Genomic DNA, 101,021 nt, shown 5'->3' on the forward strand with positions numbered 1-101,021 from the left:
AATGCCAGCGTGGCACCCGTGTTCACGGTCACGTTGCCGGCCAGGCTGCCGCTGGTGCCCCCATTGCCGATCTGCAGCGTGCCCTGGTCGACCGTCCATGGCGTCGTGACCGTACCGGTGCCGATCAACGCCCAAGTGCTGGTGCCGGTCTTAACGAAGTTGTCGAAGAAGCGGTATTGGGCGGTGTCGCCGATGGCCGAAACGTCGAAGACCGCGTTGGTCGCACCGCCCAGGCGGAAGGTGTCGTTGCTGCCTGTTCCGGCGACGACGTTGCCGACGATGTTCGAACCGGCCTGCAACTCGAGTGTGGAGCGGCCGGCCCCCGAGGCGAACTCGATCGCATTGGCATAGCCGGTCCCGGCGCGGATGATGCCAGCGTTGATCACGGTAAGGTTACCAGTGGCCTGAGTGACCCCGATGGCGGCGTTACCGACGCCGGCTTCGAGCAGCCCTGAATTCTCGATCGTCAACGAACCACCACCTGTGGCAGTGACGGCGCGACCACCGCGCGCACTCCCATCCAGGGCGGAGCCGCCGCGAATTGTGCCCTGGTTGACCAGGCTACCGTTGATGGTGTTGGTGACCGTAACACCCGCGCCGCCTGTACCACCGAAGCTGTCCCCGCCCGCGATGAGGCCGGTGGCCGAGTTGACAAGGGTGGCACCGGTCGACAACGACACGCCAGCGGCGCCGTTCGCGACGGTGGTGCCGGTCGCACTACCACCCTTCACGGAGCCGTTGTTGACGAGGTCCGTGTTGATCAGCACCGAAATGCCAGTTGCTCCAGCTCCGCCAGCCGTGGTCGTATTGCCACCGGTCACAGTGCCATTGTTGATCGCCAGCCCACCGCCGGTGAGCAGCATGGCATTTGTCGGAGTCGCACCCGAGGTGCCGGCAAACGTCCCAACGAACGTGAACGGTTGCGTTGCCGACGTGTTGAAGTTCCCAAGCGAATCCGTTTTGGTCAGCACAAAACCGTTCGTATCGATCGTGATGGGCTTCGTGGGTGTCGCCGTTCCCCATATGCCAGCGGGGAGTGTGACGTCCGCACTCAGGCGGATGATGGCACTGCTATCCGGATCCGCATTGGCGGCCGTGATGGCATTTTGTAGTTCGGTCAGACTGGAGACGAAATACTCGCCGGCCGACGCGCCCAGCGGAAACAGCAGTGCGACGGCGACGGTGATGGAGGACGCTTTCGGCGCGCGCGGGAGCGCCTGCCGAATTCCACGACAAAAATGGGTTTTCATTGAACTGCCCCGTTCAGACTAAATGTATTTTTTTAGGTACAAAGTGCTGCGGGCCAGATGGTAGATCAGACAAGAATGTTAGGTAAGCGCTACAGATAACGTGCTGTGGTGACGGGGCGACGTCACAAATTTCCCCGTTGCGGATAGGGGCAAGAACGTATTAGAGAGAACGCTCTAAATGTAACAATGGCGACTACGTCTTGAAAGCCGAACCAGGGCTGCCTCAGATTTCCCCGAACTGCCGCCATCGTGTCGCAGCATCGCACCGGACAATGTTGCAAACTCGTTGGTGCTGTAAGCAAGTGCTGTTGGGCTGGGATCTGTGCTGATCCCCACCGCTCGCTAAGGCTCGACCGGCATGTCGAACAGCGGCAGATCAGAATTGGTGAGGGTCGGAAAAGTGCCGGCGGTCGGTCTTAGCGAAGTCACCGACCGATGTGGATATCTCGCAATTCAGCAAGCCCCTGTTCCCGGCTGACCGCTGGGTTGTACGCCAGCTCGCGGCAAGCCTTGGCGATATCCACGGTCACGGTGACGGCCGAGGGCGCCAGCGCCTGCAGCGTGACAGGCGGGCACCAACGCCCGCCTGTCACGCCCGCGATGCGCTCGCCGATGGCGGCAATCGCGTAGACCAGCCATCGTGGGACCTTCTTGTCCGGCACCCGTCTGCCCTGGCTCTCAAGCATCGCGCTGAGGAAGGTCCGAAACTCGATGGCATCGGCATCCGCGATGAAGTAGATCTCTCCGGGAGCACCTGCAATCAATGCGCGTTCGATGCCGTGGACCAAGTTGGCGATATGCGTCGAGGATGTCATGTAGTGACCGCCGTCAATCCAGGCGAACTTGCCGGTATCAACGGCCGCCAGCAGTTGAGGCAACGCCGTCGTGTCGTCACGCCCCCAGACAAAACGAGGACGAATCACGCACACTCCGACTCCCTTGTCGACCGCAGCCAACGCAATGCGTTCCGCTTCCGCCTTGGTCGCTGAATACCCGCCTGCTGGCCGGTCCGGATAGCGGGTGCGCTCGTTCGCATTGGATAACGGGCGTCCGTCCAGCAGGACCGACTCGGTGCTTAGATGGATCGCACGGTGGATGCCAGCGTGCGCGGCCGCGGCAAACACACAGCGTGTGCCATCGACATTCGTACGGCGCTGCGCCTCGGATGCCGGCCCATGATTAGTATCCGCCGCGCCATGGATCAGGGCCTGGCAACCTGCCATACCGGCCGCCAGCTGTTGTTGCGAGAACAGGTCACCCTCGAATGGCACGGCTCCGTTAGACGCCACGACGCGACGGGCCGCGTCGGTGCGAACGAGTGCGACGACCTCCACCCCGAGTGCCGTGAAGTGCCGGATCAGGTTGCGACCCACATAGCCACTGCCACCCGTGAGAAACAGGCGAACAGGGAGCGGGGAAGGCGACGCGGAAGCAAAATTCTGCATTTGAAGATAGTGGAAAGTCGCCGCCGCCGCGGGGACATCACCAGATGCGACTCGCGACTGCAGTTGACTGAGGGCGCTTCAGCCAAGACGCTTTGCTTCAGCCGTGACGGATGGAGTGGCTGTCGCAACCGGCTGATCGACGAGTCCCGCGATGTCGCGGAGCAGACGGTCGCGTTCCTTTTTCGGGAAGGTGTAAAAGTCCAGACTCTCGAGCAACTTCAGTCCCTCGAGGGCCAAGTAGGCCAGCAGGGCGCTGCGCGGTTGCACGGCATCGCGCTGCAGAGCAGCGATCACCTCCGCCTGGTTGGACTGCATTGACTGACGCAGGACTGCATCCTGAGCCAGGGCAGCGCACAGGCTCAACGCCACCGCCCGCTGCTGAGGCGGGAGGGGCTGGGCCGCCGCCGCGATGCGGCCCCGGATCACGCTCGCATCGACATCCCCCAACGCCTCCGCCGCCGAACGGTTGAACGCGTTATCGCGCGCTACCGCCCGGTGTACCAAAGCGTCGATCAAGGCCTGCTTCGTCTTGTGATCATAGACCACGCTGGCCTTGCTCACGCCGGCTTCCGCAGCCACGGAATCCAGGGTCAGCTTCGCAGCGCCGTCGCGCGCGACGACTGCTTCCGCCGCATCTAGCAGCAGATCCTGATCAATGACACGTGTGCGGCCCATTCCATTAATTTATTTCCGAACAGTCGGATATTAATTAAGCGAGGGCGGATCCGTCAAGTGATATGCGCTTCCGGTCTATTCGACGATCAGCGGGGAGGTATGGTCCGGCGGCACTTCGTCGGCCCGGTCGGGGTCATTGCGGACGAGCGAAAAGTCCAGCCCATCCGCAATGCCGCGATATCCGGTGCCTTGAGACATCCCGCTCATCGCCAGCGTCTGTTGCGGTTCGCCCCGAGCATCAGGCTAGCGTCGAACATGCTGCTCGTGGCTGGCGAGCGCCGCACCGGGTGGCTGCGCAAATCGACCTGCAAGCAGCGAAGCCACGCGCATCCGGTTTGCCGGATCACCCGTCACAACGACCAGTCCACGATCCACTGCCTGCTGCCAGGAGATCCGTCCTTCCAGCAGGCCTCGGAGCACCTGCTCCCCCGTGACCACTACCACGTCCCCCTCGGCAGGGCCCGCATCGTGGTCGGCATGAACGTCAGCCTTGCGTTGCCCGACCGGGAGATATCGCGTCCAAAGCCGTGTTTCGACAAGCAGCATGGAGGTGGGCGGCAGCTTTGATTTGACCGACGTCAGACGCTGCTCCAGCATGTGGGCCGCATCGTCCGCTCGCAATCGGGCTTCCATGCCTGTCAAATTTTCCGAAGGCGGCAGCGCGCCTCCCGAGAGCGCGTCGTTCATCGCAAAGGCGACGCCGATCGACGCGGGATGGGCGGCCCCAACTTCGTCGCCGAGGACAAAGTCGGACCCACATGCCGCTCCGAGGCTCGGGGCCAGGGCCAGCGCGCCCGCTACGAGCACGCCGGCTAGCGCAGTCGATTTGGTTTTCATGGCGTCACGATGTTGAACCAGAACGGGAAGGAATCCAGCAGACCGAGAAACTCGCCAAGTGCTTCACGGCGGCCCTCCACCTTCATGTCGCCCTTTGCGATGGCGTTCTCGATCGTGGTTTCCTTGAGCTGGATGGAATCGAGAGTCGCCTTGGACAAGGTGATTTTGGCGTCTGCCTGCGGCAACGGCTTACCGTAGTTCAGGACGGCATTCTCGACCGCCAGGCCATATTGTTTCTTGAGATCGGTGAAATCGAGGTTCAGGGCGATCTTCTTGCCCGCAGCCTTCGGGCCATTCAGACGCACCGAGAGGTAGTCGAACAGCATTTCAGGCGGCATGGCCTTGATCGTATCCGGACTCGCCACATCGGTGCCACCTGCCTTTGGCACGCCATTGCGCAACTCGTAAGCGCCCATCAGGTACACGGAGCGCCACGGACCGCTTTCCGCCTGATAGCCGAGCTGCTCGAGGGAATCGGCGAGCAAGTCCTTGCCCGCCTTGCTATTCGGATTAGCGAACACCACCTGCTTGAGCGCCTCCGCGGTCCAGCGATAGTCGCCCTTGTCGAAATCCGCCTTGGCACGCTTCAGGATGGCCGCTTCGCCGCCCATGTACTCCACGTACTTCTTCGCGGCCATTTCGGGTGGCAGGTTGTTCAGGTCCGATGGATTGCCGTCATACCAACCCATGTACCGCTGATACACCGCTCGCGAATTGTGGCGCAGCGTGCCGTAGTAACCCCGGTTCGGCCAAAACTTGTCGAGCTCGGGCGGCAGCTTGATCATTTCCGAGATCTCTTCGCCCGTGTAGCCCTTGTTCATCAAGTTAACCGATTGGTCGTGGGTGTACTTGTAAAGATCGCGCTGCTTCTTCCAATAGTCGATGATCTTGGCATTGCCCCACATCGGCCAATGGTGAGCCTGAAACTTGAAATCGACGTCCTTGCCGTACGTATCGATGGTTTCGTTAAGGTAGCTGGACCACTTCAGGGCGTCGCGTACCTGCGCTCCGCGCAGTGTCAGGATGTTGTGCATCGTGTTGGTCGTGTTCTCGGCCATCCACATGCCCTTGAACTGCGGAAAGTACGTATTCATCTCGGCTGGCGCTTCGGTGCCAGGTGTCATCTGGAACACCATTTTCACGCCATCCACGGTGACCTCGGTCCCAGTCTTGCTGATGATGTCCGTGGGAACGATCAGCCCCGCCGTACCCGTGGAGACCGTTTGTCCCAGGCCGCCATTCACTCCGCCACGATCGTTCCGCGGCAGGAGCGCACCATACATGTACACGGCACGACGACCCATGGCGTTGCCGGCAATGACGTTCTCGCTAATCGCATGCTCGGTAAAACCCTCTGGCGCGAAGATCTTGACCTTGCCCGATTTCACATCGGCCTCATTCACTACGCCCCGTACGCCACCGTAATGATCGATGTGTGAATGGCTATATACGACAGCCACCACAGGTTTCGAACCAAGATGCTGCGTCACAAAGTCGTAGGCGGCCTTCGCCGTCTCTTCCGAGATAAGCGGGTCGAGAACAATCCAGCCTGTGTTGCCCTGCACAAATGTCACGTTGGACAGATCGAACCCGCGTACCTGGTAAATGCGATCCGACACTTTGAACAGGCCGTTCTGCATGACTAATTGCGCGTTTCGCCACAGGCTCGGATTTACTGTGTCGGGGGCCGGCTTGTCGATGCTAATGTATTGTTTGTATGCCTCGAGATCCCAGACAACGTCGCCTTTGGCGTTGCGTATCGTCAGCTTGTCCGGCTTCGCAACCAGACCGCGCTGCGCGTCTTCGAAATCCGCCTTGTCATTGAATGGCAGTTCGTTCAGGACAGCAGCGTTTGCCGCCCTTGTGGCCGCCGTTGCTGGCTTGCCTCCTATCGGCTGCGCTTGCGCCCAACCCAATGATGTCCACGCCATGGCAAGCGCGCCAGTCAAGACGAGTACGGCCTTCATTGCTATCCCCTAAGAAGTCCCTCCAAGTGAACGGATGGTCACCGAACATCTGACATGGCAGAAGTGAATCTTTTCTTGTCCGTCTAAAGAGTTTTTTGGAATTGCACAGTTGCCTCGAGCGCCCGCAAGCGCTGACCAGGTTGGACCGACGGCACAGACCACCCACAGAGCGACCGGCCTGACGCTACGGGCATAGGCCACTTATTCAGCCCTCATCGGCGCGGGCCTTGCTCACGTTTCTTACGTAATGTCATCACCGATCGCCGCAATGTTGCGTCTCGCTCTGAAATGCATGCCGTGTCCGAGATACGGAATCTCGATCGGCCCACAGGCTCTGCGCCGGGCCGGCATGCGCACGCCTACACGAGAGCCAAATGCCGGCGTGCTTCCTCTCGCACCAACTGCAACGCGTGGGCCTTGATACGCCCATACTCGCTTTCGATTGCAAGCGTCTCGGTCTCGCGTCGTCCAGCAAACGGGACGTGAATCGCCTCCCGGATGCGCCCCGGCCGCGCAGACATGACGAGAATGCGCGTGCCGAGCAGGATCGCCTCGTCCACATCGTGTGTGACAAACACCACTGTTGTGCGTAGGCGCTGCCATGTTTCCAGCAGCAGCTCCTGCATCAGGGACCGTGTCTGTGCGTCCAGTGCCCCGAACGGTTCGTCCATCAATAGCACTTCCGGACGCATGATCCACGCCCGAGCCAGCGCCACGCGCTGCTTCATGCCACCAGACAGTTCCCAGGGACTCGCGTCATGATGGCGCTGCAGCCCCATCTGTAGAAGCAGTTCCGTCGCGCGCGGGCGCCAATCCGCCTCCGGCAATCCCAGCATGCGCGGCCCAAACGTCACATTATCGAAGACAGACAGCCATGGGTACAACAGCGGCTGCTGGAATACCATGCCCCGCGATGGGGACGGTCCGGTCACGGGGCGCCCCTGGCTCAGAATGCGGCCATACTGGGGCATCTCGAAGCCAGCGATCAGGTTCAGGATCGTCGATTTTCCGCAGCCCGAAGGGCCCAGCAGGACAACGAATTCACCGCGCTCCACTTGCAAGCTCACATCCTGCAATACCGGGAGCTGCGCCGTTCGCGACGATTCGAAAGCGAACGTCACGCGTTCAAGAACAATGTCTGCCATATCAAGTCTTACCCGTCCACGGCACGATGGCGCGTTGCAATGCCACCAGCGCCACGTCCAGGGCGTATCCAATCAATCCAAGAATGACGATGCCGATCATCACGACATCGGTACGCAGGTAAGACCCGGCGTTGATGATCATCCAGCCCACACCGGAGGTGGATGCCACCAGCTCTGCCGCCACCAGTGCCGTCCAGCCAATGCCTACCGACAGCCGGATCGTGGTGAACAAATCGGCCGCGCAATGGGGAAACACCACACGCCAGAAGATCTGCCACGGGCCAAGGCCCAGTGTTTGCGCCACGCGTACATAGCCCTGCGGCACCCCCTGCACGGCAGCGGCGGCGCCGACCAACACATTCAGAAACGTGGCAATGAAAATCAGGAAGAACTTTGACGCCTCGTCGATGCCAAGCCAGACGATCGTCAGCGGAATCAGTGCGATCTTGGGTAGCGGGCGCAGAAACTGCACAAATGGATTCAGCGCTGCGTTTAGCCCACTATGCTGCCCCATCGCCAGCCCGAGCGGCACACCAATCCCCACAGCCACCACAAACGCCGACAATGCGCGTGCCAGACTGATGCCGATATGGAGCGCCAGTGGAATCTGTCCATATCCGTTTTGCCACAGGTCAGCCAGCGTCCCGAGCAATTCGCTCGGTGGTGGAAGGAACAGCGTATCGACCCAGCCCGATCCACCCGCAATCTGCCAGAGCCCCAGGACGGCAATCACCGCCAGGGCGCTGACCGCGCCCTGACGCGTACGTCGCGAGGCCACGACTACTTCGCCGCCTTCAGTTGTTCGGCCAGCTTCAGATAGCGGGGGTTGATTGACGTCGAGAACGACGCCGGAATATCGGTGCGACGAATCTGGTCAATACTGCCAAGGAACTCGGCCGTCTTGCGCACGGCGCCAGCCAACACAGTCTGATCAGTGTTGCCGCCATCGCCAAACCATTGGGGCTTCAGTTGCTCTTCAATCGACGGATAGTTGTTGCCGTTGATCGACTCCTTGACCGCCGCCGGCGTGGCGCCGAGCTCCTTGGCGATGGCTTCGGCGACCGCATCGGGATTGCGCCGATAGTTGGTTACCTGCTGCTCCAGCACCAGCAGCAGTTTGGCCACCAGCTCTGGGTGCTTTTCGCCGAACGCCTTGGTCACCGAAATGCCGTTGAAGATCAGATAGCCGTCCTTCTTCAGATCCTTTGTGAAGAACACCGGCTGCCCGCCATTGGCTTCCAGCGTGGAATTGAATGGCGCCCAGACGTAGCCGGCATCGATATCGCCGCGTCGCCATGCGGCCACCAGTTCATCGGGCTTAAGCGGCACGAACCGGATCTTCGAGCGATCGATCTTGTTGAGTTGGATAGCAGTGTCCAACGCATATTGCGCCGTGGAATTGGGCGGGTAGCCTACCGTGTGGCCGGCCAGGTCCTGGAGCGACTGGATGTTCTTGCCCTTGCGCGCGACCAGGCGCTCATAAGTGGCGATATCCGCAGAAATGCCCGCCAGCTCGATCGGTAGCTTGCGGACGATGGCCGAAACGGTCGGACTCGACCCGAAGTTGGCAATGTCCACGCTATTGCTTGCGAACAGGTTGAGTACATCCGCGCCGGTGCCGAACTGCACCCACTTGACCGGCACACCAAGCGCTTTTTCCAGCGATCCATCGACCTTGGCGTTGACGATAAGCTGTGCCCCGCCACTGTAGGCGATACGCACTTCCTTTGGTAGCGGCTCCGCCGCGTTGCTAATAGACATAGCCAGAGCCAGACTTGAAACCAGAAGTACTCGTAGGGATTTATGCATCGCGGTGGAAGGGTTCCATAGACAGGACGGTCATGCTAGGCGAGAACGCCTCCGATACAAACGACCGATAACAGATATGGAAAAACCACCCTGGCGTATATGCAAGACGGTGCCCGCCGACTTCCCCCTTAGAACGCTCCATGCATAAGCCTATGCGAAATCCGCAGTTCCCTCGGGGCCCGGGTGTGGCCGACAATCGTTCGCTTGCCCTCGCCACACCGCGCCGCAAGCGCGCCCGCATTCAGCATGACCCGCCAGATTCGCCTCAATGCCTTCACCATGAACTGCGTCGTCCATCTTGCCCCAGGCCAATGGACGAATCCCGAGGACCGGTCAGCAGATTACCTGCATACGCATCACTGGGTCGCCCTTGCGCAACTGCTGGAGGCAGGAAAGTTCGACGCGCTCTTCCTTGGCGACATCACCGGCATCTACGATGTGGCTGGCGGCGCGCCCGATGCGGCGCTGCGCACGGCGGCGCAGACTCCCATGAACGATCCTGCGCCGTTGATCCCGCTGATGGCGCACGCCACCCGGCATCTTGGGTTCGGCGTCACGCTGTCGGTATCGTACGAACATCCGTATCTGCTTGCCCGGCGACTGACCACGCTTGATCATCTGAGCCAGGGCCGCGTGGCGTGGAACATCGTCACGTCGTACCTCGACAGCGGCGCGAAGAGCCTTGGCCAGGACGGCCTGCGCACGCATGATGCCCGCTACGATCGTGCCGACGCGTATCTCGATATCTGCTATCGGCTTTGGGAAGGCGCGTGGGAAGACGGCGCCGTGGTACGCAATCGCGAGACCGGCGTCTATGCGGATCCGGCACGCGTGCATCGCACGACCTATCAGTATGACGACCTGCGGATCGACGGCGTGTTCCAGTGCGAACCGTCGCCGCAACGCACGCCACTGCTATTCCAAGCGGGCGGCTCGGATCGTGGTTCACGATTTGCGGCGCGCCACGCGGAGTGCATCTTCGTCGGCGCGCCCACACGCGAAGGGCTGCGCCGCACCGTTGCCAAGCTGCGCGACGCCTTACGCGCCGAAGGGCGAGCCCCCGACAGCGTCCTGATCTTCGCAATGTTTACCGCCATCGTGGACGACACGACGGAGAAAGCACGCGCGCGTCACGCCGCTTATCGGCAACGCGTGAGCTACGAAGGCGCGCTGGCCCTGCTGTCCGGCTGGACCGGCATCGACCTGAGCCGCTACGCGCCCGACGACACGCTCAACTATGTAGACACCAATGCGGGGCAATCCGCGCTAGCGTCGTTCAGCAAACTCGACCCGAACAAGACCTGGACCGTGCGCGATGCCGTGGAGTTCGTCGGTATCGGCGGCCGCGGTGGCCTGGCCGTTGGCGATGCACAGCAGGTAGCCGACGAGCTTCAGGCCTGGATGGCGGACACCGGCATCGATGGCTTCAACCTGGCCGCCGTCGAAATGCCGCGCACGTTCGAGGACATCGTGACGCATCTTGTGCCCGAACTACAGCGCCGCGGCGTCTACAAGACCGCCTACGCGGACGGCACGCTGCGCGAGAAGCTTTTCCGCGCGGGCCCGACGCTGCGCGAGCCGCATGTCGGTACCTCGTTCCGTCGCACGTCACCCGTTTCGGTCGATGCCCCCGCCCTCACAAAATAACCGTCTTACCGGAGTTACCATGCCTCGCGTCAGCGAAATCTCTCCCGATACCTTCGATCCGGCGCGCCGCGCGCTGTTCGACGCATTCACTGGAAACGGCGCCCATTTCGCCGATCAGTTCTCGGTGCTGGCCCATGTGGGCCCCGCCGTCGATCATCTTCCGCAGTTGCTACTGGAACTGAAAGCGCGCAATAGCGTGCCCTATCGCTACATCGAGATGGCCATCGTGGTCGTTTCCCTGCTCAATGACTGCGAGTACTGCGTCGCCAATCACGCACCACGCCTGGCCGTGGAAGGCATCAGCGAAGCGGGCGCGCGCAGGCTGCTCGACTACGCCGATCACCCTGAACTGTCGGACATCGACAAGCTTGTCGTCGAATACGCGATCGTTGTCACGCAGCAGCCGCAACGCATCCGCGATCACGTGTTCACGCGGCTGCGCGCACATTTCAGCGAAGCGCAGATCGTTGAGCTGACACTGCGCATCTCGCTGTGCGGCTTCTTCAATCGCTTCAATCAGGCACTGCAGATCGGCGAAGACGCCACCGCGGTACACCCGGCCTGACGTCCCTCTTTCTCCATTTCGTCCGTCTTCACTCGCATGTCTGACATCTCGTCGATTCAACGCCGCGCCTGGCTGCGCGCAGCCGGCGCCGGCGTGGCCGCCCTGGCCCTGCCCACCCTTTCCCTCGCACAGGACAATGGTCCGATCCGCATTGGCATCCTCGCGCCGCTGAGCGGAGGTGGCGGTGCCTATGGCGCCGGCATGGCCAACGCCGCGCGCAAGGCCGCCGATTACATCAACAGCCAGGCCGGTGGGCTTCTGGGCGGGCGCAAGATTGAGATCCTGGTCGAGGACGACGAAAGCAATCCAACGGCGGGCGTCGCTGCCGCGCGTAAGCTGCTGGACGTCTCGAAGGTGAGCGCGATCGTCGGCGTGTGGAGCAGTGCAGTGGCGATGGCCGTCAAGCCGCTCACGATCGAGCGCGGCGTGCCGTTATTCGTGACCGGGTCGGGCGACGAAGTTACCCAAGGTGACAACAAGGGCCTGGTGTGGCGATTCCAGGCGCGCGGCAGCGATTGGGGCGCGGTGTTCGCGCGGGCCGCTGCGAAGGACGGCGCACGCAAGGCATCGCTGCTGGTACTGCAGACGCCGTTCACGCTGAGCATGGTCGATCCGTTCGTCAACACGTTCAAGAAATCGGGTGGCCAGATCCTGGACGTCGTGTATTACAACCCGAACCAGCCTTCCTACCGCGCCGACGTGGAGAAGGTGTTCGCGCGCAAGCCCGATGCGGTGTTCATTCCCAGCTATCTGCCCGACCTGTCGGCGATTTCACGCGAGGTGTATCGCAGCGGCTTCAGTGATACGCGTCTCTACGCCAACTCGTCGGCCGCCGACGCCGAAGGCGCGTTCATCAAGAACGTGGGCAAGCAGGTGGCCGAGGGTATCCACCACATCCAGTCGATCCCGCCCGCCTCGTCCACGGCGTACAAGACCTTCACGCGGGAAGCCGGGATTCCGCCAGGCACGCTCGCCATCTTCCCGTCGAATGTGTGGGACGAAATCTCGGTGCTGGCACTGGCCATCGAACGCGCCGGCAGCGCCGACCCGAAGGTGTTCGCGAAATCGATCCTCCCCGTGGTCAATGGGCCGGGCAAGGCGGTGGAGAACCCGGTGGACGGCCTGAAGGCGATTCGTGCCAAACAGGCCATCGCCTACAGTGGTGCAGGTTCGCAGTTCCAGTTCACGCCGACCGGCGATCAATTGAATCGCGAGTACGGGCACTTCGTGATCCGCGACGGCGCCAACCAACTGGTGGACGTCCTCAAGTAATGCGCCGTCATGCCACCCTGTCAGCCGCGTCGCTGAACATTGCGTTCGGCGGCTTGCGCGCGCTGGACAATGCCACGCTCACCCTGCAGCCCGGGCGCATCACCGGCATCATCGGGCCCAACGGCGCGGGAAAGTCGACGCTGTTCAACGTGCTTGCCGGTGTGCTGCGGCCTGACTCGGGGCGCGTCACGCTCGGCGATGTCGATATCACGGCGCTGCCAGTACATCGCCGCGCCCGCCGCGGGGTGGCGCGCACCTTCCAGCTCGCGCGCGAACTCGATAGCCTGACGGTGCTCGAAAACCTGCTGCTGGCCACGCCAGCGCACCCCGGCGAGCGCTTCTGGAACGTGCTATTCGCGCGTCGGCGCGTGCGGGCGGCCGAACGGCAGGCCATCGATCGCGCACGGACGTTGCTCGAACGCGCGCGGCTCCTGCCGCTGGCCAACCAGCCAGCCGGCGGCCTATCGGGCGGCCAGAAGAAGCTGCTGGAGTTGTGCCGCGCGCTGATGACCGATCCGTCGATCGTCCTGCTGGACGAGCCAGCGGCGGGCGTCAATCCGGTGCTGGTGGAGTCGCTGGGGCGTTTCATTTCGGATCTGCGCGACGAGGGCATGACCTTTGCGCTGGTCGAGCACAACATGGACATGGTCGCCGCGCTGAGCGATCACGTCTACGTCTTCGCGCAGGGCGCCGTTCTGACCGAAGGCAGCTTCGCCGACGTGACAGCCGACACGCGCGTGCGCGCCGCATACCTCGGGGACATCGCATGACCCAGGCCCTGCAACTGGACGGGATCAGCGCAGGCTACCACGGCAAGCGCATCATTCATGACGTCTCGCTGCACATACCGGCAGGGAGCGCCGTCACCGTGATCGGCCCCAATGGTTCCGGCAAATCGACCCTGCTGAAAGCGGTCGTTGGCCTGCTGCCGCTGGCATCGGGCACGCTGACGCTGGGCGCGCGCCAGATCGGTCCGCTCGACGCGCCCGCACGCACACGCCTGGGGATCGGCTATGTGCCGCAGGAACACAATGTCTTTCCGAACCTAAGCGTACTGGACAACCTCAGGCTCGGCTGGGAAGGCGTGCAACGCGACCGGCGAGATGGAGACCGGAGCAAGGGTCCATCGCAACGCTCGCATCTTGACGCCGTGCTGGCGCTGTTTCCGGAGATCGCCACGCGGCTTCGTACGCCGGCCGGCCTGCTGAGCGGCGGTCAACGCCAGATGGCGGCCATGGCCGCCGCGCTGATGCAACAACCCTCGGTGCTCGTTCTCGATGAACCCTCCGCGGGACTTTCACCGCGCAACGCCGCGCTGCTGTTCGAACGCATCGCCGATGTACGCCGTACCGGCGTGACCTTGTTGATGATCGAGCAGAATGTGCGGCTGGGACTCACGGTCGCCGATCACGGTGTGGTGCTCGTCAACGGTCAGGTACGAAGGCAGCGTCCGGCACAGGCCCTACTGAACGACGACGATCTGCCGCGCCTGTTCTTCGGCCACGCTCCCGACGCAGACGCTGCCGTTGCCTCATCCGACACGCCCAATACGACCGTTCCCGCATGATCCAGACTTTATTCAACGGCGTGGTCACGGGACTGCTGGTCGCCCTGCCCGCGCTGGCGCTCGCCCTGACGTTCAGTGTGCTTCGCTTTGCCAACTTCGCCATCGGGGCCATGCTGACCGCCGGCGCCTACATCGTCTACGCGTTCAATGCCGGCCTTGGCTGGCCATTGCTGCCGTCGGCGCTGGCTGGCACCGTGCTCGGCGGCCTGCTTGCCGTGCTGGTCGACGCCGTCGTGTACCGCCGACTACGCGATCGCTCCGGCGTGACGCTCCTCGTCGCCAGCATGGGGGTGGCATTCGTGCTCGAGAATGCCGTGCGCTTCATCGCAGGCAACGCTGCCGTCGGTTACGAGATCGATCCCGCGCGGCCGCTGCGTGTGGCCGGGCTGCGCATCAACCATGAACAGTTGCTCATCGCGGCAGTGAGCCTGGCGGCGTTGGTGGCGATCTGGGCACTGTTGCAGCGGACATCGCTGGGTCGTGCCATGCGCGCCGTGGCGGACAACCCGTCGCTGGCCGCCGCCCGTGGCATCGTCGGCAATCGCGTGATCGGCATCACGTGGTTCATCGCGGGCGCATTGGCGACGGCCGCCGGCACGCTGATCGGGCTCGATGCCACGCTGGACCCGCAGATGGGCTGGAACTATGTGATCCAGGTCTTTGCCGCGGCCATCCTTGGGGGTATCGCGCATCCGATGGCTGCCGTGTTTGGCGCGCTGGCGCTGGGCGTGATTGCCGAACTGTCCACCCTGATTCTCCCGCCTCACTACCGCCCGCTCGTCGCGTTCGCCGTGCTCACCGCGCTGTTGCTGGTGCGGCCCTGGGGCGTTTTTGGCACGGCCCGCATCGCAAAATGACAACTTACCTGATCTCCATCCTTGTGCTTGTGTCGATCGCCGGCATCGCCGCGCTGTCGCTCAATCTGCAATGGGGCCTGACCGGCATGGTCAACTTTGGCCTGTTCGGGTTCTATATGCTGGCGGCCTACGTGTACGCGCAACTGGCCGCGACGGGCGCATCGCCGTGGCTCGCGCTGACCGGCGCGATTGCCATCAGTGGCATCGCCAGCGCGCTGACCAGCCTGATCTCGCTGCGGCTGGCCGACGACTACCTCGCGATCGTGACGCTGGCGTTTGCGGAGTGTCTTCGACTGATCGCGATCCACGAAGACTGGCTCACACGTGGCAGCCTGGGCATTGCCAACATCGCGCGCCCCGTGGCCAGTGACGGCAACTTCCTGCTGCTGGCGCTGGCGGCATTGCTGCTCTGCTTTCTGCTGCTGGAAACAATTGCCCGCTCGCCGCTGGGACGCGCCGCGCGCGCCCTGCGAGACGATCCACTCGTGGCGGCCACGCTCGGCAAGGATGTACTGTGGCTGCGCGTGCGCCTGTTCGGCATCGGCGGCGCAGTCACCGGCATAGCCGGCGCGCTACATGCTGCCTACTACCAGTACATCGACCCCACCCAGTTCGGCCCCATCATCACCGCCTATGCGTTCATGGGCGTCATCATCGGCGGCCGCGGCAGCAATCGTGGCGTACTTCTGAGCGCGTTTACCGTGATCCTGTTGCTCGAAGGCACGCGCTTCCTGAACGACCAGGTCGGCTGGATGACGCCCGCGCAACTGGCGGCGCTGCGACTGATGTTGATCGGGATTGGGCTTATCGCAGCCCTGATAGTGAGGCCCGCTGGATTGCTGCCGGAGCACCGACTGAAGGTGTAACGCACGAGACCGTGATTGGCCGTCGAGGTCGTTTGTAACCGAGTCGACAGGATCAACCATGTGCCTTGAAACCGAAGCTAAGCGCGGCCGCCCCCGAAGCCCGCGCGGATTGCGCCGACTCTTTGAAACTGGCCCCGATGAAACCGCTTTCCCAGGCAGCAGCAGATCAGTTCTCGAGAATCCAATTCGTGCTCACGGATATGGATGAGACATTGACACATAACGGCCGCCTATCTGCGGCGACCTACACTGCGCTGGAACGACTGCAGGCCAGCGGTATTCGCGTCGTGCCAGTCACGGCGGCCCCCGCCGGATGGTGCGACCAGATGGCCCGCATGTGGCCGGTAGACGGTGTCATCGCCGAGAACGGCGGCTTGTTTCTGCGGCGGAGTCCAGATGGACACGGCGTAGATCGGCATTTCTGGCATCCGGCCGAACGCATCGAACATGTGCGTCAACAACTGCAGTCGATCGCTCAGGTTGTCGAGAAGGTGGCACCTGAGGCACAACAAGCTGATGATCAAGTGTTTCGGTTGACGAGCCTCGCTTATCGCCGCACCGGCACCGATACCGATCACCGCATTGTCGATGCGTTGAAACAGGCGGGAGCAAACGCGACGATCAATAACCTTTGGGTGCTAGGCTGGTTAGGCGACTACGACAAGTTGACAATGTCATTGCGCGTACTGGCCAACGCATACGGCGTCGACCCAGAAACAGCCTACGAAGTTGTCGCCTATTCCGGTGACTCCGCCAACGACGCGCCAATGTTCGCGTTTTTTAAGCACACGGCAGGCGTAAGCACGGTCATTGATTGCCTGCCTCAATTGCCAACGCCACCCCAGTGGGTCACACACGGCCCTGGAGGGTCTGGTTTCGTGGAATTCTCGAATGCCATACTTCAGTCCGTTTCAACCCGCGCTCGCAACGCGGCCGAGCGATAGACGTTCGAGCGGCTGCTTCACGACCAAAGCCGACTTCTCTCGAGATCCCGGCCTGGACCGCTTCTGGTCGTGAGCTGCCTATTCTTCGGCGGCTACGCCGCGCTCGCCGATCCGGCTGCCTTTGCACAGTGGATCGCGCCACTACACACCCCCGAATGGGTCGCGTATGCCAAACGGCCGTTCGCTGGCCCCGATGGTCAAAACGGCGCTGCGAACATCAGCCGTACGCCTTGCTGCAAGCCACCCATGCCAAACATCACGTTGTAATCCAGGCCGAGCGTCAACGTCCGCATCCGCAGCTTGCCGCCCAAGCCGACCTGAATGCGGTCGCGGCCGAACGGCGATCCGGTCACTGTATAGGCGGGACCCGCGCCGGCCAGGTCGGCGTAGGCCAGTCCGGCCGCGCTCTGTCCATTGAAGTCGTGCTGGTACTCCACCCTCGCGAACGGCAGGAACGTTCCCCAGCGCGTGGACTGCGCATACTCGGTGCGCAGCCCAATCGTGCCAGACACCGTTGTCACAGTCTGGCCAAAATAGGTCAGTGCGCTAAAGCCTGCGCCGCTCTCAGAATAGCGATCCAGCTTGCTTTCCGAGACCGACAGACGCCCGTATGGCGAGATCAGCCACGCCGCATCGCGATACTCGTACCCGGATGACACCGACGCGAAGATCTGGTAACCGCCGCGATTGCCATAGGCGAATGCGTTCTCGTCGCCCACCCAGCGTCGTGAATCGAAATCAAGCGAGCCGTAGCCTGCCACGCCATCGACGAAGAGCGACGGACGCGGTCGATAACTTCCATACAGCGCGAAGCTATAACTGTCGGCCGTACTACGCGTGCCGGCGCTGCCTACGTCCGTCGAGTCGCGGCCGTATCCGACACCTACGCCGAGCGTCAGCTCATCGGAGAAACGGTAGTCAGCCCCTGCAGTGACGCCACCCGTGGTGAAGCGGAAGCCCGATCGCTGCGCGGCCGTATTGGCAAAGCCGAAGTCCACCGTGCCCGCGGTCCAGAATGCCAGTCGCGTATCGTCATGCTCCACGAGCGACCTGTCACCACTGTTTGGGAGGTCCGGCGCGGTGCGTGAGGCGTCGTCGCTTCCCCCTGCCCCGTCGCCAGCGCCTGCCTCGGCAGCAATACCGGCCTCGCGCGTGTCACGTGTGCCCCCGCTATTGACTGCAGTGCGTCGTCCCATCCCGGAAGCATTACCAGAGACACCCATGCCACGCAGGCAGGCGTCGCGGGCTGCAAGATTGGGCTCGGACTGACAGCGCTGTGGATCGCTCTCCGTACGCGGCATCTGCACGGTGATCATGTTCCCAGACGGCGCACGACCTTTTCCGTGCAACTGCTCCAGGCGTTGGTTGTAGTTGCTGATCTGCGCGGTCGCAAAGCGGCGCGCCGCCTGGATCTGCGCGTTGATCAGGCCGGAGACATCCGGGTCGGTCGACGGGTCCCGACGAGCCGCCACACTCACCTCGATCACGGCGGGAGACGAGGTTGCTGTGGCATTGCTAAGCGTGTAGGTCACCACGGCCACGCCTGCATAGGTGGCCGCAGGTGTGAACGTGACGGTGTATCCCGTCTCGGCAAAGGGCTGCTTGCCAGCGCTGGCCGGTGTTTTGGAAGCCGTGGCCGCCACAGTGGCGCTACCTGCGTTTGACGGTGTCACCGACACTACCGTTGCGCCCGTGAATGGCCCGCCGGTGGCGCCTTCGGTCACGTCCACGCTCGCCGGCCGATTGGCAAGGGTCGATATCTGGCGTTGCACCACCGGCACCGGTACCGCATTGACGTTGACCGTGACGAGCACGGGGGCCGACGAACCAGCGCTATTGGCCAGCGTATAGGCAAAGGTCACGGCGCCCGCAGTCGTTACCGTCGGCGTATAGACGATGTCCAGTCCGTTGATCACTGCACTCCCACTCGTGGGAGGCGTGGTGATGCTCACACCAGAGAATGGCGCGCCGGTGGCGTTTGCCGCGGCATGAATGGTGACAGGCGCGTTGGACGGCACGGTCAGTGAAACCGGTGGCGCGGTCGGAATGGTCTGTCCAATGGACAGGGTATAGGCGCGCGTCACGGTGTATGGGGCGCCTGTCCCCGTACTGCTGTCAGTCGCCCTGACGGTGAACGCGTAGGTACCCAGCGCTGTGGGCGTCCCAGCGAGCGTGCCGGTCGCCGAATTGAGCGTCATCCCGGGCGGGAGCGCACCACTAATGAGGGAAAACGCATAGGGCGCGATGCCACCGCTGGCCGAGAACGTGCTGTTGTATGCCGTGCTTATGGTAGGCGCCGGCAGCACGCTCGGCGTCAGCGTCAGGGTGGCGGCACCTACGGTCAACGAATAGGCCTGGCTGCCGACGTAGGGTCCCGCGCCGCCAGTGCTGTCCGTGGCGGTGACGGTGAAGTTGTAGGTGCCCCCGGCCGTCGGCGTGCCCGAAATCGCACCGGCAGTCGACAACGTCAGGCCTGCGGGCAGTGTCCCGGACGTGACCGTAAAGCTGTACGGGCCCGTTCCGCCGGATGCGCTGACAGTCTGGGTGTAGGCGGCCCCAACTGTGGCGGCGGGCCAGGTCGCTGGACGGATGGCGATCGTTGGTGCACCCAAGGTCATGGTATATGCACGGGCGCCGGTAAAGCCATTGTTGTCCCTGGCCGTGATCGTGAAGACGTACGTGCCGCCTGCCGTGGGCGTTCCCGAAATCGTACCGCCACTGCTCAGCGTCAGTCCCGCCGGGAGCCCCCCCGCGGTGACCGCATAGGTGTAGGGTCCAGCCCCGCCATTTGCGGCCATGGTCTGCGAGTAGGCGATCCCTACGCTTGGGTTAGTGACCGTTGCAGGTGCGACCGTGACCGTGGGCGCCATGGCTGTCAACGTATAGGACTGGGTGACCGAATACGGTCCGTTGCCTCCGCTGCTGTCGATCGCCATGACCGTAAAGCTCACCGTTCCAGCGGACGTCGCCGTGCCGCTGATCGAATTGCCATTGAGGATGAGGCCGTTAGGTATCGAACCACTGGTGAAGGTGAAGGCAAGGGTGTAGGGGCCAACGCCGCCCGTGGCAGTAAACAGTTGGTTGAATGCGGTCCCGATTGCCGCGCTGAGCGTGCCCCCCGCAGGCGACAACGATAGCGTCGGTGCGCCCACTGTCAAGGACAACGTTGAGCTCGTGGCAGAGAACGGTCCGGTGCCCGTGCTGCGGTCCGTGGCCTGGACGGTGAAATTGAACGTTCCACTGGCCGTTGGCGTGCCGGACAGCACGCCGCCCGACGACAGGGTGAGGCCGGCCGGCAGCGCACCCGACTGCATCGTATAGGTATACGGACCCGTTCCCCCACTGGCGCCGGCAAGGGAAAAGCCATATGCAACGTTCACCGTGGCGCCTGTGGGTGCCGGCGGCGCGTAGGTGACGGTTGGCGGCGCTACGGTGACCGATATGGTAGCGGGTGCCGAGGTCCCCGCTCCATTGGTGGCGAAGTAGGTGAACGAGTCAGGTCCGGCATAGCCGGATGTTGGCGTATAGGTTATCGCGGTGCCCGAAGCCACGGCCGTGCCGTGGGTTGGCGATATGGCCACGGCCACACTCGCTGGCGCCCCGCCACCGATGTTCAGCGTCAGCGCGTTGTTTGCGCTCCCGTACGCCACGGTAGCGCTGACCGGATTCGCTACAGGTGGCGACGCAACGTAGGTGAACTGGTCTGCTGCGCTCGTCGTACTCGTCCCGGACCCCGTGGTGACGGTGACGTCTACCGTACCGGCAGACCCGGCAGGCGCCGTGGCGGTAATCGACGTTGAGCCATTGAACACGTACGACGCGGACGTCGCACCAAAACGCACCCCGCTCACACCGATGAAGTTAGTGCCAGTGATCGTCACGCTCGTGCCGACAGCCCCCGATGTGGGCGAAATCGACGTAACAGTGGGGGGACCCGCGGCGATGACAAAATTGACGGTGCCGTTCGGGATCCACGTGCCGCCGTCATTGCTTGTAAAGAATGTCGCGGTATCGGTACCAACGAAACCGGCCGGCGGCGTATAGACAAACCCGTTGTCGTTGGTCCCGTTGGGCAGGTTGCCGTTGTAGATGTAGAACGTGCCGCCCTGAGCCGTCGGCGTGGAATAGGCACTCGCGCCAAAGTTGCCATTGCCAGACGCGTCGAATGCAATGCCGGCCAGCAAGGGGTCACAGGCACTGTTGTCCGCAGCGGAAAAGGTATATATCTTTTGCGTATTGGCGGTGACTGGCACCGTGACCGTGCATGGGGCGCTCATTGCCTGCTGCGACAACGCCATCAGCCATATGGCAAGGACGAGTCCCAGCGCACGCCGCATTGTGTCCATGGCCATCGCCATGACACACCCACTCCAGGCGGCACCATGGGTGCCGCCGCCCCGATTGTTCTGTTTTTGCACCCGTTTTCTCCCGCAACCTCGCTTCTACGGCAAGGCTTGTGCTTCCGGACCTGATCAGGGCGCTTACGCTAACAGAATGGGGCAAAGCAGTATGTCCCCTAAACGAGGGACAGGGATCGGACTGGACAGTTATCGCGATCCCCGGAGGTCAGTGGCGTTATTTAGCCGGTCGTGTAGTTGTACCCGCACGCATCCGCACCCCGCTTGCGAGCAGCGTACCTGAGGATTTTCTGTGCAAAATAGCAACCTGGAACAGTTAAGCGTGCACGTTTTCTAAGTATCAGAAACGCATCGTGGATTCAATTGTTCGATGCAACACTATCTTGTGTGGGAAGCGGAGGTGCTGTGAACACGAGCCAGCCATGGAGCCGCTCGCATGCATAAACAGCGTTCCACCGCCCGAAATCTCAGTCAGTGCAATGTAAGGAGAACTCCATGATCAAGGTCAACGTGATGTATCCATACACCGAAGGCGCGCGCTTCGACCACGCCTACTACTACCGTGATTGCGCTATCTGCACTGATTGTCGAATCGGTCCTGGGTGATCGCCGTATGCAGTACGACACCGAATGTGCACTCAGGATCGATTTCGATGGATTCAGGCGGCGTTCGCTAGGATAGCGGCCGTCGATCGGCCCGGTCCGCGGGAGCCCGAGACCGGCCAGAAACGGACGCTCGCCAACACCTTCCATTTCAGTCTCGGTTCTCTACGGTTATGTTTTTCTACCCAGAAGGTAGCCGGCCCTCCCGCGGCCCTGTTCATGGCACAGAGCCTAGCGTTCGACAATTGTGCGACAACTGTCTTAGCTCGGTCGAGAAGCGCCGCCATAGCAGAACACTCGTCGCTCCAAAGGAAGTGCATATTCCCAACCACACGCCTGCGCCGCCCAAGCCGAGTCCACTGCTGCAAAGTATCATGGCAGGCAGGCCTATGGCCCCATGTCCGATCAGCGTGCTGGTCAGCCCTGCAGCGGTATTCCCGAGGCCACGCAGAAGGCCCACGAAGATATTTTGAAAGCCGGACAGGAACTGGTTGACGACGCCAAACCAGAGCAGAGTGCTTGCTGCGGCGAAGACAGCCGCATCCGCGTGCGTCCCTGCGAGGAACGGCGAGAGAACGATCGAAGGAAAGAGCAAGTAGGCCAAGCCGATAATAGCCATCGGAACGGAGCAGGTTACGAGGGCCGCGCGCGCGATGCCCCTAATTTCGCCGCTTTGGCCTTGCCCAATGGCTCGACTCACCAGGATCGACGATCCATGAGAAAGGCCCACATTAAGTTGGTAGACGACTTTGGTTAATTGGTTGACGACGTTGGAGGCCGCCAGTAAGGCCGGGCCGCAATTGCCCATCAAGACAGACGCGAGTGACATCACTGCTGCTTCAAGTCCGTACGTCAGCGAAATTGGTGTTCCCATCCTAGCCAATTTGAGAACAGTGCCGCGCTGAGCCCGCCATACGGCAATGGAGAGGAAATTGTTGAAGGCTTCGTCGCGATTGACGGCGCGAAAATAGACGGTGAAGGTCCACGCCTGTACCAAGGTTGTTGACAGAGCCACGCCCGTCAATCCCAGCCTCGGCATGCCTAGCCAGCCATGGATAAAGACTGCGTTTAACAGTGCATTCACGGCGACGGAGGCTACCGTCACCCCTAACAGGGACCCCGGCCGGCGCATGCCTACAGCAAACTGCCGCAGGACGTTGAGCCAGACCATCGGCAAGAGGCCTGGTGCAAGTGCAATCATGGTCGGCCTGGCGAGTGCGATCACGGCTGCATCCTGACCAAGGAATGCCAGTCCATAGCCCGACGCAGCAAGCAGGCTGCCTGAAATTAGCGCGGCCAACGTGCCGAGAAAAAGCGCGGATCGCACGAGGTCGCGAATCTCTTCTTGAATAGGCGCATCGGGCACTCCATCCAATATGCGTGATTCCCCCCTCCCAATCGAGGCGGCGACGAGATTGCCCAGTCCCGTTACCAGCCCGACGCACATGGTGCGGCACTGGTTGTAGAGCAGCATAGCCAAGCCGCCCGCTGCCAGGGCGTCCATGCCGAGCGGTGCCATCATCATGAGATCGACGGTCGTCAACGCGATTTGCGCAAGCTGGATGCCAGTAATCGGCGCGGAAAGCGCAATCAGATTCCGATACTGAGGAGGCAGGCGAATCATGCGGGCGGTTGCTGGCAACTGACGGCCATTGTGAGAAAATCTATCGGTGTGCATATCCGAGAAACCAAGGCACCGATGCGGGAATCTTGCGATTTCCGGCAAATTATTTGACATTCTGGTCGGAATACCCGAAAACACCTGCATGCTTATTTCGACGGCACCTTGAGGAAAATTCATGCCGAGCGCGCTCCGTGTCTCTCTCAATGCGATTCGGGTATTCGCAACCGTGGCACGTAGGGGGAGCCTTACTGCCGCCGCGGACGAGCTGTGCGTGACTTCCAGCGCAGTGAGCCATCAACTCAAAAAGCTTGAAGATGAGTTGGGGATCACGCTGCTGCGCCGTGGAAGCAACACGGTCTCCCTCAACGAGGCAGGACGCCGTTTCTATGACGAAGTTGGCCCGGCAATCGCCCTTATCGAGCGCTCGACGGATGCCCTGCGCCGTGACGAATCTGAAATCAGCGTACAAGCCTCGACTTCCCTCGCAGTGCGTTGGCTGATTCCGTCGCTTGACCGCTTTAGAGCGTTATGTCCCAAAGCGCGCGTACGGGTGGAAACCGGTCCGGCAAGGGGGGCTCTCGATACCTCATTCTGTGACGTCGAGGTACGTTACTTCCGGGAGGGCGTGGCGACCGACGGCTGGAGTTTGCTTGCGCCCGATACAAGCCGCCCGGTGGTTTCGCCGCACGTGCTCTCCCCAGGCTCCCGGCGAAAGAAGCTCTCTATTTTCGATCTGCCTGCGATTCAACGCGCAACTGGAAACTGGGACTGGGCGTGCTGGGGCAGCAACTTCGGCATTTCATTGACGGATCTTCACTTCGCACATACGTTCGATACGGATGATGCGGCGCTTCAAGCTTGTGTCGCCGGGCTCGGCGTGGTGCTGGCGCCGCCGATTCTTACCCGCAAAGAATGTCGCGCAGGCATTCTGGTAGCCCTTCCCGGATTCGAGGCCATCAAGATTGGTGAATATCGCTATCAACGACGGTCGGACTCGAGAGTGGCGCGACGTTTCTGTGAATGGATGGAGGCCGAAGTTCGGGATACCGATTGAATGTCCGCTTCGAAGTAATCCCAACGGCTGAGATGGGTTGCCACTTTCGCCAACAAGACCACGCTCACAGATCGGAGACGCAGGCCGGTTGCTTCTGCCGCTGGCCCTGAGAACCAGGGTTGCGCGGGCAACTTGACAAGCCTGCGCACCTATTCTAGTTTACGAGAAATAGTATCTATTAAACTAGACGGATGGATATCAACACGATCATCGCTCGCCGCGTGAAAGAGCTTCGCGATGCGCAAGGCTGGTCGCTCGACGCGCTGGCTGAACGCAGCAAAGTCAGCCGCTCCGCCATTTCCCTGATCGAGCGCGGCCAGAGTAGCCCCACTGCTTCGGTTCTAGACAAACTCTCCGCCGCATTGAACGTCACGCTCGCCTCACTGTTCGAGCAGCAAGCCGAGGAAACCACGGATCCGTCGCCAATGTCGCGCGCCGGCGAGCAGGTCGTCTGGATCGATCCGGCGTCGGGGTACGTCCGTCGCAACCTGTCGTCCACCGCGCCGTCCCCGATCCAACTCGTCGAGGTCAGCTTTCCCGCAGGGCAGCGCGTCACGTATGAGACAGGGGCGCGGGAGACAGAGGTGCATCAGCAGGTCTGGATCATCGAAGGAAGCATGGAAATGACCATCGGCGCCAAGAGCTGGCAGCTCGAAATCGGTGATTGCCTGACCATGCGCCTGGACGCACCGATCACGTTTCGTAATCCAACCAGAAAGCCCGCGCGCTATCTCGTGGCACTCGCGAATATGTCGACCAACAACCCCAGGGGAAATGGATGAGTGGCAATGTAACCGTGCGGCGCGTCGGTGCAGACGACGCTTACGCTTGTGTGGAGGGACTCACGGATGTGCTCATTGACTGCGTAGAAGACGGCGCGTCGGTAAGCTTCATGCTGCCAATCGGACGGGAGAAAGCGGCCGCGTTCTGGCGCAATGTCGCCGCTGACGTGGTACATGGCGGGCGCGTCTTGCTCGTCGCTGAGGATGAGGCAGGACAGATTGTCGGTACGGTGCAGGTCATCACCGCACAACCGGAGAACCAACCGCATCGCGCCGATATCGCCAAGATGCTCGTACACCGCCGCGCCCGGCGAAACGGCGTCGCGCAGCGACTGATGGTCGCCGCCGAGGTTGCCGCGCGACAGGAAGGCAAAACCGTTCTCGTCCTCGATACCGTCACCGGGGGGGCTGCAGAACGGTTGTATCAGCGTGTAGGCTGGCACCGTGTGGGGGACGTTCCGAACTATGCGTTGATGCCTACCGGCGAGCTTTGCGGAACGACGTTCTATTGCAAGCAGATTTGATCGGTTGGCCCCGTTTTTCTCATCCCCGTTGACACGCAGGGGATTCAGCCCGTTCGGCCCTCTTCGGCCCAAAGCTGCCCTTGAGGTATGCTCGCCGAGTATCGCCGCGCTTCTCTTCAACTTACCGCTACACCGCCGGAGTACGCATGCGACCCGAACACGCCAGCCATTGCGTTCTACCGCCCGATATCTCAGTCAGTGCAAAGTAAGGAGAACCCATGATCAAAGTCAGCGTGATGTATCCGTATGCTGAAGGCGCACGCTTCGACCACGCCTACTACCGCGACCGGCACATGCCGATGGTGAAGGCGAGGCTGGGCAGTGCCTGCGCCTACTACACCGTCGAAAAAGGCCTCGCCGGCGGAGCGCCAGGTGCACCTCCCGCCTTCGTTGCGATGTGCGCGTTCATCTGTGATTCCGCCGAAGGCTTCCAGGCCGCCATGCAGGAACACGGCGCCGAGATCCTGGGCGACATCGCCAACTACACCGACATCACGCCGGTCGTCCAGGTCAGCGAGGTCGTCGTCGAACGGTCGGATCGTTGAACGCACAGTATCGAGTCTGACGAGACCCGGGCTTTGGACTCGATAAGCCTGTATCTGGACGGCTTCAGGACCCTGGAGTCCGCCTTTGGCCATCCCTGCCCCCCATCGCGCGCACCGCCTTCCACGAACCCGAAGCCCAGTTTTGTGAATCATGAATTCCTTTGTCCGGGGCACGGGCCTATCGTAGGTCACGCATCACAACGTTAAAACAACGACGACAAGCGCCACCGCAACCAGGCGGGCCAGCGCCGCACAAGGAGACATGAATGACCAAGACGATGGGTATACCCCGTCTGGCGGCCGCATGGATTGCGGCCACGGTTTTCTCGTTCGGCATGGCGGGAAGCGCGCAGGCGGCCTGGCCCGACCGGCCCATCCGGCTGATCGTGCCCACAGCGGCGGGTGGTACCACCGATATCGCGGCGCGGCTCGTCGGCAAGCGCATGAGCGAGATCCTGGGCCAGCCCATTGTGGTGGACAACCGCGCCGGCGGCGCGGGCATTATCGGATCACAGGCACTGCTGCAGGCGCCCGCCGACGGCTACACCATCATGATGGGCAATATCGGCCCAAACGCCATTAACTACGCCCTCTACCGGCAACTGCCATACAAGCCGCAGGATTTTGCGCCGATTACCCTGGTGGTATCGGTGCCCAATGTACTGGTCGTCAACGCCAAGGTGCCTGCGCACAACGTGGCGGAACTGGTGACCCTGGCCAAATCCCAGCCCGGCCAGTTGTCATTCGGGTCGTCCGGGACGGGCCAGTCCGTGCATCTTTCTGGCGAGCTGTTCCGAAAACGCGCCGGTATCGATGTCATCCACGTGCCCTATAAAGGCGCGGCACCCGCTGTGGCGGATCTGGTGGCGGGCCAGGTGACCATGATGGTCGATAACCTACCCAGCTCCCTGCCGCAGATCCAGGCCGGCAAGCTGCGTGCGTTGGCAGTAACCAGCGCCGCGCGCGTGGCCGAGTTGCCCGACGTGCCCACCATGAAGGAAGCGGGCTTCGACGACTTCCAGGTCACCGCATGGTTTGGGCTGGTCGCCCGTGCCGGCACACCGCCGGCCCTGATTGCCAACTTGCAAAAGGCTGCAGCGACCGCACTCGCCGATCCGCAGGTCAAGTCGCGCCTGGCCGAACTGGGCGGTCAGGCGGGCGGCGACACGCCGGAGCACTTCGGCCAGTTCATTGACCAGGAACGCCAACGCTGGGCGCGCGTGGTCAAGGACACCGGCATTCCGCAGCAATAAGCCGCCAACAGCAGCCTCAGGAGATTTCATGATCGACAAGATCGTCCCGTCGCTGGAAGCGGCAGTGGCAGCCATTGGCGATGGCGCCACGGTGCTGGTCAGCGGCTTCGGCGGCTCCGGCATTCCCGGCGCCCTGCTCGATGCCCTGCTCGCGCACGGTGCGCGCGACCTCACCATCGTCAACAACAATGCCGGCAACGGGGACACTGGCATTGCCGCGCTGATTCGCGCCGGCCGCGTGCGCAAGGTCATCTGCTCGCATCCCCGCTCGAACAATGCCGAGGCCTTCATCGACGCGTATCGCGCGGGCAAGGTGGCGCTGGAATGCGTGCCGCAGGGCACGCTGGTGGAACGCATGCGTGCCGCGGGTGCCGGGTTAGGCCCCTTCTTCACGCCCACCGCCTACGGCACGGCGCTGGCCGAGGGCAAGGAGACCCGCGTGATCGACGGCACTGGCTACGTGCTGGAACAACCGCTGCACGGCGACTTCGCGCTGGTCAAGGCGCATCGCGCCGATCGGTGGGGCAACCTGACCTATCGCTACGCGGGCCGCAATTTCGGGCCGGTGATGTGCACGGCCGCACGCCACACCATCGTCCAGGTGGACGATATCGTTCCGTTGGGCGAGATGCCGCCTCAGCACGTGATGACGCCTGGCATCTTCGTCCAGGCGGTGGTGCTGGCCAACCCGGGAGTTCACCATGCCGCATGACACCTCCATTCGTGCCGATGCCCTGCCGCGCCTGTCGCGCATGCAGATCGCGCGCATCGTTGCGCACGACATTCCCGATGGGAGCGTGGTCAACCTTGGCATCGGCATGCCCACGCTGGTGTCTGACCAGTTGCCCGCCGATCGCGAAATCGTGCTGCACAGCGAGAACGGCATCCTCGGCATGGGCCCGGTCATTCGCGACGGCGCAACCGACCCCGACTTGATCAACGCCAGCAAGGAGCCGGTCGGCCTGCTGGCTGGCGCCTCGATCTCCGACCACGCGGTCTCGTTCACGATGATGCGCGGCGGCCATATCGACATCACGGTTCTGGGCGGCTTCCAGGTATCGGCCGGCGGCGACCTCGCCAACTGGTCGACGGGCGAGCCCGATGCCATTCCCGCCGTGGGCGGTGCGATGGACCTTGTCGTTGGCGCAGTGAAGCTGTTCGTGATGATGGAACACGTGACCCGTGACGGACAACCGAAGATCGTGGCGGACTGTAGCTATCCGCTGACCGGAACGGGCGTGGTGGATCGCATCTACACGGACCTGGCCGTGATCGACGTGCAGCCCGGTGGCGGCCTGATGGTAACCGGAATGGTCGAGGGCGTTTCGTTCGAGACGGTTCAGGCATTGTCGGCGGCGCCATTGACGCTGGCCAACGATCATCGCGTGCTGCGCACGGGCCGCTGAAACGGCCGCGCACCAAGGGGAGACACCATGACAACAAGGACCATTGGCAAGCCGCGCACCACAGCGGCAATCATGCTGGGCGCGCTGCTAGCTGCTGTTACGGTGGCAGTGGCCGCACCACGTATCGCACACGCTGCCGACGCATGGCCGGTCAAGCCGATCCAGCTCCTGATTCCCTATCCGCCAGGCGGCAGTGCCGACCTGCTGGCGCGCCCTCTGGGCGCGAAGCTGCAAGAGCGCCTTGGGCAGCCGATCGTGCTCGACTACCGACCCGGTGCCGGCGGCACGATTGCCTCGCAAGCACTGGCGCGTAGCAAACCAGACGGCTATACACTGATCATGGTACTGGCCGCGCACGCCATCAATCCCAGCTTGTATCCGAAGCTGCCATACGACACGCGCAAAGATTTCGCGCCGGTCTCGCTGGTGGCCAACCTGCCGCTTATCCTGGCCGGCAGCGCGTCATTGCAGGCACGAAACGTGGCCGATCTGATTGCGCAGGCCAAAGCGGCGCCCGGCAAGATCACGTTCGGCTCAGCCGGCAATGGCAATACAGGACACCTGGCCGGTGAACTGTTCGATTCGATGACGGGTGTGAAGATGACCCATGTGCCCTATAAGGGCAGCGCGCAAGTAGTCAATGCCATGCTGGCGGGCGATATCCAGCTGACGTTCGACAGCATTTCAACGTCGATGCCGCAAATCCGCGCGGGCAAGATGCGCGCGCTGGCCGTGACCAGCGCCAAACGTGCGGCCATGGCGCCCGACGTACCCACACTGGCCGAAGCCGGCGTACCCGGCTTCGATATCAACGGGTGGTACGCCATCCTGGCGCCGGCCGGTACGCCGCGCGACATCGTCGATAAGCTCAGCACCGAGATTGCCGCCGTGCTGGCCCAACCCGAACTGCGCGCGCAGATCGCGGCCAATGGCTATGAGCCCGTGGGCTCGACGCCGGCGGCGCTCGGCGCGCATATCGATGCGGAGCTCGTGCGGTGGAACAAGGTGGTAACCAACGCGGGGGTCAAGCTGGAGTAACCGGGTTGGCATCTGCCGCGCAGGACCCGGCCGGCCTACTGGCCGGTCACTGGTCTGCGAACGATATTGGCATACAGACAGGGCGCGTATCCAACCAGACGCGTCGCCGCTGCGCTGCTGCATTGGGCAAGTAGCCCGTGAAGCATGTTGAAATCAACCTGCCTTTTCTGCGCGATCGATTTCATCCGATGTTTCGGCGCCGCCAATTCATGGCGGGGACGCCGGACAACCGAGAAGGGTCGCCCTGAGCCAGCGATAGACTGGCGCCACTAGTAAGCCGGCGTCCGGCGCCAGCTTTCGGCCTGCCGCTCCAGGTGCACGCGGATGTAGTCCATTAGCGTGCGCGTCGCGAGGGTTGGATAGCGGCTCGGCGCAGTCAGCATGTAAACACTATCGCCCACCCCCTCCGCCTCGCATTCCGCAAGAACCTCGTGGACCTGACCCGTCTGAAGCTGCCGCCACACGGCATAGCGCGGCAACAGCGCCACGCCAAGGCCCGCCATCATGGACTCGAGCAGAAACGGATAGTCACCGGACTGAATTCTGGGCGACACGCGCAATGTCATCGGCGTGCCCGCCATCCAGACCTTGAGCGTGAAGCGACGGCCCAGCGATGCCGGTGCAATCATGTCGCAGCGCTCAAGGTCAGCCACGCTCAGGATTGGGCCATGACCGTCCAGAAACGATGGCGTCGCGCACAGGCACCAGCCGACGCCGCAGATGCGGCGTGCCACATGATCATCCGGCGGCTGCGAGGTAATCTTCAATGCCATATCGACTTCCGCAGAAATCAGATCACCGATGTTGTCGTTGATCGCCACGCGCAGCGATATCTGCGGATAGACGCGGGCGAACTCCAGCAGCAAGGGCGTCAGATAGAGATGACCTAGACCCGTGGGCAAGCGGATGCGCACGTCGCCGCGCACCACCGTGCCAAGACTGTCAATCGCGGTGCCGGCCGATTGCAGTTCATCGAGCATGCGCAACGCGTGGGCATAGAGGAGTTGCCCCGCCTCCGTCAGCTCAACGTGCCGGGTCGTCCTGCGCATCAATTGCGCGCCGAGGTGCTGCTCTAGCACCTTCAGGCGGCGCGACACATTGGACCGCGTCATGCCGCTGCGCTCGGCGGCCGCGGTCAACGTGCGCGATTCCACCATTGTCACGAACAGCCGCATCAGGTTGAGGTCGAAGTTATTGTCAATCACGAGTCAACACCACTGGCACAAATCGATGGATTGTTTCGGCGGAAGCGTAACCCTAGCATAGGCAACGAGCCAAACCATGCTGAGTTACCCCATGCCAGACACCTCGCACGACACCAATCCAACCCACGAGGAGCTGCCTTTTGCCGGCCTGCGCGTGCTGGACATCAGCCAGGGCATTGCCGGCCCGTACTGCGCGCACATCCTTTGGCAACAAGGCGCGGAAATCGTCAAGGTCGAGCCGCCGGCCGGCGACTGGGGTCGCAAGGTCGGGGTCGTGCATGGCGACACCAGCGCGCTGAGCATCGCCTACAACGCGGGCAAGCGCAGCATTTGCCTGGACGCTACTACCGACGTGGGGAAGGAACTACTGCTGGACTTGGCGCTGCAGGCGGACGTCGTGGTGCAGAATTTCCGGCCTCAGGTGGCGGAGCGACTGGGCGTGGGCCATGCTGCGCTGGCAGCGCAACGGCCGGAACTGGTCTATGTTTCGATCAGCGGTTACGGACCGGATGGTCCCTACGCCGACTACCCGGCATCGGATTCCGTGATGCAGGCCGACACCGGGCTCATGTTCGCAAACCGGGGCGTTGACGGTACGCCGCGGCGTATTGGCATGCTGCTGGCCGACGCCGCCACCGGCCTCTACGCGGCCCAGGCCTGCGCCGCCGCATTGTGCCGGCGGTATCGCACCGGGCGCGGCAGCCATGTCGAGCTGAATCTCTTCGACGCCTGCTGCGCGCTGCAGGCCAACAATCTCCTCGAGTATGCAATCGCCGGGCCAGCCGCTGCCGGCCCCGTTAGCGCGCCCAACGGGGTCTATGCCACCCGTGACGGCAGCGTGACGCTGCTTGCCCTGAACGATGCGCAGTTCGCCAAACTCTGCCACGCACTTGACCGTGTCGATTGGCTGGATGACCCGCGTTTTGGCGGCAATGCCTCTCGCATGGAGCACGCAGCGCTTCTCAACCAACAGGTGGCGCGGATCATTGCCACGCGCTCGACTGCCGAGTGGCAGGAACGCCTGAGCGGTCACGACGTACTTCATGCGCCGGTGCGCAGCTATGCCGACGTGCTGCAGCACCCGCAGGCTTCGCATCGACACACGTTCCAGACAATCGAGCAGCCCGGGCTGGGGCCTCTGCCCTTTGCCGGCATCCCCGCCGCGGGCATGCGCCGTCCCGCAGGTCCCGCGCCTGACAACGGCGAACATACCGTGCAACTGCTGCAGGAAGCCGGCTTCACCAGCCAGGTCATCGACCAATGGCTGCGGCAAGGTGTCGTGCGACAGGCGGCCAGGCCAGGGACGGCGGGGGCGAAATGAAAGCGCTAGTGTGCAAGCAATTTGGCAGCGTTGAGGACGTGGAACTCGCGAGCCTGCCCGAACCTGAGCTGACTGACCCGCACGCGGTCACGATTGCCGTGGAATTGGCCAGCGTCAGTCACGCGACCGGCTTGATGATTGCCGGTCAGTACCAACGGCGTCCGCCGCTTCCGTTCGTGCCAGGCACCGAGGCAGTGGGACGTGTGGTGGCCTGCGGCGATGCAGTCACGCGGCTGCACCCCGGCGACCGCGTGGTTGCGATCGCCGACTGGGGCGGCTACGCGGAGCGCCTTACCGTTCCCGAGTACACCGTCTACCCAGTACCGGATTCGCTGCCGCCAACCTCGGCCCTACCGATCCCCCTGTCCTATGGAACCGCATATTGCGGATTGGTCTGGCGTTGCGGGCTGCGCCCGGAAGACACGGTGCTGGTGCTCGGCGCCGGCGCCGGGGTTGGCCTCGCAGCGGTGGAAATTGCCCGTCAGCTCGGCGCCACCGTCATTGCCTGTGCCAGCACGGAGGCCAAGCGCGCGGACGCGCTGCGCCGCGGCGCCACGCATGCGGTGGCGCCTGAGGACCTCGCGGCATCCGTCAAGGCGCTCACTGACGGCCGCGGCGCGGATGTGGTGGTGGACCCGGTCGGCGGCGACCTGTTTGGACAAGCGCTACGTGCGGCGGCGCCTAACGCTCGCATCCTCAGCATTGGCTTTGCCAGCGGCTCCATTCCGCAAGCCCCCGTCAACCTGCTTCTGGTCAAGAATCTGACGCTGCATGGATTCTTCTTTGGCCGTTATATCGGCTGGACGCCATCCAACGAGCGCGCCGAGCATGCGGCGGCGTTGCAGCATGTCATGTCCACCCTGTTCCAATGGGCCGCGGAAGGCAAGCTCGAACCGACCGTATCCGCAGTCTATCCGCTCACCGGCCTGGGCGATGCCCTCGCCGCGCTGGAATCTCGCAAGGTTGTTGGCAAGGTAGCAATAAAAATCAAGGAGACAGAGACGTGAACATTTCATCGACAAAAACACCTGCGTGGCCACGGCTGCGCACGGCCCTGGCGTTGGCAGGAACTGCCATCGTCATGTTGTCCCCCGGGGTCTCAGCGCAGGAGTTCCCACAGCATCCCGTGCGCCTGGTGCTGCCTTATCCCGCCGGTGGACCGACTGACCTGCTCGCACGCGTGGTGGCCGTCAAGATGGGCGAGAGCCTGCGCCAGAGTGTGGTCGTCGACAACAAGCCAGGTGCAAGCGGCATGATTGGTGCTGAAGCCGTCGCGCGCGCCGCGCCAGATGGCTACACGATCCTGGCTAACGCCTCGTTACACGTGATCAACCCTAGCATCTATTCCAAGATGCGCTACGACGCGTTCAAGGACTTCGTTCCCATCACGCAACTGGCCGACGTGCCGCTGGTACTTGTGGTCAATAACGATTCGCCAGTCAGGACCGTGCAGGACCTGATCTCGTATGCCAAGCGCCAGGGTGGTTCGCTCAATTTTGGCTCGGCGGGCAACGCCTCGGCACAGCAACTGGCCGGCGAATCCTTCAAGCTGGCGGCCAAGGTCCCGATGCAGCATGTGCCATACAAGGGCAGCGCGCCGGCGTTGACCGACCTGATGGGCGGACAGATCCAGTTGATGTTTGATTCGATGCCTTCGGCAATGCCCTTCATCAAGGCCGGCAAGCTTCGTGCCGTGGCAGTGACGACCGCGCGCCGCGCTAGCGCCTTGCCTGACGTCCCTACCGTTGCCGAATCCGGGCTGCCAGGCTTCGACATTAGCACTTGGTATGGTCTGTGGGCACCGCGTGGCACGCCCCCCGCGGTGGTCGAAAAGCTGGCCGCACATGCGGCCGCCGCGCTAAAACGTCCGGACGTGCGCCAGCAGTATGCCGACATGGGCGCCGAGCCGATCGGCTCCTCCCCGGCCGACTTTGCACGGTACAACGCCTCCGAAGGCAAAAAGTGGGCTGAGATTGTGCGTCAGTCAGGCGCGAAGGCTGACGAATAGACTACGGAGAATCCAACGAGAAATACGCGTTCCGCCGCTTGGAGGAACGTGGGGGGCTTGGCGGGGGGGGGGATAACAGACAATAACATGCGGCGATAACCGGCACGCTCCCCCATGGACCGACGCCCCTCCGGCCAATCGTGGCGCGTCTAACGCTTGTCGCATTGTGGCTGCGAGCATCTGCCGTGCAGCCAGAATTCGGTTGGATCGGCATCGTCATCTTTGGCATTGCGCTCGGCGTCGCCGCTTCTGTGCTGCATTGGGCGAGTGCGCCCCGTAACGTGTTGAAGTCGACTTGAAGCAGCGACGCAGGTCCACCTGCCTTACTGCGTTTGTTGGCTTTCCGCGCCCTACTATCGGACATTCCAGGCAGAGATGTCGGACGACCGCGAAAGACTCTATTCGACTGGCACGGGTGTATCCGATCTCGCGGTCAGCCCCTTGCCGGCCGCTGCTGTTCCAGGCCCGCGCCACTCGGTACGTACAGGAACCGGCCGGTGGGGTCGAACGACGGCTTGCCAGGGAGCATGCCAGTCGGCACGCGCAATAGCGTCATAAGCATCGGCGGACGGTCGGCAGCGATCCTGAACTGCCAGATTTCGTTGGAGCCGCGGCTGATGGCGTACAGATGACGGCCGGCGGCGTCGATGATCAGATTCGTCGGTCTCGCGCCGGCGGCGATCACGGCCGCATCGATGTTGACTGCCGTAGCAGCTTTGCAACCGGTTCCGCGACATACGGCGTTCACGGCATAGCGGACACTCCGGTCCACGCCGCATCCGCAACTGAGCACATCCCTTTATGGAAGCCGGAGGTAGAGCTCTTCGGCGGCTCAGACAGCCGTGGTCTCAGACCCGGCTTCGTAGTGGCCCAGGCACGCCAAACCATTCAATCTCGAGCGATGCGCCAGTGCCTGCTGGGCTCGGACTACGTTTGCAGCTTCCCCCTTCCAGGCTTGCAGGGGCGACTCTTGCAAGGCGCGCCCATAGGAAAAACTCAATTGCCAGGGCAACACGCCAAGCCGATTCATCGCATCGAGATTGGCGGTGGCTTCCGTTGGCGTTTGGCCGCCCGAAAGAAAGAAGATACCAGGCACCGCCGCTGGCACGGTGCGCTTGAGCGCTCGCACAGTTTGCGCGGCAACATCGGCTGGCGCTGCAGTGCCCGCCTCCTTGCCCGGCATCACCATGCTGGGTTTCAGCAACATATGTTCAAGCACTACCGCATGGCGGTGCAAAGCGTGAAAAACTTCGTGCAGCACGGCCTCGGTAACCTCGGCGCACCGCTCCATGGAATGCGCACCGTCCATTAGCACCTCCGGCTCCACGATCGGTACGACCCCTGCCTCCTGACAGATGGCGGCATAGCTTGCCAGCGTCTGCGCATTGGCTTCGAGAGCAAGCCGGCCAGGGAGTTTGTCTGACACGTTAAAGACAGCGCGCCACTTGGCAAACCGTGCGCCTTGCTGTCGATAGCCGGCAAGTCGCTTGCCCAAACCATCCAAGCCCTCGGTGATCTCTTCTCCGGGCGCGCCGGCGAGCGCGAGCTTTCCCTTGTCCACCTTGATACCCGGCACGATGCCCTGTCGCGCAGCAAGTGCTGGCAGCGGCGTGCCGTCGTCGGCGTGCTGGCCAAGTGTTTCGTCGTAGAGGATGACGCCGCTGATGAACTCGCCAAGACCTGGAGTCGACAGCAGCAGGCTGCGCCACGCCCTGCGGCTCTCCTCATTTGACTCCACCCCGATACGCTGAAAGCGCTTGGCGATTGTCGGTCCGCTCTCGTCGGCGGCCAACAAGCCCTTGCCAGCTTGCACCAAGGCTTCCACGGTGGCTTGCAGCTCGCTTGCTGTATCCATGACGCTGCTCCGCATGCGTGATCATGACTAACCAATATCGCATAGACGCAAAATCATGCAAGCTGTCCGAAGGCGCGATTGGAGGCCAGTCCAACACAGTCGGCGAAAGTGAACGGTCAGAAAGCGTACGAAGCAGCCGCTGCGCAATGCGCTCGTGCTTTTCCAGCGCCAGGTCGAACGATTTCGCTCCGAAACTCTCGTTGCCATGCCCCGGGTTGGCTTGTCACGCGCGTGATAAACACGGCGGTATCGCAAACTTCTGCCGCGAAATCGAGTCGCCACCATGCCGCCGGAGTCTTCCAGCAGCGTGCAGCGCACCAGGTTCTTTTCGGAAATCCAACGAACCCATTCCCCAGCATCGAAGACTTCTACAGGTCGGTTCTTTTTCATCGAGGACCTAAGCGCGGCGCCAATTCCGTAGGCGCTCAGGGACCTTCACTGCAGACCTCATATCGTCAATGTCCCACGGGAACAACCAACTCACCATACTCTTTCAACAGCGTGAGATCACCTACACTAATCGTCACCTGCATGCTCTTTCGTCGAGGTTCGCGCCATGCTGGATTCTGCCACGAAGCGCTCTATTCGCCATTTCTGGTTCTTTGTTTGCATCGTTCTAGGGCTGGGTGGATGTGCCTGGCTACCGGGTCAAGTGTCGCTGCGGGTGAATGTCGCGGGTATAGAACCGCTAGAGGGCGAAGGGCTGGAGATGCGGTTCATTGTGAAGTTGCGGATCCAGAATCCCAACGACGCCCCGGTCGAGTACAGCGGCGTATCGCTGCAACTGGACGTCAACGGCCAACCTTTTGGCAGCGGAGTCAGTGATCAAACCGGGGTTGTACCTCGATTCGGTGAGGCAGTGATCCATGTGCCAATGACCGTTCCTGCGTTCGCCGCTGTGCGCCAAGCTTTTGCACTGGCAGGCAGCGCGATGGCCGGCAACGTTTCTTATAAGGTCCAAGGCCGGTTGGCCGGTGGATTGGGGGGAGGAACGCACTTTGCTGACCACGGAACGCTTTCCCTGCCGACATACAGCCTGATCAGCCAGTAACGAACCTCCTCACCCGGGTGCCCGTGCAGCGGCAACACGGGGGATGATGCGTCAGTGAACTTCCATGCCACGCATGGCGTGGATGCTTTGATGATGCTTCTGCAAGCCCTCGTAGTGACGCAGCAGAACCGATCGTACCTCTTCTGGCATGTTGTTCGTCAGCGCCGAACGATACTCCCGCCTGGCGGCCTCTTCCTCGCGCTCGCACAACTGCAGAACCGCATCGTCGTTGTGCGGCGCGATGATATGCATCACCTCCATCCAGCCGCGATGCATGGTGCCACCCATCGTGCCACGGTCACGGGGCACCGCACCCAGATTGCTGACCATAGCCTGCAACTCAGTTACAGAATTGCGGCACGTTTCAGCGGTGCGGGTCAGGATACTGCGCATTTCGGCGTTGTCCACTTCGCGGGCACCGGTCATGCAAACACGTTCGCCGTCTTTACCGACTTCGATCAGATGGTTCAGGGTGAAGACAAGATGTCCTTTCGCGTTGGTCATGGCGGTCTCCTTGCGCGAATCGAGCAAATGTGAGCCTGCAAGGACACATGCCGCGCACGAGGTTCGCAGGTTCACAAGCTCAGTATAGAAGCGGAGCGCGATCGACCAATCACACAGTTTTTGACAACCACGCTACCTCAGCAGGTCTTGGTCATCGAAGGCGCCATGGAGATGGCCATTGGTGACAAGGGTTGGCGGCTCGAAATCGGTGATTGCCTGACCATGCGGCTGATGCCTACCGGCGAATTTTGCGGCACGACCTTTTATGCAAGCAAATCTGATCGGGCGGGCTGAATCCCGGCGGCGGGCTGTCGTATCCCTCACTGAGTGACCACTTAAGAGCTTGTCGTGGTCGAATTACTCGGCTTACCTCGACCAATGTTGGAAGAAGTCGTGCTGGGGCGCCGACTGCTACGGCCTGCCACTGAAAGCCAACTGTACGTGTACGCGAAGAACCGATTCCCACCAGCGTGCAGTTCAACGAATTGCGGCGCGCGCAGATGCCGATCTGGACTTAAGAAGAGTCTTTGTGACCAATGCCGTTTTCGTCAAGTCAGACAGCGGCGACTCTTTTCACGATGAAACGGGGTTAGTACTGACGGTGGCATTCGGCAACTGCTGGCCGATCCGTGAGCTTCATGTATCGGTTGTCAAGCCAACCACCATCCTGAGCCTGGGATATCAAAGTGGCGAGCGTGCCTATTCATTCTTTAGGGGCAAGGCAACTCACGTCGGCACTGAGCGGAGCCATACAGTCGCCGGCAGAGCGCTCCCGTCCTTCCGGTGGGGTCAGATGACATCGGGCACACCAACCGGACCGCTGTGCAATTGCCGGCGTCAGTCCGCCATCACAAAGCCGTAAAGTGCCGCGGCGTTGCGCCAGCGCAGCCCTTCCTCAAGGTGAGGCCGTTGCGCGAGCCATACCATTGTTGTGCGGCATTCGTCGGCACGCGTCGGGCCTTCGAAGTTGGTCCAGGGCCAGTCACTGCCCCATAGCAGTCGATCCGGTCCAGCAACCTCCGCCCAGCGTGTGGTCAGTGTCGACCATAGATCGGGATTTGACAGCCGGTACGGCGCACTGATCTTGACCCAGAGCGGACGCCGCTCACCCACGGTACGGGCTGCGTCGAAGATCGGATCATCGACGCACAGCTCGCCGGGCCGACCAAAGTGATCGAGCACGACGGGTGCCGGTGTGTCGCCCAGCGCCGCATCGAGCGCGGATAGAACGCTGGCGCCCTCGCCGTTATTGGTATGAACTTCGACGTGCCAGCCCAACGCCGCAACGCGTTGAAAAAGCCTGCGCCACGGCGCAGTCTCGATACGGCGCCAGCCATCGTCGCCATAGAGGTTCAAGCGGATGCCTCGCACGCCCGCTGCATCGAGCGCAGCCAGTTCGGCGTCGGACACGGACGGATCGAGTACCGCCACGCCACGCAGCCGACCCGGCATGCGCTGCAACGTGGCCAGCATCATGGAGTTGTCGGTGCCAAGAAAGCTGGTCTGTACCACCACGCCGTATGCATCCCCCGGCGCTCCGCCCACTGTCCCCGCCATGGCGAGCCACGCCGTCAGCGGCGCCGCATAGGACGGGCGATAACGCGCCGATGCCACGGCTACCCCGGCATCGAACACATGGAAGTGGCAATCCACCAGCGGTTGGCGAGTCGTCATGGGCTGCATTTTCCTCTGTACGGGTTACCCCCGATATGGCAACGTTTGCCGGACCGGGTACTCTAGTCCTCTATAGGACATGAATCTAACACGGCCACCGAATGCCAGACAATCCCAATGTCCAGTCTGCTGCAGCGGCGGGTATGAGCCGCTACGGGCAGATTGCCAAACAGTTGCAGGACAAGATTCTCGCAGGCGAATGGCCGTCGGGCAGCGCCATTCCTGCCGAGAGCGCGCTCGCGAGCCAGTTCGGCATTGCGCTCGGCACAATCAGGCAGGCGATTGCCGTGCTGGTCCAGCAGGGACTGCTCGAGCGGGTGCAAGGGAAAGGAACATTCGTTCGCAGCGGCCTGTCGGGCGCGAGCATGATGCGCTTTTTCCGCTTTCGCTCGGAGGCCGACGCCGAGGCGCCCCTCACGACGGTGCCGCGCTCTGAAATCCTGTCCTGTCGAAGCGTCCGCCTGGACAAGGCGATGGCCGCGCGATTCGCGCTGGATTCAGGCGCGCGGGGATTGGCGATTTCGCGGCGGCGCTGGGTGGCTGATCACCCGCGCCTGCTCGAGTCGCTCTGGCTGCCGCTGCCACGCTGCGCAGCGCTACAGGACTTCCCGACGGCGGAGTGGGGCGATTTGCTCTATCCGATGCTGAACCAGCGTTGCGGCATCACCGTACACCGGGCGATGGACGAGGTGACCTTCCGCCAGCTCGATGCCGAAGAAGCGGAACTGCTTGCGCTCCCAGTATCCCACCCCTGCGCCTTGGTGACGCGGCAGGCATTCGATATCCAGGGGCAATGCGTCGAGTACCGGCTGACGAGGGGCGATGCCTACGCCTTCCGCTACGCGGCCGAGATTCGCTGATCTCGCGCCCCAACCAATTTCCGACGGAGACCTCATGCGTTGTTTGCTGCCCCTCGCGCTGGCCAGCCTGGCCGTTCATTCATCTCACGCGTACGCCGCCGATGCTGCGGCGCCATGGCCTACGCGGCCAGTGACCATCGTCGTCACGTATCCGCCCGGCGGCGGCGCGGACTTGATGGCGCGGCTCATCGCGCCCGCTCTGGGGCGCGAACTCGGCCAAACCGTGATCGTTGAAAACCGTCCCGGTGCGGGCGGGCAAATCGGCGCGTCTTACGTCGCAAAGGCCGCGCCCGACGGCTACACCGTGATGGTCGATGCATCGTCCTACGCGGTGAATCCGAGCCTCTATCCGCGGCTGCCCTACGACCCCGCCAAGGCCTTCCGCGCGGTGGGCGTACTCGCGCGCTATCCCAACGTCCTGGTCGCCAATCCCGCCTTCCCGGCAGCCAATGTCAAGGATGTGTTGGCCCTGGCGCGGCAAAAGCCTGGCACGGTGGCATTCGCATCGTCAGGCAACGGGTCTGCACAGCATCTGTCCGGCGTGCTGTTTGAACAGCGCGGCGGTGTTGACCTGCTTCATGTCCCCTATAAGGGCGGCGGCCCGGCCATGACCGACGTCATTGCCGGGCAAGTGCCGCTGTTCTTCGCGAACGTCGCTTCGAGCCTCCAGCACATCAAGGCGGGCAAGCTGCGGCCGTTGGCGGTGACCAGCCACAGCCGTACTTCGGCGCTGCCCGATGTGCCGACCATGCAGGAAGCAGGAGTGGCCGGCTACGAGGTCTATGAATGGAATGCCGCGTTCCTGCCTGCTGCCACGCCGGAAGCTGTGGTGACCCGGCTATCGGGCGCGCTGCAGAAAGTCATGGCGAGCCCGGAGATCCGTCATCGCGTGGCCGAGCTGGGCGGGGAGGTAGCGACGGCATCGCCGGCTGATGCTGCCAGCTTTATCGACGCGCAGACAAGGCTCTGGGCCAAGGTCATCAAGGATGGCAACATCAAACCGGAATAAACACCGGAACCGCGTCTGCCCGTAGCGGGCGCGCAGGACACTCAAGTCCGCGAAATATTCCAATCAAAGGAGACCCATGTCCACCGATCGTACCCATAACGCCGACCGCCGGCACCTGCTTGGACTCATGGCCGCGCTGGGCGCCGGGGCATTCGTCCCCTCGCTCGCACGCGCACAGGCCTGGCCGTCGAAGACCATCCGCCTGGTCGTGCCGTTCGCGCCCGGCGGCAGCTCGGAGATCGTCGCGCGATCCACCGCGGCGGAACTCACCAAACTGCTGGGCGTGTCGGTCTTCGTCGAGAACAAGCCGGGCGGCGCGGGCAATATCGCCATGGGCGAAGTGGCGCGGGCCGACGACAACCACACGCTGATCCTTGGCCATATCGGCACGCTGGCGGTCAACCCGTACATCTTCGCGAAGTTGCCGTATGACCCGAACAAGGACTTCCGGCCGATTTCGCTGCTGTCCAAGGTGCCGAGCCTGTACGTCGTGCACCCCGACGTGCCCGCGAAGAACCTCAAGGAATTCGTGGCACTGGCCAAGAACAAACCTGGCAAGCTCAACTATGGTTCTGCCGGCAATGGCAGCGCTGGCCACCTCGCCTTCGAATACCTGAAAGCGACCACAGGGACCTTCATTACTCACGTGCCATATCGTGGCAGCGGTCCCCAGATTACCGATCTGCTCTCCGGGCGGCTTGATGCTGCGGCCATTGGTGCGCCGGCCATCCTGCAGTTCATCAAAACGGGAAAGGTGCGTTGCATTGCTACGGGCACCGCACAGCGTATCCCACAGTTGCCAGATGTGCCGACGGTGGCGGAGCAAGGCTACCCGGGCTTCGAGATGACGCAGTGGTACGGGCTGTTGGCGCCGGCGTCGCTTCCACAGCCGGCCGCCGCCAAGCTGGCGGACGTCACCGTCAAGGCGGTAAAGAGCCCCGCGTCGGTCGAACGGCTCAGTGCTGACGCGGCGCTCGTGGCGGGCAGTACGCCAGAGGAATTCTCTCGCTTTATCGCGGCGGAGCAGCAGCGCTGGAAGCCGATCGTGGCGCGCGCCGGGATCAAACCGGACTAGGGCGTCTTACGTTTTGCGGCCGTCTCCCAAAGAGGCGTTCAGAGTGACAATGAGCGCTCGATCTACTTTCGTATCGACAGCCCATCGAGTCCCGACGCAATTTCCCCGCCAGTTCGGATTCCGCCTCTTTCGTTTTCGCTACATGGTGGCTTGGCTGTCGTGTCCCTGAAACGGCTACCGGGGTGGTGCAGACCAGTGGCGACATTGGGTTGCGGAAAACATGGTCGGAGCGTTCGACGCTTACACACCACGTTTTGTCAAACGCTATGCCGAAGTCAACGTACTCATGCGGGAAGCCTCCATTGCTACGGCAATGAAGTACGCCAAGGTAGCTTCCCACAAGCCGTACATTGCTTTGGATATGACAAGCCGCTGCAGTTGTCGACAAATTAAGACGAAAGCAACGCGGGTAGGCATGCCCGTCGCCGCCAGGGGGCCGGCTGCCGACTCGATCGGGCTCTTCCCGGCCAAATGCAGACGTTCATTTCCGTCGCCAATAATCTGCACCTGGCACATCGCTTGTCGCGATAGCTATGTCTAGATGCCCTTCTACTCCGCTATAACGAAGGCGACGGGGCCAGGTCCCGTGCTGACAGAGCCGGTGCGCGTGAACGTGTGATCAGCGTTGACGGTGTACGACCATACGCTGTCGCTACCGGAATCCGTGACGTAGGCTAACTTGCCACTGGAGTCGAAGGTGACTGGCCCGTGCTCCGAAGCTGCGGTGCCGTTGGCCGTAAGCGTGCCATCAGGGTTGATGGCGTAGAGCAGGGTCGTGGTTCCCGAGGGGATATAGGCAAACTTGCTATCGGGGGAAACGACTACAGCGCCAGGCCAGGACAGTCCTGAACTGATGGCACCGTTGGCAGCGAGTGTGCCATCGGTGTTGATAGTGAACATCGACACTTGGTTGGCACCGTTTCCGTTGACGACATAGACAAACTTACCACTAGGATCGACCGTCACGGGCTGAGGAAATGCTCCCGTAGCAATCGGGCTGCCGTTGGCCGTGAGCGTGCCGTCGGCATTGATGACGTACGGCTGTACCGTGCCATCGCCATAGTTGGATATGTAGGCGAACTTGCCGTTTGGTGCCACCGCGATCCAGTGACTGGTTGAGCTGAGAGGGAGTGAGCCATTCGATGTCAATGTACCGTTGGCATCGATGCTGTACATCGAGAGAAAGGTCGAGAAGGGAACATAGGCGAACTTGCCACCGGGTTCGATAGCCATGCCGGAACCGCCTGAGACCCTGCTGCCGTTTGCGGTGAGCGAACCATCAGTGGCAATCGTGTACGGGTACGCCCAGCTGGCGGTCAGCGCGTAAAGTGATTTGCCATCAGGCCCCAGGGTCAGGTAACTGAGGCCCGGATTGGGCGTGTTTACGCTGCTTTTTTTCGTCAGAGTACCGTCGGCTTTGATGGCGTATATCCAAACCGTGCCGTCATTGTTGTTGGCGACGTAGCCCAACTTCTGTGCAACGCATGTCACAGCAACATTGTTTACCGACGCCGATGCCGTCCCACTGCCATTGGTGACGGTACAGAATTGTCTGGGCTTGCTCGGTTGGCTCTTGACCGTTACAGCGTAGCCGCTGCCACTGGCAATCCGCGTGCCAAATGTAAAGCTGCCGCCGGCCGAAACGGCGAGGTCGTCGCCGGCGTTGTCTTGCAGGACAAGACCTGCTCCGGTCAGGCCGCTGACCGTGCCGCCGATGGTATGGGACGATTCCGCCGCGGAAGTCGGCGCACTCGGTGAGTCGCCTCCGTTCGCTGAGGCGACTCCATTCTCTGAGTCGCCTCCGCAAGCCGTAAGCAAGATACACAGGAAGGCGGAAGCCGCAACTTGCCGGCGACTGGCGAGGTACCGGGCGAGGTGGAGGTAGTTCATGGAATTCCTTGTTGTTCTTCTCTTGGGGCTGTGTCAGGCAGCCGGAAAGGGATCGAGACCTGGGCGACCTCGTTTCTTTTGCTCCGTACAACGAAAATGCAACGGCTGATGGTGAGTACGCTGCGAACTCCAGATTCAACTCCTGATGAATGGGTTGCGCATGCAAACGTACCAGTCCGTTTACGGTAAGCGCTGGCGATACTTGAGCGACCGGTGAGGCGCGGGTTTCCATGCGTTCCGGCCAACGGGAACTGACCGGCCTTTCCGACCACTCAAATGGTTTCCTGCGAAGCCGTCGAACTCAGCGCTTAGCGAAAGAAGGGATGGCGTGCGGCAGCTTCCGAGGACGTCGATCGAGTGTCCGGATTCAGTTGGCATCCCCCCTCCCTCGACCTTCGGTTGCCGCCTGTCGGCAGAAAGGAAGGGGATTCCCGTACGCACGCGATGGCAGTGCGACTGATTTGCTACGAGACGAGGCGCCACTACCTGGAAACCCGCGTGGTTAAGCCAGTAAGAGGCTTACTTCGCGCCGGTCCATCATTGGCTTGATTTCGGCCGATACTCAAGTAACGAGCCCGCCTCGCGCGAACACCGGTCTCGATGATTCAAGCGCGATAAATACACGGCGCAGAGCCCCTCGCACCGGGAGCCTCTACCCTTCATTTTCCAGGCATGTGTTCCTCAGATGCGAGCCTGCATTGGTCATCCGGCTCCATGCAACCGAATGGCGCGGATGGGTCCGCAAGGCAGCTCCCGCAGGCAGCCGCACAAGCCAGGATCTGAATGCGCCGAGGACGGAGACCGGCCACGCACTCATGCGACCGTTTCGCTCTTTGGGGCCCTCATTCATCGGACGAGTTGAGTTGACGCACACGAAAGACCCCAGCAAGAGCAAGGCCAACTGCGAAATGTAGGATGTCGACTGACAGCGGGACTAAGGACTTTGCGACAAGATTGTCACCAACCACCGTAACTACCGTCCCCCGAGACGCTGCTATCTAGGGATGACGGTCGCCCTAGTTTCTCATCAACATGCAATTCAACAGTGAAGAACGGGAGGCAGTAGACCTCCTCGCGAAAGCGATCCGAGAGCGGGTTCGTGTGGCCCATATCGAGGCGGCCCAATGGCAGGTCGTGCCGCTGAGCTCGGAGTATCGGAAAGCGCGCCACATTATTGAGCGAGCGCCCGCACTCTTGGCATCTCTCGATGAGATCAAGCAAATTTTACCGCCAGCACCGACCCTCAGACCTTAATCAGTTCGCCTACACCCCCAGCGATTCAGCAAGAATTCGCTTCGTTGTGGGGCTGACCGCCAGATCATCGAGTTCGCCCCAAGCGAACCAGCGGCACACTTTGATTTCATTGCACGGGAGCGGATCGGCCGATTTACTCACCGTCGCCCGGAATACGTGATGCACCGTCGTTAACCCAAGAAACTGACACTGGAAAGCCAGGGTCTTCACCTTCAGTGCTGTCTCTTCCCACAACTCTCGAGCGGCCGCATCAGACAGGGTTTCGTGCTCGTGCGGTCGTCCACCAGGCAACGCCCAGCGCATGCCGTCCTTGGAGACAAGCAAGACTTTTTCACTACGGACGCAAACGAGGGTCGCTCTGATCTTTGGGCGCATCGGATTCAGGTTTCGTCTGGGACATGGATCCAGGAAGCCGCGAATTGTACCGACTCATGATGTCGACCGACGTCTAAAACGCCCGTACCAGGGGCGCTATGACGTCAGAACCAATTTCCATGACATATAGGCAAGCGCTGGTACAAGGATCAGTAGGGCCATCAGCCAGTAGTAGTTGGCACCATGCCGCGGCTGTCCAGGGTGACCTTTGCTGTGAAAGAGATAGTGGTCCATGTGACGCCTCCCCTCTGACACCTCCCGTGTTCGCTTCTCAATGTTAGGAAGAAAATTCTTCATTTTTCTATGGGTCCGCCGACACTAGTTCGGAGAACGATTCGTGGGGCATATTGCCGCACCAAGAGGAGACATTGTCGTGGGCAATGCAAAGGTTGAAGCACCCGAAGTAGGATCCCGGTGGCGACACGACGACGGAAGTGAGTTGAAAGTCATCCTGATCGCCAAAGCAGAACACAATAACGTCGGAGCGGAGGTCTCGGTCGTTTGTGTCTGCAACGCCACAGGCGAAATTTATAGTCTCCCCTGCGAGCGTTTTTACGAACGACGACACAAGCATGCGGATGCTCCAGGCCCACAAGCAGCAACCAAGATGGCAGAAGCAGTGCTCCACTCCCGGGATCTGCAGATCGCCCGAGCTATGGTCGAACTCCTTGCCGAGGACAGTGCCAGACTGACCGCTCTAGAAACTGCGCTAAAGCAAGCCGGCCATCAACTTCACTTCCATCTCGGTGAATTCCGCCTCGCGCCGGCGACGAGAGCGCATGCTGGCAAGTTTGCGACATTGCGTGAGGCCATCGACCACTTGGATACGACACACTAAGTTGGGCCCACGAGGTTAGCTCAGAGGTCCCTGGCCGTTGCCAAAAGACATAAAAAAGAACCCACTGGACAAGTTGTATGCGGGCCTCGGGGATGTCATAGGGATCAATGTCTATAACTGGCCGAATTGTGCAGGCCTTTGACTCGGCCTGCTCCGCACCCGTAGGCCAGCGCTGGGACGTCTGTTCTCAGCGTCTCTACAGACTATCCAGGCAGATGAATCAATAAGCGGAGATGGGTCGGCATTGCATCTGACACCCGCTAAGCCCCTTACCAGAATGAGCCGAAGGCGGAGACCGGTCATGAGGCATCGCCCGGTCGCCACTTTGCCAGACCGCTCAGATGTCCGGTTAATACCTGGCCGCCAACTTCAACGGCGCTCCTTTCCGAGCTGAGCGTCTACCGCACGCCCTTCCGGGCGGGACTCGCCGACTAGAACGCGTACGGTCCTTCAAAAGAGAACAGCCGACATCGTCGGCCGTTCTCTTTGCTGGCGCACCTGCGGTGTCAACCCGCAGGTCTCCTGGCTCGCGATTACTGCTTCTTGACAGCGTCTGCCGGCGCGGCCTTTTCTGCCGTGACGGTAACCTTCTCGGCCTTGGCCGGCGCAGCAGTCTTCTCCGCGCTCACCTTGGTTGCCTTGGCGTGCTTGGCGGCATGCTTGTGGGTCGCAGCCGCGGGCGCTTTCGCAGCAGGCGCCGTAGCTGCCGGCGTGGCCGGCGCCGCTGGAGCGGCCGTGGCAGGCGCCGGGGCAACGCCTTGAGCAAAGGCGGCACCAGTGATGGCAAAAGCGGCAACGGCAGCAAACAGCTTCTTCATGATCGACAATCCTTCTGAGAGGTTTAGGCGCTGCGATGTGCCGCGCTTGCCTCCAAAAACGGGGGAGTCTCACACTCAGTTGACGGCTAACTCGTGACAATCCGTAAGCTTTGTTTCTGCAGAGGCGGCGCGCGTTACAGACGCCGAAACGTGTCACAGTGAATGGCGCCCATGCGAAGGGTTGTTCCCGCAGTCTGCGATATACAGGTCGCCTGCCGCACCGACGGCCAGGCCCGACGTGGTATCGAACCTAGCTGTAGTGCCCGAACCGTTGGTGGGGCCGGACACCAAGCCATCGACCAGCGTCGTCACGACGCCCGCTGACGTTACCTTTCGGATCAGATTGTTCTGGCTATCGCCCACATAGACGTTACCTGCACCATCGACCGCCACGCCGAACGGGCCTTGAAACTTCGCCGAAGCTCCCGTACCGTCAGTCGAGCCGTTCGTGCCGCCGGCAAGCGTGGTCACACGCCAGCCGGGGTAATCTTGCGAATCGCGTTGTTGCTGTAGTCAGCAACATACAGATTTCCAGCCTTGTCGATAGCCAGGCCCGAGGGGGCACTGAAGGTCGCCGCCGTCCCCGTACCGACGATGGCACCCATGACGCCGGAACCCGCGAACGTCGTCACCACGCCAGCCGGCGTGATCTTGCGGATCATGTTGCGGCGGTCAGTAATGAAAAACGTACCGCTCGCATCGAGCGTCACGCTCTAAGGCCAGTTGAAGCGCGCCGAGGTGCCGGTGCCGTCCGCGGTGCCTCCGGTGGTGCTGCCTGCGTACACGCTTACGGCGAAGCGCCCCAGCCCCCTGGGCAGGACGGACATTTATACAAACTCGGGTCGCGCATCGTTTCGCCCTTCCAGTAGGACTCAGTAAGAATTTCAGTTCGCGCTTCGCGCCGATGCGCGGAAAGCCGAGGTTGTGGATCACGGTCATGGCGTCATCCGTATTCAAGTCGAAGCCGGACTGTAGGAACGGCATTCCATGAAGTAAGATGATCCTTACTCAGAATTCAATGAATATCACTCATGTTGGAGCGCATTCATCTATCGATCGTCCGCGAGGTGGACCGCCAAGGGTCGCTGACCGCGGCCGCTTCTGTGCTTTGCCTGACGCAGTCGGCGCTCAGCCACGCTATGAAAAAGCTGGAACTGCAGCTTGGCACCGACATCTGGCTACGCGAGGGACGTAACTTGCGGCCGACTCAGGCAGGATCCTATCTGCTGGCGGTGGCCAACCGCGTGCTGCCTCAGCTCGACCTGGCCGAAGAGCGCATCCGGCAGTTCGCTCAGGGTGAGCGTGGCACGTTGCGCATCGGCATGGAATGCCACCCTTGTTACCAGTGGCTGCTCAAGATCGTTTCCCCCTATCTGACGCAATGGCCGGATGTGGATGTCGACGTGAAACAGAAATTCCAGTTCGGCGGCATCGGTGCGCTGTTCGGGTACGAGATAGATATGCTCGTCACGCCCGATCCGCTCTACAAGCCGGGCCTGCATTTCGAGCCCGTGTTCGACTACGAACAGGTGCTCGTCGTCGGCAAGGACCATCGCCTGGCTGGCCTGCCGCACGTCGATGCGGACGCACTGACCGATGAAGTCCTGATCACCTACCCGGTCGCCATCGATCGGCTCGATATCTACAACATGTTCCTGCAGCCGGCGGGGGTCACACCAAAGCGCCACAAGACCATCGAGACGACGGACATCATGATGCAGATGGTGGCCAGTGGGCGCGGAATCGCCGCGTTGCCGCGCTGGCTGGTCGCGGAGTATGCACAGAAAATGGACGTCACGGCCGTGCGGCTGGGGCCCAATGGGGTTGCCAAGCAGATCTTTCTAGGCGCCCGCGAGGGCGACATCGAGATCGATTACTTGAGGGCCTTTATCGAACTCGCCCGCCGCTCGGCCGACAGTGCCCAGAACTGAACCATCGCCCTGACGCGTCGCGTACACGACCACAAGCGCTTGAAGCGCGGCCACGTGGTCTCCGGGCGAAGTGTCCCGCTTGCGCTGCGCCAGCAAGAGGAGGAACTAGCCCATGTGCTTGGCGTGCCGAGCGAGGACTCGCTGAATGGTCGCCCCCTGACGCGCAGATCTGTCAGGATCGCTTGGCGGGCGCAATTGCCGCATTGAATAGCTGGATCACTCGAAAAGTCCAGTCCGCCGCGTCCCGCGCGTTGATTCAACGAATACAGGTTGCGCGCGAGTTCTCCAAGAGACACCGTCGCACCCGCCGACATTGCAGCCCCCACTGCCAGCCGTGCCGGTTTCTACCACCACCGAGTCGAACTCATCGTGATGGTGGTCAGCGTGATCCGGGTCGTCGGCGTTGCCGTGGTGATTGACGCGCAGGTGGATCGCGTCCTCCGAGGCGCGATTCTGCCCTAGTAGGCTGTTCACATCCAGCGAGCCTGCCTGTGCAGGCACGATCTTGACCTTGGCCTGAATCTCGGGGCGGACCAGCCCTTCCACCGGTGCAATCTGCGCGGCGTCCATCAGGTCGGTCTTGTCCACCAGATGGTACTGGCCCGAATTGCTTTGGGCACAGACTTCTACCTTCGCACGGCCAGAGGCTCACGGCCGAACAAATCAGCTTCAGCACGCCAGCAGGCGCCGTCAACGCCGTTGCTTTACCTGCTGAGCGACGCCGAGATGGATACGCCAAAGCACTCACATGAACTGTTTTCATGGATATGTGAGTTTTAACCATTTTACTTCATGATTACCTATCGCTAGCATCCGCTCCTAGCTGTTCGTTTGCATTCCCCCGAGCTGGATGCCCTCAAGGTGGTGCTCGAGCTGGCTCAGCGCATGGACCCAGCATGCAACTGCTGCAGTTGGTTTGCACCAGCCCTAACGGGACGGCGGGGACGGCGGCAAACGGCAAGCAACGGCGGTGGCCCACTGTGAAAGCGCGCTGTCGACTTGGCTCACGTGTCTGCACTGCACCCATCGCGTATTCCCGGCGCCGCGCAGATCAATCCATATGAAAGTGAAAATGACACGTCCAATCCGTTTGGTAGCGGTTTCCGGTGGGCTTCAGCGCCCCTCCAAGTCCGCAGCCCTGACCGAGCACCTAATGGATCTGATCGCCGAAGAAATCCCGTGCGAACAACGCTTGGTCGAATTGGGTCAGCTAGCACCACAGCTTGCTGGTGCGGCCTGGCGCTCGCAACTGTCAGACACGGTGGAGCGGGAGCTCGCAGCGGTCGAGCAAGCCGATGTGCTGGTGGTGGCAACGCCAGTCTTCCGCGGCTCCTACACGGGCCTGTTCAAGCATTTTTTCGACTTCATTGATCAGGACGCCTTGATCGACAAGCCTGTCTTGTTGGCTGCCACCGGCGGCAGCGAGCGCCATGCGCTGATGATCGACCACCAGTTGCGCCCCCTGTTCAGCTTCTTCCAGGCCCGTACGTTGCCGCTGGGCGTCTACGCGACCGACAAGGACTTCGTCGACTACCGCCTGCAGAACGAGGCACTGATCCAGCGAGCCAGACTCGCGGTTCAACGGGCATTGCCGTTGGTCGAATTGACGCGCCACACAAGGTCCGCCAACGCTGAGGAAATGGTCGCGGCCTGAAGCAATGGCCAAATAAGCACGAAACAGGTTCAGATTTTCTCTCGGAAACCAGAGCATCAGATCGCAATGAGCAAAGATTTCACATTCAACATCAAGAGTATTTGTTTTGATGAAACCTATCAACCATCTGACAATACGCGCATAACAACCAACTTTGCCAATCTGGCCCGAGGAAAGAGTCGTCGGGAAAATCTTCGCAACACCTTGCGGATGATTGACAATCGTTTCAACGAATTGGCGCATTGGGATAATCCTACGGGAGATCGATACTCCGTCGAGCTCGAGATCATTTCGGCGGAAATGAGCATCGATGCCAAGGACGGTAGCGACGTGTTTCCGCTGATCGAAATCCTGAAAACCAACATCGTCGACAAGAAAACCAACGAACGTATCGATGGCATTGCGGGGAATAACTTTTCCTCCTACGTGCGAGATTATGACTTCAGTGTCGTACTCCCGGAGCACAACAATAATAAACCAACGTTCAGCATCCCGGAAAACTTCGGTGATTTGCATGGAAAGCTCTTCAAGCATTTTGTGAACTCCAGTGCTTACAAAGAACGCTTCGGCAAGCCGCCCGTTATCTGCATCAGCGCCTCCAGCAGCAAGACATATCATCGAACTGAAAATCATCACCCGATACTGGGCGTCGAGTACCTGCAGAACGAACTATCCTCGACCGATCAATATTTTGAGAAGATGGGGATGCAGGTTCGCTTCTTTATGCCGCCAAATAGCGTTGCGCCGCTGGCTTTCTACTTCCTCGGCGATCTGCTCGGTGATTACACCAATCTGGAGCTTATCGGCACCATCAGCACGATGGAGACGTTTCAGCGAATTTACCGGCCGGAAATTTACAACGCAAATTCTGCCGCGGGGAAACTCTATCAGCCGAGCCTGAAGAACCAGGATTATTCCTTGACACAGATTGTCTACGACCGCGTAGAGCGTAGCGAACTAGCTGTTAAGCAGGGAAGATTTACAGAGGAACACTTCATCAAGCCGTACGGAAGCGTTCTTGAACAATGGGCTAACAATTACGATCTCTGATCCATCAAAAAATACGAGACCATCTGTTATGAAAAAGTTATTGCCTACCTCAACTGCTGGCAGCTTGCCCAAACCCTCCTGGCTTGCACAACCTGAAAAACTCTGGTCGCCCTGGAAGCTACAAGACGAGGAATTGGTCGAGGGAAAACAAGATGCGTTGCGTTTGTCGCTGCAAGAACAGCAGCACGCGGGCATTGATATCGTTAGTGATGGCGAGCAAACGCGCCAGCATTTCGTCACCACGTTTATCGAGCACCTCAGCGGAGTCGATTTTGAGAAACGTGAGACCGTCAGAATTCGTGATCGCTATGACGCGAGTGTGCCGACCGTGGTTGGCGCTGTGAGTCGCCCAAAGCCTGTGTTTGTTGAAGACGCCAAGTTCCTGCGTCAGCAAACCAAGCAGCCCATCAAATGGGCCCTGCCGGGACCCATGACGATGATCGATACGCTCTACGATGGCCACTACAAGAGCCGCGAGAAACTAGCCTGGGAATTCGCCAAGATCCTCAATCAGGAAGCCAAGGAGTTGGAGGCCGCTGGCGTCGACATCATCCAGTTTGATGAGCCGGCGTTCAACGTCTTCTTTGACGAAGTGAATGACTGGGGAATCGCCACCTTGGAGCGCGCAATCGAAGGCCTCAAGTGTGAAACGGCCGTGCATATTTGCTACGGCTACGGCATCAAGGCCAATACCGATTGGAAGCAGACGCTGGGGTCCGAGTGGCGCCAATATGAAGAATCTTTCCCCAAGCTGCAGAAATCCAATATCGATATTGTCTCGCTCGAGTGCCATAACTCTCATGTTCCGATTGATCTGATCGAACTCATTCGTGGCAAGAAAGTGATGGTAGGGGCCATTGACGTGGCGACCAATACCATTGAAACGCCGGAAGAGGTGGCCAATACCCTTCGCAAGGCGCTGAAATTTGTCGATGCGGACAAGCTGTATCCTTGCACGAACTGTGGCATGGCGCCCTTACCTCGTCGCGTAGCAAGAGGCAAACTGGCTGCTCTCAGCGCAGGCGCAGATATCATCCGGGGAGAACTCTCGGCCTAGTGCTGAGCGAAACTGCGGGAAGTGCCGTTGGTACTGACGAATGGCTCATCGCACGGAACCGACAGGTTTACAGTTGGTTCCGCCGTCGCATTGTTCTGGTCAAGAACTGTTGTCGACTTAGGTGGGCAAGTGCGACATGGGCCTGCGCGCCCACGGGATAGTGAGTAATTATTTCTCGAGCCACCGCGAGGTCTTCGCGAGCGCCTTGAGAAAGAGGCCGAAGATGTACATGCCCAGTGCGGAGAGTAGACCCACGAGTGCGGCGGCGAACGTTACTTCCAAACTGATTAACTTTCGCGTGAAATCTGGCGAACTAGATACATTGCGCACCTGTATCAATTCATCGTTTGTCCAGTCCTCGCTTTGTTCACCGGAATGCGCAGTTCAGCCACTTTTTGAAACGGGCCATGAACGCGCGTTTCCAATAGCTTGCAGGACAGGACTCCTTCATGAGCCTTTAGTTTCTCGTCACGCTCAATTAAATTCCAGCTCCACAAATTACTTTGTACTTGGGACCAACAGAGTCGCAGATCATGCGCGCATCGTAGACCATGCCGGGGATGTCCGGACGCCCCGCGAATGCGACAATCGTATTGGTTGAGCGTGGCTTGGAAAATACGATTGTCTGGCCGCCCGTAGTTGTCGTATGCGCAGAGCCATAGGCATGGTTTCCGATTGTTGTGACATTCGCGGTCGTGTGACTTTGGACAGGTGTAGTAAAGGAGTCCCGCTCGATCCTGGACGTTGCGTCAACGATCACGAAATGCGTGAACCCATGTGTGAGCGTGAGTTCGGCACTCCGGAGTAGAACAATGTCTTCCGCTCTTTCTGTTCCGGTATAGCCATTCCCCTGAAAGGAGACACGGAAGACATTGGTATCAAGCTGTGTCTCAGCAAACCCGCCTGTCAATCCTTTGGGTTGGTAGGCCGTTGCACAGCCAGCGAGCACCGCGGCAACAGACAAGAGTGCGGCAATGGAAATGGTCTTCATTGTTTTCATCCTTACGCGCGCTTACTTGATTGCCATTTGACGTAGACGCGCAGTTCGTCATTGACAAGTTCGCAACCAGCCTCCGATGCGCATAATCACGTCACAAACTGCGTGGGCAACGGTTCAACAGCTGCGTTTACAACAAGGTTAGGAGCGAGGAGACCTTACGGCTTTGCGCGGCGTTCCATGGGCTTGGCATTTCATGCCAAGGCTCATGCCGGCGCATGACGAGACATATGAGGTGTCAACGGACAAGCTACGCCAGAACTTCGAAGGTGCATTCGGTGAAATCCCACCCGGTCTTGTCACGCAAGGTGACGCCCCTTTTTCGGCCTCACCCCGAAGACTGCTTGTGATGTACAAGCCTAACGACACGTCAACAGTGACCGCCCAGGCGCACGTCCACTCCCCGAATGGCGATTGCTATACTCTGGGACCCGAAACCGTCGACACAGAGGGTCGACAGGGCATTGGCAGCGCGAAAGGCAAGGGAGGCACGCCAAGGAGGGAGTTGAGCGGCTCCGGGAACTAAGGCCTGGCGAATCGACGCTCGGTCCGACGGATCGACCCAGCAGTTCGCCGATCCACACCCCTATGGCGGCTTATCCGCATAGCTGGAGCACACAGGCGTGGTCGGTCTGACTCATGGCTGCAAGGTGCCAGCGGGAATTCCGATTGAGGAAGACGACGTGCTCTATGCCATAGCAGACACCGAACGACAATAGGGCTAGCAAGTAGACTCGTTGTCTGACAAAGCCTGCGATCAGGCATCAAGGACCAGCGAGAACAGCGCGAACGCGCCGAGCGCGGCCAGGATGATGCCAACCCAGTAGGCAAGGTTCCATTGCGGCAGCAGGCCCTCGCGCTGCAGGGCGCTGACGCGGCGGCGGTGCTGGATCACCGCCGCGATCAGCGCGACCGTTCCGAGCAACACCATGGCCGTGCCGACTGCTCGCGGCGACCAGGTGCCGCCAAGCCGCCCGACAATCGCGCCGCCGCCGTGCTGCGCTTCCAGATACTGGAAGAACTTCGCCAGCGTGAAGCCGAAGCTGATCATCGACAGCGCGGTGCGCAACCACGCCATCAGCGTACGCTCGAACGCCAGGAAACTGCGTTCGAGTGCAAGCGTGGTGCGCTGCCGGGCCAGCAGTGTGCTCTCGTTGGGCGTGGGATTGGACGGCATACCCGGTGGCGGTAGCGTCGCAGGTTCGCCTTCATGAGGACTGGACATGGTGGGCACCTCCCGGGCCAGGTGGTCAGGCTATCGTCGTCCACCCGGCACGTGTGAAGCGGGGCGCGGCATGAACGGCCCCCGGGCTGTGCCGAAGGGTGCTGCCCGGGGCGACATTGTGCGGATCGCCGCCCGGGGCTCGCGGGACGGGACGCCGGTTACCGGCCGCCGCCGCCGGCCGCGTCCATCATCTTGTCGATGACTTGGTCCACGCCGAAGCTGGCTGCCTTCTGCCGCGGCGGAAATTCCTTGAAGGTCTGCAGGAATTCGGCGACCCCGGCCTGCGCCGGCACCAGGATGAAGACATGGTCGAGCAACCAGTCGTAGTAGGTGTTGGACGTGACGTCAGCCCGCTCATAGGGGTCGGTGCGCAGGTTGAAGATTTTGGGCACGCGCAAGGTGACCAGCGGCTCGGCCCAGATCTGCAGGGTCCCCGGCGTGCGCTGTTCCATGAAGACCACTTTCCAGTTGTCAAAGCGCAGGCACGCCAGGTCGCCATCGTCGGTGAAATAGAGGAAGCCCTTGCGGTCCGGCTTCTTTGCCTTGCCCGAAAGGTACGGCATCAGGCTGAATCCGTCGAGATGCACTTTGAAGGTCTTGCCGTTGGCCTTGTGCCCCTTCTTCAGCTTCTCCTTGATCTCGGGATCGCCCGCCGCGTCGACGATGGTGGGCAGCCAGTCCAGGTGGCTGACGATGTCGTTGCAGACTGTGCCCGGCTTGATCACGCCCGGCCAGCGCACCATGCATGGCACGCGGTACGCACCCTCCCAATTGGAGTTCTTCTCGTTGCGAAACGGGGTCATGCCCGCGTCCGGCCACGAATTCATGTGCGGGCCGTTGTCGGTGCTGTACATGACCATGGTGTTGTCCGCGATGCCCAGATCATCCAGCAGTTTGAGCATTTCGCCGATGTGCTTGTCGTGTTCGACCATGCAGTCATGGTATTCCGACTGCCAGCGCCCCGCCTGGCCACGGACGCGGTCCTCGATGTGGGTGCGGAAGTGCATGTGCGAGGTGTTGAACCACAGGAAGAAGGGCTTGTCGTCCTTGTGCGCCTTCTCGATGAAGGCCTTGGCCGACTTGAGGAACTCGGTGTCGATGGTCTTCATCCGCTCCTTGGTCAGCGGCCCGGTGTTGTCGATCTTCTGGCCACCCTTGCCATCGGACCAACAGTGCAGCACGCCCCGTGGCCCGTACTTCTTCCTAAAGTCCGGGAAGTCCTTCGGGTTGGGATAATCGGGCAGTTCCGGTTCTTCCTCGGCGTTGAGGTGGTAAAGGTTACCGAAGAATTCGTCAAAGCCGTGCATGGTCGGCAGATGCTCGTCGCGATCGCCGAAATGGTTCTTGCCGAACTGGCCCGTGGTATATCCCAGGCCCTTGAGCAGCTCTGGAATGTTCGGGTCCTCGGCACGCATGCCGAGATCCGCACCGGGCAAGCCTACCTTGGTCAAGCCGGTGCGCAGCCCGCACTGCCCGGTGATGAACGATGCCCGGCCGGCCGTGCAACTTTGCTCGGCATAGTAGTCGGTGAATAGGACGCCCTCTTCGGCAATGCGGTCGATGTTCGGAGTGCGGTAGCCCATCATCCCCTTGGTGAAGATGCTGAGGTTGGACTGGCCGATATCGTCGCCCCAGAGGATCAGGAAGTTCGGTTTTTTCTTCTCTGCCATGGCATTCTCCTTTGCGTCGAAGCCACCCGTCGGTGGCGGATTCTCCCGGAGACCCTTGCGCGCTTCGCCGCCCGAGTTCTTCTTCTGGTTTGATCAGATGCCCGGGGCGTCGCGTATCACGCAGCGAAAGCCCAGGTGGCACGTGGAGGTGTCCACCGGCTGTGGCATCCGCGCGGCGGGCCGGTAGCGCCGGCAGTAGTTCGGCGCGCACAGGTAAGAGCCGCCCTTCATGACTTTGCGCGGGATCCTGAGGTGAGGCGTCCGGTCGTCAACGCTCGCTTCGAGCGTTGCGCCACGCGGGTTGTCCAGCGTGCAGCAAGCCTTAACGATCTTGCCGTGGTCCTGGTACCAGTCGCTGGTCCACTCCCAAACGTTACCCGCCATGTCGTGGAGCCCATATCCGTTCGCGGGGTACGCGCCCACCGGCGCGGTCCACTCGAAGCCGTCTTCCAGGAGGTTCTGCCAAGGGAATTCACCTTGCCAGGTGTTGGCCATATGCTTGCCGCGGGGGGCAAACTGGTCGCCCCACACGAACTCCGCGCCATCGAGTCCGCCCCGCGCGGCGAATTCCCACTCGGCTTCCGTCGGCAGGTCCTTGCCCGCCCAGGCCGCATACGCCATGGCATCCTCGTAGGCGACATGCACGACAGGGTGGTCCCACAGGCCCTTGAGCGAGCTGGCCGGGCCACGCGGGTGACGCCAGTCCGCGCCGGCGGTGTACACCCACCAGTTGTAGTGATTGCGCAGGTCGACGCGACGGGGCGCCTTGGCAAACATGACGGACGACGGCACCAGCAGTTCCGGCTTGGCGCCGGGGTAGTCCGCCGGATTCGCGGGACGCTCGGCGACGGTAACGTGGCCCGTGGCATCGACGAACCGCTTGAACGCCGCGTTCGTGACCGTGTCGAGGTCGATCCAGAAGCTGCCGACGCAGACCTTGTGCGCGGGGGCTTCCTCTGGATAGTGACTGTCGGAGCCCATCAGGAACGTACCGCCCGGAATACGGGCCATGCCGGTCATTGGCACGGATTCGTCGACAGGTGTTCCGCTGGACAATGGTTGGGCCATGGGTTACCCGACAGTTGTGGAAGTGACGCTTGATGATGGAACCTGGAAACACTGTTGGCGTGGACAAGATCCGGGGGCGCATGGCTTCGTGTGGGCCGACGCTGCGATCTGATCCCACCCATGTTCGGCGGTGGCAGGGAAGAAGCGAAGTGAATTCTTTCTTGACGCAATTAAGCAGCGTCGAAGGCGAGGTAGGTGGCGGCGTATCGACGGCGCGCTAGCTAGTCCGCGCTGCCACACCCATGCTGGCGGGACATCAGACCAGCGTACCCAGCACCTTCATCAGCACTTCTAAGAGCGGGGAAATGCAGTGCCGGTTCGGCAAAGGTGTCCTATTGTTGCTGGGCGTTGCGCACGCATGGGTGTGCCGATTGCGGCACTGTCAGATGACCATTGGATGCTGATCAGGAGACGTCGATGGGAAAGGTAGCCGCCACGCTCAAGCATGAATTCCTGGAAATGCTGCCGCCGACGATCTTCTTTTTCCTGGCGCTCCACATCGTGGCGATCATCCGGGCGCTGATGATCCGCGGCTCAGGCATCTCGCTACCAGTGTCCGCGTCTGTCCTGCTGGCCGCACTGATACTGGGCAAGTCCGTGCTCGTTGCCAACATGCTGCCGTTCATCAACCGCTTTCCCGAGAAGCCGCTGATCTGGAATGTCCTTTGGAAAACCGCGATCTACACGCTGATCGCACTTTTCGTCCACTACCTGGAGCGGCTGTACGACTACTGGAAGGATGCCTCGGGCCTGGCCGAGGCCAACCAGCAATTGCTGGCGCACATCAACTGGCCACAGTTCTGGGCCATCCAGATCCTGCTCGTGACATTGATCATCAACTACTGCGTGATCGCCGAACTCGGGCGCGCAATAGGTCGGGAGAAGCTCAAGGCAATTTTCTTCGGTCCGCTACCTCGAAGTGTCACGGAGAAGCACTCCGTGCCATAGCCAGATAGTTTCGCTGGCTCGGTCGGGCTCAGGCGTAGGCGCCGTCCAGGTACGGATCGACGCTGCGTGCCGGATCGGCCGATACGCCGGTGCGGTCCATGCCCGCCACCGTATGCGCGCCGTCGTAGTACGGGCTGCGCGGTTCCTGCACCGAGCGGGCACCATCCAGATACGGATCGGCCGAACGGGCCGGCGGGGCCGAGACACCCGTGCGGTCCAGACCCGCCACCGTGCGGGCGCCATCGGTGTACGGGCTGCGCGGCTCCTGCACCGAGCGGGCACCGTCGAGGAACGGGTCAGCCGAACGGGCGCCTTCGGTGTACGGATCGCGGGCTTCCGTGGCCGTGCGGGCACCATCGGTGTACGCGTCGCGGGCGCTCAGGACGGAGGCTTGTGCGCCGGCAGCGGCAGCAACCAGGGCAACGGCGAGAACCAGGCGGGAGGTCAGGGTCTTGGACATGATGGGTTTCCTTTGGATACGTGAGCGGTTTGCAGTCTTGTGATGCCGTGTCAGCGTTCGCGCCGTCGTTTCCGGTGTTGCGTCGCGCTGCCATGGAACGTATTTAAGTCGGCCCACGTATCGCGCCCGTAGCGACTTGCCGCCGGTTCTGTCTGGACGCGTATCACCGGCCTGCCCGGATACACAGGCGTACAAAAAGGGCGCTGGAGTGGAAGCAAAAGCCGGTAAGTGGCGACATAGAAGCAAAAAAGCGCCTCATAAGGCCCAGGCGGTTCAGGTCGCCGTTTTGGCAACATCCAACGCAGTAGGGCGCGCGATGGCCGTACAGAACGGACAGCGAGCAGGCAGGCGCCCGGCCGGTTGAACCGGCTGGTGACGCGCTCAGGCGAGCGCGTGGTCGGTCGAGGGTTGCCGGTCGCCCGTGCTGCCCACTTCTATGATCAGTGCGCGCAGGCGCTCGGCCGCGATGGGCTTGTACAGCACGCGCAAGCCGCTGGGCCATGAGCGGTCATCCAATACGCGGCACGGAAGCGGACGTTCTATCTCGGATCGCCGCCTTCGGCTTCGCATCGGAGTCGGCAAGGCCCGGTAGCGTGAAGGTGAGCGATGATGTAAATCGCTTGCTGCATGACGGTGTGTTCCGCGTATCGGAAGTCGTCATGCTCGCTCGTGATGCGAAGCGAGCTTGGACAATTGAGAAATCCCTAGCTGTTCGTGTTCAGTAGGCGCTCTCCTTGCCTCCCTATTGCAACTCCCAGCCAGACGCCTCTCCGTGGCGTTTTAACAGATGAAAAGAAAGCCGCCCAGCCTGGTAAGGGCTGGCGGCTCATGTAGCGGCTAACAATCCGTTGACAGCGGTGTTGCCCGTTGGTCAACACCGCCCCATCCCATGAATCAAGGGAGCGGAACGTAGGCTGTGGTCATAGCACTCGCGCCTGCTCCGACGACACTATCCTCAGACAAAGGCGTCAGTTCACCCGCCGAGCCGATCGAATAGCGCGAAACGGAGTTCGCCCCAAGATTGACGGCGTAAATGAACTTCCTGGCCGGATCGAATGCGAGCGCCATTGGTAACTGACCCGTCGGCAAAGACGTGCCATTCAGCGCATACCCTGTCACGGGGTCACCAGACGCCCACAAAATGAGATTGCGTCCACTGTCTGCGGCGTAGATATTGATGCCGGACGGATCCGCCAGAACGGCTGAAATCGGCGTCCCGACCCCCGAATTGAAGCCGCCATTATTGCGCATCACGCCCGATGCATCGAATCGCGCCGTGACAAAGTACCCATTGTCGATTCCCTCCACCATAAGGCCTGCGCCAGGGGCAACCGCGACAGCATTGATTCCCCTCGAGGGGCCAATGCCATCCACCAATGTCAGAGAGCCATCGACAGGATTGATTAGCGCGGCGTACGCAAAGCCCTCTTGGCTGAGGAAGATTAAATCGTCCGACCACGCCGTAACACGCTTCACCGATGGACCGAACGTTCCGGTCGCAGTCAGGGAGCCATCGGATTGCATGCTGAAGATGGTCGCTGTTCCGTCGTTGTGAGCGATGTAAGCGAAGCGCCCGGACGGGGTAAAGGCGATGCTCGACGGGCCGTTCCCTCCTGTTGGGGTCGTGATTGCCGCCGTACCTGGGAGTGAACCATCGGCACCAATCCGGAACATCGACACGGTGTTGTCGCCTTGGTTGATCACATAGGCGCGCTTGCCCGTGGGATCAATCGTCAGAGCAACAGGGGATGTACCGGTGGGAATGCTCGGCAAAGCCATAGGCTTTAGGGCCCCGTCCGCTGCGATCGCAAACTGAGCGATTGTGTTCGACCCCTTGTTCACGACGTAAGCGGCCGCGATGCGGCTGCACGTCACTGAGACCGAAGTGGTGTCAGCGGCCGCTGTGCCGGTGCCGCTATCCACAGAACAATTTTGCCCGCCTGGCTGAGCAGCTACCGTGACTGCGAAGGGCAAACCACGCTCAACCTTGGTTGGGAACGTGAATGTGCCGTTTGCTCCGATGGTCACTGCGTCCGAGCCGTTGTTAAGCAGCGTGAGCGTCGTGCTCGGCGCCAGACCGGCGACGCTGCCGCCGACGGAAAACGTCTGCACGGAAGGAGGCGGTTGCTGGCCGTTCGAGCCGCCTTGCGGCGCTTCGTCTTCCCCACCGCCAGAGCAGGCCAACAGCAGGATTGCCAGAGGAAAAAGCGCCGCTGCGCGCTTGAGAGCGACGCGTGTTCGAGAAAAGCTGTTTTTCATGAACCCTCAGGTAGCGAAAATTTTTGGCGCTGCCCCGCTTCTGCTTGCGACAAGGGCCAGCAACCGAGTGTCGTTCCATAATGACAACAGGCGTCAATGCTCAAGGACGTCGGCCGGTTTCTACTAAATTGGTTCGGCTACTTCCCTCGTGGCCCGACTTTCTGTGGGATATATGCACATCTTGATAACGGCGACACTTGTCTGGACTTTAGCCAGGACCGACCACGCAGGAATACCGTCGGTTCCATCGGGGGAGTTCGGCGGTTGATTGTGTCGCAAGCCATCTCCTCCAATAAGCAAGCCGCCAGCCTGTGAGGGGGCGGGCGGCGGCGATGACTGAGGCTCGCGTCGGGCTGGCAGCCGCTCATACCCAAAAGCGCTTACATACATCGACTCTTCGCGCGGAGGAACTCGCGGCCGCCGCGCCTGAGGGTATAGATGCTTATTGAACGTGCGGCAAACGCGTCTATGTGCCGATTCTGACGGGCCTCGATGAAGTGGTTCAGGGCCTGTCCCGAGCTGTGTGTCGTACGTTGGCGGGGGCTATGGCATCGCCACCATGTCTTCAATAGGTACGTCAATGGGTCGGTCGCCCCGACCGAGGTAGCCTGAGGGCAGAGACCGGATCGCTCCACGGCGGCACCACCCGCGCGGCTTCCGCCTCCGTCACTACTTCCAGCGCGCGCCACGTCAGCGTAACGTCAACGTGCCCGTACACATGGACCAGATCATGACTGCCGGGATAGCGCGTGGGCGCCGCAACGTGTGCGGACCGTTTGGTCAATCCCTCTGTTTAGCAGGATGGCCGCACACGCGACCCATTGCTACCGTCTGCCTCCGAGCCCGGTGTACCTGGTACCCCGGCAGCACAACCACAAATCGGGAAGAAGGGGTAGCAATGCAGAAATGGAAATACCTGTTTGGCGCACTGGTCATTGGCGCAGCGCTGGGCGGCTGTGGGGGCGGCGACAGCCCAGTGGCACCGGCCGAGGCGCCGGCAACACCGGCAGCCCCGACCGTCACACCCAGCAACTATGCGGGCACGATCTCGTTTGGCGACACGATCCTCATTACCATGAATGCGCCGTCCGCTGACAACGTCAAGCTCACATTCGTCGATTCGGCCTTCGGGCTGAATGGCACCATCATCGGTACCCTGTCCGCGCCTGCGGTCGACGGCTCGTTCATCGTCAGCAACCTGGTGCCGGATAGCGCCAACCCCACGCCCGCGAAACTGACGGACAAGCTGGCCGGCGTGAAGTTGACCCTGCGGCTGGGCGATGACGGCCTGACCGGCGAAATCTCCGGTCTGCCCAACCTGCTGGGCACCGGGGTAGGCGCTGGCGCGCTGGCGGGCAGCATTGCAGCGGGCAAGGTCGGCACCGCTCCAGTGGCGCTGAGCAGCCTGGCCGGCGTTTACAACGCTCTGACCGTCTTCTCCGCTTATGACGAAATCACGGGCAAGTCCATGTCCCCGGTCAGCGCTTCTGTAGCCACGCTGCGCCTGGACGGCGACGGCATGGTCAGGTTGTGCACGGGCGAGGACGTCGCCACCTGCCCCACGCCGCAACTGGGCAAGCTCACGCTGGCAGACCAGACGCGCTTTCCTGGTGCCTATGACCTGGTCATGGAGTCCACCTACTTCCGTGGTCGGCTGATCCCGGTGCCCAACGGTGGCTTGCGCTTCGACATGGTCTATCACGATGCCCCCTCCAGCACCATGTTCACCGGCACCTGGACGCTACAACCGGTCAAGGCACTAGCCGCCAGCGAACTCGATGGCCAGTGGACCTGCTCGCGCACGAACGTCGCGATCGGTGGCGACGGGTTTCCTGTTTCCGACGGCACCCTAGTGACCGAACAACTGGTAATTGGCGGCAGCAAGTTGACGGCACAGAAGGAGGCCGTCACCCTGCCGCTTATCGTCAACGAGAATGCCGGCATCAAACTCGACGGCTGGGCCGTCGCCATGAATGCTGAGCTGGGAGCTGCGCCCGATCCCGCCGCCCCTCCCCCCGTGCTCCACCTCCACGCACTGCTGAAGACCGGCAGCAACGCGGCGAGCTGGCTGACGATCGCGAACGGACTTCCGGTGGCGGGTACCTGCCGCCGTCAGTAATCCACCCGTCCCGCATCGGCGTGTGCCGGAGGCACAGGCTCATCAGCCCGGCTCGGCCGCGCCCGCCGAACTTGTTCCCGCAGGCTCACGGTGATCCGCCCCACTCATCCGCGACGATCCAGAAAATGAAGCCCCGGCCGTCTCACGACGCCGGGGCTGCGGATGTTGTAGTGGAACAATTTCGGTAGGCGGGTGGCCTGTTTCGACGAATCCTCACAGAACCTGTGGCGCAGACCCACACTGATCGAGCGTGCGTCGTCCCCGCTGCCTGGGTCGATGGCAATACGACATTATCTCAATAAGAGGCAATGTCTGTTTCCGCACTGACTGGACATATCTGCCGTGCCTGAATTCCGCAACTAATCTTGCGAAAACGTATACCCACGTCTTCGCCAGCTTGGAAGGCATGTCAGGCTCAACATTACCGGCAGGACGTCATGCGCAAACTCATCACGGGCATCGTCGAATTTCGCGAGAAGATGCTGCCGCAGTATGCAGAGAAGTTCAGCAAGCTTGCGCTCGCTCAGACCCCTGACGCGCTCTTCATTACATGCTCTGATAGCCGTGTGGTCCCAGACCTACTCGCCTCGACACACCCTGGCGATCTTTTTACGATGCGCAACGTGGGCAATCTGATACCGCCTGCAACCGCGGAGGGGGATTCGACTGGCGACCTGTCAGAGGCCAGTGCAATTGAGTACGCCATCCTGGTGCTGAAAGTGGCAAATATCGTCGTCTGTGGGCATTCCGAATGTGGCGCCATGAAAGCCGTTCATTCGCGGAACCCGAAGCTGAAAGCACCGAATCTCGATAAATGGCTCTACCACGCCAATAACGCGGCGTTCCGCCTCGAATATGAAGGTCCACTCGACGATCGCCTGAAGCCGCATGATCAATTGTCCCAACTAAATGTCCTGGTACAGCTCGAGCATCTAATGACTTACCCGATCGTCCGGCAGCAAGTCATGGCCGGCTCGCTGGTATTGAGTGGCTGGTGGTTTGACATCGCGACTGGCGACATGTTTGCCTACGAGCGCGCGAGCCGTTCGTTTGAAGTCATTGATCGCGCGCTGGCCGAGCGACTTACTTCACGGCTCGCTTCTCGCGCACGGTAAAGCCAACAGACCGACGACCATGGCCATCCGTACCACGCGCGAAGCGCTGTCCCGCATCTTCTATCAGCGCTGCTTCTGGTTGTTTTTCGTGCTGCTCACGCTCATCGGCGCGGTGTCATTTGTTCCTGCCAGCGACAACGGCCGCCTGGTCCTGAACATCATCAACATGTTCTTGCTGATCGCTACAGTGGCGGCAGTCGGTCGTACAACCGTATCGTTCGCGATGGCGTTGCTACTTTCCATCCCGGCCATGTGGTTCCAGTACCTGGGCTTGTGGCGCGACGACGATAGCAGTCTCGCCATATCCTGGATGTTCAGCGCAGCCCTCTATTTCATCACCGTTGCGTATCTCCTGCGCTACGTATTCCAGCCCAGGATCATGACCCCAGACAAGCTGTTTGGCGCCGCGTCCGCTTACCTGTTGATAGGCGTCCTCTGGGCATACATCTACGCCAGCATCGGATTCTTCTACCCGCAGTCCTACTTAGTTGTTGGTCAACCGGGTCGTCTCGTTTATGCCGACGCGCTTTACTTCAGCATCACCGTCCTCACGAGCACGGGCTTTGGCGACATCACGCCGCTCACGCGCCCGGCACGCGGCATGTGCATGGTTGAACAGATCACAGGCAGTCTGTTCGTCGCCATCCTGATCGCCCGTCTCGCGGGCGTCTACCCTCCGCGCGAGAGCTATACCGACGACAAGCCTTGACGTCCTCCCCGTCCTTAAGGCGCTGAGCTTTACCCACAAGCTATGGGCCTGAACTAAAGATGCGGAAAATTTCGGTGATTTCGTGAAAGACGAGGACGCCTCGCCAGATGACCGTGGCGCCGGGTGGTGGATCGTGACAACGATTCAGGTAGCCGCCCAAGGTGGCAATCCATCGTATCACCTGATGCAGCGACGGCACCGTGTCCGGCGGCCGGGTGGCTTCGATGCACGCGGCAATACAGGGCTTGCCATTCGACGGGCTGGAGGACCACTTGGGGCTATGGCGTGAAGCAAGGACGGCCGGCCCAGGACGGTTTCTGAAGCGTCTTCAGGCTCCTCACCCATCATATTTCAATCTCCTGCCGCCAGATCAATCGCAGCGCGCCTCGGGCCACCGCCACCTCGCGGGCATGGAAGTCTCGGTAACTCGGGCGGTCTTTGTAGAAAGCGGTGTACCGGGGCGTTGGCCACCGCATGCAGTCGGAGATGCACGGAGGCTGTTGTTGCCCCTTCCCTTGTCCGGACCAAATCGACCACTTCCGCCCCGGTAGTGCCTCGCAGCTCGATGAACAGCGCCTTTGCGCCCCGAATGAAGTGACAGTGGTTGCCCTGGTACGGCGTTTGCGATGTGGGGAGGTGGCAATTCAGCCGCGATAGGATCGAACATGGCACAGCAACCGCAATCAGGACAGGGCCAGCAGCAACAGCCTAGTGAGCAGCAGCCTCAACAGGGCGGCCAGCAAGGGGGGCAACAGGGCGATCAGGGGAGTCGGCAAGGCGGGCAGTCTGGCGACCAGGATCAGCGCGGAGGCCAACGCGAACAACAGGGTGGCCAGGGTGGCCAACAACACGGCGATCAAGACAGCCAAAAAGGTGGCCAGCAAGGGGGCAGCCAACCAGGTCAACAGGGCGGGCAACGACGCCCATGATGCCTTGGCGTTAATGGCTTCTATCTGACGTCAATCGCCGTCACCACTATCAGTGGAGCGGCGATTCATTGCTTCATTGAGATGACACCCCGCAAATCCCATGAAAAATCCCTGGAACAAGAAAAACCCATTCATGAGCATGTGGCTCAGTAATGCCAATCGCATCGCCGGAGCGGCGCGCGGCCGAATGACGGCGGAAAGCAAGCGTGCTGCCTCCACTGCGATAACGGAAGGCACCAGGCAAATGATGGCGGCCTGGACTGACGGGCTGACAGCCACGAAGCCGGCAAAAAGGCGCAAGCGCCGTTGAGTGCGCTTGATGCTCCGCTCGGCAATACCCCCACCAACAGTGCCCAACTTTTCCCACGGAGATCTTCATGGACAAGTCGAAAATACCCGTTGAGCAACGTACAGCGCTCGGCCTCCTGATGGATGACCATCGCGCAGTGAAAAAACTCTTCAAGCAGTTCGAAGCCGCAAAAGCCTCCGCAGAAAAACACAAAATCGCAACGGAAACATGCCAGAAGCTGTCAGTCCATGCGCAGATCGAGGAGGAGATCTTTTACACCGCCCTGCGAGACGTCTCGCAAAAGCTAGATGACATGCTGGATGAAGCCAAGGTCGAGCACGGCGTGGCGAAGGCTCTGATTGCCAAGATCGAAGCGGGAGACCCGGACATGCTTGACGCGAACTACAAGGTCCTGACCGAGTATGTGGGCCACCATGTAGAGGAAGAGGAGAGCGAACTCTTTCCCGCGGTGATCAAGGCGCGGATCGACCTTCGCGAAGTGGCGGCGCAACTCGAAGCCCGGAAATCGGAGCTACTGGGCGAGCCGGCGTGATCGAGACCGATGGTCCGGCGCGGCTTGCCATACTTCAGGGGGAATGTATGGTGCGCGTGACAGAGTATCGGGGGTTCGAAATCCATGTCGATCTCACGAATTCATCCAAGGACATGTTCGACGTTTGGTTCCAGATCAAAGGTTTCAGGCCCATGCTTGGTATCGCTGCCATAGGAAAGCGTATAAAGGTCTTTGGCGGACCATACTCCCGACGTTGGGCCCACCTCGTGGCGGAGTTAGCGGGACGGGCTGCCGTGGACGTGATACTTGGAGACGATGTGTGATTGCATTTGCGCCCTCGCCGGGATTCTTCGAGTCGCGCTACCCAAATAGCGCGGTAGTCGACCCGGACAGCGTGCGCATTTGCGACATCCTCGACACCGACTTTGCAGGCCGCTTCGGCGAGCCCACTGGGGCTTTCTCCGCCCGGGCTGCCGAGATCAACCAGTTGGTGAGGGACTGGCTCAAGCGGCATCCCTGTGGCCGCCGGCGCGCTTGAGAAAGATGCGCTGCAGACGCTTGAATCCTTCGGGAAGCTCGGCGAATGGTGCGCCGTTGTGCGGTGCGGCGGAGAGGAACCCCAAACCGGGATGGGAACAAGTTTTGGACGCGCAGAGATGGCTGTCGCTATCCGACACCCGGAGACCAGGTGCTCTCGGATGCCTGAAAAAGTACACAAACTTCGAGCGAATGTACCGTGGCCGCGCTTGATTTGCCTCAGTCTCGAATGCGCATAATGGTTTGTCGGGAAACGTTCATGACCCGCGCAAGTTCGCTGACCGATTTTCCCGCGAGAAGGGCCGCGCGAACTTCCTCGTGGAGACGCGGATCCAACGCCGGCGGCCGTCCTAGGCGGCCGCCTCGCTGAACAGTCTGTTCGGCGCTCGCCTTGGTGCGGGCACTGCGGCTCGTGCGCTCGAGCCTTAGCACGGCATCAAGGGTCCGCCATATTGGCGACGTCCGATCCGTCAGTTCAGCGTCCCCCGTCTCGACGCAATACACTCGAACACCGCGAGACCCAAAACGCGCGATGGTGGCCAGTACTTCTCGCACGGATCCCCCGAGGCTCTTCAGCCTCAAGGTAACAACGGCGTCGCCTGCACGCACGCGTGCCAGCAGTTGAGACAAACCTGGTCGTGCAAGAACAGGGATGGGAGCTGGCGAGCACTCCCAGCACACACGACTGAAGTCCAAAACGTAGCCGCTGGCGTCCAGCGCCACACACTCCGCCTCGAATTCTCGCGGTGTACTTGCTTCGTTTGAATAAGCGTAGGTGCGCGGCATCGAGGTCTCGTGGCGGGACGGCTTGGCTTGAGCAGGGCTGTCCAAATTTATAGCATTCCGGACGCAAACTCCATATATTCGAGCGAAGCGGTCTTTCTTACCATATGGGGACGAAAACAAAGGGTTTCGCCGGCTTGAATAGACGAGGAGACTGCCATGGCAACGCAGCAATACTACGGACTCTCGGTAGAGGGCACCGCAACCCAGATTGGCGAGCATCACTGGCTGGCTTCAGGGCGCGTCACCCAAGGCGGCGCGGTAGTGGTGCAGTCCAGTGACCTAGGCGTATTCCCTAGCGAAGAGCGCGCCATGGCCGACGGCATAGCATGGGGCAAGGACTGGATCGACGCCCATCAGCGCCCGGCCTATCTGACTCCGGACCCTCAGTCGCTCGAGGAACAGTTCCGTTAGCCTCGCGAGCCTGGACTGAGTGCCCGTTTCATTCCGTCCGGCCGCAGTCGCAGCCGCCGTCGCAGCGGCGTCATTCTCCGGTAATCGATACCGGCAGGATTTGCCCATTTCCCCCATTTTGCGGGATTGGACTATGCGACGCCCGCATGCCATCCTTCTGCGATGCCCCCGATTGGGTTATTAGTCACCAATTCTCCCAGTTGTCAAATGCTAAAATGGAGTGTTGGGGCCGTAACGGCCCGCGCCGCTACAATTGGATGCGGCTCGAGGGACATACGAGGAGACACGCCATGTCACGGCGGACGGCGACGGACGAAGAGACGACCGGCTCGCCGGCAACTATGAAAAGTGACCTTCCCTTTCCGGTGGTGGGAATCGGAGCATCCGCTGGCGGCGTACCGGCCTTGCAGGCTTTTTTCGAGAATGCGCCGACCGGAATGGACATGGCGTTCGTTATCGTGGTTCACCTGGCGACAGAACAGCCGAGCCACGTGGACGATATCCTGCAACGCACCACAGGCATGCCAGTGCGCCAGGTGACCGGCACCATGCCGATTGAAAAGAACCATATCTACGTCATCGCGCCGGGCAAGCAACTGGAAATGTCGGACGGCTGCCTTCGTGTCAGCGAGCGAGTGTTGTCTGAGGGCCCCGCCTTCCAGATCGATCATTTTTTCCGAACACTGGCCGATGCGCATGACCGGCGCGCGATTGGCATCGTGCTGTCGGGATCGGGTTCCGATGGTGCTGCGGGTCTGAGCCGCGTCAAGGAAGCAGGCGGCATCACACTGGCGCAGACGCCGGACGATGCGGAGCATGCGGAAATGCCCCAACACGCCATTGCGACGACGCGCGTCGATATCGTGCTGCCTGCTGCCGAGATGCCGCAACGGCTGCTGGAGCTTTGGTCCAATGCGCAGCGCATCGAACTCCAACGTCTGGAGACTGGGGAAATCGCGCACGATAACGCGCGACTGGCCGGCAACCAGCCCGAACGCGCATTGTCCGACATCCTGATGCATCTACGCGTGCGCACCGGTCATGATTTCCGACTCTACAAACGGGCCACTGTCCTGCGGCGTATCGAGCGACGCATGCAAGTCAATGCCCAGCGCGATCTCGTCGGATATCGGGACTTCCTCCGCACGTCCTCCGACGAGGCCAACGCATTGCTGGCCGACATGCTCATCGGCGTCACCCAGTTTTTCCGCGATCGCGAAGCATTCGATTTCCTTGAACAGGAAGTGATCACACCGCTATTCGCACAGGGCCCCGGTGACGGACAGGTGCGCGCATGGGTTGCGGGGTGTGCCACTGGCGAAGAAGCGTATTCGATCTCCTTGCTGTTATCCCGTGCCCGCGATGCGGCGATATCAAGCAAGTCCATCCAGGTATTCGCCACCGATATTGATGAAGCGGCGATCGCCCGGGCGCGGACGGGATCCTATCCACTTTCCATCACCAGCGACGTGCCAGCTGCGCTGCTGCAGCACTACTTCACTCGCGAGGGTGCGCATTACGTGATCGCAAAGTCTGTGCGGGAGCGCATCCTTTTCGCGGCCCATAGCCTCCTGCGCGACCCACCGTTCTCGCATCTTGATCTGATTTCGTGTCGTAACGTGCTGATCTATCTGGAGCGTGCAGTACAGCGGCAAATCCTCGAGTTGTTCCATTTCGCGCTGCGTCCCAACGGATTCCTGTTCCTGGGTACCGCAGAATCTGCCGACGCCGCGGATGACCTCTTCGCTATCGTCGACAAGAAGCGACGCATTTATCGGGCACGCGTTGTCACGCATCGCGCCAAGCCTGCAGCGGGATTTCAACCCCTTCGTCAGATCGAAGCCGGGGCATCCGATGAGCGAACCGCTCCGCAACCGACGCTGCGGGCCCCCGCGAGTCCCGTCCAGCGCAATTTCTCGTACTCGGAGCTCCATCAGCGCGCACTGGAGACCTACTCGCCGCCGAGCGTGATCATTGATCGCGATTCCAACGTCGTTCACCTGTCGGACAATGCGGGTCGATTTCTCCGGCACGCCGGCGGCGAGCTGTCCAGCAACATCATGACGCTGGTGCTGGCGGACCTGCGACTCGATCTGCGCACTGCAATTTTCCGAGCGCTGCAGACGGGTACGAGCGTTGAGGCGCGCAGGGTCAAATGGGCACACGACGGGCGGGTTTCATGGATCAACATGACGGTTCGACCATTTCATGACAAGGTCGCCAATGCAGAATTCCTGCTGATCGTGTTTGACGAAGTGGCGGGCCGCATGACCGAAGAGGACCAGGGAGAGACCACAGGACAAGACCCCGTCCTCGCCCAGCTCGAACAGGAACTTCAACATAGCCGCGAACAGCTCTCGACAATCATTGAACAATATGAAACCTCCGTCGAAGAACTGAAAGCATCGAACGAAGAGTTGCAGGCAATCAACGAAGAGTTGCGCTCCACGAGTGAAGAGCTGGAAAGTAGTAAGGAAGAGCTGCAATCGGTGAATGAAGAGTTGACGACGGCCAATGCCGAAATGCAGGCCAGAATCGAAGACACGGCGAAGGCGAATGACGACCTGCACAACATCATCGCTTCCAGCGAAATCGCGACGGTGTTTGTCGACAAGGAAATCAGAGTCAAGCGGTTCACGCCCAATGCGACTGCCATTTTCAACCTGATCGACACGGATTTGGGTCGGTCGCTATTTCATATCACCCATTCGTTGCGTTATCCGACGCTGGCCGATGATGTGAGACAGTCCTTCCAAACGCTCAGGCTGACTGAACGCGAAATCCAGAGCGAGGCGGGCCGGTGGTATCTGATGCGGCTACTGCCGTATCGCACTGCGGACGATCATATCGACGGCGCAGTGATCACGCTGATCGACATCACGGACCGTCACCAGGCCGAGGAAGCCGCCCGCGCCGGCGAGAAACGCCTGCGTCTGGCGGCGCAGTCAACCAAGGACTACGCCATTATCATCCAAGACCAGGCGGGATCCATCGTGAGTTGGAACGCGGGTGCGGAACGGATATTTGGCTATACGGAAGCGGAGACGATTGGACAGGATATCGAACTGATCTATGAACCCAACGACCGACAAGCGCTTGTCCCGGCTCGCGAGCGCGACGTCGCGGCCAAAGAGGAGCGCGCCGACGACGAACGCTGGTACCGTACCAGGGAAGGCCGCCGTGTCTACTGCAGTGGGGTCGTCACGCCGATTTCCGATGCATCATTCAGCGGCTTCGCAAAAATCGTCCGCGATCTGACCACGCGCAAGCAGCGCGAGGATGCCAATCGGGAGGCGCTCGCCCGGGAACAAGCCGCGCGCGAACAGGCGCTGAGTTCGAACCAGTTGAAGGATGAGTTCATCGCCATTCTGTCCCACGAGTTGAAGCACCCACTCAACCTCATTGGCGTGAAGGCTGAGATGCTGCCGCGATTCCCGGAGGCGCGTCAAATCGCCGCCGTGCGCGACGCGGCCGCGTCTATCAGACAGGCGGTGCGCACGCAGGCGCAAATCATCGATGATCTGCTCGATTGGTCACGCATCCAGACCGGCAAGCTGGCACTCGACATATCCCGGGTGGATCTGGCTTCCCTGCTCACGACCATCGCCGATACGTGTGAACACGACGTGCTCGAGCGAGGACTGGTCCTACAGACGGAATTGCCGACAGAGCCGGCCATTGCGCTGGCTGACCCGATACGTTGCGAACAGATTGTGTGGAATCTGGTGTCCAACGCACTTAACTTCAGCCGTCCGAACGGGCACATCAGTTTGCGCCTGTCGCATGATGACCGGATGTTGCGTATTGACGTGATTGACGATGGACAGGGCATCGACGCAGCAACGCTGCCTTATGTTTTCGATATGTATCGCCAAGGGGCCCGCGATCGAGCCCGGGGTGGCATGGGGATAGGCCTGGCACTTGTACGCCAACTCGTCGAGATGCACGGCGGCAAGATTACCGCCAAATCGGACGGCCCCGGCCTCGGCACGACGATAACGGTGTGGCTACCTGCAGCAGCAGACTCGCGGCAGCCGGCTGGCTACGCTGATCAGGGTCATCCGGGTATCGCCGGTCTGCGGATCTTGCTCGTGGAAGATCAGGGGGAAGCTGCCGCGGCGCTGGCAGCACTTTTGCAACTGGAGGGCGCCGTCGTCAAGGTCGCTGAAAGCGGTGTTGCCGCCCTTGGGATCTTGCCGGACGAGCCGATTGATGCGGTGGTGCTGGATATCGGCCTACCGGACATGGATGGGTACGAGTTAATTCGGCGAATCAGAGCCGACCGGAGATGGTCTGACATCCGGGCCATCGCCTTGACAGGCCGCAACCGCGAAGAAGATGTGCGAGCCGCGACAACCGCCGGATTCGACGCGCACGTTGCGAAACCGCTTGATTTTTCCGAGTTGGTCGTGGCGCTTGGCGATTCGACACGTAGTCAAGGCCTGAAACGAACAGGCTGACTGTTCTAGCAGAGGTCGGGCCACGTGGCGTGAGCGACGGCTGGCCCGTCTCCGAGCCATTGGCGCCACGACAGCCCGACGCCCTTCCTACCGGCCCTACTCGGTATGTTTTCTACGCAGGCGTTCGATGTTTTCCAGAATGGCGTCGCGATGGAACGTAAACTGATTGAGCGTCGCCTGCATCGTTGAGAGCAGCGTCTCGGCTCTCACCCTCTCCCCACTTTTGGCAGCCATCGACGTTACGAGAGCCCGCTGGGATTCAATACGGCGCGAGGCTTCGAGAACATGTGCTTCGGCTCGCCCCAACTTCGTGAGTTCTTCGGATAGCGTTAGCACATTACTCCTTTGCCCATCGCTGGCAGCGACGGAGGATCCAGAAGGGGCGGTCGCCCCGGTCCAGGCTCGATAAATGCCTCTCCGACAAAAGGAGGCCGCTATGGATAACCGAAACATCGTTGTCATCGCCGCATCTCGTGGCGGCCTTCCAGTTCTCAGAACGCTGGTCGCAAGCATTGCACCCGATGTGCCAGTTGCCCTATGTATTGTGTTTCATATTGGCCGGCATCGAAGCATTCTGCCGGAACTGCTGTCACGGTGGGGGCCATTGAAAGCGCGCCACGCGGTACACGGGGAAATACTGGAACTGGGGAGGATCTACGTGGCGCCGCCAGATCGTCACATGATCCTGCGGGACGGATACCTGTACCTACTTGACACGGCAGCGGAAAATTTTGCACGGCCCGCAGCCGATCCGCTATTCCGCTCCGCCGCGCGTGAGTATGAGGCGGGAGTCGTCGGTGTCGTGCTAAGTGGCGATCTCGATGATGGCGCAGCAGGATTAGCCGCCATACACGCGCGAGGTGGATACGGGCTCGTACAGGACCCCGACGATTCAGAAGCCCCGTCCATGCCTCGAAACGCACTTGCTGCAGGAGGTGCGGATGCCGTCGCAAAGGTGGTGGATCTCTCACAGTTACTACACGCGGCCGTGCGCGGGGCCAAGCGTCTGCAGGAGACCGAGATGACGACCCGACCAGACCTGGATCGCGAGGCAGAAATCGCTGAGTGCGGGCTCGTGGCCCCCCAAGACCTCGATGCGATAGGCGAACGCTCGGCACTCACGTGTCCAAGTTGCAACGGGGCCCTTTGGCGGATGAAAGAGGGACGTCCGTTACGATACCGCTGCCACACGGGACACGCCTTCTCCGCTGTCTCACTTGATGAAGCTGGGGCACAGCATGCAGAAGATGCCATCTGGGGCGCGATCCGGGCGATACATGAGCGGATGATTTTTGCGCGGGAGCGCCAACAATGGGCGCAGCGCGCGGGCAGTGATAAACAGGCCGCCGTTGAGGACGCACGCATCGATGAGATCCAGAAATTGGCGGACATCTTGCGCAACACATTGGGCGTCATTGTTCACGGAGCCGAGCCCGAGAAAGAGATAGCTTAGCGGCATCCGTGCGGCTAAGGGTCACTGCACGCGAAGTGCGACACCAAACGTCACCTTTCCTTGTGGATCATCATGCGAAAACTTACGCCCGCTGGGCAGCAAATCATTGACGAAGTCGCCCAACGGCATGGCTTCAGCACAGATGCCGTGATGAATATGCTGGAGTCCGTGATTCGCGGTCATGGCAGCATGGCCCAGTTCGATCATCCCGATTTTGGTGGCTCCGGCCAGTGGATGCAGGGCGGGATGACCATGGTCTCAGACATGTTCAACCACCGCCTGAAAGGTCAGGTGGATGCGCTCTGTTCCGAACTTTCCCGCCTGATCGCAAGCGAGCCCGACCTTATCCGCAGCGGCAGTTTCCAGTCACAGAGCCAAGGTACCCGTCAGCAGAACCACTACAGCGGCAGTGAGCGACCACAGCAGCGCGCGGCTGACGGTGGCGCCTACCAGAAACAGACTGAAGGCGGGCCGGCCGGCCCCGTTAGTCTATTTGTTCCATACCCGTCAGGCACGTCTGCTGACTGGTGGCCTCCGGGCCTGGGGCGGCCCGAGAGCACAGGCGCGCAGAACGACGTGCGCTATGCCTACTTCGCGCGGCCTCGGCGCCTCGCGATCGAAGTCAATGGCAAGGTCACGCTTTACGATACGCTCGATCACCAGATCAGCGGATTCTCACAGCAGCAGTCCCGCGGCGCATCTCTCACGTTCGCGAGCCAGCACGGCCTGGTTGCCGTCGCCAGCCTGCCGGTAGTTCCGGTCACTGGGGATCCGCAGCCTGCGTCGCCGCCAGTGCGCGCGGAATTCTCCAGTGCTCAGTCGGACGCCGGCGAGACAGACGTCTTCGGCACCATCGAGAAACTCGCCGCATTGCACGCGAAGGGAATACTTAGTGATGAGGAGTTCGCCACCAAGAAAGCGGAGTTGCTGGGTCGCTTGTGAGCGGACGGCGCCGGCAGCGCAAGTCGTAACCCGTGAGAACTTAGCTATGTCGCGTCCAAGACGACAGGCTAGGCCTTCCGAGCATGTTATGAATTCTCCGAAGCTGGAGTGACACGGAGCTTGCGACCGCGTGCCACCGGCACACCAACGCGTACCTATCGGAGCTTCCCTATGAGAAATCCTTGGAGATGAAGAACCCATTCATGAGTATGTGGCTCAGCCAGGCCAATCGGGTTGCCAGCGCAATGCGGGGTCGGATGACTGCAGAAGTCAAACTGCAGGCTTCCGCCGCGATGACAGGAGGCACCAGGCAAATTACTGACTTCTGGACCAATGCCTTGAGCGGCAAGACGCCCGCCGCCAAACGGCGTGTGAAGAGGGCGTGTGAAGAGGCGAAAGTAAAAGAGATAGTTGGCTGGTAGCCCGCCTGCGAAACAAGCTGCCCGAACAGTGTGTTGATCGACCCGCATAGCGTGCGCGTATGCAATACCCTCGACTACGAATTCGCACGCCTCGTCGGAACGCCTACCGGCGCGTTCTCCGCCCGGGCCGCCGAGATCGACTGGTTGGTGTGGGACTGGCTCGAGCGGCATCCCGACGGCCTGTGATGATCTAGGGAAAAGGTTTGGAAACACAAACGTGTCGCGTCGAGAATGGCATCACGCGCTGGCGTACCGTCGAATGTGCGCCGGCACTTGCGCTGCGCAAATGGTTGATTCCTTCATGCCTTTGCGTGCGCAATTGTCCGGAAGGGTTCCGTTTCGAACATTTGTCGGTGGCATCGACCAACCATAGACTTCTTTTGTCCCATGGGCTTCTGTTCGCAATCCTGTGATGACGCTCGCGCCGCGCCCTCCATGAGGGGCGGCGTTTTTTTTGAGCGAATGCAGCCCGAGCGAGGCCAGAGAAAACGTCCCCAGTCGTTCTCTTGCTGAGATTGGCATGTTCCGTACACGGATACCGCATGCTTGACGTGCCAATGCCTTAGGACGCCGGACGCGCTCCTTGAAACACAGGCGACACCACGGGTTCGGTAAGCGGCGACGTCGGCATCGTCTCACCGTTGTTGTCACTGTCAGGTCCGCGCCGGGTCCATTCACCAAGCTATCTCTGTTTCAATTGAATCGGCGGGAGACAGCTGCAGCTTCAAATGCTCACGTAGTGCCTCGACTGCGGCAGCTACCACTATCAGGACGGGACGCGATCTTCGGACTGGATCGGGCGAAGCTGCCCCAGCGGTGCCGTCGGAAATGTCCCAGCGCTGACCGTCTCACTACTGCTAGGATTTCAACTGTCGGACGCGACCCTGTCGCGGAAAGGGGCTCCCAGCTCTAGCAAAAATCGAGGAGTAATGCGCTGCTGGAAACAGCACCTTGCTCCTAACTTACTCGAGTGGGATACGGCCAGCAAGTAGTCAACGTTGTACGCGTGAGTGACCACCTTGAGGGCATCTAGTAGTCTGGTTTTCGCGCTACATCGCAATAGCAGTCCCTTGCGCGCTTAGTTGAGATGCGCGCAATCTGACTGCTGTTCGTTCCGATCCGTTCGATATGACAATCCACTCGATCGATGGGATCTGCGCGCTTTGCCGAAGACAGCCAATGGCGACGAGCTTCTCGACTCGCCAGAGCGGGAAGACTTCCACCACTATGTTCCGTTCGGGATCCCAGAGGCTAGCGCCGACAATACGCCCATGAATTGGCGATCGACGGATGAGCAGCTTGTGACCTTGCTGTAGCAGCGCGATGATTCTGCGTTGATCGACGGAGAGGCTCACTTTCGCTCTCCGTCGATTTGCGGAATTCCGAAGCTTCCCGCGGTCAGAAAAATAGACGGCGCCCAAGGTCAAGGGGGCGCCGGGGTAAAGTTGAGACGGAGTCACATCAGCTCGACGATGACTCCGCCGCCAGGATCCGAAGGCCCGTCCGTCGCCTTAAGGTTCTCCAGTCGCCGGGGGTATCGGGCCCTCCCGGGCCAAAGCGGCCGTAGATACTGACGGACGTAGCACAGTACCCATGAACGAGGCTCGCTTGCTCAGCCAGCGCCCAATCCTCAAAAATATTTCATTAGTCCTGATGAAACTTTTCGAGGTCGCCGCGTAGCGATTGTGAACGTACGACCCGTTGGGTAATGTGGAGAGGAGTCAACCTAAGAGGGTGAGCGCGATGGCCGGAACTGTGATTGTTGTGGACAACGATGAAAGCATACGCAAAGCTTTAGGTCGTTTACTGCAAGCCAAAGGCTTTACATCGAGGACCTTCCGTTCGGCCGAGGAGTGTCTGCCCGCGTTCGACGCCCTCTGTGGCCCAACTTGCGTGGTAGCCGACCTGATCTTGCCAGGTATTAGTGGTCACGAACTGTTGAAGCTACTGCCATCGCATGTGCCCTTCATCATGATCACAGGCTACGCAAACGTAAAACAGACCGTTGAGACGATGCTAGCTGGCGCGATCGACCTTCTCGAAAAGCCGGTGCCAGAGGACCGACTTGTCATGGCGGTGACCCGCGCGCTAGAGCTGGCGACACAACGCGGTATCGAGCGGAATATCAGGGCAGAGCTTGATGCAAAGATGCTACGGCTGACCCTTCGCGAACGAGAGGTAATGGCAATGGTCACCACAGGCCTGCGAAATAAGGAAGTTGCCAACTTTCTTGGCATCGTCGAGAAAACCGTCAAAGTCCATCGCTCCCACATCATGAACAAGCTGGAGATCGGTTCACTTGCCGAACTAGTGCGATGCGCCGACAAGTTGGGGATCACATATACCCCGCCCGCGACCCGCCGGAAACCAAGCACCGACGCATCCTACGGCTCCTTAGGTAGTGCGACGGGTCAGGTCCGCACTTTGCGCGCCGACGAGCGATCGCTAGCCATCGACGGATTTTTCTAAGATTGCGTGGGCAACGTTTCCGCGATTCATGAACCCTCAGCGAACACCAAGCTCTCCGTTAGGAATTCCGTGACACCTATTCCGAAAAATCGTAGATATCCCGACGTCCGCCGGTCCACATATTGCGTCTTTGTTTATTTCTGATGGAGAGCCGCTTTGAGGTCAACCAGATCCGATCAAGAGTGTGCCGAAATCTTGTACGCTCTGCTTCGTGGTGGAGAGTGCTTCACACGCAGGGAAATCGTCGAAAGAAACTGGCTATCCAACCATGACTTCGGAAGAGCTCGTAAAGAACTCTCTGAAGCACAAATTCTTAGGAATTTCCATAAATTCGGATATACATTATCGATCCTTGCTTTAGGCGGGCCACCGGAGGAGTTCTTGCGGAACCAATCCTCCATGGAGAAGCGAGTAGACGAGTTCGAACCACTATTGTCTGCATGGAAAATTGAACCATCGCTTTCCGCTATCGGGACTAGCAGCCGCGTCAACCGACGATTTTCACGCGATGAGGAGTCTGACGCCAGCGCCCCCCTAGCCGCAGTTGACCTATGAGTGGGGCCACTGTCGTGCCCCCCACGACCCCTAACTCAAAGCATCCAGGGCAACTGCCCGTCCCACTACCTTTCTCCGTAGGTGCGATGATGGCTAGGATCCAACAAACACCGCCGCATAGAAAAGAACCGCGGTCCGGGGGAATCGCGGTCCTTGGGCACCGGGTGGCCAGGGCACGGGGAGTGCGCCAGAGGTCCGCCCGACCGCGTCGCCCGAACTTTGTTTCAGCATATGCGCCGCAGACGTTCCCCGCTATCCGACTGAAGGCTAGGGACCTATGCATGCGTAGAGCGCCGATGTGCGACTTTTCGTTGCGACATCAGGATTTGCTCAAATGGAAGCCCGCTGCAAGGCAGCCGTGATTTAAGCAAGCCTTGCTCCCGGGGGTCACGTGTCTCAATAGATCTGAGGCGAAACCCATCGCCAGCAGCGCAGAGAGCCAGGTAATTGCTTGACCACGGAATACCACCATCCGAGAGGGAAATGGGGTGGTCGAGAAGGGTTCCCCTTCGACAGCCCGGACGGTCGCACCTGCATCAGCGTCGCCCAGGACGCCAATTCGCCAACCATAGTATGGACATGCCGCTGCAAGGCGATGCGGGGCCAAGCGCCAACCCGCCGGGCCGCCTGGCGGAACGTGATGCCTGTGTCGCGACTGGGAAACCGTTGTTGACGCACGTGAACTCGAAGGTGATGAGAAGTATCGTTTAGAGGCTCTGGCTCTCTTGTCGTGTTGATGTCACCGCCTTCCACTTCGATGTGCCAAGCCAATTGGTCGCGGGCACGGATCGCATTGCCACAATGCACCGCCGGCTCACTATCCATTCCCAACGCGGGAGCGTGTGAGGCTTTCGGAGGGTTGCACTCGCTATGCCTTCGACGCAGCAATCGAGGCGCTATTTCAGGAGTGCGTGCAGCGGTATTTCGACCTATGCCCAGGTGACAGAACCGCTGTGGGACGCACATGTCGCGCCACGCGAGGCCTTGAATCCGCCCTGCGCAATTCGGCGACGATGCCGTCTGGATGCGGGCACCCGAAGGGGTGCATGGTGGGCCTGGGCGCTATGAGCGCCCTTCCGAAGAACACGTGGACGTCACCACGCCACTGCCCCGCTCACGCGCACGTACACGGGCAGGCCCACTGCGTGTGTGAAGCGAGATGTCGATAACGGCGAAATACGCACGAACACCGATGTCCCCGCATTGGCTTCGGTCTTCGACGCATTTCTGATGGGCGTATCGACGCTGACGCGCAATGGCATGCGCAATCCGGTGCCGGATGCCGCCATCACGCCGTTGATGTCGGCCTGGGATGCTGCGAAGTCGGCGAAGGCCTACCAACACCGCCGGACTTCGCAGAACCCGTTCGGGTCAAGCCGGAGAGCCGCCATCGAAACCACTACCGGGCACGAGTTTTCCGCAGCTTGTCGTGCCAAGCGCGCACGTTCCTGTCCACGCATCACGCCCCTTTCACGTTAAGCGTCCGGCAGCGGAATTGCCGAGGTCACTGAAACATCCTCGGCGCCACTTGTACAGACCTGGAACCATTAAGAAAACGTGAAGCAGAGCCTCTTTGCAGTCGCCGCAACATTTACCTTCGTCGCGGCCTGCGCCAGCATCGGTAGTGCTGGCGCAACCCCGACAACCATTGCTCCACACCTGCAACACGCACCGATCGTCGGGAGGAAATTGTCCCCCGCAACGCATACCGTGACCGCACTCACGGCCACTTACCCCAGAACCGACCCCCGCCTCGATTTCTTCAATGCGCTCAACGCCCTGCGTGTCGCCATGGGAGTCGGCGCGTTGCGGCAAGACGCTGCCCTGGATGCTGCGGCCGAGAACCACCTGGAGTACATGAAGCTCAATGCGGTCCTAGGCCACACGGAAACCCCCGGCAATCCCGGTTTCACCAGCCCCGACCCGTACCTGCAGGTACTCTCCGCGGGCGGCTCGCGTCAGCAATGGGTCGGGCAGAATGCTTACAACGGCGAGCTTTCCCGATGCCTGGCCTCGATGGCGAACTCGGTTTACCACTTGCAAGGGATTACGAGCAACCAGGAGACGGTCGGCATCGCCTTGCGTGACCATTACTGCGTCTTGAACTTTGCCGTGGTGACTGCAGCCGGAACCGGCGGTTACGGCCTCGCCCAATGGGGTGGCCAACAACTCCCTCCCGGCGCTGGCGCGCACTATCCGGCCGACAATGCCACGGTCTACGGCGTGTTTATTCCTGGCGACGAGACCCCCAATCCAGCGCCTGATCTGACCAGAGCCGGTCCCCCGATCATGTTCCGCGTCAACGTTGAGAAGCCATCTGATGTACTGACGGTCTCCAACTTCATCCTGACGGGGCCAGGTGGCAGTCGCATACCGGCCCGCATCCTCGTGCCCGCGCAATCCAAGGCTGGTTCGCTTGCGTCGGCCATCGAGGACGGCGGCCTCTATCGAGGCGTGGTGTTCCTGCTCCCCACGCAGCCCATCGCTGCCGGCACCTATACGGCGACGTTCGCTGGCGCGCGAAACGGTGTAGCGATCAACAAGTCCTGGCGTTTTACGGCGTTCTGATCGGCCTCGACGGGCTCCCCCAAGACGCCAAGGACTGGCCCTGTCTTCCTGGAGACAATTCGGTTACGTCCTGCCTTTGCGGCACGGTCACGCGGCGGCGCTGATGTCCCATCCGGGAACGCCTACAGTTCCGCCGCTCGTCATGCCGTACGGGTCAGGCAACGACATATCAGAATTTCCAGAAGAGGAATTGCCGATGCTGCCTTGCATGAGTTGTGCGAGGCGGCCTGACCTCGGGGCCAAGCCGTGCGTCCGGATCGATAACTCTCGCGCGCAGCGCCATATCGTAGAACGCGCCTACCATCGGTAGCGCACTATGCGCACCTTGGCCCCAGTAGTCGCCAAGCGTCACACGTCCGTCGTCAAAGCCTACCCACGCACCCGCGACCAAATGTGGATGCATCAGGATGAACCAACTATCCGTGTTGTCCTGCGTAGTGCCGGTCTTGCCGGCCACATCAGCACGAATCCCAAAGCGTCGTCGGATATCTGCCCCAGTGCCTCGGCTGACGACGTCGCGCATGACATCAGCGAGCGTTTGCGCTGCGCCGGGGGCCAATGCCTGTTCCGGAGATGCGCTTGGAAAGTCGGCCAGCACCGTGCCATCGCGACGCTCAATGCGCGTGACCATACGCGGTTCCATGTAAGCACCGCGGTTTACAATCGTCCCATACGCCGAAACCATTTCCTTGAGCGTAACCGGGCTCGTACCTAGCGCGAGGGATGGCACCGCGTCGAGCGGGCTCTCACGCACACCCATGGCTCTCGCAAGGCGAGCGACCTTCTCCGGGCGCTCCCTTTGCATTAGCTGAGCCGTCACGCGGTTGCGCGAATATACGAGCGCGTCGCGCAGCGTCATCGGTCGGTTAGTCGCCGGCTCAGCATCTGTAGGCTGCCAGTTACCCTGCCCCTTCACCGGAATCGCGACGTTCTGGTCAACAATCGTGTCGCTCGGCCGTACGCCGTCTGCGAAGGCCGCGCCGTAAACGAATGGTTTGAACGTTGAACCCGGCTGACGCCGGGCCTGCTGCACGTGGTCAAATGGCACTTCACTGAAGTTTCGACTGCCCACCCATGCCTTGATATTGCCGTTGCGCGGGTCAATCGCGACAAAGCCCGCCTGGACCTGCGTCTTGCTCCGGCACAACGCGCGGACGAACGTCTGGTCCGTTCCGAGCTGCCTGAGTGACGCCAGATCCGAATGGCCGGTATCCCGTGCGGCGCGGTACTCCGGCGTCTGTCGAATGAATGCCTGGAACAAGTCGCTTCCCGGCCTACACCCAGTGCGCTCGTTCCATACGCCGCTCGCAATCCATTGCAATTGCTTCGTCTGCCAGTCCAAGGCTTGCGTCGCCATCGCTTGCACGCGCGAATCAATGGTGGTGCGCACGACCAGACCGTCCGCATAAATGTTGTACCCGTTACGGTCAGCCCATGCGATCAGCCATTTGCGCAGTTGTGCGGAAAAATGCGGTGCGGCGCCCAGGGGCGCGGTCTGCATCTCGAAATCCACGCGCAGCGGTTGTCGTTTCAACCGGTTGAAAGCCTCTGGTTTGAGCGTCCCATACCTGTTCATTTGACCAAGTACGGTGTTCCGCCGCTGCAGAGCACGCTCCGGATTCAGGATCGGGTTGTAAGTGCTGTTTGCCTTGAGCATGCCAACGAGCGTGGCGCTCTCAAGCACATCGAGCTGGCCGGCCGATTTGCCAAAATAGGTGCGTGCGGCCATCTCCACGCCGAAAGCGTTGTACAGAAACGGCACCGTGTTCAGGTACGTCTCAAGGATCTGATCCTTGCTATACACCGCTTCGATCTTGAATGCGGTGATCGCTTCCTTCAGTTTGCGCGTGAGGGTCGGCGCACGCCCGATCCCGTCAGGGTACAGATTGCGCGCGAGTTGCTGGGTGATTGTCGATCCACCTTGCCGGTCGCCAGAGAAGGTATGCAGCGCGGCCGAAAGGATACGTCTCCAGTCGATGCCATGATGCGCGTAGAAGCGGCGGTCCTCCGTTGCGATCAGGGCATCGACCATATATGGCGAAATCTGCTTGAGCGACACCCACTCGCGATTGACCGGTTTGAATTCATCAAGCAGCTTGCCATCTGCGGAGACGATCAGGGCTGGCTGATCGACACGGGCCTTTCGGATGTCGCCGATACTCGGGGTAAAAGGCACAAGCGCAAGTATGTACAGCAGACAGATCGCTGGCACTGCGGCGAGTGTCAGGACGATGCCGCGTCGCGTTGGCTGTCGCAAGCGATGGAGCCCGCTCCGGAGAATGACTCCGGCTCGCGCGAAGATGATAGTGGCCAGTGGTTGGAGTTGCGCGAGCCACCGCGCGCAAGACTCACGAAACAACAATATGTAGCGGCGATTCACGGTGGCAGACGGCGGGCGAAAAGAGCGCGATCGTACCAAAGCGCAACGTCGCTGGACTCGTCCAGGAGGGCTGCGGTGCGCAGCATTTACAGACGATTACATTTGTTTCACGCGGAGCCAGCCTCTGTTACGCGTTGGGCAACGAAAGGTTTTGTTACAGAGGCAGCGGAGGCACGACTGTATCCTTGCCTTATTCAGTAGGAGGAAAGGATGAAGATTTTGCTGCTCGTCATTGCCGCATGCACCGCATTGCTGAGCGGTTGCGTTGTTGCACCGTACCCCTATGAGGAGTCGGGCGGTGGCCCAGGATGTCCGCCGGGACAAGCCAAGAAGGGTAACTGTCGAGTCGACCAGTACGGCAACGAGTCGTTCTGCCCGCCCGGCAAGGCGAAGAAGGGACAGTGTTAGGCGAGAGTCAACTACCCCGCCCTGAAGGGAGCCTGAAGACCGAGATTTCCCGCGCAAACTGATGAACACTTTCCTCGCGGGGTCGGCGACATCTTCTATCATCATGACCGTGATTCGGGCCAAGCCTCGCCTGGATCAGATCAGACCTTGAGGCACCTTGAAACCAGCCGACTCACGGCCGGAATCGCTACGCGGTCGCCACCGAACCGCCAGTATTGTCCCCGCCCAGCACGAGCACACTGCCGTCATTGAGCCGTACCGCCGCACTGCGGCCTCGCGCGTAGGTGGCACTGGTCGCCATCATCCATGTGTTGGTGGCAGGGTCGTAGAGCTCCGCCGACGACAGTGGCGCTCTCGAATGCCCGGCACAGGGAATGCGCGGTACTCGGTTCCTGTTTTTGTTCCCAGAATCAGGGTGCTCAATAAACATCAGGTCGGGGCACATTTGCGCACGTAACCCTTTGCCGGCAAGAATCGTATTCGAACCATCGAAGCTTCCTACACGAAATCGGGTCTGTGCACCTTGGGCATATCGTCGTATGCCTTCAGAATGATTTCCATAGGGGTCAGCTTCGTATCCTGGAGCGAGTAGACGATCTTCAGCCACATCACCGCGCGAATCGTCTGCCCTCCTCCCAACCAGCGATCTGCCAGGTAACGCCGCAGGAGCCGCCGCCCCGCGTCGAACAGGTCGGACTCAGCTTGAACATACCCTCCTGTGTAGTGCATGCAAATTGCGTAACCAAAGTCTCGCGGAAGCAAGAGTTTGGAGAGCGACAGAGGCTGGCGTTTTCCAGTCCAATCCTCGTACAGGTCAATGGCACGCTCGAGCGATCCCGGAGACTGAAGGAATTGACAGGCCTGTGCCATATACTCGTCAAGGCCGAAGCTGATGATTTCCGACCGTGGCCAGGGACGATACTCATTCGTCCACCGCAGCGTTTCGAAGTGCCTCGCCGATTCCCAGTCGCCTTGACTTTCGCTTCCATCCAGCATCCATCTTCCGATTGCCCGCGCACCATGTAGTAGCGAAAGATAGGTGTTTTGGTCGGCGCCAGACTTCTCTCCGGAAGTAATGGCGTCAGTGATCCATTGAACTGCTCTCGAGAGAGTTTCGGAAAACTCCGACTGCAAGCCAAGCAGCCATGCGGAAATCACCCAATGCAAGCCGTCCGCGCCGGTATTACCCAAGGGAGGTCCTTCCCACATGCCTTCGCGATAGAAGGCGATCATGCCGGCGCTAAATCCGTTGGTTCGCAGTTGTTCAGGATTGAACAGCATTACACCTCAACCACTGAATCCGGCGCCATTAATATAACTATGCGTCAAAACCTTGCTCACTCATCATCGAAGAGTTTGAACGCAGGCACTTTAAATATATCGCCATAAGGACTGCGCTCAAGCCGATCGTAGCCGCGTCCCGTTTCATAGAATGCGTCGGTTGCCAAGTGACGCTTGAACAGATTACGACGATGCTGCATGCCAAGAGGATCCTCGATAACGTCTCGCAACTCTTTCGAAAGCTGAACGTAAACCATGTCATCAGCGATTTTTTCGACAATAGCGGCAGGGGCACTAAGCAATCGATCGATGCCAAATAAGGCGACGTACGCCGGCCCGAAGATCGTTCCCCAAAATACATCAGGAAGCCAATGGCGAAGCAAGTGCGTCACGATTCGGTACCGATCGCCAAACTGTGCTGATCCACTTTCGACTGCAAATTCGCGATGATAGTCAGGCAATGCATCCACAAAACCAAAGTCTGCCGAAGAGCGCCTGCACTCCTCCTTCATCCAGACCACAACTTCCTCTTGATTAATGTTTTTAATGTCAGTCGTAAAGCTTATATTTGCATGCGTATCCAGCAAGCCAGGCGTCTTACTCTTCCATCGCACAGAAAATGAACCTTCAGCTTTATTTCTGCCGATTTTTTTCCAAAAAACTGTTTCGCAAATTCCATTTTCCGGAATCAGAGAATCGAGATCATTTTCATCGAATGTCCGACTAAGCGGCTCCCACCAGCCCCAACGTTCAGGAACTAGGGATGGCAAGTGCTCGCAGTAGGTTTCGACTGCCCTCTTAAACTCTGCGGCTCGAAAAAGTGACTGAGGTGTTAGCACACATGCGCTAACGGGAAGGCTAAATTTCATACTTATGCCTTATTTATTTTTGCACCCAAGGCGTGAAGCTCTTCGTGGTCGGATCAAATACCTTAATTGATCCTCCAGAATCCTGAATAAGCTCTCGTAGAGGTTGCGATATCGATTTCGTGTTTGGACTTACAATCAATTGAATCGCATTCCCCGTCGCAAAGTAGCCCCGGAATTGGTTCGAATTTGACAGGTTTGCAACATCTTTCACCTCAATGATTGTCGTGTTCCTGAACGCGTCCGGCACCACTGTGACGGGCGATCCGTTCGGAAGCGTAACAGTAATTCGATGCTTGTTCTCGGGAACGCCCAAGGCGGGTAGCGCTTCGTTCTGAAATTGAATTCCGCGCTGGAACGGCGTCTGTCCCGCTTCAACTACGCCGCTTAGCTGGTCAATACTGTCCTTAACCGCTGCTATCACAGTCAAGCCAGCGCAGGGAGCACCCGCTGCGGCGCCACATCCAGGATTGTTTAAAATCGTAAGCCCTTGCGGGTTGCCGATCGGTGTACCTGTCAGAGTTGGCCCTTGCGGACCATTGTTCGGCGTTGCAATGACATTGCCGTTGCTATTCTGCTCCTCGAGTGGCGTGACATACGGATCACTTCCCTGCGGACCTTTGTTCGGCGTATTGATGGGGTCAAACGATATGACCGGGAAAGGCACCATAAGGATGCCAAGCGGGGTCGGAACGGGACGAATCACAACCGTGGCGTGAAGTGCGTTATTGACCGCCTCGTTCTGTGCTGCGCTGGCCCCCGCCAGAGGATTTCCTCCAATCAGCGCGGCGGCTCCGCCACCAAACGCCATTGCAATCGCTGCTATGGCAGCGTTATATGCATAGTTGTTGTAGCTGGTAACAACGGTCTCGGTACCGTTGCCGTTGTTGACAACATCTACGGTCTTTGTGCCGCTATATAAGCCGTCTCGTACCAGCGGTGCAATGACTGCGGATGCGGCCGCGCCCATGGCTCCGCTGGCACAATCACCACCCACCGCACTCTGAGCCACACATCCCAACGCCGCATGGGCGGCAACGTTCTGCAGCGTTAGGGGATCGGTGGAATTGCCGATCGCGTTAGCACCCAGCGCGGCCGTTTGGGCCACCAGGTTATTCAGGAACGCCTGCCCAAAACTCCCCCCATTGAACGCCGTATTCACCCCGGCGTTGATCAAGCCGGTGCCGACCATGCCAATGGCCTGCTGATAGATGGTGCCCGTCGCGCCGTCCTTCACCGCCTGTAATACACCGCCGGCCGTATTGCTGCCGGCAAGGTTTGCCAGGGTGCTGGTTCCCTTGAGCGACTGCCCCCATTCACTCACTCCAAAGCTACTACCGTCGAACGTAATGCCGTTGGTCAGGCCAGCAGTCACCGCACCAATCAGCCCCGCCTGGGCAATCATTCCAAAGTTCAGACCCTGGCCGGAGACAACCTGACTGGCCAGACTGCCAGCCATGCTAGACAGCGCTGCCACTGCCATTGCCTGGCCAAGGGTCATGCTGGTCAAGGCCACGCTCATCGCGGCCGCAGCGGCCCCAGCCGTCACGATCGACGCCGCCACCGCCGCCACCATCGCCACAATCTGGCCGATGATGCCAAAACCCTTCTTCTCCTTGATGAACTGCGTGTGGATGTCGTCGGCGACCGTGCCTTCGGTATAGTTCAGCCCCAGGCTCTCCTTGAGCTGGGCTACCAGCGCCGCGCTGGCGTCCGCGTCGACCGAGCCGTCAGCACGGGTCACCCGGAATGCGTCGTTGATGGCCCGGATGCTGTCGGCTTCGATGTCCATGTGCATCGCCGACAGGAAGCCGCCGGGCTGCACCACGGTGCCGGTCACTACGTTCCAGCCGCCTTGGGCCTTGTACGCGTTGGTGCCGATCGACACCACGTTCGGGCTCAGGTCGATGCTTTCCGCCTTGACCGTCAGCGTGTCGCGCGCGACGACCTGGCCGGTGTTGCGAAGCTGACCGTCGACGGTCAGCTTGATGTTCTCGCCGCTGATCGTGCCGCCCGTGGGCACCGCCAGAGCCTGTGCGTAGCCTTCAGGCAGATAGACCTGGGGCACGAGCGCGTTGACGCTCGGGCAAATCGTGCTTGCCAGCGTGCATCGGGGATCAGGAACCGCCTGCTCGACGTACCACAACATCGGCGCGTCCAGCGCCTTCACTTGGTCGACGCTCAGTGCGTGACCCAGCGCCAGGTTATGTTCCTTCGCGTAATCAGCCGCATTTTTGTAAAGCGCCAGTTTTTCCTGATCGGTCACCGACAGGTTGTTCTGGCTGTCCCACGACAGGCCGCTGATGAAGCTTTCCTGCCCGGTCTGCGCTAGCGCGGCCTGCTGCAGCTTCTGCGCTTCGGTATACGGGTCGTAGTAGAACGTCACGTTACCTGGACGCAGTTCCGGCGGTAGTTGCGCCAGCAGACTGTCCGGCGTCACACCGGCCAGCACGCCCGTGGCCGGGTTCGGATTGACGTACTGCGCGCGGTCGTTCGAAGTCGTCGGTGTGGTCAGCGGAGTACCGTCCGGCTTGGCATTGAAGTGCCAGTCGACGGCAGGCGGTGTCGTGGCCGTCGGTGCGGTCGGCGTGGCCACCACTACCGGCGTGAATTGCCACGGTTCGGTCGGATCCGGCGTGACTGTCGCCGTTGGCGGCAGCGATCCGGCGGGCACCGGCGCTGGGCCGAGCGGGATGACCTGCTGCGGCGGGGCGATCGGCGGCGTCGGCTGGTTCGGGCTGGTAATGCCGTTGACCATTGACGCGCCGGTCAGGTCGACTGTTTCGCCCAGCAAGTTGCCGGTGTTGACGATCTGCCCACCGGAATTGACGGTTAGCGCATTACCCGCCTGGATGCCCGACGCGATGCTGCCCAGCACCGATCGGCCGCCCGTGTCGTGCCAGCGGTCGCCACCGCTGCGGTCCTCTTGCCAGCGTCCGACCCAGTCGGCATTCAGCGCAATCGCGGTATTGTCCACACCACCGCTGGCCTGCACGTTGACATTGCGGCCACCGCCGATCAGAGCGCCGTTGTTGCTGAGCGATCCGGTCTGGATCGTGACATCACGCGCCCCGGAAATCACCGCGGCCGGACCGGCGGCGGCGTCTTCGGTGGCACGGCACTGGCTGTTGCCATAGGTGCCACCCGGATTGCAGCCACCGGCATACGCCGGATTCTGACCGCCATAGCTCTTGTTCAGCTTGACCGGATCGAGCGACTGATTGACCAACGCCGCGGCCGTGATCGAGACATCGGCAGAAATCGACTGGATCGCACCGGCCCGGTTAGTCACGGTGCCGCCGGTCGTGATGTCGACATTGCCTTGAGCTGCCAGCGTGGCATTGAGGTTCTGCACGCCACCCGCATTGATCGTCAGCGTGTTGCCCGCGGCGATGGTGGACGGCGTCTGCTTCCAATCGACCGACTGCACGGTCTGGTAGCTGTCATCCGGGCAATCACCGCCCGGCACACAGCCGAGCTTGGTTGAAACGCTGACGTCGTAAACACCCTTATTGGTGAAGGTGCCAGGCGTGGTGATCTTGACGTTGCCGGCCGCGGCGATGTCGCCTGCGTTAGTCAGGTCACCCGTTCCGGTCAGTGCCAGATTACCTCCCGAGGTAATCTGCCCCGCCTTGCCAAGTTGGTAGGTGGCCGACGATTGCGTCGGCGCGGCCACTGCGGCGTTGTTGATGTCGCGCCCGACGTTGACGGGTGCGCCGGTGATGGCGGGCATTCCACAGCTGTCTCCCGAGCAAGGTGGCACGATGATGCCGAACAACAGTTGCTGGTTATCACCCTTGAAGTCGGAAGGCGGAACGGACTGTGCCAGCTTGGTGAGTCTGGCGAGAAGCGCGTCGAATTCGGCCTGGTTAACGACGTCTGTCACGCTATCTACCAGCGTCGCAGACCGGCCATTGTCCAAGTTTCCGACGTTGAGCGCGACGTTGCGCGCGGCGGAAATGATGCCGCCCTTGTTGGACAAGGTCGACACGCCGATGTCGAGATTGCCGCCAGCGATAATCTGACCAGCAACGCCGTCCGCCTGCTTGATGATGGTGCGGTCTACCGTCGGCAATGCGATCGCCGTACCCACGGCATTCGCGGGGTACGGACTCGTGGCATCCACCAGTTGCCACATCGGAATCCAGGAGATGCCAGCGTCCCCGCCGGGCGTATAGGGGTAATAGCCGACTTCCGGCGCCAGCGCAGTACCGTCGGGCGTGCGCCGGATATTACCCAGCTTGAGGTTGGTCGGCGTGCCCGCCGTGGGCATCCACGAGCACGAATCACAGCTCGAATACTCCCACGGCGCGTAGCTGCCAATCACCGCCGAGTTGACTAGCGCCTCGTTGGTGACCTTGCCGGTCGTGCTGCCCCCATCCACAGGCCCTGAACGGTCGTTGACGACCGCGCCCGCCGCGATATGCATGTCGCCATTGGCGCCGATCACACCCCCAACATTGGTGACCGTGCCGCCGATGTCGATCTTGAGATTGCCGTTGGCCTGGGTCTTGGCACCGGTGTTATCGTAATTGCCGCCGGTCACGGCAATGTTGCCCAGCGCCTCGGCCACGCCGCGGTTGGTGACGTTGCCGTCCAGCGCCAGGTCGCCGTTGGCGTGCAGCGTACCCGTGTTGGTCAGATTACCGGAAGACAGCGACACATTGGCGCCGCCAATAATCTGCCCGGTATTGGTCAGGGCGCCACCAGTGGCCAATGACAGGTCGCCCGCCTTCTGGATGGTGCCGCTGTTGCTGATGCCCTGGCTGGCGTTGAGTACCACGCTGCCACCCGGCACCGTCCATGTGCCCGTGTTATTAATCGCCAGCGCGCCCAGTGTCAGCGTGCCATTGGCATCGAGCTTGCCCGTGGCCATGGCCGACGGGTCGAACACCTGGTTCGGCGCATTGAGCGTCAGGTTGTTGCCGGCCAGCACCTGACCGCCAACATTGTTGAAGCTGCCGTTGCCACCGAGCACCGTGAAGGCAAGATTGCCGCTCAGCGGGTTCTGGCCGCTCAGGTCGCCTGCGAACAGCGTACCGCCCTGGTTGCTCACCAGCGCGCCGGCCGACACGGTGAGCGACTGGGTACCGGACAGCAACCCCGCCGCGTTGTCGAAGGCATTGCCGATGATGGCATTGACGGTCTGGCCGCCGAGCACGCCACGGTTGGTTAGGTTCGCGACGTTCAGCGTGACGGCATTGCCGGCCAGCGTCCCGCTGTTGGTCACCGTGCCGCCCGACACCTGCAATTGCTGCACAGCGGCCGTCCCGCCCGCATTGCTGACGGTCGCGCCGCTCAGCGTTACGTTGGTCGCCGTGGTATCGCCGGTCAGCGACAGGCCGCGCGTGGCGGCAACGTCCAGCGTGCCGTTGACGGCGTTCTGCTGGCCTTGCGGCGCTCCGATCGAGACATCACCGCCACGCAGCGTGGCGTCCTTTCCCACCCAGGTGAGTTCTCCGACCTTCAGCGTCCGCCCCGCGGACGCGCCGAGATTCCCGCCCACCAGCGTGCTGCCAGATAGCGTGGCATCCTGCGCGGCCGTGACATTGGCATTGCCAAGGCTCGTCAGCGATCCGCTGATCGTGGCCGACCCCGCCGCAGCCGACACGCTGGCATTGCCGCCGCTCGACAAACTGCCGGAAACGTTCGCACTGCCGCCCGCCGAGATGGCGGTATTGCCGTCGCTGGTCAGTGCACCGTTGACGACGACATCGCCACGTGTGGCGGTGATGGTAGTGTCGCCCGCGCTTTGCGCTTGCCCGCCCACGGTCACATCCTGTGCCGCCTTCAGCACGATGCCGGCATTGCTGCCGATCTGACCGCTGGTGGCAATGCTACCCGTCTGGGCCGTGACATCGAGCTGGCCCGTGGCCACGACCTGGCCACCCAGGCTGACGTCGGTACCCGCTTTCACGCTGAGCGTGCCGGGCGACACTACGTTGCCCGTGGTGGTGACGCTGCCGTCTACGCCGGTCAGCGACACGTTGCCCGTGGTACTGCCCGCAGCGCCGTGGATTGTCAGATTGCGCTGCGTAGCCAGGTTCAGGTCGCCGGCCGACACCGCGCTACCGTCGATGACCGTATCCCGCGCGGCTTGCAGCGCAATGGTCCCGGGCGAGGTCACATCGCCGCCCAGGCGGATATCGCCCTGGCCGTCCTGTCCCGCCGCCTTGACCACGATGCTGGCGCCGTTGACGGCGCCGCCCACGTCGACATTGGTCGCCGCGTCGAGCGCCACCGCTTCTTGGGCCTTGACACCGCCTGCGCCACGAATGGTGCCGCCCGATGTCACGGCGATGGCCCGCCCCGATTCCAGCGTGCCGCCGAGCGTGACATCGCCAGCCGCGTTGACTGTATAGCCCGCTTCGGCGCGGCCGCTGCCCGATGCCTCCAGCGTACCGGCAGCATTCAATGCGACCGCCTGCTTGGCGTAGGTGCTGCCGACCTTGACGTTGCCCGACGCATCGATCGTGAGATTGCCCGCTGATGCGGCAAGGCTGCCATCGGCCCTCACGCCCACACCAGCGGCCGTGCTGACGATGCGGATCTGGCCCGCATTCATCGCCCCGAACGCCGTGGCATCGATCGCCAGTCCGTTCGTGGCCGAAGGGTTCGCGGCGGCATTGTTGGCGCCGGTAGGTGTGGTCGTGAACCCGTCTCCGTCAGGCTTCACCAGCTGGCGACCCGCCACGAGGTTGATCTGGCGGCCCGCGTTCAGCGCCGCATCGACGCCAATCGACTCGCCGATCAGGTTGATATTGCCGACGGTTCCTTCAATACCGGTGCTGGGCGATCCAGGCGTCGGGTTGCCGATCTGGATGCGACCACCTTCGACCAGGAATCCCGCCGACGCCGCAGCGTCAAAGCTGGTGGCGGCGCCCGTGGCCGAGAGCCACTGCGGCGTGCCGGTCGTCAGGGTGACTTGCGACGTGTTGGTGAAGCCGGCACCGCTGGTATAGACACCGCCTGGCGCCGCCACCACCACGCCGGCCTGGGCGCCGAACACCTCGACCATGCCGTTGATTTGTGCCGGCGCATTGCTGGTCACCTGGTTAACGATCAGCCGCGCCGGGCCCGACGCCGCCAGATTGGCATTGGCCGCCACCTGGCCGCCCAGGAACGCGCCGCCCGCCGTGGTGCTGTTGTTGAGGATCAGCCCGATCGGATCAACGACAAACGAGCGGTACTGGTTCAGCGAGATGCCCTGCGCGTTCGGCGTGGTAATACCGACGACAGGCACGCCGCCCTGCGGCGCGCCCGGGCCGGCCGTGGCCGAAATCGTCGGCGTGAAGCGAATCGGCGCAGCCGGATCCGTCACCGGCGCGGCCAGGGCCTCGGCCGGACCGAAGCGCAATACCACTGGCAGCTTGTCCATTGCCCAGCGCAACAGCCCCTGCCGCACCGCGCCGACATGGGTAGCGAAGGCATCCACCGGCATTGCACCCGCCCCCAGTACACCCGCCGCCTGCTTCGACTGCTGTAACGTGATCGACATCGGCCCGACCCACAGCGTCGTGGCCAGACATGCTGCCACGGCACGCGCCGCCAGGCTGCGGCGGCCGCGATCGGCCAGCGACAGGTCAGCCGGCACGTCCGCGGGCATGTCAACGGAAATCGAGGAATCAGGGTACAGCGTCGCCGAGCGGTCGCGTTGCATGGTAGGGCTGAACAGCGTCAGACAAAAGACGTGGAACGGCAGCGTGAAAGGCCACCGGCGAATCGGGCACAGCAATCGCAGCGCGAGTTACTGGGTGATCTTTGCCTTGGTCAGCAGGCTCGTGACCAAGGCTAGCGTGGCGCGCTCCAGCGCCTGCGCCTGCAGCGCCTGCCGGATACCTGGCGCAGCCGTCTCGAACGACGGAATCTGCGTCGGGCGCACGGCATCGACCTTGACCAGGTAACGGCGCTCGCCCAGCGCGACCGGCGCGGGCGTAATGGCACCCGGTGGCAGCGATGCAATAGCCTGGGCAATCGCCAGCGGCAGGTTCTGGGTCTTGCCTTCCTGCACGGGCACCTTGAAGCTGATCCATTCCATCGCGCCGCCGGCCGTCTTTGACGGCGCGAGGCTGATGTCCTGGGCGACCTTCGCGAAGTCCTCGCCGGCCTTGATCCGTGCCAGCGCAGCGCTGGCCGCAGCATCGTCGGCGACTTCGATCACGCGCGCCTTGTATTCCTGGTCGCCCAGCGTGGCCACAATGGCGTCGTAGCGCGTCCGCACCTCTGCATCGGTCACCGGCGCGGGCTTGATATGGTCCTTGAGCCAGGCCTGCATCAGCACCTGGTTGCGTGCGTCGCGCAGCGATGCCTGCACGTCAGGGCGTTGCTCCAGTGCCTTATCCTTGGCGGCCTCCTGCCGGAACAGTTCTTTGGCAATCAACTGCTGCTTGATCGCCTCGCGCGCCTGCGGGGAGTCAGGCAGGCCCGCCGCGCGCAACGTATCGGTGATCGCCGTATCGGCGATTGCCACGCCATTGACCGTGGCAGCGTGCGCGCACTGGAGCCCCAGTGCGAAGACGGCACCCAGAGCGAGACGAATAAGGTTGCTTTGCATGGCTTGTGCTCCCAATTTCTAGTAGATCCAGTTCAAGGTGGCCAGCACGACGCCGCGCTTCGGCCCGAGATTGGCGGGCTGCGCCAGCGGCGCGCCCACCAGCAGTTCGCTCGTGAAAGTTTGTTTGGCCCACTGGGCTGACAGGCGGATGCCGGCACCCGCCCCCACCACGGCTTGCCATTGGTGGGTTGCCACGTACTGGGTTTCGCCGCCGTCGAGAAAGACATACGGCTCCATGCGGATGCCGGCGATCGCGGGCGCGTTGGCCCAGGCCACTTCGTTGCGCAGATACGCACCTCGATCGCCCGCGATCACCCCTTCCCGAAATCCGCGCACGGTGCTCATGCCGCCGGCGTAGATCTGCTCGGAGCCGAACAGCGCGACGTTGGTCCACTGCCCGACCAGTTGCGCGCGCCAGGCCAACTGCACGCGCTCCGCGATGACCGGAAGCGGCAGTTGCAGCGTGGTGTTGGCGTCGAGCTTGTTGAATTGCGCGTGGGCCTCGTCATGACGAATGTCGGACGGATCGGGTGTAGCGTGGAAAACCGGCAGGCCGCGCGAGTAACCCGCTTCCGCCGTGACGTAGCCTTGTTGGCCGTTGGCGGCAAAGCGCCAGAGCCCGTTCCACGCTGCCCGAAGCACCGTCAAACGCTGCGGATCCAGTTCGAGGTTGTTGATCTCACGTTCGCTCTTGCGCCAGGTCAGCGTCAGGTCCAGTGCCTGCCGCCCATGCTGGTTGCGGGTAATGACGCGGTTCCAGCCGAGGGTATGGCCCACCGTGCGGCCATAGAGCAGCGCCGTGTCACCGATGGTGTTCTGGTATTCGGACAACGACGCCGTATAGCTGAACGTGTTGTAGCCAAACGGCACGGCTACCGAGGCCACGGCCGCATTGGTATCGGTCGTGCCAACGTAGCTGACGCCCAGCGATTCCTGCAGACCTAGCGCGTTGTCGGCATCGATGCCCAATCGCGTGCGGGAAATGCCGGTCACGCGACTGCCGTAGTTGTCGACGCCCGCATTGAAGCGAAAACGGTCACCGGGCTGATTGGTCAATGCCGCCACTGAGCCGCCGGGCGTCTGCCCCGGCAGGATCTGCATCTCCGCCCGGTTGCGGCGCAGGCGGTTGATCTGGTCGACGCCCTGCTCCAGGTCGGCCAGCCGCAAGGTGTCACCCGTCGCGGGAAACTGCCACACCGTGCCGGCGTCGGTGACCCATCCACCGGCTGCGGTATCGAACAGGGGCAGCGGCCCTGGCCGCAGCGTCTTGCCGTTGAGCTGGGACGACTCCACCCGCCCAGGCACCACGGTCACACGCAGGACACCGCTCGCCAGGTTCTGCTCGCCCAGATAGGCGCGCGTGGTGATATAGCCGCGCGCGACAAACGCCTCGGTGAACCGGCGCAGCAGCAAGTTGATACGGTTGGCGCCAAGCTGGCGACCGGCGAACGGGGCCGTGATGGCTTCGACCTCCGCGTCGGACAATACAGTGTTGCCCACCACCTCGATGCGGTCGATGGCAAACGTGGTTGCCGTTTCTTCGACGTCCTCGACACGCACGTCCGGGGCCGTGGGTACGCGGTTCTCGATCTGCGCGGGCGGTTGCGTCGCCTCGCGCTGCAGTTCCCGCTGGCGCTGCTCGCGCAGTAGCCGCTGGGCCGGGTCTTCGGGCGGCACGGGGCCACCAGGCGGCACCTGCGCCATGGCCGATCCGGCAGCGGCCACCAGCCAGCATGCGGCGGCAGCACGCAGCTGCCTTTGTCGCGTCGAGAATGTCATCGCCACATCCACGACGTCAGGCCAAGATGGCTTTCCACGGATACCGGTGTCTGCTGACGAGCACGCGAGATGGTGGTCGCGCCCGCGATCGACACATCGCCATCAAAGCTGCCCCCCGATACGATGGCATCGCCGCTAATGCGGGTGCGGCCCGTTGCCATCCAGCTCCCGCCCACATCCATGGCGTAGAGCCGCGCCCAGGTATCGCCGAAGAACACTTTGAAGCCTCTGTCGCGCGCAATGGCTGTGTAGCCGGTCACCCCCGAGGCATAGGTCACTGGCGCATTCACCGTCAGGTCGCCAATGGCCAGCACGCGGCCACCGATATTCTCGGCCAGCTTGCCGGCGGTGATGTCGATGCTGCCGCCAGCGGACAGCAAGCCGCCCGTTACCGCCGTATCCGACGATGCCGAACTCCGGCACACGATCATGCAGGTTCGCGAATAGTGTGCCGAGCCGGTGGTCACCCCTTGCGTGCGAAACGTATCGGCGGCGTGGATCGTGATCGAGCCGTTGTTGGCATAGATCTCGCCGCCGGTGTTGATCACGTTGCGGCCGCTAAGGGAGGTGCCGGTATCGGACAGCAGATAGGCAATCTGCCCGGGACGGTCAGCCGCGCCATAGTCGATATCGAACGTGCTGCGGCGTTGGGTCAGCACCAGCCACCGACGGCTGGATTCGGTGTCAACAACGGCCTGTTCGTTGTTCGCACCCGGCTGCTTGGTGATCTCGTTGATCAGGTCGCCGGTCGCGGCGACGTCGAGCCGAGCGTTGGACAGCATCCGCGCATGCCGGTTAACGATGTCGCCGCCAGCACGCACGACCACGTCGTCGGCTGTGCCAAACAGGATGCCCAGGTGCTGGGGGGTCGAATCGTTCCATAGCGACCCACCCGTGCGTACGGTCACCGCACCTTCGGCACCTGGCAAGGCGCCTCGGCGTTGGCCCTGGACGAGGGCGCCCGTATTGACGAGGTCGCCGTCGACATTGACCACGACGCCGCCGCCATTCGCGACGATGGTGGACTGGCGGCCGGCCGACGCCAGCACCATCGATCCGCTGTGCAGCGTGACATCGGTCGCCGCCAGAACGTCCGCGTCCTGCTGGCGCCATACCCCGGAATCATCTGCGGTCACCGCGCCGCCCGAAGAAGCGAAGGCGGTGTCCTGCAGCGCAATGCCGTTTGCCTTGGCCGAGGCGCCACCGACGCCGTCGATATCTGCCCCACGGAGTTGCAGGTCCGTTGCGGCAAGCGACAGCATGCCCTGCAGCGACGTCAGCGATGTGCGGGTGCGCCCGGCACTGACGGCGAGCCCACCCGTGCCCTTGCCTTCCAGCATCACGTTGCCATTGGCGCTGAGCCGCACCCCAGAAAGCGCTACGCCGGCGCCGGCGTCGAACACCCCCACGCCGCCACTAGCGTTCAGCGTCGTGTCGGTCAGCGACACGACCTGGCTATGCGCCTGGCCCGATGCGCCAATCACGATGTCACCCGCCGTCGCCGTGCCGGCCGTCAGGGCGCTGTCGACCATGCTGACGCGGTCGGACAAGACCTGCACATGGCGTCCCGCCGCGATTGTGCCCGTTCCTTGCAGCCCGCCGCTGCCGATCAGCACGTCACGGTTGGCGGTGATCTTGCCCGACGCCAGTTCCAGGTCTCCGCTGCCGGAGATCACGAAATCTCCCGCCGTGGCATATGCCGCGCCCGCATTGCGCACGCCCGCGCCCTGGTCGGTCACGATCAGTTCCACACGTCCTGCAATCAGGCTGCCCGCCGCAGTGATATCGAGGGCAATTTGCTTTGACGTCGCGCCGATACCCGCCCCCGTCGCATAGGAAATCCACGGTGTCAGGTTGTCGCCGGGCGAGACGCTGGCATCGATTTCCGCATGGCTGTCGCCCACCACGGCGCGTACGCGCGAATTGGCATCGGTGTAAAAATTCTCGACCTTGCCACCCACCCGCAACTGCTTGGCGATCAGTTCGAGGTTCAGCAGCGTGCCGGACAGGCCGCCCGGCCCAATGTCGATCAGGCCCTGGTTTGTGGTCAGCACCAGGTTGCGCTGCAACTGCCCGTTGACCGTGAAGTCGTTGAACGACACCTGGCCGGTCGTCAGTGCCAGGTTCCCGATGTTCTGCACCACCATGCCATTGACACTGATGCCGTTCGGATTGGCGATCACGACATTGGCGCGCGGCCCCAGCACGCTGAGCGGCCCTTCGAGCAGCGACGGATTGGTGCCCGTCACTTGGTTCAGGATCGTCCGTGCGCGGGCCGTCGCATTGTCCAGGTCCACGCCCGCACGTGGCACATTGAACTCGCGATAGCTGTTGGTGGAGACACCACCCACGGCACCGGCCACGCCGACGGTGATACGGCCGCCTGCCCCCACATTGACGGTGGTCGCGGTGCTGCCGTCTGCCACGACACCCGCCGCATGGCAGCGCGCGGCCAGTGCGATGAGTGTCAGGGCCGCCGCCGTGCCGCGCACACGCGGAAAACGCGCTTGCGACGCAAGCCCACCCCGTAGAACCCGAAATCGGAACAACGAACCACTCCCTTCTTTCTGTATTCCTGATGCGTGGGAGTTCTGCTCGCTCTTTCGGCGCCTGCCCCACTGCTTTTCCCTGGGCCGCGACATTAGCAAATGTGGGATTTCTGGCAAATACCTCTTGCGGGCGTAACAAATCTAAGTGTCTGCTGTACGCAACGCCGGTTTTAGCGCTTCCGCCAGGGCATTGTTATGCGGAAGTACTGACCGTCAGCTAGCGCGGATGCACCGACTTGCAGGGACCTTGTACAGACAATCCCGCGGGATATGGGGCTTACCGAGGATCCCCAAAATTCAAGATGTCCGCGAATGTGCCGTTAGCCTCGATATGGGTTTTTTCGCTTGAAATTTGGCATGCCAGACGCATACCCTTCGATGGGGGGAGTGCACCCCTACTGGAGGAGGATTTCCAAGGGGTGCGCGTACTGCGCCAGATCGATGCCCCTGCCCTCGCACCATTGGTATTGGCTAGAGCAACACCTGATGAGCGGCGTTAGGGAGATGTAGATAAGACCATTCACACTCCCTGGCGCGTCGCGCGGCCCCGTTCAGCAGACGTTCACTTCGGGCCCCGATCTACGCCGCCTTGCCAGTCATTTTCCGAACGGCCGCCTTTAAGACATCTGGGAGGCCACCCAGGGACGGCGACGACCCGTCGCCGTCGGCGGGTCGGCCGCCGACTCGATCGAGCTCGTTTCGGCCAATAACAGACAGTCCGGTTCGCCCGGATATACTCTATCGATAGACGTACTCGGTATCTTCCTTGACCGGATTCGTATCGTCGAAGCGCAGGTGGCAGCGGCCGGCATAGTCACGGGCCAGGCCGAAGTTCAC

At 61.3% G+C, this 101,021-nt stretch carries 85 protein-coding genes and 3 pseudogenes; 47 read left to right on the plus strand and 41 right to left on the minus strand.

Annotated elements, in window-relative coordinates; genetic code table 11:
- From CYJ10_RS16845 to CYJ10_RS16880, 9 genes and pseudogenes are all read right to left on the minus strand, one after another.
- Window positions 1-1,250 (minus strand): annotated as a pseudogene (locus CYJ10_RS16845) (hypothetical protein); the annotation flags it as partial.
- A gap of 425 nt (window positions 1,251-1,675) precedes the next feature.
- Window positions 1,676-2,695, minus strand: a complete 1,020-nt coding sequence (locus CYJ10_RS16850) for an NAD-dependent epimerase/dehydratase family protein (protein WP_101682625.1) — start codon at window positions 2,693-2,695, stop codon at window positions 1,676-1,678.
- A gap of 78 nt (window positions 2,696-2,773) precedes the next feature.
- A complete protein-coding gene (locus CYJ10_RS16855) occupies window positions 2,774-3,370 on the minus strand; it encodes a TetR/AcrR family transcriptional regulator (protein WP_101682626.1) in 597 nt (198 codons plus the stop codon).
- A 75-nt stretch (window positions 3,371-3,445) separates the two neighbouring features.
- Window positions 3,446-3,568 (minus strand): hypothetical protein, encoded by a 123-nt coding sequence (locus CYJ10_RS34795; protein WP_257993375.1) that lies wholly within the window; start codon window positions 3,566-3,568, stop codon window positions 3,446-3,448.
- Window positions 3,569-3,613: 45 nt separating this feature from the next.
- Window positions 3,614-4,207, minus strand: coding sequence for a hypothetical protein (locus CYJ10_RS16860; protein WP_101682627.1), 594 nt, complete (start codon window positions 4,205-4,207; stop codon window positions 3,614-3,616).
- Window positions 4,204-6,174: an alkyl/aryl-sulfatase gene (locus CYJ10_RS16865; RefSeq protein WP_101682628.1), complete on the minus strand. Its 1,971-nt coding sequence runs from the start codon at window positions 6,172-6,174 to the stop codon at window positions 4,204-4,206. The genes CYJ10_RS16860 and CYJ10_RS16865 overlap by 4 nt, the downstream gene beginning before the upstream one ends.
- A gap of 359 nt (window positions 6,175-6,533) precedes the next feature.
- The gene (locus tag CYJ10_RS16870) at window positions 6,534-7,319 is read right to left on the minus strand and encodes an ABC transporter ATP-binding protein (protein ID WP_101682629.1); all 786 of its coding nucleotides are present in this window, start codon (window positions 7,317-7,319) and stop codon (window positions 6,534-6,536) included.
- Between the two features lies 1 nt (window position 7,320).
- Entirely contained in the window at window positions 7,321-8,097 is a 777-nt protein-coding gene (locus CYJ10_RS16875) for an ABC transporter permease (protein ID WP_219621474.1), read from the minus strand.
- Window positions 8,098-8,099: 2 nt separating this feature from the next.
- Complete coding sequence (locus CYJ10_RS16880) at window positions 8,100-9,128, minus strand: taurine ABC transporter substrate-binding protein (protein ID WP_101682630.1); 1,029 nt, start codon at window positions 9,126-9,128, stop codon at window positions 8,100-8,102.
- Between the two features lie 246 nt (window positions 9,129-9,374).
- Between CYJ10_RS16880 and CYJ10_RS16885 the strand changes: the two genes are divergently transcribed.
- The 8 genes from CYJ10_RS16885 (at window position 9,375) to CYJ10_RS16920 (ending at window position 16,846) form a co-directional block, all read left to right on the plus strand.
- A complete protein-coding gene (locus CYJ10_RS16885; RefSeq protein ID WP_101682631.1) occupies window positions 9,375-10,775 on the plus strand; it encodes an LLM class flavin-dependent oxidoreductase in 1,401 nt (466 codons plus the stop codon).
- Between the two features lie 19 nt (window positions 10,776-10,794).
- Window positions 10,795-11,340 carry a carboxymuconolactone decarboxylase family protein gene (locus tag CYJ10_RS16890; protein ID WP_101682632.1) on the plus strand — a complete coding sequence of 182 codons (546 nt, stop codon included), beginning with the start codon at window positions 10,795-10,797 and terminating at the stop codon, window positions 11,338-11,340.
- A 36-nt stretch (window positions 11,341-11,376) separates the two neighbouring features.
- Window positions 11,377-12,612, plus strand: a complete 1,236-nt coding sequence (locus tag CYJ10_RS16895; RefSeq protein WP_101682633.1) for an ABC transporter substrate-binding protein — start codon at window positions 11,377-11,379, stop codon at window positions 12,610-12,612.
- On the plus strand, window positions 12,612-13,382 hold the full coding sequence (locus CYJ10_RS16900) for an ABC transporter ATP-binding protein (RefSeq protein ID WP_101682634.1): 771 nt from the start codon (window positions 12,612-12,614) through the stop codon (window positions 13,380-13,382). Before CYJ10_RS16895 ends, CYJ10_RS16900 begins: the two co-directional genes overlap by 1 nt.
- Window positions 13,379-14,179: an ABC transporter ATP-binding protein gene (locus CYJ10_RS16905; RefSeq protein WP_101682635.1), complete on the plus strand. Its 801-nt coding sequence runs from the start codon at window positions 13,379-13,381 to the stop codon at window positions 14,177-14,179. Before CYJ10_RS16900 ends, CYJ10_RS16905 begins: the two co-directional genes overlap by 4 nt.
- The gene (locus CYJ10_RS16910) at window positions 14,176-15,036 is read left to right on the plus strand and encodes a branched-chain amino acid ABC transporter permease (protein ID WP_101682636.1); all 861 of its coding nucleotides are present in this window, start codon (window positions 14,176-14,178) and stop codon (window positions 15,034-15,036) included. Before CYJ10_RS16905 ends, CYJ10_RS16910 begins: the two co-directional genes overlap by 4 nt.
- Window positions 15,033-15,902, plus strand: a complete 870-nt coding sequence (locus CYJ10_RS16915) for a branched-chain amino acid ABC transporter permease (RefSeq protein ID WP_101682637.1) — start codon at window positions 15,033-15,035, stop codon at window positions 15,900-15,902. Before CYJ10_RS16910 ends, CYJ10_RS16915 begins: the two co-directional genes overlap by 4 nt.
- Before the next feature lie 137 nt (window positions 15,903-16,039).
- Entirely contained in the window at window positions 16,040-16,846 is an 807-nt protein-coding gene (locus CYJ10_RS16920) for an HAD family hydrolase (RefSeq protein WP_101682638.1), read from the plus strand.
- A 197-nt stretch (window positions 16,847-17,043) separates the two neighbouring features.
- Here the strand turns inward: CYJ10_RS16920 and CYJ10_RS16930 are convergent, their stop codons facing one another.
- Together CYJ10_RS16930 and CYJ10_RS16940 are read right to left on the minus strand one after the other, a co-directional pair.
- Window positions 17,044-21,204, minus strand: a complete 4,161-nt coding sequence (locus tag CYJ10_RS16930) for an autotransporter domain-containing protein (protein WP_101682639.1) — start codon at window positions 21,202-21,204, stop codon at window positions 17,044-17,046.
- Between the two features lie 820 nt (window positions 21,205-22,024).
- A complete protein-coding gene (locus CYJ10_RS16940; protein WP_257993376.1) occupies window positions 22,025-23,608 on the minus strand; it encodes an MATE family efflux transporter in 1,584 nt (527 codons plus the stop codon).
- On the opposite strand from CYJ10_RS16940, the gene CYJ10_RS16945 reads away from it, so the two are divergent.
- The 8 genes from CYJ10_RS16945 (at window position 23,607) to CYJ10_RS16980 (ending at window position 30,033) form a co-directional block, all read left to right on the plus strand.
- Complete coding sequence (locus CYJ10_RS16945; protein WP_101682641.1) at window positions 23,607-24,485, plus strand: LysR family transcriptional regulator; 879 nt, start codon at window positions 23,607-23,609, stop codon at window positions 24,483-24,485. The genes CYJ10_RS16940 and CYJ10_RS16945 overlap by 2 nt on opposite strands.
- A 191-nt stretch (window positions 24,486-24,676) precedes the next feature.
- The gene (locus CYJ10_RS16950) at window positions 24,677-25,267 is read left to right on the plus strand and encodes a helix-turn-helix domain-containing protein (RefSeq protein WP_101682642.1); all 591 of its coding nucleotides are present in this window, start codon (window positions 24,677-24,679) and stop codon (window positions 25,265-25,267) included.
- On the plus strand, window positions 25,264-25,791 hold the full coding sequence (locus CYJ10_RS16955) for a GNAT family N-acetyltransferase (RefSeq protein ID WP_101682643.1): 528 nt from the start codon (window positions 25,264-25,266) through the stop codon (window positions 25,789-25,791). The genes CYJ10_RS16950 and CYJ10_RS16955 overlap by 4 nt, the downstream gene beginning before the upstream one ends.
- A gap of 218 nt (window positions 25,792-26,009) precedes the next feature.
- The gene (locus CYJ10_RS16960; RefSeq protein WP_101682644.1) at window positions 26,010-26,336 is read left to right on the plus strand and encodes an EthD family reductase; all 327 of its coding nucleotides are present in this window, start codon (window positions 26,010-26,012) and stop codon (window positions 26,334-26,336) included.
- 266 nt (window positions 26,337-26,602) lie between these two features.
- Window positions 26,603-27,589 carry a Bug family tripartite tricarboxylate transporter substrate binding protein gene (locus CYJ10_RS16965; protein ID WP_101682645.1) on the plus strand — a complete coding sequence of 329 codons (987 nt, stop codon included), beginning with the start codon at window positions 26,603-26,605 and terminating at the stop codon, window positions 27,587-27,589.
- A 28-nt stretch (window positions 27,590-27,617) separates the two neighbouring features.
- A complete protein-coding gene (locus CYJ10_RS16970) occupies window positions 27,618-28,301 on the plus strand; it encodes a 3-oxoacid CoA-transferase subunit A (protein WP_101682646.1) in 684 nt (227 codons plus the stop codon).
- Complete coding sequence (locus CYJ10_RS16975) at window positions 28,291-28,995, plus strand: 3-oxoacid CoA-transferase subunit B (protein WP_101682647.1); 705 nt, start codon at window positions 28,291-28,293, stop codon at window positions 28,993-28,995. The genes CYJ10_RS16970 and CYJ10_RS16975 overlap by 11 nt, the downstream gene beginning before the upstream one ends.
- A gap of 27 nt (window positions 28,996-29,022) precedes the next feature.
- A complete protein-coding gene (locus CYJ10_RS16980) occupies window positions 29,023-30,033 on the plus strand; it encodes a tripartite tricarboxylate transporter substrate binding protein (RefSeq protein ID WP_101682648.1) in 1,011 nt (336 codons plus the stop codon).
- 269 nt (window positions 30,034-30,302) lie between these two features.
- Here the strand turns inward: CYJ10_RS16980 and CYJ10_RS16985 are convergent, their stop codons facing one another.
- Complete coding sequence (locus CYJ10_RS16985; protein ID WP_101682649.1) at window positions 30,303-31,238, minus strand: LysR family transcriptional regulator; 936 nt, start codon at window positions 31,236-31,238, stop codon at window positions 30,303-30,305.
- A gap of 76 nt (window positions 31,239-31,314) precedes the next feature.
- On the opposite strand from CYJ10_RS16985, the gene CYJ10_RS16990 reads away from it, so the two are divergent.
- The 3 genes from CYJ10_RS16990 (at window position 31,315) to CYJ10_RS17000 (ending at window position 34,567) form a co-directional block, all read left to right on the plus strand.
- On the plus strand, window positions 31,315-32,559 hold the full coding sequence (locus CYJ10_RS16990; protein WP_257993377.1) for a CaiB/BaiF CoA transferase family protein: 1,245 nt from the start codon (window positions 31,315-31,317) through the stop codon (window positions 32,557-32,559).
- On the plus strand, window positions 32,556-33,566 hold the full coding sequence (locus CYJ10_RS16995) for an NADPH:quinone oxidoreductase family protein (RefSeq protein WP_101682651.1): 1,011 nt from the start codon (window positions 32,556-32,558) through the stop codon (window positions 33,564-33,566). Before CYJ10_RS16990 ends, CYJ10_RS16995 begins: the two co-directional genes overlap by 4 nt.
- A 74-nt stretch (window positions 33,567-33,640) precedes the next feature.
- Window positions 33,641-34,567 carry a tripartite tricarboxylate transporter substrate binding protein gene (locus CYJ10_RS17000; protein ID WP_257993385.1) on the plus strand — a complete coding sequence of 309 codons (927 nt, stop codon included), beginning with the start codon at window positions 33,641-33,643 and terminating at the stop codon, window positions 34,565-34,567.
- Between the two features lie 433 nt (window positions 34,568-35,000).
- Here the strand turns inward: CYJ10_RS17000 and CYJ10_RS17005 are convergent, their stop codons facing one another.
- Window positions 35,001-35,252, minus strand: coding sequence for a beta-propeller fold lactonase family protein (locus CYJ10_RS17005; RefSeq protein ID WP_101682653.1), 252 nt, complete (start codon window positions 35,250-35,252; stop codon window positions 35,001-35,003).
- Between the two features lie 147 nt (window positions 35,253-35,399).
- Window positions 35,400-36,422, minus strand: a complete 1,023-nt coding sequence (locus tag CYJ10_RS17010) for a class I fructose-bisphosphate aldolase (protein ID WP_101682654.1) — start codon at window positions 36,420-36,422, stop codon at window positions 35,400-35,402.
- Window positions 36,423-36,978: 556 nt separating this feature from the next.
- Here CYJ10_RS17010 and CYJ10_RS17020 point away from each other — a divergent pair.
- Window positions 36,979-37,473, plus strand: a complete 495-nt coding sequence (locus tag CYJ10_RS17020) for an LEA type 2 family protein (RefSeq protein ID WP_101682655.1) — start codon at window positions 36,979-36,981, stop codon at window positions 37,471-37,473.
- A 51-nt stretch (window positions 37,474-37,524) separates the two neighbouring features.
- Here CYJ10_RS17020 and CYJ10_RS17025 read toward each other — a convergent pair whose 3' ends face one another.
- Window positions 37,525-37,977 carry a PA2169 family four-helix-bundle protein gene (locus CYJ10_RS17025; protein WP_101682656.1) on the minus strand — a complete coding sequence of 151 codons (453 nt, stop codon included), beginning with the start codon at window positions 37,975-37,977 and terminating at the stop codon, window positions 37,525-37,527.
- Between the two features lie 165 nt (window positions 37,978-38,142).
- Here CYJ10_RS17025 and CYJ10_RS34805 point away from each other — a divergent pair, with 165 nt between their 5' ends.
- On the plus strand, window positions 38,143-38,271 hold the full coding sequence (locus CYJ10_RS34805; RefSeq protein WP_257993378.1) for a hypothetical protein: 129 nt from the start codon (window positions 38,143-38,145) through the stop codon (window positions 38,269-38,271).
- Window positions 38,272-38,814: 543 nt separating this feature from the next.
- On the opposite strand, the gene CYJ10_RS17030 is transcribed toward CYJ10_RS34805, so the two are convergent.
- Window positions 38,815-39,651, minus strand: a complete 837-nt coding sequence (locus CYJ10_RS17030) for an amidohydrolase family protein (RefSeq protein ID WP_101682657.1) — start codon at window positions 39,649-39,651, stop codon at window positions 38,815-38,817.
- A gap of 101 nt (window positions 39,652-39,752) precedes the next feature.
- Between CYJ10_RS17030 and CYJ10_RS17035 the strand changes: the two genes are divergently transcribed.
- The 3 genes from CYJ10_RS17035 to CYJ10_RS17045 all read left to right on the plus strand — a co-directional run bounded on the left by CYJ10_RS17035 (window position 39,753) and on the right by CYJ10_RS17045 (window position 42,595).
- The gene (locus CYJ10_RS17035; RefSeq protein ID WP_101682658.1) at window positions 39,753-40,511 is read left to right on the plus strand and encodes a GntR family transcriptional regulator; all 759 of its coding nucleotides are present in this window, start codon (window positions 39,753-39,755) and stop codon (window positions 40,509-40,511) included.
- Between the two features lie 34 nt (window positions 40,512-40,545).
- Complete coding sequence (locus CYJ10_RS17040; RefSeq protein WP_101682659.1) at window positions 40,546-41,520, plus strand: tripartite tricarboxylate transporter substrate binding protein; 975 nt, start codon at window positions 40,546-40,548, stop codon at window positions 41,518-41,520.
- Between the two features lie 127 nt (window positions 41,521-41,647).
- A complete protein-coding gene (locus CYJ10_RS17045; protein WP_257993379.1) occupies window positions 41,648-42,595 on the plus strand; it encodes a Bug family tripartite tricarboxylate transporter substrate binding protein in 948 nt (315 codons plus the stop codon).
- A gap of 549 nt (window positions 42,596-43,144) precedes the next feature.
- Here CYJ10_RS17045 and CYJ10_RS17055 read toward each other — a convergent pair.
- Together CYJ10_RS17055 and CYJ10_RS17060 are read right to left on the minus strand one after the other, a co-directional pair.
- Complete coding sequence (locus CYJ10_RS17055) at window positions 43,145-44,485, minus strand: lactonase family protein (protein WP_101682662.1); 1,341 nt, start codon at window positions 44,483-44,485, stop codon at window positions 43,145-43,147.
- Window positions 44,486-45,748: 1,263 nt separating this feature from the next.
- The gene (locus CYJ10_RS17060) at window positions 45,749-46,114 is read right to left on the minus strand and encodes an NUDIX hydrolase (RefSeq protein ID WP_101682663.1); all 366 of its coding nucleotides are present in this window, start codon (window positions 46,112-46,114) and stop codon (window positions 45,749-45,751) included.
- 373 nt (window positions 46,115-46,487) lie between these two features.
- On the opposite strand from CYJ10_RS17060, the gene CYJ10_RS33795 reads away from it, so the two are divergent.
- On the plus strand, window positions 46,488-46,952 hold the full coding sequence (locus CYJ10_RS33795; protein WP_146002060.1) for a hypothetical protein: 465 nt from the start codon (window positions 46,488-46,490) through the stop codon (window positions 46,950-46,952).
- A 533-nt stretch (window positions 46,953-47,485) separates the two neighbouring features.
- Here CYJ10_RS33795 and CYJ10_RS34160 read toward each other — a convergent pair.
- From CYJ10_RS34160 to CYJ10_RS17085, 3 genes are all read right to left on the minus strand, one after another.
- Window positions 47,486-47,770, minus strand: a complete 285-nt coding sequence (locus CYJ10_RS34160; RefSeq protein ID WP_180862962.1) for a hypothetical protein — start codon at window positions 47,768-47,770, stop codon at window positions 47,486-47,488.
- A 153-nt stretch (window positions 47,771-47,923) separates the two neighbouring features.
- The gene (locus CYJ10_RS17080) at window positions 47,924-48,241 is read right to left on the minus strand and encodes a hypothetical protein (RefSeq protein WP_101682666.1); all 318 of its coding nucleotides are present in this window, start codon (window positions 48,239-48,241) and stop codon (window positions 47,924-47,926) included.
- The gene (locus CYJ10_RS17085; protein ID WP_146002061.1) at window positions 48,238-48,480 is read right to left on the minus strand and encodes a hypothetical protein; all 243 of its coding nucleotides are present in this window, start codon (window positions 48,478-48,480) and stop codon (window positions 48,238-48,240) included. Before CYJ10_RS17085 ends, CYJ10_RS17080 begins: the two co-directional genes overlap by 4 nt.
- Window positions 48,481-48,801: 321 nt before the next feature.
- On the opposite strand from CYJ10_RS17085, the gene CYJ10_RS17090 reads away from it, so the two are divergent.
- Entirely contained in the window at window positions 48,802-49,701 is a 900-nt protein-coding gene (locus CYJ10_RS17090; RefSeq protein WP_101682668.1) for a LysR family transcriptional regulator, read from the plus strand.
- Window positions 49,702-50,043: 342 nt separating this feature from the next.
- On the opposite strand, the pseudogene CYJ10_RS17100 reads toward CYJ10_RS17090, so the two are convergent.
- A pseudogene (locus CYJ10_RS17100) lies at window positions 50,044-50,289 on the minus strand (cobalamin biosynthesis protein CobW); the annotation flags it as partial.
- A gap of 484 nt (window positions 50,290-50,773) precedes the next feature.
- Here CYJ10_RS17100 and msuE point away from each other — a divergent pair.
- From msuE to CYJ10_RS17115, 3 genes are all read left to right on the plus strand, one after another.
- Entirely contained in the window at window positions 50,774-51,355 is a 582-nt protein-coding gene (gene msuE, locus CYJ10_RS17105) for an FMN reductase (protein ID WP_101682669.1), read from the plus strand.
- 66 nt (window positions 51,356-51,421) lie between these two features.
- Window positions 51,422-52,405 carry a DUF1852 domain-containing protein gene (locus tag CYJ10_RS17110; protein ID WP_101682670.1) on the plus strand — a complete coding sequence of 328 codons (984 nt, stop codon included), beginning with the start codon at window positions 51,422-51,424 and terminating at the stop codon, window positions 52,403-52,405.
- 28 nt (window positions 52,406-52,433) lie between these two features.
- The gene (locus CYJ10_RS17115) at window positions 52,434-53,462 is read left to right on the plus strand and encodes a methionine synthase (protein WP_101682671.1); all 1,029 of its coding nucleotides are present in this window, start codon (window positions 52,434-52,436) and stop codon (window positions 53,460-53,462) included.
- A 478-nt stretch (window positions 53,463-53,940) separates the two neighbouring features.
- Here the strand turns inward: CYJ10_RS17115 and CYJ10_RS17120 are convergent, their stop codons facing one another.
- From CYJ10_RS17120 to CYJ10_RS17135, 4 genes are all read right to left on the minus strand, one after another.
- Window positions 53,941-54,453 (minus strand): CC0125/CC1285 family lipoprotein, encoded by a 513-nt coding sequence (locus tag CYJ10_RS17120; protein WP_101682672.1) that lies wholly within the window; start codon window positions 54,451-54,453, stop codon window positions 53,941-53,943.
- Between the two features lie 763 nt (window positions 54,454-55,216).
- Window positions 55,217-55,684: a YidH family protein gene (locus CYJ10_RS17125; protein WP_082926187.1), complete on the minus strand. Its 468-nt coding sequence runs from the start codon at window positions 55,682-55,684 to the stop codon at window positions 55,217-55,219.
- Between the two features lie 158 nt (window positions 55,685-55,842).
- Window positions 55,843-57,354: an arylsulfatase gene (locus CYJ10_RS17130; protein ID WP_101682673.1), complete on the minus strand. Its 1,512-nt coding sequence runs from the start codon at window positions 57,352-57,354 to the stop codon at window positions 55,843-55,845.
- A gap of 93 nt (window positions 57,355-57,447) precedes the next feature.
- A complete protein-coding gene (locus CYJ10_RS17135) occupies window positions 57,448-58,422 on the minus strand; it encodes a formylglycine-generating enzyme family protein (RefSeq protein WP_101682674.1) in 975 nt (324 codons plus the stop codon).
- A gap of 417 nt (window positions 58,423-58,839) precedes the next feature.
- Between CYJ10_RS17135 and CYJ10_RS17140 the strand changes: the two genes are divergently transcribed.
- Window positions 58,840-59,370 (plus strand): hypothetical protein, encoded by a 531-nt coding sequence (locus tag CYJ10_RS17140; RefSeq protein ID WP_101682675.1) that lies wholly within the window; start codon window positions 58,840-58,842, stop codon window positions 59,368-59,370.
- Between the two features lie 28 nt (window positions 59,371-59,398).
- Here CYJ10_RS17140 and CYJ10_RS17145 read toward each other — a convergent pair whose 3' ends face one another.
- Complete coding sequence (locus tag CYJ10_RS17145) at window positions 59,399-59,830, minus strand: hydroxyquinol 1,2-dioxygenase (protein WP_101682676.1); 432 nt, start codon at window positions 59,828-59,830, stop codon at window positions 59,399-59,401.
- A gap of 894 nt (window positions 59,831-60,724) precedes the next feature.
- On the minus strand, window positions 60,725-62,089 hold the full coding sequence (locus tag CYJ10_RS17150; protein ID WP_101682677.1) for a lactonase family protein: 1,365 nt from the start codon (window positions 62,087-62,089) through the stop codon (window positions 60,725-60,727).
- 898 nt (window positions 62,090-62,987) lie between these two features.
- Here CYJ10_RS17150 and CYJ10_RS17155 point away from each other — a divergent pair.
- From CYJ10_RS17155 to CYJ10_RS17165, 3 genes are all read left to right on the plus strand, one after another.
- Window positions 62,988-64,208 carry a hypothetical protein gene (locus CYJ10_RS17155; protein ID WP_101682678.1) on the plus strand — a complete coding sequence of 407 codons (1,221 nt, stop codon included), beginning with the start codon at window positions 62,988-62,990 and terminating at the stop codon, window positions 64,206-64,208.
- 437 nt (window positions 64,209-64,645) lie between these two features.
- Window positions 64,646-65,323, plus strand: coding sequence for a carbonic anhydrase (locus tag CYJ10_RS17160; protein ID WP_101682679.1), 678 nt, complete (start codon window positions 64,646-64,648; stop codon window positions 65,321-65,323).
- 19 nt (window positions 65,324-65,342) lie between these two features.
- Window positions 65,343-66,032 carry a potassium channel family protein gene (locus CYJ10_RS17165; RefSeq protein WP_101682680.1) on the plus strand — a complete coding sequence of 230 codons (690 nt, stop codon included), beginning with the start codon at window positions 65,343-65,345 and terminating at the stop codon, window positions 66,030-66,032.
- A gap of 40 nt (window positions 66,033-66,072) precedes the next feature.
- Here the strand turns inward: CYJ10_RS17165 and CYJ10_RS34810 are convergent, their stop codons facing one another.
- A complete protein-coding gene (locus CYJ10_RS34810) occupies window positions 66,073-66,231 on the minus strand; it encodes an IS4 family transposase (RefSeq protein ID WP_308302978.1) in 159 nt (52 codons plus the stop codon).
- 484 nt (window positions 66,232-66,715) lie between these two features.
- Entirely contained in the window at window positions 66,716-66,916 is a 201-nt protein-coding gene (locus CYJ10_RS17175; RefSeq protein WP_146002062.1) for a hypothetical protein, read from the minus strand.
- 145 nt (window positions 66,917-67,061) lie between these two features.
- On the opposite strand from CYJ10_RS17175, the gene CYJ10_RS17180 reads away from it, so the two are divergent.
- The 4 genes from CYJ10_RS17180 to CYJ10_RS34165 all read left to right on the plus strand — a co-directional run bounded on the left by CYJ10_RS17180 (window position 67,062) and on the right by CYJ10_RS34165 (window position 68,302).
- Window positions 67,062-67,271: a hypothetical protein gene (locus CYJ10_RS17180; protein WP_101682682.1), complete on the plus strand. Its 210-nt coding sequence runs from the start codon at window positions 67,062-67,064 to the stop codon at window positions 67,269-67,271.
- A gap of 67 nt (window positions 67,272-67,338) precedes the next feature.
- Window positions 67,339-67,803, plus strand: coding sequence for a hemerythrin domain-containing protein (locus CYJ10_RS17185; protein ID WP_101682683.1), 465 nt, complete (start codon window positions 67,339-67,341; stop codon window positions 67,801-67,803).
- Between the two features lie 47 nt (window positions 67,804-67,850).
- Window positions 67,851-68,087, plus strand: a complete 237-nt coding sequence (locus CYJ10_RS17190; protein WP_101682720.1) for a hypothetical protein — start codon at window positions 67,851-67,853, stop codon at window positions 68,085-68,087.
- On the plus strand, window positions 68,084-68,302 hold the full coding sequence (locus CYJ10_RS34165) for a hypothetical protein (protein ID WP_180862967.1): 219 nt from the start codon (window positions 68,084-68,086) through the stop codon (window positions 68,300-68,302). The genes CYJ10_RS17190 and CYJ10_RS34165 overlap by 4 nt, the downstream gene beginning before the upstream one ends.
- Window positions 68,303-68,520: 218 nt before the next feature.
- On the opposite strand, the gene CYJ10_RS35235 is transcribed toward CYJ10_RS34165, so the two are convergent.
- The gene (locus CYJ10_RS35235) at window positions 68,521-69,306 is read right to left on the minus strand and encodes a recombinase family protein (RefSeq protein WP_101682684.1); all 786 of its coding nucleotides are present in this window, start codon (window positions 69,304-69,306) and stop codon (window positions 68,521-68,523) included.
- On the opposite strand from CYJ10_RS35235, the gene CYJ10_RS34170 reads away from it, so the two are divergent.
- On the plus strand, window positions 69,244-69,498 hold the full coding sequence (locus CYJ10_RS34170) for a hypothetical protein (protein WP_180862964.1): 255 nt from the start codon (window positions 69,244-69,246) through the stop codon (window positions 69,496-69,498). The two genes, CYJ10_RS35235 and CYJ10_RS34170, sit on opposite strands and share 63 nt — an antisense overlap.
- A gap of 290 nt (window positions 69,499-69,788) precedes the next feature.
- Window positions 69,789-73,958 carry a CheR family methyltransferase gene (locus CYJ10_RS17200; protein WP_101682685.1) on the plus strand — a complete coding sequence of 1,390 codons (4,170 nt, stop codon included), beginning with the start codon at window positions 69,789-69,791 and terminating at the stop codon, window positions 73,956-73,958.
- Window positions 73,959-74,054: 96 nt separating this feature from the next.
- On the opposite strand, the gene CYJ10_RS17205 is transcribed toward CYJ10_RS17200, so the two are convergent.
- Window positions 74,055-74,294 carry a hypothetical protein gene (locus CYJ10_RS17205; protein WP_101682686.1) on the minus strand — a complete coding sequence of 80 codons (240 nt, stop codon included), beginning with the start codon at window positions 74,292-74,294 and terminating at the stop codon, window positions 74,055-74,057.
- A gap of 100 nt (window positions 74,295-74,394) precedes the next feature.
- Between CYJ10_RS17205 and CYJ10_RS17210 the strand changes: the two genes are divergently transcribed.
- Window positions 74,395-75,411, plus strand: a complete 1,017-nt coding sequence (locus CYJ10_RS17210) for a chemotaxis protein CheB (RefSeq protein ID WP_101682687.1) — start codon at window positions 74,395-74,397, stop codon at window positions 75,409-75,411.
- 21 nt (window positions 75,412-75,432) lie between these two features.
- On the opposite strand, the gene CYJ10_RS35240 is transcribed toward CYJ10_RS17210, so the two are convergent.
- A complete protein-coding gene (locus tag CYJ10_RS35240) occupies window positions 75,433-75,618 on the minus strand; it encodes a hypothetical protein (RefSeq protein WP_374703276.1) in 186 nt (61 codons plus the stop codon).
- Here CYJ10_RS35240 and CYJ10_RS17215 point away from each other — a divergent pair.
- The 6 genes from CYJ10_RS17215 (at window position 75,601) to CYJ10_RS17230 (ending at window position 82,367) form a co-directional block, all read left to right on the plus strand.
- The gene (locus CYJ10_RS17215; RefSeq protein WP_374703277.1) at window positions 75,601-76,353 is read left to right on the plus strand and encodes an SHOCT domain-containing protein; all 753 of its coding nucleotides are present in this window, start codon (window positions 75,601-75,603) and stop codon (window positions 76,351-76,353) included. The two genes, CYJ10_RS35240 and CYJ10_RS17215, sit on opposite strands and share 18 nt — an antisense overlap.
- 182 nt (window positions 76,354-76,535) lie before the next feature.
- Window positions 76,536-76,775: a hypothetical protein gene (locus CYJ10_RS17220; RefSeq protein WP_308302979.1), complete on the plus strand. Its 240-nt coding sequence runs from the start codon at window positions 76,536-76,538 to the stop codon at window positions 76,773-76,775.
- 33 nt (window positions 76,776-76,808) lie between these two features.
- Entirely contained in the window at window positions 76,809-76,961 is a 153-nt protein-coding gene (locus CYJ10_RS34175; protein WP_180862965.1) for a hypothetical protein, read from the plus strand.
- 1,557 nt (window positions 76,962-78,518) lie between these two features.
- The gene (locus CYJ10_RS17225; protein WP_101682688.1) at window positions 78,519-79,244 is read left to right on the plus strand and encodes a response regulator transcription factor; all 726 of its coding nucleotides are present in this window, start codon (window positions 78,519-78,521) and stop codon (window positions 79,242-79,244) included.
- Between the two features lie 1,704 nt (window positions 79,245-80,948).
- On the plus strand, window positions 80,949-81,278 hold the full coding sequence (locus CYJ10_RS33800) for a hypothetical protein (protein WP_146002064.1): 330 nt from the start codon (window positions 80,949-80,951) through the stop codon (window positions 81,276-81,278).
- Between the two features lie 78 nt (window positions 81,279-81,356).
- Window positions 81,357-82,367, plus strand: coding sequence for a CAP domain-containing protein (locus CYJ10_RS17230; RefSeq protein WP_101682689.1), 1,011 nt, complete (start codon window positions 81,357-81,359; stop codon window positions 82,365-82,367).
- Between the two features lie 169 nt (window positions 82,368-82,536).
- Here CYJ10_RS17230 and CYJ10_RS17235 read toward each other — a convergent pair whose 3' ends face one another.
- Entirely contained in the window at window positions 82,537-84,747 is a 2,211-nt protein-coding gene (locus CYJ10_RS17235; protein ID WP_101682690.1) for a penicillin-binding protein 1A, read from the minus strand.
- Between the two features lie 210 nt (window positions 84,748-84,957).
- Here CYJ10_RS17235 and CYJ10_RS17240 point away from each other — a divergent pair, with 210 nt between their 5' ends.
- Window positions 84,958-85,155, plus strand: coding sequence for a hypothetical protein (locus CYJ10_RS17240; RefSeq protein WP_101682691.1), 198 nt, complete (start codon window positions 84,958-84,960; stop codon window positions 85,153-85,155).
- A gap of 498 nt (window positions 85,156-85,653) precedes the next feature.
- Here the strand turns inward: CYJ10_RS17240 and CYJ10_RS17245 are convergent, their stop codons facing one another.
- The 7 genes and pseudogenes from CYJ10_RS17245 to CYJ10_RS17275 form a co-directional block, all read right to left on the minus strand.
- The gene (locus CYJ10_RS17245) at window positions 85,654-86,436 is read right to left on the minus strand and encodes a hypothetical protein (protein ID WP_101682692.1); all 783 of its coding nucleotides are present in this window, start codon (window positions 86,434-86,436) and stop codon (window positions 85,654-85,656) included.
- Between the two features lie 56 nt (window positions 86,437-86,492).
- Window positions 86,493-87,305 (minus strand): hypothetical protein, encoded by an 813-nt coding sequence (locus tag CYJ10_RS33810; protein ID WP_146002066.1) that lies wholly within the window; start codon window positions 87,303-87,305, stop codon window positions 86,493-86,495.
- A 13-nt stretch (window positions 87,306-87,318) separates the two neighbouring features.
- On the minus strand, window positions 87,319-94,962 hold the full coding sequence (locus CYJ10_RS17255; protein WP_146002067.1) for a two-partner secretion domain-containing protein: 7,644 nt from the start codon (window positions 94,960-94,962) through the stop codon (window positions 87,319-87,321).
- A gap of 87 nt (window positions 94,963-95,049) precedes the next feature.
- The gene (locus CYJ10_RS17260) at window positions 95,050-95,856 is read right to left on the minus strand and encodes a peptidyl-prolyl cis-trans isomerase (protein WP_101682695.1); all 807 of its coding nucleotides are present in this window, start codon (window positions 95,854-95,856) and stop codon (window positions 95,050-95,052) included.
- Between the two features lie 18 nt (window positions 95,857-95,874).
- Complete coding sequence (locus tag CYJ10_RS17265) at window positions 95,875-97,635, minus strand: ShlB/FhaC/HecB family hemolysin secretion/activation protein (protein WP_101682696.1); 1,761 nt, start codon at window positions 97,633-97,635, stop codon at window positions 95,875-95,877.
- Complete coding sequence (locus CYJ10_RS17270) at window positions 97,632-100,184, minus strand: filamentous hemagglutinin N-terminal domain-containing protein (protein WP_257993381.1); 2,553 nt, start codon at window positions 100,182-100,184, stop codon at window positions 97,632-97,634. The genes CYJ10_RS17265 and CYJ10_RS17270 overlap by 4 nt, the downstream gene beginning before the upstream one ends.
- A 747-nt stretch (window positions 100,185-100,931) precedes the next feature.
- A pseudogene (locus CYJ10_RS17275) lies at window positions 100,932-101,021 on the minus strand (glutamate--tRNA ligase family protein); the annotation flags it as partial.

The organism is Cupriavidus pauculus (assembly GCF_002858765.1).
Taxonomy (GTDB): Bacteria; Pseudomonadota; Gammaproteobacteria; order Burkholderiales; family Burkholderiaceae; genus Cupriavidus; species Cupriavidus pauculus_B.

Coding starts and splice junctions, on each gene's coding strand:
- CYJ10_RS16870 (WP_101682629.1), bottom strand. CDS start 7,319: ATGGCAGACATTGTTCTTGAACGCGTGACGTTCGCTTTCGAATCGTCG.
- CYJ10_RS17240 (WP_101682691.1), top strand. CDS start 84,958: ATGAAGATTTTGCTGCTCGTCATTGCCGCATGCACCGCATTGCTGAGC.
- CYJ10_RS17185 (WP_101682683.1), top strand. CDS start 67,339: ATGGACAAGTCGAAAATACCCGTTGAGCAACGTACAGCGCTCGGCCTC.
- CYJ10_RS16860 (WP_101682627.1), bottom strand. CDS start 4,207: ATGAAAACCAAATCGACTGCGCTAGCCGGCGTGCTCGTAGCGGGCGCG.
- CYJ10_RS17135 (WP_101682674.1), bottom strand. CDS start 58,422: ATGGCCCAACCATTGTCCAGCGGAACACCTGTCGACGAATCCGTGCCA.
- CYJ10_RS16945 (WP_101682641.1), top strand. CDS start 23,607: ATGCCGAGCGCGCTCCGTGTCTCTCTCAATGCGATTCGGGTATTCGCA.
- CYJ10_RS17165 (WP_101682680.1), top strand. CDS start 65,343: ATGGCCATCCGTACCACGCGCGAAGCGCTGTCCCGCATCTTCTATCAG.
- CYJ10_RS17030 (WP_101682657.1), bottom strand. CDS start 39,651: ATGACGACTCGCCAACCGCTGGTGGATTGCCACTTCCATGTGTTCGAT.
- CYJ10_RS17210 (WP_101682687.1), top strand. CDS start 74,395: ATGGATAACCGAAACATCGTTGTCATCGCCGCATCTCGTGGCGGCCTT.
- CYJ10_RS35240 (WP_374703276.1), bottom strand. CDS start 75,618: ATGATCGAACTGGGCCATGCTGCCATGACCGCGAATCACGGACTCCAG.
- CYJ10_RS17150 (WP_101682677.1), bottom strand. CDS start 62,089: ATGAAAAACAGCTTTTCTCGAACACGCGTCGCTCTCAAGCGCGCAGCG.
- CYJ10_RS17110 (WP_101682670.1), top strand. CDS start 51,422: ATGAGCAAAGATTTCACATTCAACATCAAGAGTATTTGTTTTGATGAA.
- CYJ10_RS33810 (WP_146002066.1), bottom strand. CDS start 87,305: ATGAAATTTAGCCTTCCCGTTAGCGCATGTGTGCTAACACCTCAGTCA.
- CYJ10_RS17245 (WP_101682692.1), bottom strand. CDS start 86,436: ATGCTGTTCAATCCTGAACAACTGCGAACCAACGGATTTAGCGCCGGC.
- CYJ10_RS16855 (WP_101682626.1), bottom strand. CDS start 3,370: ATGGGCCGCACACGTGTCATTGATCAGGATCTGCTGCTAGATGCGGCG.
- CYJ10_RS17160 (WP_101682679.1), top strand. CDS start 64,646: ATGCGCAAACTCATCACGGGCATCGTCGAATTTCGCGAGAAGATGCTG.
- CYJ10_RS17025 (WP_101682656.1), bottom strand. CDS start 37,977: ATGACCAACGCGAAAGGACATCTTGTCTTCACCCTGAACCATCTGATC.
- CYJ10_RS16850 (WP_101682625.1), bottom strand. CDS start 2,695: ATGCAGAATTTTGCTTCCGCGTCGCCTTCCCCGCTCCCTGTTCGCCTG.
- CYJ10_RS17020 (WP_101682655.1), top strand. CDS start 36,979: ATGCTGGATTCTGCCACGAAGCGCTCTATTCGCCATTTCTGGTTCTTT.
- CYJ10_RS17265 (WP_101682696.1), bottom strand. CDS start 97,635: ATGACATTCTCGACGCGACAAAGGCAGCTGCGTGCTGCCGCCGCATGC.
- CYJ10_RS16885 (WP_101682631.1), top strand. CDS start 9,375: ATGACCCGCCAGATTCGCCTCAATGCCTTCACCATGAACTGCGTCGTC.
- CYJ10_RS34795 (WP_257993375.1), bottom strand. CDS start 3,568: ATGTCTCAAGGCACCGGATATCGCGGCATTGCGGATGGGCTGGACTTT.
- CYJ10_RS16970 (WP_101682646.1), top strand. CDS start 27,618: ATGATCGACAAGATCGTCCCGTCGCTGGAAGCGGCAGTGGCAGCCATT.
- CYJ10_RS16955 (WP_101682643.1), top strand. CDS start 25,264: ATGAGTGGCAATGTAACCGTGCGGCGCGTCGGTGCAGACGACGCTTAC.
- CYJ10_RS16960 (WP_101682644.1), top strand. CDS start 26,010: ATGATCAAAGTCAGCGTGATGTATCCGTATGCTGAAGGCGCACGCTTC.
- CYJ10_RS17060 (WP_101682663.1), bottom strand. CDS start 46,114: ATGCGCCCAAAGATCAGAGCGACCCTCGTTTGCGTCCGTAGTGAAAAA.
- CYJ10_RS16920 (WP_101682638.1), top strand. CDS start 16,040: ATGAAACCGCTTTCCCAGGCAGCAGCAGATCAGTTCTCGAGAATCCAA.
- CYJ10_RS17120 (WP_101682672.1), bottom strand. CDS start 54,453: ATGAAGACCATTTCCATTGCCGCACTCTTGTCTGTTGCCGCGGTGCTC.
- CYJ10_RS17225 (WP_101682688.1), top strand. CDS start 78,519: ATGGCCGGAACTGTGATTGTTGTGGACAACGATGAAAGCATACGCAAA.
- CYJ10_RS16915 (WP_101682637.1), top strand. CDS start 15,033: ATGACAACTTACCTGATCTCCATCCTTGTGCTTGTGTCGATCGCCGGC.
- CYJ10_RS16965 (WP_101682645.1), top strand. CDS start 26,603: ATGACCAAGACGATGGGTATACCCCGTCTGGCGGCCGCATGGATTGCG.
- CYJ10_RS17115 (WP_101682671.1), top strand. CDS start 52,434: ATGAAAAAGTTATTGCCTACCTCAACTGCTGGCAGCTTGCCCAAACCC.
- CYJ10_RS17010 (WP_101682654.1), bottom strand. CDS start 36,422: ATGGATACAGCAAGCGAGCTGCAAGCCACCGTGGAAGCCTTGGTGCAA.
- CYJ10_RS17190 (WP_101682720.1), top strand. CDS start 67,851: ATGGTGCGCGTGACAGAGTATCGGGGGTTCGAAATCCATGTCGATCTC.
- CYJ10_RS16950 (WP_101682642.1), top strand. CDS start 24,677: ATGGATATCAACACGATCATCGCTCGCCGCGTGAAAGAGCTTCGCGAT.
- CYJ10_RS17045 (WP_257993379.1), top strand. CDS start 41,648: ATGGCCGCGCTGGGCGCCGGGGCATTCGTCCCCTCGCTCGCACGCGCA.
- CYJ10_RS17145 (WP_101682676.1), bottom strand. CDS start 59,830: ATGTCCAAGACCCTGACCTCCCGCCTGGTTCTCGCCGTTGCCCTGGTT.
- CYJ10_RS17255 (WP_146002067.1), bottom strand. CDS start 94,962: ATGCAACGCGACCGCTCGGCGACGCTGTACCCTGATTCCTCGATTTCC.
- CYJ10_RS16995 (WP_101682651.1), top strand. CDS start 32,556: ATGAAAGCGCTAGTGTGCAAGCAATTTGGCAGCGTTGAGGACGTGGAA.
- msuE (WP_101682669.1), top strand. CDS start 50,774: ATGACACGTCCAATCCGTTTGGTAGCGGTTTCCGGTGGGCTTCAGCGC.
- CYJ10_RS17180 (WP_101682682.1), top strand. CDS start 67,062: ATGAAAAATCCCTGGAACAAGAAAAACCCATTCATGAGCATGTGGCTC.
- CYJ10_RS17155 (WP_101682678.1), top strand. CDS start 62,988: ATGCAGAAATGGAAATACCTGTTTGGCGCACTGGTCATTGGCGCAGCG.
- CYJ10_RS34805 (WP_257993378.1), top strand. CDS start 38,143: ATGGAGATGGCCATTGGTGACAAGGGTTGGCGGCTCGAAATCGGTGAT.
- CYJ10_RS17055 (WP_101682662.1), bottom strand. CDS start 44,485: ATGAACTACCTCCACCTCGCCCGGTACCTCGCCAGTCGCCGGCAAGTT.
- CYJ10_RS16890 (WP_101682632.1), top strand. CDS start 10,795: ATGCCTCGCGTCAGCGAAATCTCTCCCGATACCTTCGATCCGGCGCGC.
- CYJ10_RS17200 (WP_101682685.1), top strand. CDS start 69,789: ATGTCACGGCGGACGGCGACGGACGAAGAGACGACCGGCTCGCCGGCA.
- CYJ10_RS16865 (WP_101682628.1), bottom strand. CDS start 6,174: ATGAAGGCCGTACTCGTCTTGACTGGCGCGCTTGCCATGGCGTGGACA.
- CYJ10_RS16905 (WP_101682635.1), top strand. CDS start 13,379: ATGACCCAGGCCCTGCAACTGGACGGGATCAGCGCAGGCTACCACGGC.
- CYJ10_RS16940 (WP_257993376.1), bottom strand. CDS start 23,608: ATGAATTTTCCTCAAGGTGCCGTCGAAATAAGCATGCAGGTGTTTTCG.
- CYJ10_RS34160 (WP_180862962.1), bottom strand. CDS start 47,770: ATGAAGAAGCTGTTTGCTGCCGTTGCCGCTTTTGCCATCACTGGTGCC.
- CYJ10_RS16930 (WP_101682639.1), bottom strand. CDS start 21,204: ATGGCGATGGCCATGGACACAATGCGGCGTGCGCTGGGACTCGTCCTT.
- CYJ10_RS17125 (WP_082926187.1), bottom strand. CDS start 55,684: ATGTCCAGTCCTCATGAAGGCGAACCTGCGACGCTACCGCCACCGGGT.
- CYJ10_RS17140 (WP_101682675.1), top strand. CDS start 58,840: ATGGGAAAGGTAGCCGCCACGCTCAAGCATGAATTCCTGGAAATGCTG.
- CYJ10_RS17090 (WP_101682668.1), top strand. CDS start 48,802: ATGTTGGAGCGCATTCATCTATCGATCGTCCGCGAGGTGGACCGCCAA.
- CYJ10_RS17130 (WP_101682673.1), bottom strand. CDS start 57,354: ATGGCAGAGAAGAAAAAACCGAACTTCCTGATCCTCTGGGGCGACGAT.
- CYJ10_RS16895 (WP_101682633.1), top strand. CDS start 11,377: ATGTCTGACATCTCGTCGATTCAACGCCGCGCCTGGCTGCGCGCAGCC.
- CYJ10_RS16990 (WP_257993377.1), top strand. CDS start 31,315: ATGCTGAGTTACCCCATGCCAGACACCTCGCACGACACCAATCCAACC.
- CYJ10_RS16910 (WP_101682636.1), top strand. CDS start 14,176: ATGATCCAGACTTTATTCAACGGCGTGGTCACGGGACTGCTGGTCGCC.
- CYJ10_RS17000 (WP_257993385.1), top strand. CDS start 33,641: ATGTTGTCCCCCGGGGTCTCAGCGCAGGAGTTCCCACAGCATCCCGTG.
- CYJ10_RS16980 (WP_101682648.1), top strand. CDS start 29,023: ATGACAACAAGGACCATTGGCAAGCCGCGCACCACAGCGGCAATCATG.
- CYJ10_RS16900 (WP_101682634.1), top strand. CDS start 12,612: ATGCGCCGTCATGCCACCCTGTCAGCCGCGTCGCTGAACATTGCGTTC.
- CYJ10_RS17035 (WP_101682658.1), top strand. CDS start 39,753: ATGCCAGACAATCCCAATGTCCAGTCTGCTGCAGCGGCGGGTATGAGC.
- CYJ10_RS16880 (WP_101682630.1), bottom strand. CDS start 9,128: ATGCATAAATCCCTACGAGTACTTCTGGTTTCAAGTCTGGCTCTGGCT.
- CYJ10_RS17260 (WP_101682695.1), bottom strand. CDS start 95,856: ATGCAAAGCAACCTTATTCGTCTCGCTCTGGGTGCCGTCTTCGCACTG.
- CYJ10_RS16975 (WP_101682647.1), top strand. CDS start 28,291: ATGCCGCATGACACCTCCATTCGTGCCGATGCCCTGCCGCGCCTGTCG.
- CYJ10_RS17215 (WP_374703277.1), top strand. CDS start 75,601: ATGGCCCAGTTCGATCATCCCGATTTTGGTGGCTCCGGCCAGTGGATG.
- CYJ10_RS17040 (WP_101682659.1), top strand. CDS start 40,546: ATGCGTTGTTTGCTGCCCCTCGCGCTGGCCAGCCTGGCCGTTCATTCA.
- CYJ10_RS35235 (WP_101682684.1), bottom strand. CDS start 69,306: ATGCTCGCCAATCTGGGTTGCGGTGCCCTCTACCGAGAGTCCGTAGTA.
- CYJ10_RS34170 (WP_180862964.1), top strand. CDS start 69,244: ATGGCAACGCAGCAATACTACGGACTCTCGGTAGAGGGCACCGCAACC.